We start from the raw sequence: 111,314 nt of genomic DNA, 5'->3' as shown, positions 1-111,314 counted from the left end.
CACGCCCGACACAGTGCTCACCCGGCTGTTCTCATCCATTCCGATCCTGGCGTTCTGGATCGTCACAGGCCTGAGTGGCCGCTTCGCGATCGAAGGACTTCTTACATACGCAAGCCTCTAGGCAAGCGGGCAAGACCTAATTGCAAAATGGGCTTGGCCACCTAGGGGTAGCGTCTCCGGACACTGAACTACTGAATAGGGCCCAGTCGAGGGCTGGCATGGTGATCCCGGTAGGTAACAGAAAATGCGCCATCACGATATGTCTACGCGCGTACAGCGTCTCGAATCTCTAGGCGTTCTACCGATCCACGCGAAGCCATTAGTCCTGCAACAATGCCCCACGAAAGCATCGGAAGAGCCCAGAAAACTGCCTTTACCGTCGCTATCAGCACCAAGGACATTGCGGACCAGTAGAATGCCAAGCGAACCTTCGGATCGTCGCAACGATCTATAAGTACCGCTTTGGCAGAATGCACAAAAGCGCCAACACAACCAGTCAAGTAAAGAATAAAACCTAACAGGCCAAACTGCTGCCATGACGACAATGCATTGTGAATGTACCGACCAAAGTCCTCGTTGGAACGAAATTGCCCGCCATAGTCCCCAATTATTGGGCTACTGACAATGGCCGCCCAACCCTCATGCAACAACTGAGACCGCTCATCAAGAGACCGGGAACCCTCCGGATCAAATATCTCCATCTGACGCGGGGTTATCTCAGCCGGTGAACTGGGATGCTCAAACGCGGTCTCAAAAAAAGGCAGATTCTTCTCCGCCCAAAGCCCGCCAAGAGCTAGCACGAACAGGAGCATCGAAAACAAAACTGCCACCGCGGCGGGCCAGTAGAGTTTACGCGAGAGGCATGTGATACCCCAAGCGAAGGCGAGTACTGTGCCCCCTATGAACTCGGAACGTCCCCCAATCATAAACAACGCTAACAACGAAGGTCCGATCATAATCGCTTGCTTTAGCGGGCTACGAACGAAAGCAATTGCGATTGCGACGACGGGCAACACCGAACGCGCCAACGCTTGGTAATTTGCGGCCTCATATATTAAGCCATTCCACGTGTTGGGATCTAGTTTTAGTGCATCGCGGTCCGATAAAGCTATAGAAATGGAAACAGTTACAGCAAGCGACACGACCACAAGCCCTGTAATGGGTCCGTTGCGTGGCATCAGCACCCCAATCAAGTATATGCAGGCTGCACTACCAGCGAATTTGATCCCCTCAGAAAACAGGACTCGATGCTGCTGAACGGCATCGCCGAAAACGCGGTAGCCGAGCACATAGGCGATGACTACCACGAAGAACGCGATGAACGGCAGGTGCCAGCGCAAGTCTACTTTTTGCTTCAGAGCCAAAACCACCGATATGGGCCCTAGCACACCAAGGCCCATGATGTTCAAAACGCTCCAACCGTTGCCAATCACAAGCGGCACAAGACCCCATGCCGACAGCATGTGATACGCAAAAAAACCTGGGAAAATTGCTAGTAAAACAACCAACGCCGCAACTTCGCCCGCCACAGTTACTCGTTGGCCGGCAACTTGCTCAATCACCATTCTCACCGCTGCGTGATTCCTGTAGAAGCGTCTAAAACCGTCTAGCCGCATACCTCAGAAGGTCCAGTTTTGTCATGACAAAAAAACTATCCGTTCTATACATGGACGGCGTAGGCCCGTTTGGCGGCGCATCCCGAAGCCTCTTCGAGGCGGTGGGCGCATTGCCACAAGGGACAGTCAATGCGTACTTTCTGGCCACCAAAGGAACATCGGTAGACTTCTACGAGACGATTGCGTCGGATCTGATACAAACCCGTGGACTCTCGCGATTTGACAATACGCGTTACAGCCACTACGCGGGCAGACGTTGGCTTATACTGCTTCGAGAGGCGTATTTGGCCCCGCACTCTTACTTCGCCGTGAGGGCAGCGAAGAAACGTTGGGGCGGGAAAATAGACCTTATCCACACCAATGAAGTGCTGGAGATATTTCCGGCCATATACGCCAAGCGCATGCTCAATGTCCCGCTTGTTGTGCATGTACGTTCGGTGCAAAACTTGGACCCAAAGTCGAAGCGATACAGGCTGATTTGTAACTTACTTCGAAAGCACGCCGATGCGGTCATCGCCATCGATGAAAACGTTCGCGCTTCACTTCCTGCCGATATTGCGGTTGACGTCATCCACAACTCTTTCACGCCGAAAGTCGCCAACACTCCAGATGTAGAGCTTATCCGAGCGATCGAAGCGTTGCCTAATGAAACGTTAAAGGTGGGCTTTGTTGGTAACCTGCACCATTCCAAGGGCCTCTTTGAAATGGTGGAAGCAGCAAGGCTGCTAAAGGACCAAGGTAGATATGTAGACTTCGTAATTGTGGGTGGAACGACGATCAGCGACACCGGGCCGTCGGCGGCTGCCCTTTCGAAAAGCGGCTTGGCGCAAAACATACGATCAGAGCTTTTTAAACGCGCCAAGGAATTGGGTGTGGCAGACAGGTTTCACATGCTCGGAGCCACGACAGACATCCAATGCGTTTACACTAGAATCGACGTGATTTGCTTTGCAAGCCACTACGACGCTCCGGGAAGGCCGATATTCGAGGCCGCGTTTGCTGGCGTTCCAAGTATCGTCGCCATTACAGATCCTTCTCCCGATACATTGGTACCAAACACAACCGGCATTGCCATTCCCCCACGAGATGCGGAGGCCTTAGCAAAAGCTATCTCCCGTTTTGACGCTGACCGGTTTGAGATACGCCGAATGGGAGACGCCGCTCGCCAGCTAGCCGTCAACAATTTCTCCCCAGCAACAAACTCAGAACAACTCCTAGAGGTCTACAAGCGCGTTAAGAGGATTGCGGCGTGAGAGTCGCAAATTATGTCCAAGACTTCTGAATTTCTTCCAACCTAGGTCGTCACGAACCTGGACACGATTTTCGAGACCGCTCACCCCAGGGGTGCTGCATCCTACTTCGACATCCGGCCCCAGCCGGATTCTGCGGTCAAACTGGTTCTCTGGCTTGCGCTCATAACCGCCGCACACGGAATCGGTGTTTTTGAAGAGCGGCTTGAAGGACAGCATCCTCGGTCGGCTGACAGCGGCGCGTCAATTTCGATGCCGTCGTCTTACTGACCATTTGAATTCGCCGCCACCGGCACGGCCAATGCCGTTTTCTTCATGAAAACATTTGTCAATTTCGGCTGGGCCGGTGTCGTCGCCTTCTCACTATCGTCGGGCAGGCCCTCCGCCTCTTCGCGCGATCCGACGACCTGTCGGTTCAGTGCATGCGGGTGATTTTCTGCTGGTTCATATTCTCGGGTGGCCTTTTCGGGTCGATGTTCAGCAATAGCTTCCTGCTCATGTTCATCGCCATGGTGACCATCAAGGTGCTGCCTAGCGTGGAGAGCGAAGCCGTAACCGAAAGCGCAACTCCTAGCCTCGCCTGACGCACTACTCGTCCGGCTGCCTTTCGGCCACGGTGTCGCCGGCCTTGTTTACCCAGCCGACCTGCCGTGCCGGCACGCCGAGCATCAGGGCGTAGTCAGGTACATCGCGCGTCACCACGGCGCCAGCGCCAATCAGGGCATAACGCCCGATGGTGACGCCGCAGACGATTGTGGCATTGGCGCCGATGCTGGCTCCGCTCCTGACCAAGGTGGTCCTGAACTCTTCCTTCTTCTCAAGAAAGGCGCGCGGATTGACGACATTGGTGAAGACGCAGGAGGGACCGCAGAACACACCGTCTTCGAGCTCGACACCCTTGTAGAGCGAGACATTGTTCTGAATCTTGCAATTGTCGCCGACCGACACGCCCGGTCCGACCATGACGTTCTGGCCGAGCACGCAGTTGCGCCCAATGCTTGCGCCGCCCATGACATGGCTGAAATGCCAAACACGGCTTCCCTCGCCAATGATGGCCCCCTCGTCCACATAGGCACTTTCGTGAATAGTCGCTGGCATGAGGCTCTCTTGCACCGATAGAGGGGTTTCGGCTTCATTAGCATGACCGGCATCACCCTTGGCAAGCCCGGCAAGACGCCCGCGGCCGTCATGAGGACGGAACTGAACAACCCTTCCAAAGCACCGGCGCTGATGGTATCAGCCCCCAGATTGTCAAAACACCTAGTCGCCCCGCATGGGCTGCTAGCAGCAGTTCAGGAATGCAGATGGCTAACGAGACGGCAGGCAAACGCCCATATCAGATCTGCACGAACTGCATCATGGACACTTCCGACTCCAAGATCGTCTTCGACGATCGCGGCCGGTGTGAGTATTGCAACAATTACCACAAGAACATTGTGCCGCACTGGCACCCCAACGAGCAGGGCACGCGCGAACTCGAGCCCATGCTCGAGCAGATTCGCCGCGACGGCAAGGGCAAGGACCACGACTGCATCATCGGCATCAGCGGCGGCGTGGATTCGTCCTATGTCGTCTATCTGGCCAAGGAAAAGTTCGGCCTCCGCCCCCTACTCTTTCACGTGGATGCCGGATGGAATTCGCAACAGGCCGTCAACAATATAGAAAAGCTCGTCGACGGGCTGGGCCTCGATCTCCATACCGAAGTGATCAACTGGCAGGAAATGAAAGATCTGCAGCTCGCCTTCTTCAAGGCGCAGGTGCCCCATCTCGACACGCCGCAGGACCACGCCTTCTTCGCCGGCCTCTACAACTACGCGGCCAAGAACGGCGTGAAGTACATCCTGACCGGCGCTAACTATTCCACCGAATGCGTGCGCGAGCCGCTCGAATGGCACTATCACGCTTCCGACCTTCGCCAGCTCAAGGACATCCACAAGCGCTTCGGCACGCGCCCGCTCAAAACCTTCCCGCTGGCGGACATCTTCACCTTCAAGCTCTATTATCGCTTCGTGAAGAACGTGCGCGTGGTCAAGCCGCTCAACCATATCCCCTTCTTCAAGGAAGCGGCGATGCAGGAACTGTCCGACAAGTTCGGATGGCAGCGCTATGCGCACAAGCATTACGAGTCGCGCTTCACGCGCTTCTACGAGGGCTACTGGCTGCCGACGAAATTCGGCTATGACAAGCGCCGCGCGCACTTCTCGAGTCTCATCCTGACCGGCCAGATGACCCGGGAAGAGGCCCTCGAGAAAATCGCCAAGCCCGCCTATAATCCTGAAGACGTGAACCAGGATTTCGAATACATCGCCACTAAGCTTGGTCTCCCCGTCGAAGAATTGCGCGCGATCCATGCCGGTCCGAACAAGACCTACAAGGACTACAAGAACGCGATGACCTTTATCGACTTGGGCACCAGGGTCCTGCGAGCACTGGGCATTCAGAAGGCTGTGATGCGATGATCACCATCGTCGACTACGGGCTGGGGAACATCAGTGCGTTCTCCAACATGTACAAACGGCTCAACATCGAGAGCCGCTTGGCCCGTTCGTCCGACGAATTGCTCGGCGCCACCAAGCTCATCCTGCCCGGCGTAGGCCATTTCGACCACGCCATGGACCTGCTCGATGCCTCCGGCATGCGTGGCACGCTCGACGATCTCGTCCTGCGCCAGCAGGTCCCAGTCGTAGGCATCTGCGTAGGGATGCAGATCCTCGCCAACAGCAGCGACGAAGGCACACGGGCCGGCCTGGGCTGGATTCCTGGTCACGTCCAGTCGCTGCGCAAGCTGCCGATCGGCAATGACATGCCCCTACCCCATATGGGCTGGAATGACGTGTCGGCGACCCAGTCCTTCGGTCTCTTCTCGGGGCTCGAAACCGACGCCCGCTTCTATTTCCTTCATTCGTTCTATTTTGCCGCCGCCAACCAGAACGATGTCGCGGCCATTGCGAATTACGGCCAGGATTTCCCATGTGCCGTGCATGCAGGCAATGTCACCGGCGTGCAGTTCCACCCCGAGAAAAGTCACCACTGGGGTGCGCGGCTCCTCAAGAACTTCGCCGAGTTCTGACCGTGCTGCGACCCAGAATCATTCCGTGCCTGCTGGTCAGCGATGGTGGCCTCGTCAAGACGCAGCGCTTCAAGGATCCCAAATATGTCGGCGACCCGATCAATGCGGTGAAGATCTTCAACGAGAAAGAGGCCGACGAGCTCGTCGTCCTCGATATCGACGCCACCGCGCAGCGGCGCGAGCCCGACTTCACCATGATCGGCCATCTGGCGGTCGAGTGCCGCATGCCGCTCTGCTACGGTGGCGGCGTCACGACGCGCGAACAAGCCAAGCGTATCATCGGACTCGGCGTCGAAAAGGTCGCCATTAGCGCTGCGGCCATCAACAATCCGGCGCTGGTCTCGCAGATCGCCGATGAAGTCGGCAGCCAGAGCGTGGTCGTCGTGCTCGACGTCAAGAAACCCATGTTTGGCAAGGACTTTGACGTATATACCCACAATGGCAGCAAGAAGGTCCGTGAGGGCCTGGCCGCGCTCGTCGCCGAGTTCGAAAGCCGCGGTGCCGGGGAGTTGGTCATCAACTCCATCGACCGTGACGGCATGATGAAGGGCTATGACCTCGATCTGGCCGAGCGCATCCGCTCGACCACCAAGCTGCCGGTCACGGTTCTAGGTGGCGCCGGTTCGCTTGACGATATCGGTGCGCTGATTGGCCGATGCGGCATTATCGGCGCGGCCGCTGGTAGCCTCTTCGTGTTCAAGGGCAACTACCGGGCGGTCCTGATCAATTATCCCAACCCGGCGCAGAAGGACGAGATCGTCCTGAAGAACCTGCCGCGCTGAGGCGCGTCGCCAGCAAATGCACCAGCACCGGCGCGTATCGTCAGTGCTCGACGAGAATGGATAGACAGGAATGTTCGACGGCAAGACGCTCTTGATTACCGGAGGGACCGGCTCCTTCGGCAATACCGTGCTCAAGCGGTTTCTGGACACCGGCATTCGGGAAATCCGCGTGTTCAGCCGCGACGAGAAGAAGCAGGACGACCAACGCAAGCGGTTCCAGAGCGACAAGCTTAAGTTCTATATCGGCGACGTGCGGGACCCGGGCAGTGTCCTTTCAGCCACGCGAGGCGTGGACTTCATCTTCCACGCAGCCGCACTCAAGCAGGTTCCCTCTTGCGAATTCCACCCGATGGAAGCGGTCAAGACCAACGTGCTGGGCACGGAAAACGTGCTCGAGGCGGCGATCCACAATGGCGTCAGCCGCGTCGTGTGCCTTTCGACCGACAAGGCCGTCTACCCTATCAACGCCATGGGTATCTCAAAGGCCTTGATGGAAAAGGTCATGGTCGCCAAGTCGCGCGAGCTGGTCAATTCTGAGACGGTGATCTGCGGCACCCGCTACGGCAATGTCATGGCCTCGCGCGGTTCGGTGATCCCGCTCTTTGCACAGCAGATTGCCGATGCTAGACCCATCACCATAACGGATCCCCATATGACGCGCTTCATGATGACGCTGTCCGATGCCGTGGACCTCGTGCTCTACGCGTTTACGCATGGCAACAACGGCGACATCTTTGTGCAGAAGGCGCCTGCCGCCACTATCGGCGTTCTGGCCGATGCGATGCGCCAGCGTCTCGGCGTAGCGGAGCACCCGATCGACGTCATCGGCACCCGTCACGGAGAAAAGCTCTATGAGACGCTGCTCAGCCGCGAAGAAATGGCCAATGCGGTCGACATGGGCGACTACTATCGCATTCCGCCCGACCTCCGCGACCTCAACTACGCGAAGTATGTCGAACAGGGCGAAACGACGATCACCGGCGCCGAGGATTACAATTCACACAATACCACGCGCCTTGACGTCGACAGCATGGCCGACCTGCTGATGAAGCTCGACTTCTTCCGTGACCTCGTGGCCGGACGCACGCCGACGCTGGAGGATTGATGGCAACGATCGCAGTCACCGGGGCCAACGGTTTCATCGGCAAGAATCTCGTCGTGCGGCTGAGCGAGATCGATCACCAGGTCGTTGAGATAGGGCATGATCTGGACGTCGATGCCATCGCCGAAAAGCTCGGCGGCGCGGACTTCGTCGTGCACCTGGCCGGCGTCAACCGACCCGAAACCGAGGCCGAATTCGAAGCTGGCAACCTCGGCATGAGCGAAAAGCTCGCCACCGCCCTGGGACAACTCGAAAAGCCGCTGCCGCTCGTTTATTCCTCGTCCATTCAGGCCGAGCACGACAATCCCTACGGGCGCTCCAAGCGCGCCGCGGAGGATGTCCTCACTGCCTATGGCAAAGCCAGCGGCGCGGCGGTGCATATCTGGCGGCTGCCCAATGTTTTCGGCAAGTGGTGCCGGCCCAACTACAATTCCGTCGTCGCCACCTTTTGCAACAACATCGCCAAGGGCCTGCCGATCAAGATCAACGACCCCGATGCATTGCTTCGCCTCGTCTATGTAGACGACGTGATTGAGGCGTTGCTCGCTCTCATCGCCAATGGGGGCGGCACACCGGTTGCGGTCGAGCCGGTCTACCAGACAACGCTGGGAGCCCTCGTGACCGAGATCGAGACCCTGCGCGACAGCCGCCAAACCCTGGTCACAGGTGCCGTCGGCACGGGCTTCAGGCGGGCCCTGCACGCGACCTATCTCAGCTATCTCGAGCCCAAGGATTTTGCATACCCGCTCGTCGCGCATACCGATCCGCGCGGCACGTTCGCCGAAATGCTGCGAACGCCGGATGCGGGCCAATTTTCCTTCTTCACCGCACATCCGGGTATTACCCGCGGCGGACACTATCACCACAGCAAGACCGAGAAGTTCCTGGTCGTCCAGGGCAAGGCCCGCTTCGGCTTCCGGAACGTCCTAACGGACGAGACCTTCGCGTTGGAGACCAATGCGGACCAGCCCCAAGTGGTCGAAACGGTGCCGGGTTGGTCCCATGACATCACCAATATCGGCGACGACACCATGGTCGTCATGCTCTGGGCCAATGAAGTGTTCGACCGGAATAAGCCCGACACGATAGCCTCGAGGGTGCTACCGCAATGAAGCGTCTCAAAGTTGCAACCGTTGTCGGCACCCGGCCGGAGATCATCCGCCTGTCCCGCGTGCTCGCCAGGCTTGACGAGCACTGCGATCACCTGCTGATCCATACCGGCCAGAACTACGACTACGAGCTGAACGAGATTTTCTTCAGCGACCTCGGTGTGCGCCGCCCGAACATATTTCTGGAAGCGGCGGGCGATACGGCGGCTCAGACTATCGGCAACATTATCGGCAAGGTCGATGCCGTACTTGCCGAGCAAAAGCCCGAAGCTCTGCTAGTATTGGGTGACACCAATTCCTGCCTCGCGGTCATTCCCGCCAAACGCCGCAAGGTGCCAATCTTCCACATGGAAGCTGGCAATCGCTGCTTCGATATGCGCGTCCCGGAAGAAATTAATCGTCGCATCGTCGATCATACTGCAGACGTCAACTTGACCTATTCCGATATTGCCCGCGAATACCTCCTGCGCGAGGGTCTACCCCCCGATCGCACGATTAAGACCGGCTCCCCAATGTTTGAGGTATTGACGCATTACCGCAGCCAGATCGATGCCTCCGATGCGCGCCAGCGCCTGGGTCTCACGGAGAACAAATATGTCGTGGTGAGCGCTCATCGCGAAGAAAACGTCGATTCGGACATTAACTTTGGCAAGCTCATCAACCTTCTCAATGGTGTCGCGGAACAGTTTGACGAACCCGTGATTGTTTCGACCCATCCACGGACAAAAAAGCGTATCGACGCGATGGGGGCCACCTTCCACCGTAATGTGCAATTGCTCAAACCCTTGGGTTTCCATGACTACGTCAACCTGCAAATGGGTGCGCGCGTGGTGATGTCCGATAGCGGCACCATCACTGAGGAGTCCTCCATCCTCAATTTCCCGGCTGTGAACCTGCGCGAGGCCCACGAGCGACCCGAAGGCATGGAAGAAGCTTCGGTTATGATGACCGGTCTCGACCTCGATCGCGTATTACAGGCCATGGCAATTTTGAGCACGCAGGGACGCGGCGTTGATCGGACATTGCGACAGGTCGCCGATTACTCGATGCCCAATGTCTCTGACAAGGTCGTGCGCATCATCCACTCATATCGAGATTACGTCATGCGCACGGTGTGGAAGCAAACCATCTGAATATGCGCATCCTCGTCCTCAGTCAGTATTTCTGGCCCGAAAATTTCCGCGTTAACGACCTCGTCGCGGAGCTGGTTCACCGTGGCCACGAGGTCACTGTCCTGACCGGCGAGCCGAACTATCCCGGCGGGGTGATTTTCCCCGAGTTCAAGGCTGACCCCAACGCCTACAGTCGCTACGAAGGCGCTGACATCGTTCGCGTTGGTCTTCTGCCACGTGGACAGGGCGGATTGCGCCTCGTGCTCAACTACTTCTCCTTCGTTCTTTCAGCCAGCATTTGCGGCCCATGGAGATTGCGAGGTCGGCCTTTTGACGCGATCTTTGTGTTCGAACCGTCACCGATCACCGTCGGCATTCCTGCCATCGTCCTAAAGTGGACGAAACGGGCACCGATTGCATTCTGGGTTCTCGATCTCTGGCCCCAATCATTAGAGGCGGTTGGCGCGGTTCGCTCAAAATTCGTGCTTTCTCTTGTCGATCGTCTAGTGCGCTTCGTTTATTGGCAATGCGACGCGATCCTGGCGCAGTCGAAGAGCTTCATGGAGGTCATCGGCCGGCAGATCGATGACGCGTCCCGAATCGTCTATTTTCCGAGTTGGGCCGAGGAGGCTCCTGTCGGTTCTGCCCCCCTCGCACCCGAGGTCCCCGAGCGCCCAGATCTTTTCAATATCGTGTTTACCGGCAACGTCGGCGAGGCACAGGATTTCGGTTCGGTGCTTGACGCAGCCCATGAGCTCCGCAGCGAACCGGTCCGATGGATCATCGTCGGCGACGGCCGAAAATCAGCCTGGCTCACCGAAGAGGTTAAACATCGAAGACTTAGCGATCAAGTGATCATGCCCGGTCGTTTCGGCCTCGATCGCATGCCCTCATTCTTCCGGCATGCAGATGCCTTATTGGTCACACTACGTGACGAACCCATCTTCGCCCTGACCATTCCGGGAAAGGTACAAACCTATCTCGCCGCCGGCATTCCGATACTCGCAATGCTCAATGGCGAGGGCGCTCGGGTTGTTGCTGATGCCGGTGCCGGGCTGTCGGTGCCCGCGGGTGACAGCGCGGGATTGGTCGGAGCCATACGTAGCATGATGGCGATGAACGACGATGAAAAGCAGGCCATGGGGCGACGTGGCCTTGCCTGCCTTCGGAGAGATTTTGACCGGAACACGCTAATTGAGCAGCTTGAAAAACTGCTGACAGACCTCGCATTTCGAATTTCGTCGCCTGATCATTGAGACCTCAGCAGTTAACCGAGTAAGCACTCAAGGACTATGGCACTGTTCCATTTTCACTTGCCGATCAGTGGCTGATATCAGACATCAAGGACGACATTCATCAACACTGAGACGTAGTCTTGTGAGTGACCTACTTCCAAACGTCGAGATCTACATTCTCGATATAGCGAGCCACAACATTCACCGATTTCCACCCTCCAGCGCGCATGATCTGGGGTAAACCGAAGCCGTTGATCGTCAGTTGTTGAGCCGCTCCGACCCTCAGGGAATGGCCAGACACCCTTTCGGTCGTGAGGGCTTCGAGACCGGCGCGGTCGCAGAGCTTTTTGAGAACCCGGCCTACTGTCAGCGGTTCGAGATAGAGCGCTCGAACGCGATTGCCATAGACCGGACGGAGCAGAGGCCCCCGAGAAATTCCCGCTTTCTTTAGCCATTGGCGGAACACGTCGCTGGATGCTTTGGACAATTTAGCCGTGCGTCCGGCGCCCTCAGGGTCATTCTTGGCTCGGCGGACCAGCACGGTGTAGCGACCGTCGGCTGTTGGGCTGAAATCCTCGATCGAAAGGGCGACGAGTTCGCCGCGCCGGCAAAGCGTGTCGAAGCCGACGCTGACAAGAACCTTGTCTCTGAGGCCGGTGAGGTCGTCGCCGCAGACCGCAAGCAATTGATCGCGCAGACCTGCTGTGACGCCATGAGCCTGTTTGGGGCGGGATGGCTGCGCCCTACGCACGCGTCGAATTGCGAGCTGAACGTCTTCGCTTTGCGTGGGATCGCCGAGGTCGCAGAGATTGTGGATGCGCCGCAAGGCGCAGAGCCGGCGTTTGACCGTGCTGGGTTTGAGGCGGGTGCCTTCGGCGTCGATATAGGCAACGATGGTGGTGGATGTCGCAGGTAGCGCCTTGAGGCGCCTTTTGCGGCACCATTTGAGAAATGCACGAAAATCGCTGCGGTAGGACCGCAGCGTATGATCGGAATAGGCGCCGTTGAGCCGTCGCAGGGTTTTACGCCAGGGAACCATCGACACCCCCTGCCTCGAGTTTCTGATCCACTCGCCTTCGCAACAGGACATGTCCTGACGCTTCGAGGTGGAACCTGTCAGCGCCCCCGCGTGCCCTGCTCGCCCTTGGCAGCTGTGGTGGCTCCACCTGAACTGTTCCCATGGCTGCGGGGTTGGTGCCCGCGCTGCCGAGGTCGGCCTCAGCCAAAGCGTCCAGCCATTGTTGGGCCGACAACACCTTTTCCCTGATCAGTTGCTCGGCAAGGATGAGGATCAGATCGCGATCCTGCCGCACGATAGCGACGGCTCGGTCGAGTCCCTCCCGCAGCTTCGTGCCGATATCGCGGCGCAGGTCAGGAGGCGCGGCGATGGTGCCGAGCACATGACGCGAGGCGAGCCCCTCGTAAAGCCCCTGGGTTTCGTAAGCGCTGAGGAGAAGCTGGGTGGCTTCGGCTAGGTCGCTTTCCGCCCCCGAATTAGCGCCCTGCCCCACCACCATATCGGCAGCGCGTCCGCCCAGCGCCAGGGTGACATAGTCCATCACCTGGTCTGAGGTCGGCATCAGGGTCGTCTTTCGAGCCACGGTATGGCCCGAGGAAGCACCCGCGGGAATGATCGATACCGATTCCACAACGAGACCCAATCTGTGGGCAGTGATGGCGTGGCCGATCTCGTGAATGGCAACGGTCCGAATGTCGCCCGCAGTTCGCGTATCGAGGGGCACGACCTGAGCAAGAATGTCGCCAATGAGGAGCGAACGCTTTTCGGCGCGGGCCAGTCCACGCGCAGCCTTGACCCAGCCTTCGATCTGCGCGGGCGTCGCCCCCTGCCCGAGCCGCGCAATCCGGCTCAGGTCAATCCGGGCGAAATCATCGCCAAGATAGTGCCTGAGTACGGCAATGACTTCTTCCTCGCTCTCCGGCGGCAGCACGGAAATACGCTCCTGCAGGCGGCCGGGTCGCACGAGAGCATCGTCGAGCCGGTCATAATAGTTGGTGGCGCCGAGGAGCAGGATCGGCTTGCCCGACTTTCGCATCGTGTCGATCTCGGTCAGGATCAGCGTGATAACGGGCGTCCACCAGTCGCGACCGCGATTGTCGATACTGGCGCGATTGGGGATAGCGTCCAGTTCATCGAGAAAACCGATAGAGGGAGCGCGAGACACAAGCGTTTCGAAGAATTTCCGCGCATTGCGCGATACCCCACCCAATGCCCCATCGCCCGTCGCAAACCAGGAGCCGACGCTGGTTGGGACAAAGGCCCAGCCGCTCGATTGCGCAAGACTTTCCGCGATCAGCGTCTTGCCGGTGCCAGGCGGACCTTCGAGCACGGCCGGGACCAGACGATCCGCGCCGAGATCGCCTGATCTGACGGCGCTGAGATCGGCCAGAACCTGATCGGCCCAGGTGCGTACATTGGCCGTCAGCGGCAGGTCGCCGAGCATCGGCGCGGCATAGGTCTGAGGCTCGGGCGCATCATTGCCGATTTGCACTGCGCGCCGGAGATTGCGCACGCATTGCTTTGCGCTCATGCCCGGCCGCAGCAGTGTCGAGATAAGACCGACATCGAGATCGGCCATTGAAGGGGTGACCCCGCGGACAATGGCGCCGGTCATGGTGCGAATGGCGCGACGCAGCAAAGAAGCGTTGAGCGCGGGAATGACGACGGTGACATCGACACCGGCCAGCACGTCTTCATCAAGGAGATCGCTCGGGTTCTGGCTGATATAGAGCACGCTCCGGCCCGTTTGCAGCCATTGCAGCTCGTCCTTGCCGACCCGCTGCGCCCCCTTGCTGGACCTGTACCGCTCGGCGACGCCGCGCACAGCGGGGGCATCGGCCATGGTCTTGATGGCCCGGCTCATCATCGGGATCCACTCGGCATTGGGCACGGCAAGCACGATCACAGAAGGATGCCGCTTGACGAGAGCCTGCATCTTCTTGGTGAACGCCGCCTCAAGGACAGTCTTGGCGAGGACGATGCCGGCATCCCTGTCCGAACGGGGTCGAAAATTTTCCGGGATATCGTCCTCCCTGTCATTGGTGTCGCTGGTGTCGTTGGTGTCATCAAGACCAAACATGGCATGGCTCCGCTTCGCGGATCGGCGAGGGGCTCGATCCGCTTATTTTTGAGAAGGAAGGAAGGTGGATGGGCCTCAGGCCGCGAGGGACCCTTGGTCCCCGGCATCGGGATCGAACTCGCTATCGATCGGCTGCCAGCCGCCGCGGCCCTGGCCTTTGGAGCCGAGGACGAAGTGCATGGCCCCACTGCCCGAACGGAACGCGATGTCGCGCGTCAGCACATAGTGCTCGCCGGTGTCGCTGAGTTCGAGAAGGCCCGAGGACAGCCAGGCCGCCCGCAGATAGCTGGCCGACGCATTGGCACTCGCCACCGTGTCGAGCCGGATGTCGGAGCCGGCCAGCAGCAACCAGTCATCCTCGTCCCGTTTGGCTGCAAGAGCGATGAGGTTGCGCCCGAAGGAGAGTTCGAACACTTCGCCCTCGGGCGGATTGTCGAAGGGGCGGAGGGGAGCCAGTTGGCCGCGCTCGGCCCGGGGGCCGGCCAGCGCCAGACGCCGGCTCATATTGACAAAGAGATGCCCGTCCCGGGCCAGAGCGTCGCAGGCAAGACCGGCCATGACATTGAGCTCGTCATAGCGCTGAGGCGTGACCACCGCGCCACCCGGCGTGCCATTGACGAGCCGGACTTCTTTTGCCGCCGAGACGCGCATGTGAAGCAGCCGTTCGAGCGCTGCCGCATCGGCATCGTCGAGCCCGTCATTTTCGTCGGTAATGGTGATGATGGTGTCGACGTCTTCGATGGGCTGGGCCCCGCTCGCAACGCGCCGCCCCACGACCGAACCCACGCCGACATAGGCGCTGGTATCGGAGAGGAGAACGTAGACCCCCGCCCTTTGCAGGTCCCTCAAACTGGCAAAGGACCGGCGGGCCTCCCCGCGGCCCACATGCACGCGGGGGCGCAGAGGACTGAGGGGCAGAAGGGCAAGGCCCTCTGGCAGCGGGTCGTCGCCATCGCCCGACGAGACCGACACCACAGCCTGGTGTTCGATAGTTTCCGACGCCCCGCCATCATGGGTCTTGGGCCAGACAACAGGGCTGCCACTCGCATCAAGGGAAGACCTGGGCGCTGGAGCCGCCATGGCAGCGCCTGGCGCTGCGGGATCAGGGTCATCTTCAAAGGGACTGCCGGCGCGCGTCAGAATGGCATTGTGGTCGAGAATGCCCGATTTGAGCGCGGCCTCGATGACCCCGGCTTTGATCAGGCTCATGATTGCCCCGACGGGATCGGTGTGCCCATCGAGTGCCTCCATGACTTCGCCGACCGTTGCATTGCCGACAAGGTCGATCTCGCGCAGGATCACCACCTGATCGGTGGCCGAAACCAGCGGATGCCGGACGAGCCCGGCTTCGAGCGCAAGGGCGCTGATCTGGGACTGGATGAAAAGGGACTTGTTCGACGCGCTGGCGCCGTTAGAAGACGTGTAGGTCATGTTGCCTCTGTGTCTGCAGAAGTGATGTGGCTCAGGCTGACGGGGTGGTTTGCGAGACCCCTCGTCGGCCGCCCGTTGCGAGCAAGCGACCTTTCCCGAGATCGGGCGAGTTTCGCGCCGACGCTTTCAAAATCAGGATCCGTTTTCAAAAGGCAAGGGGCCCGAGGCTGCCTTGCTCATTCTTCATTAACGGTATCCTGGGTCCTCGATAATTTGCATTGAATTGAACGGAATTTTCTGAGGTTGGGGCCCTGTCTCCGGGGACGGAGTTCGCGTCCTTTTTTGAGCCGAATTCGGGTTCTGTGAGGCCCGGTTTGGCTGGGGATGCACGATAATGCCGGATATCGATCGCACAACGGCTACTTTGCCGGGGGATGTGCGATAATGCCGGCACCGATTGCAGGCCAGCCACAACGCCCCCCCTGAGAAAATATCAGATCAAGGCCGAACCGGGTTGCGTGCCTTCAACCCCAAACATCGATATCGACGGGTTCAATGTTTTGGGCGACCGTACTTATGCAACGCCCCCTGCCCGATTGCTGCGATCTCTGGATGATTCAGACAGGCCGAACGGCTAGCGCTCGCCCGTAGGGCTCTGTTTGATCAATGTTTGGGTGAGGTATTCTGGCAAAGGTGGATGCGTCGAACAGATGGATATAGCCGGGTTCGACGCTGAGCCTGATCCGGTCTCCGGGCTCGCAGGCCACACGCTCGTGCAGCGTGACAACGATTTCGACACCAGACAGGCGGGCAACAATGTGGGTTTCCGCTCCCTTCGGCTCAACGGTGATAACCTCAACGGAGCGAGCCAAACGACATCGGCATCAGGAACAGTGAGGGAGACATGCCGGACTTCCGGGCCATCTGGAAAGCGATCGGCATCATGATGGCCAGAGCGCCGATATTCTTGATGAAGGCGGAGAGGAGCATCACCGTGAGAACGAGAACGACCAGTTGCATCCGCGGCGTACTGAGATTGGGCGCGAAGCGCCTGACCGCGACTTCCATCACTCCCGACCGGGCCACCGCAGCACTGACGACAAGTGCGCTACCGACGATAGCGACGATATCGTCGGAAAGGCCCGAGAATGCATCCCCAGGCGCCACCACGCCGACGGCCACCGCCGCAAGCAGAGCGGCAACAGCGACCAGATCGTAGCGCCACCTCCCCCAGGCAAAGGCGGCCATCATGAGGTAAGACCGAAAGCGAGGATTTGTGGGGTGGTCATCGAATGGGCTCAGTGCAGGAACACCAACGATTGACACTGCTAATCGGTCGACGGCGGTCGGGAAATTTTTGAAAGCGGTGAAAGTCCACTGTTCCGAATACGTAGCCGCCCGTTCTATTCCCGCACCAATATTGACGCCGCAGCGCAATAGCGGCTTGAGCTGGTCGCTGAGGACTGGTCGAAGGTTTGTTCAGGCTTGCCGCCATCGTCGAGCCGCTGCTGACCATCCGCCGCATGATGCGGCAGATTTCTCCTGATGTTCTTGCTCAATACCAATGTGATTTCTGAGCTCCGCAAGGCCGGCGATGGCAAGGCGGACACTAACGTCGTCTCGTGGCTCGACAGCGTTGACGCCACAACGCTCTACTTGTCAGCGGTGACACTCATGGAACTTGAACTTGGTATCCTCCTGGTGGAGCGCCGCGACCCGGACCAGGGCGTCAGGTTGCGCAAATGGATGGATCGTCATGTCGTTCCTGAATTTGCCAATCGGACTTTGCCGGTCGATATGGCCCTACCCCTCCGTTGTGCCCGTCTCCATCTGCCTAACCCATGCGTCGACCGGGATGGCCTGATTGCCGCGACTGCATTGGTCCATGGAATGGCGATGGTTACGCGCAACGTGGCCGATTTCGAGCGAACCGGGGTGAACATCTTTAATCCTTGGGATCATCCCGCCTGATAGGCGGGGCGAGACGCCCAGCTTTGGCGAAAGGGTGTCGCGTTCAAATGGCAAAATGCCAGCCGGGTTGATTGCAGATCCTGGAGCCGATGGTCTGGCAATTCGCATCGCCGAACAAGCAGGCATTGGTTACGACGAGGCGGTATAGGTGACTATGAACTCCCTTGGCGGTGTTCCGCTAGGACGGCCGACCGAAGCGAGAGAAGTGGCTGACCTGATCGCATTCCTTGCGTTAGATCGCATGTGGCCCCCCTAGGCCCGCGCGGACATTGCTCGCTCTGCCACCTTCTGGGCCAGATCGTAAAGCGGCTGCATAGCTGCAGTATTGTCAATACGGGCATAGCTCGACAGGACCTGCTGATCCGGCGCTTCGCCGAGGTGATCCCTTAGCCATGTGTGGTCCAGCAGGAAGTTGTATCGGTGGAAGGTGAACAAAGGTTCCGTTGCAATGCAGACACCAGACAGGTCTCCGATTTCGCTGTTGATGATCCAGGGCGTCACGTTGCGCCCGAGCGCTTGCATCATGGTCAGTACCTGTTCGTCGCAGTCATGAATGATGGATTCAAGGCTCTTGATGGCAAAGCCGGCTGCAAGCCGGAGCCAGAAGTTCGGCGTCGGTACTGTCCGATGACTACCCGTACCGATGGAGGTTATTTCGAGCTCATGCTCGCCAGTCTTCCAACCATAGCCATAGGCAGGAATGGTGGCGATCTGCAGAAGAGCCAGGGCAGGATTATTGTGTGGCGACACAGAACCGTCGATGAATAAACCAGCCGGCTCGCCTTCTACCACCTGGATCCGCTGTGGCGCAAAGAACAGCGGGGCGGCGGCAGAGGCCCGCACCAGGCTCGACAGTCGATAGCGACGATTGCCAATGTGATCGCCGTCGTCCCAATAGGGCGCTTCGGGATTGTTGGTAAGGAACCACACGCTGTTGGTGTCGAAACGCTTGGTAATGATGGCAAGCCCACCCGGTTTGATGTCAGCCGTATCGAGCCGCCGGTCGCCCGTAAAGGTGGCGACGTGCCGCTCAAGATCCTGGCCCAGGAACTGCGCCTGCAGGAATTTTATGCGGGCAACGCGCCTGCGGAACACGGTTGGCGCGAGATCGAAGTAATGGTTGCGGACATCGTCGAGCTTAAGGCCCAGTGCGAGCGCGGTGGCGAGAATGGCCCCGGTCGAGGTGCCGCCGATCAGGTCGAAATGATCACGCAAAGCGACAGGATGGCCCGCTTTCTCGGCAAGCCGGAGCTCCAGCGCCTCAAGGAAAGCGATGGCGACGACCCCGCGCACACCGCCCCCGTCAATGGCGAGAATGCGTTTGGGTCTCGGCGCCTCCGTGCTCATCACTGTACCCCAGCTCGCCGCTTACGGATCTGATCGAGAATCTCGATAGCTCGCGGGTCGATCGTCGGGCTGGGCATTGCCGTCGGCGCGAGCCAGGGATCGAGCCAGGGCCGGCGCGGCCGCATATACCAGCGCACAAGTGATGGCGGACGCGTCAGCGGCTGGCCGCGCTGATAAAAGGGGTTCTCGTCGAACAGTTCGGCAAAGGCGGGATCGGTGCGATAGTTCGGCAAGCGGGCATAGACGCCTTCGTCTCCCGCGATCTGAAGCAGCATCTCGTCGTCCTTCAGGTCGAGAATGCCCTCGGCGCTGCCGGAACCCACAAGGTCGGACATTGCGCGCGCCGCGTTCATGTTATTAGCCCCAAAGCACTGCACCACGCGGCAATTGTTGATCATTGCCTCCCAGTCTTCGGGGTAATTGTGCTTTATCTGGCTGGCATCCTGCCAAAAGCTCCAGGTCTTGAGGCCATAGCCGCGCAATAGCGTGACGGCCTGCTGCAACTGCGTCAGGTGCCCCAACTGGGCGGCCTCGTCGAGGATAAAGAGCGTCGCCGTCGGCGGTCTGGTGCGCCGCCGAACAATGGCCGACAGCAATGCGCTGATCCAGAGTCGTAGCAATTGCCCATGCGAGACCAACATATGTGGGGGCAGGACAATATAGATGGTCATCGGCACCCCCCGCCGTAACCTCCGCAAGATCGAAACTCGTCGAGGCGATGGCCTCCTCAACCATCGGGCCGCGAATGAAGCCCATCATATCCTGGGCAAAGGACTGGATGCCGCCCAACGTTTCAGGCGCCTTGACGCCCAGAAGCGTCAGCGTCTGGTTCGCAACAGGATGGCGCGAGCGATTGAGCCTTTCGATCATCACTTCCGGCGCGCTGGAACACATCAGCAGCAAGTCGCGGACCTTGCCCAGGTGCCGTTCGGCGGGTGGCAGGTCCGCCAGTACGTGGGCGACAATACCGATCAGCAGATGCGTTGCGCGGCCGACCCAGAACTGGTCGCGGTCGGACCGGAGCCGCGCCGCCAGTGTCGACATTGTGGCACTGATCTCGTCCACGGCCATGCCGTCCTCGATATCGATCGCATCGAGCGGATTGAGGTTCGCTCTCTCTTTCGGCGGCGCATTGGTCGTGCCCATGGGGTCGAGCACATAGACCTGCTGCCCGATCTGACGCCGAAAGCGGGCAGTGATCGCATAGTTCTCGCCCTTCGGATCGATGACGATCATCGGTCCGTCATGCCGCAACAGCGCCGGAATGATGCAGCCGACGCCCTTGCCGGCACCCGTTGGCGCAATCGTGATCAGGTGCCCCTCATCCTCGAACAGGATCGGATCGAGAAAACCCTGCGCCGGCGTCTGCATGGGATTGCCGAAGGAAAAACCGATTGGCTGCTTTGCATGCTCGCGCTCCAGCGACCACCCCACCAGTAGGCCCGGATTGCGAATACTGATGGGCAGGCGAGCGCGAAGATCGGGCTGGTTCTCGTTCATCGCGACCTCGCGGCAGGAATACGGAAGGGACCTTCAAACTGCTCGGTTTCGAGCCGGGCCTCGAAGTCGAGCTCATTGTCTTCAAGCATCTGCACACGCCCATTGGGCGGCACGAGGAACTGCGTCTTGTAGAGCGACGGCCCATATCGCACGGTCGCATCGAAGACGAAGCCGCGGTCGTCTGCCTGCTTCTGCTTTAAGGCCGTCAGTTGGCGCCGTACCTCCGCCTTCTGGCCCTGGGTAGTGCCGGCGGCAAAGGCCAGATCGGCAAGGGTGGCTATTATCTCGAACCGGCCGAGGCCGGTGCGCACAGCACTGCAGTAGAAAGCCAGATATTCGGCGGCTTCCCCAGTTTCCGCGATGCTGACCCCGATGAGCTCGTTGAGGGCGTGGACGGCGTCGGACCGGCCATCGAGCAGTACGGCACCATTGGGCCCGAACAGGAAGCTGAAGAGGACGACGGCATCGCCACTGATCCGCGCCTGGCATTCGATCAGCAACCAACCCGGATAGACGGCCAGCGACATCGACCGCATCCGCTGCACCTGCGCCGTATCGAGAAAGGCCGGAAGCTCCGCGCTCTGCAGATAGTCTGACAATACGGCGATGATATTCTTGGCCTCATCAGGCAAAAGATCGAACCAGTCGCCCACAATTAGGGGCGCACCGACCCACTTGACGGACCCAACAACCTTGCCGCGCACCAAGTCTTGCTGACTACGCACCCCGGCCCCCATTGCTTCCCGAAGCACGGCCTGAGACAGGTTTCGGGTGCAAGTTGAAAAGGAATGCCAGAGATTACTCTACAACTAGTCCCGCGACCAGTTTTTCCATTTCGCTCGGCTTCAGTATTTCTGAAATTTCCGCCCCTTGATCACTGGCGGCCGTGACCCGCTGGAGTGCCGGAACGCGGTCCTGATCCGTATGGATCCAGAGTACGGGAATTTCCCTGGCCAGGGCCCTTACCACTGTATCCGTGGTACCGCCTTGCCCGGCGCTCGCCTCGCCATCCCAGATTACGAGCATCAGGTCTGCCGCCTTAAGGATCTGGCTCTGAATAGACAGATAACCCGCCTCGGGCGAACCAAGATTGGCATCGATGACCCTGACCCCCCTCCTGCGCAAAAGCCTCCGTAGCCGGCCGATCGCCTCTGCCGGATCACCGGTACTGTGCTCGAGAAGATGGCGCTCATAATCTTCCCGAAGCATTGGTAAGACCGCAATGAGCCCCCATTGCGGCGGCATGACCGATGCCGCGACTTGATCCGCGCCCTCGGCAAGGCCAGTCAGCATCGAAACCGAGACACCCATGGCAGCCCGGTCTATGCCGGCAAGGCAGGCGGCAACTGCTTCTGCTAACCGTGGCTCATGGCGGCGGTCTATTCGGTCCCAGCGATGCCCCGCGACCGCCACGACCAGCTCCAGTTTCCTCGCCACTTTGACATCCATCCATCTGCCCCGGAGAATATCAGTATAGGTCTTGGCAATACCTGGCCCAACGAAATCTCGGACAGCGCAGTGAGCTCGAGGCCGGCACGGCTGGCATGGTCAAATGAACCATCAAGGACCTAACGCCAACATCAGAAGCGACGCCTGTTCGGCGCGCGGATCGACAAGTAGCGTTGATAGATATTCGCGCAGGTAGCGCCGCATAATTCTTAGCACCGCCGCGCGCGCAAGCACTGACAGCCATCCTTGACGCTCGACCAAGTTCCTGCCGAATATAGCAAAACAGCGTCGAGTAAACTGCATGAAGCGACCTCGGGGACTATTGCGAAAATACTGGGCCACGCTATCTCGGAACTTGCGCCCGCTATGGCCTTGGCTCGAGCGCCGACTCTGGATCGTCCCGATCGCCATCTGGCCAATTTCAACGCTGGCTTTCCTGGTGGCGCCCCGGGATCCGTGGCCAAGCTCGCTGCTACTCGACAGCATGCTGCGGGCGCTGCAATTGACCGTCTTGAGCCTCGACCGCGAAGCGATCAGCCCGGTTCCCGTCTTCGTGCTGGTAATGGCCAACCTTGCCGGGATGGTTACCGTGGGCGCCGGCATTGCGTTCGTGGCGCGACTGGCGCTGAACCGGTTGCGCCTCTGGCTGCAGACCTGGAACGGCAGGGAGCGCGCCGTGCTGTTCGGTTTCGGCACCATCAACAGGGCGGTGGCCCGCCACATGGCCGAGAACGACTACGCGGTGACGGTGGTCGACAAGGTTTTCGATGATTCAGCGCGCCAGCTTGCCGCCATTCATGGCCTGGTCCTTGTTGCCGCCGATCTAGCCGACCCCGCCAGCCTGTCGCCGTTGCGGCTTGATGCGGCCGAACGCGTGGTGGTCGCGCTCGGCAACGACATGGCTAATGTGGAACTGGGCACCAGCCTGATGCGCAAGAACGGCCCGCTGGTTTTCATGCATGTCGCCGATGTGCAACTGGCAGGAAGTCTGCGCCAGCTGGGTCGCGAGGGCCTGTCGTTTCTGGGCGGCCGCGGCGCTGCGGGCGCCGGTCCGGGCTGGACATTCTCGCTCAAGGAAGAAGCGGCACGCAACCTGATGATCAAGGCCCAGCTTGCGCTTTCGGCACGAACTATGGGACAGGCAAGGGTGCATCTGGTCATAGTCGGTTTTGGCGATCAGGGGCGTGCCGTACTGCTTGAAACGCTGCTCGACGCAACGGCCGCGGGGCTGGCGCCGCCTCGGATCACTGTCATCGACCGCGAAGCGGATTGCCTCGCCCTGCGTTTCGCGGCGCTGCATCCGCGGCTGATGGACAGTTCCATCCCCGATGAGGCTCGGCCGACCCTGGTCTTTCTGGAAGCCGACATGGGCGAAACCGACCTGGCCGCCAACCGCCAGTTAACGGCGCTCGAAGATCAGGTGCCCATCACGGCCTATGTCTTCTGTTGCGGCGACGACAGCGTCAATCTCGACGCCGGCCTCCGGCTGGAGCAGGCCATGCGTCGCGGTGCGCGCCACACCGTGCCGATCTATCTTGCGCACCGGGGCGCCGGCATGCTGCCGGATGCCCTACGGCAGGAAAACCGCCTGTCAATATTGCGCACCTTCGGCGCCACCTATGATTCCGTCGCCAGTTCGCCCCTACTTCGGAATGACCCCGACGGCCCGGCCAAGCTCCTGAACGGCGCCTACAATGATCAGGCGGTAGAGCAGGGACTAATGCCCCGGCCGGACCACCGCATCGATGACAATAGCGCCTGGGCCGGCCTGGCCGAGACCTTGCAGGAGAGCAACCGTCGCGCCATTCGACATGCCAACACCAAGCTATTGGACCTTGGCCTGCGCTGGCGCGGTGGAACAATGGCAGGCCTTCCGTCAATTCCGCATGATGTGGCGACGTTCTTTCACCACGTCGAGGCTGGGCTCCGCTATCCCGGCATTATCGACGATGATGACCATGGTCAGGCCGGGTCCGCCGAAATCGACATGGCCCGCTGCGTCCTTGCCGAACATCGCCGATGGCTGATCGACCGCGCCATGGATGACTGGCGCCAGCGGCGGCACGGCGAAACGCGTGACAATCGACAGCGCATTCACTCCAATATCGTTCGCTTTGCCGATCTTGACCCGAAGAGCAAGCGGTTCGACGCGATGATGATCCGCGCTCTGCTTGCCCACTGCGCTAGCCTGTCCCCTGAGATGGCGCCACAGGCCTTCCCTCTGAACAAAGTATGCGCCTTCATAGAGGCCGACGGCGCACTGGCGCAGGGGGCACTGGGCAAGGCCACTGATGTGGCGCTGGCATGGTCTTCAAACCTCTCTGCTGTGACCGCGGCGCAAGCCGATGACATCGTCGAACGCCTGCGCGAGTGGTCGCTCAATCCCTTTGCGACTCGGCTCACCATAATTCTTGGCCGCACCCTCGACACCCGCATTGGGCAGTCGGGCATGGTGAGCATGGCCGCGCTCGTTACCCGGATCGACGGCGCGGTGGACGCCGACGTGCAGTTGCAGGTGGTTTCCCTGCATGGGCGCGGCAATGCGGGCCTTAGCGACACCGAACTCAAGGCCACAATGGCATGACCGGCGCCTCGGGAAAACAGATTGACCCACTCGATAAGGGCTAAGAATGCGTCATATTCGGATTTCGAGGCTGCTGGTTCTATCGGCAGTATTTGACTTTCTGCAGGCGGCGGTGGGCCTGGTGCTATCTCTGATCTTTGCCATGTTTTTCACCATGGCATCCTTCTCGCTATCCGGGTTCGCGGTTGCGATACTGTTGGATGGCACGCTCTACGGCCTTCTTGGGTGGGCGCGGCCCGCCGCGCTGAACGATGACGGCATAACCGGCAATTTTACCTATGATCTGATTCAGCTATTGGGCCCTGCGAGTGGGCCCCGACTGTTGGTGCTTGCGACGCTGTCTCTGGCCATGTTGGTGGGCCTCGTTGTCGCCCGCAAGGTCCGCGCCATGCCCATCGGGCGTGCCAAGCTGGCCCTGCTGGTACTGGTCCTGGTGCTGCATCTCTGGGTTGGTCTGCCGAACCTATTTACGGATTCAGGCCGCAATGTCTGGCTTTTCGTCGTGTTGTTGCTGGCCCTGCCGCTGCTCGTGGGCTGGAACATTGGCGCCTGGCTGACCGGCATCCTGCACATCGACCTCGCCTCGAGCATCAACAGCGTCATAAACGAGAAGACCTATTCTGACGTCCTGGCGATGGCGCCATTGCTCGGCTTTGGTTTTGTACTGACCTACCTTTGGGTAGAGTGCCTGCGCAGCCTAAGCTATCTAACAGATCGGGAATATCGCGTGGCGCTGTGGCGGGGGGTGTGGCTACAACGCCTGAAACTGCCCGGACGGCAATGGCCTGATCGAGGATCGCTGGTGTGGTCGTCCGTGCCAGTTGTTGGTGGGCTGCTTATCGCCATGGCAGTCGTGGGCGCAAGCCTGGGAGGCTTGACGCTGCTAGTGACAACCTGGCCCGCTCCCTTCATCATCGCAATCGCGCAACAAGCCGTGGCATTGTTCGGACCCGGCGCCGCTGGTCTTGCCTATTTTTGCTACGGCTTCTTCGCATTTGCAGCGGCGCTGTGCTGGACCATAGCCAGAATTTCGGGGCGGCAACTGGACGTATTTGTCGAAATCGCTGGCTGGTGCTGCGTCATGATCGTCGTCACCGCGCTGCTTGATCGCCTTCCGGACGAGCAAATCCGGCAGCAGAACCTCTGGATGTTCTCCTTCATGATAGGGCCGGGCGTGATCCTCGCACTTGTGCAACGCAGTGTGATCTGGTTGGGGCTCGTCGGGGGTTGGGAGCGTTTGCAGGCGGCGCTGCAACCACCATTAGCGACGCGCGAGGCCGCCGGCAGCGCACCAGCGCTCTATCTACGGGCCTTCAAGGACGACCACCTCACCCTGTCAGGTGGCTTCGACCTATTGGATTTCCTACTCGGAAGACTACGACGGCGTGCCCGTTTCGAAGAAATCATTGCTGGGCGCATCCTCAATTGGCGTCCGGTGGTTGCGCTCGGCAATCCGCATGTCGCCTTCCAATTCTACGGCGCCCTGAAACGCCAGGTGGACGATGACGACTGGCAGGCGGAGGTCGCCTACTGGAACGAGCGATCCGTTTATGCGGTCATGATCGCCAACCAGACGGAGAATGTCGGGTGGGAAGTCGCGCTGATCAAATCCACGTCGCGCGATCGCCGAGCCATTTTCGTGCTGACCAGCGGCGAGATGGCGCAGCAATTCTTTGAGTACTACGCGCTGCTTCCTGAAGACGAGCAGAACCAGATTCCCAGGTCCGCACTGATCACCTATTTTGACCCCGAGTATGGCTGGACCTGCATCGAGGCTTGGCGTCGCAACTATGCGGGCTATCAAATAGCAATGGAAATTGCATTGTCGCGGATAGAATGGCACCTGCGATCGAGCACACAAGCTCTGGTTGCTGATGCAGCCACGGCCTGATGAAAAAGGCGCAGAACCGCGCCCCGTAAGTCAGAGCCGTTCGCGCACCAGCCGAAAGCCCATCTTGTAGTCCCGATCGTTGCAGCCCAGCCGGAAGCGACTGGTCGAGGTGGCAATGTGGTCAACAAAATACCACAACCCACCGCGCATGGTGCGGGAGACATTGACTGGTGGACGGGCTTTCGGCTCGTGGCGGGAATAGCGCGAAGGAGAATTGAGCAGCTTTTCTTCACGCGCGTCGTAGAGATTGGCGCTCCACTCCCAGACATTGCCCAGCATATCGCGGAACCCTAGGCCATTGGGCTGGGCCTCATATGGCGCGCGGGTGCCGCCGGGAGCGCCCCGGGCATGAGCCAGCGCATTGGAGAGCGGCTCGGGCTCCTTGCTGTTGGGATGCTCGTAGAAATCGTGGCCCCACCAATATTCCCAATCCTCATCGACCAATCGCGGCGTCCCATCGACGAAGCCATGACGGCAGGCATATTCCCATTCTGGCTCATGCGGCAGGCGACATCCATAGCTTTGTCCATCCTGCCGCCAATTTGCCCATTGGCAGAAGGCCCAGGCATCGTACCAGCTCACATAGATGACCGGATGATTGGCCGGCGGGTGCTGCCTCTCCACCTCCCCCTCTCCACCGCCGGCGAGCGAGAGATAATGCAAAACCGATTGCCTGTGTCCCGGAGCGAAGAGCCAGAACCATTCGTGCAGCGTCGGGACATCCTTCATGGTGAAAGCGGCCACGCGCTGCTCCCGCTCGGCGGGCGTTTCGTCCCTCCGCCGCCATTTCTCCTCGATCGCCTTGAGGGCAGCGTCATGTGCAGCCCTTATGTCACCATTGGCCCGCACCACGGCCTCGAAGGGCCCGAGAATTTCGTCATGCAGGTCTTCAACGTCCTCCTGGCGCAGTCTCTTGCCCTGCAAGCCGGTGAACCATTCCTGCCGGTTGCACTCCTCCGAGACCAGCATGGCGCTTTCGCCAATCTGGATACGGTCGAGCTGGAATTCCCAAAAGGCTTTGGTCTTGCGCGGAAAGCCCTGGCGCTCGCTGGGCGCTCCCATCGAAAAAGTTGACGCCTCAACGCCAATCCAGCCTTGATTGGCAAGGTTCGCCGCGACCACCTTCTGCTCGTCCGTACCGGCCTCACGCAAGTGCTGGAAATCGTCGCGGAACATTTGAAGCGTGGTACGAGCCAGAGAGGGCCCCTCACCGCTCTCGTCGCCTTCGAGGAATAGACGTTGCAGATGTGGCGAATACTGCGCTCGGTCGTCGCCGGGGCGCGAGCGTGTCAAAGCGTCATAGGGGATATCCCACCAATCATCCACCGGTTCGCCGGCAATATCGTGCATGGTCTGCCACGACCGATACAGCATTTCGGACGACCACAGGCGTTCGCTGCCGGCGCGCTCGAGCTTCGGATCGTACCAGGCGCTGGCGGAGCGGACCCAAGTGGGCTGGTGGATCGCCTCCTCCGGCATTTCCGCAAGGAACCGGTTGAAATCCTCGGTGGCGTCTGTGTCGCGCCCTTCAGGATAGAAAACGGCATGACGCAATTGCCGCGTCTCGGTCTCGTCGGCGTAGCGCGCCAGCCAGAGCGCCGCCAGGAATTGTTGGATGGTTCGATTGGCCCAGACGACCCGCCCAAGCGAATCTCCTGCCATCCGGCCGCTTTCCAGGATGCCGTTTCCAATCAGGGTCGAGAAATGTCCCAGCGTTTCCAGATCGTCCTCGAATTGATCCCGCGTATAAGACCGGCCTCCGTCACGACCGCGGGCGCGTTCGCACATGGCAAAGAGGCTGTCCCGGAATTCGACGGAAATCGGGATGGCAACCTGTTGCTCCTGCGCCCTTTCCGAGCCGCCATTGCCGACCCTACGGCCGATACGGTCATAGCCGCGCAGCTTTTCGGGACCGTTGTAGAGCGTCATGAAGGCCAGCGCCGATAGCAGCCGACGAATGTTGCGCGGCCGTTCGGGACCGAAACCGCGCTGAAGCGTCTCCATTGCCGTGGTCTCGATCAGGTTGTTGCCGGCTCGCCAATAGATGGCGGCAATGGTCCGGATATCGCCCAACACGGCAACCGGCAGCCCACGCACATATTCGATCACGCGCGGGACGGAGATGAAATCACCCAATTGCTTGGCAACGAGGTCGTAGCGCCAACGGATAGTGTCGTCGGCCAAGAGATCGCCCCCGAGATAGGCTCGGCTCTGGGTCTCATCAAATTCCTTCGGCTCGACAAAGCGCCAGAAACGAGCCTGCATACGATTGAGATCGGGGGATGAATCGACCCAGTCGAGAAGCGGATGCGGCCGCCCGGCAATTGCTATGGGCGTGCGGCTCCACAGGTGTTCGGTCTGCAGTTCGGTAAGCAGCGGCGGCGTGGCCATGCCCACATGGTCGAGCCCATCCACCAATAGCACGATGAGGCCGTCCATGATGTCCTGCCGCACCCATCGACCAATGGTGATCAAGAGCGCGGTCTCCAGTCTCGCCGCAGCGGCATCCCGATCGGCATCGAGCAAAACCCAATCTGGATTGGCCGCGATCGGCGTTGCATCGAGGATCATTTCGGCGATGCGCGTCACCAGATCGTCGGTGGATGACGGCAGGTCGCTGGCGTCAATGACCATCGCCCAGATGCCCTTTTCCTCTCCACGTGCCGAGATATCGCGCTCGAGACGCTTCATGGTGGTGGATTTGCCTATGCCACCACCGCTGATGAAATAGAGCCTGGTCGGCGTGTCCATAGCCTGCCCCATCAGAGCCGAGACGATCCGTTCCCGCGCGATCGGCTTCCATTCGCCATGGCTTCGCGCCTCTAGCGCGGCTTCGGTCGTCCGGCCGGCAACAAAACCAGCCGGCTTGAGGAATTGCAGCTGCTGACCGTCGTCTGGCACCGAGAGTATCTCGAATGCCTGATTGAGAATGAAGGGTGGCTGGACGTTTGCGCAGACCGCCCGCAATTGCGCCAGCGCTTCAACCTTGGGCGTATCCACGCTGGCATGGAAATCCTGCCCGAAGCGCAGCGTCCATCTGGTATCCAGTGCGGCTCGGCGCGAGGACTTCAGCAGTGACCACTGATGCTGTTGGATGCGGTCGAGATAGCCATTGCGGGCGCGGGCCATGCGCTCGAAATCGGCATGCATTTTGCTCGGATCATCGCCGTAGAAGCCGAAAAAATCGGCCCCGAACTCACGAGTCATCCGCTCCTGCTCGCGCTCGTAGAAAGCCCTCTGTCGAGCGATATTGGCCTGTTTGACTGGATCCGCGCTCGCAGGCCATTGCGGGTTCTCACGGAAGTAGACCAGCAGGCGTCGGGTATCGCCGACGTTCTTCGTCCGGACACTGTGGAGCGCGGCATAGTATTCCCACTGTGTCCAGGACAGGTCTTTGGCGCTAGTGCCATCGGGCAGCGGCGGCAGGTGAGCGTCGCTCAGGTTCTCCAGCGCCAGGGCCTGACCGAAATTGGTGCCGATGAGGCATATGATGAGATCGGCGCTCTCGATGCTGTCGTGGATGGCGATGCCGTCGCTCAGCGTATTTGGATAACTCGCCTGGGCATCGACAGTCATTTGCAGCGCTGACAAGAACGATGCCAGTCGCGTCCGGTGGTCGCCTCCATCGGCCGTGGTCGCACTGATGAAAACGCGCAGCCCCCGCCCCGACATGCTCCCCTCCCCGGGCCCAGAATTACGCCTCAAACGACAGGTTGACGATTGATTAACGATTGTCCCTCGCCGGGCTCCCTGTCAATCTCGTCCTGCCTGAATTGGAAAAGACGGGAGTCGGATTGCCTTGACCTACGCCCTGGACTTGGCCCCGCTAGCCAAAGACTGGACGCACGTAACGGGGGACGGCCTGCGGCTGGGGCTGACGACCCGCTACGGTAGCCGGGTTTTCGACCAATTCTTCGAGGCTTATGACAAGGCCTTCGTATTGCCAGCTGAAAAGGAAGAGCGCAGCGGCTTCCAGGCCGCGCTCGATCTCAACCATGGCGAACCTTATCAGCGTCTATCCCGGCGTTTTGGTCCGTTTCGCGAAGTCTGTCTCACGGTCCATGATGGAGAGCAGTTTGTCGGCGGCGCCAATTTCTTTGCCACCATCTGCAGCGCGGCGGACGGAACTCCGGCACCTACTAGTAGTCTCAACTACATCTTCGTCGAGCAGGGCACACGCGGAAAGGGCTATCTCAAGCGCATTATCACGGCAATCCAGGCGCTGGTCCCGTGTCTGTTCAAAGCCGATGAACCGCTCGCCCAAGGGTTGATGTTCGTCGAACAGAACGACCCTTTTCGCATGACGCCGGAACAATACGGTCTCGATACCAAGGTCAGTGGTATCGACCAGTTCGACCGGCTGTCGATTTGGGGACGGGCCGGCGCTCGTATTGTCGACCATGTCTATGTCCAGCCGCCGCTATCGGCTGATCAGGAGGCGGACGATACACTGGCTTTATCAGTGATCGGCGCCTCCGGAGCGAGCATTTCTGCCTGCGTGCTGCGCGATCACCTGGTGCGCTTCTTCGCAATCTCGGTGCTCAAGGGCATCGAGGAACTGGACGAGGATGGCGCACTTGCGCAGCTACAGAGCCTTTCCACCCGTTGCGCGGCGGATCAAGAGGTCGGTCTATTCGACCAATTGCCGATGCTCACCGAGGCCAACGCCTTTGGTGACAAGTTCGACTTCTGGATCGATGATCGTCCGCTCTCGCTGGTTACCGCACTCAAGCAATTCGCGAAGGGCTACTAGCGGCATCAGTGCGTGCGCCGAATTGCCCGCTGAAGATCGCTGCACCCGACGATCGTGCGAAGTCCGAAGTGGATTGCGGCGAGCGGCGGGAGGCTCTAGCACCCCAGCAGGGTGGAGCCTGATGAGAGCGGTCAAGACCAATCTTGCCGGGCGCCGCTCAAAGGTGAACGCGGCCGAGGTTTTGACCTCTTTCAATGCGTGGCAGTCGTCCGTCGGTCAGTGCGTCTCTGCCGCTAATACCTTGGGACCTGCTGTGAGGGTTGTGCAGATTCAGTCGGGTTGGGTCATCGCCTCGAAGGGCGCACGCAATGACCATGTCACTAGATTCCCATGCCGATCCAGCGATGCCACACCATCAAGGGCCAGCGGAACGACTCTCTCTACGACGACGGAGCCGAAGCCCCGCCGCGAGGGGTTTTCCAACCGATCAGCAACGATCTCTTCGAGTTCCTCGCGCCAGACGAGATCTAGGATTCGATTGTCGTCGGCAGCCTCCTCGATCCTCCAGGCAATGGAGATTTCACCTCGCCCGTGAGCGAGCACGCCATACTTGGCCGAGTTCGTGCCAAGTTCGTGCATTGCCATGCCCAAATGCTGCACGGCGTTGGGGTTCAGCGTCACCAAGGGCCCAGAGATCGTCACACGCTGCTCATGCCCGAACACGCCCAGATGATGATGGATGAGCTCAAGCAGGCTCGCTCCAGACCAATCGGAATTGACAAGAAGGTCATGGGACCGCGAGAGCGCCATGATGCGGTCGCGCAATTGCCCATGGAACTCCTCCGGGCCGGCCGCGCGATTGCTGGTCTCGCGGATGATCGAGAGAATGACCGCGAACTGGTTTTTGACCCGGTGGTTGACCTCCCGCAACAGAAGGCGAATGCGTCGTTCGGCCTCTTTAGCCTGCGTGATGTCACGCGCTATCTTGGACGCGCCGATGATGGTGCCCTGTGCGTTGCGAATGGGCGAAATCGTCAGCGAGACGTCGATCGTGCTTCCGTCTTTTCGAACACGCAGCGTTTCGAAGCTCTCAACCCTCTCCCCTCTCTTGATGCGATTGATGATGTCCACTTCGTCGCTTTGAAGATTTGCCGGGATCAGCATGGTCACCGATCTGCCGACAGCTTCTTCCGCCGTGTAGCCAAACATGCGTTCCGCTGCAGCGTTCCAAGTGCGGATCACGCTGTTCAAGTCTTTGCTGACTATCGCGTCAAAGGAGCTGTCGACTATGGCTGCCAGCAGGAATTCGGTGTGTTCTGGGGAACTGGTTGGCGCAGGCGACGCGGCAGGCGGGTCGATGGGCATTTTCTACCCCTTCTTCTGTGAACGACACAATGGTGTCATAGGTTACGCTGGCCAAGCGTCCCGAGGCCCCGGGGTTAGCAGAGAGTTGGGTGAGGAGACGACAGATAAAGCCGTGCTCTCGTCAACAGCTCAATCTCGGCGGGTCAGCCGCCCAGGCTAGACAGTGGTATTTCGAGGTAGAGGCTCAGCCCTTCCTCGCGCCATTCCTTTGAGAGGCGCCCATCGACGCCCCGAAGAGCTGCCTTCTCCAGCGTCGATCCAAAGCCCTCGCGCTCGGCGGCCTGCTCCCGGCAGGGTGCACCACGCTCCACCCAATTGACATGCAGTTCATCGTCGACAACGTCGAGTTCGATAGCGAGGTGGCCCCGTGAAGTGGACAATGCACCGTATTTCACGGCATTCGTGATCAGTTCATAAAGTAAGAGGGCCAGCGAAGTCAGGGCGCTACCCTTCAGGGGGGCGTCCACCCCGCTGATTTCAATGAGCGATCCCTGGGCATGCTCATGCGGCGCGGTCAACGCCTGCAGCAAGGACATCACCGAAGTCCCCGTCTCGCTCTGACTGTCTGTCGACGGATCCGGCAGGGTCAATTCATGAGCTACGGCGAGTGCATGTAGCCGCGATCGGAGGTCAGATTCCAGTTCCATAACGCTGTTTGCCGATCTGGCGCTCACGGAGATCAGTCCGCCCGTGAGGCTGAAAAGGTTCTTTATGCGGTGATTGATCTCCCGCAGCATGACGTCCTTGTGTCGGGCCGCGTCCTTCAAAGCATCCGCATGGGCCGCCAGCTCATCGCGTTGCGCCGTCAACTGTTGGCGCTGCCGGTAGAGCTCGAAGAACACCGCCACTTTGCTTCGCAGAACGCCGGCTTCGATGGGTTTTTGGATGAAGTCGACGGCGCCCGCTTCGTAACCACGGAACCGACGCTGAGTATCGGCAGCGCCGGCGGTCACGAAGATGATCGGAATGCGACGGGTCCGCTCATTGCCGCGCATGAGTTCTGCGAGCTCGAAACCGTTGAGACCAGGCATCTGTACGTCGATTAACGCTAAGGCAAAATCGTGCTCGAGGAGCAATTCCAGAGCTTCGTCGCCCGACCTGGCCTTGAGTAGGAGCAAATCGTCCTGGCGTAGCAAGGCATCGAGCGAGAGAAGGTTTTCTTCGAGATCATCCACCAGGAGGAAGGGCACCGGCTCCACGTTAGTTCTCAACCTCCATCAGGAAACTCGCCACCTGGCGCAACCCCATAATTCGCGCCTGCGGACAAGCCGCGATTGCGGCCTCTGGCATCGCTGCCGCAAAAGCGGTTTGCGGGTCTTGCACGATGGCGACCCCTCCAGCTTCAACAACGGCGGCGAGACCGTTGGCACCGTCTTGGTTGGCTCCGGTCAGAATAAGTCCGATGAGGTGCCGGCCGAAGGCATCAACGGCACTCTCGAACAGCACATCGATCGACGGGCGGGAGTAAAGGACCGGCTCGTCCCCCGAAAGTGAGAAAGTCTTATCGGCTTCGATCAGGAGATGATAGCCCGGCGGCGCGAAATAGATCACGCCCGGTTCGATGGGCATCTTGTCCTCCGCCTCGACGACCTCGACTTGGCACTTCGCCCGGAATAGTTCCGCCATAACACTGTGTTTGTCGGAGGGAATATGGACGACAATGGCGATCGGTAGGCCAAACCCCTTGGGTATGAGCGGGAGTATTGTGCCAAGCGCGTCCACAGCTCCGGCGGAGGTACCGATAACGACGGCCTGCAGTTCGGATGAGCTCATTCGACACTCCGCTGGTAGATCTTTTCCTCGCGCACGAAGTCGGCGAACGCAGAGGCGTGGCTCGAGAAGCGAAGGCTCTCCTTGGAGCCGAGGCCAAGAAAGCCTCGACGAGCCAAGGAGCCCTCAAACAGTCCAAGCGCCCGGTCCTGTAGGGTCTTGTCGAAATAAATGAGCACGTTGCGGCACGAAATCAGGTGCATCTCGGCAAAGACAGAATCCGTGACCAGACTGTGATCCGAGAACACGACATTCTTCCTCAGCGTCTTGTCGAGTGATGCCCGCCCATAGGCGGCCTGATAGTAGTCCGAGAGCGACGATTTTCCGCCCGACTGCCGGTGGTTCTGGGTGAACAGCGGAATGCGATCCAGGGGATAAATGCCGGCCTGCGCCGTCTCCAGCGCATCGTGATTAATATCGGTGGCGTAGAACAGGGTGCGGTCTTCCAGGCCCTCCTCGCGGAACAGGATGACAAGCGAATAGAGTTCCTCCCCGGTGCTGCAGCCGGCAATCCAAACCTTGAGGGAGGGATAGGTCCTAAGATGCGGCACAACGCGTTCGCGCAAGGCACGGAAGTAGCCGGGGTCGCGAAACATCTCGCTGACCTGGACGGTCATGAACCGAAGCAATTGAGGTAGCATTTCCGGGTCACGAAGGACGCGTTCCTGCATAGCGGAGAATGTCGAGAAGCCCAGCTGCTCGCGCGCCTGGCGCAGACGCCGCTTGATCGAAGCCATGGCATAGCTGCGAAAATCGTAATGGTATCTGAAGAAAAGAGCTTCCAGCAGCAGCCGTATCTCGATGTCTTCGACCTTCTCCGGCGGTTCCGTCATTTGGGCATCCAAACCCGCACGAGCGAAAGCAGTTTCTCGATGTCGAGAGGTTTCGCCATGTAGTCGTTCGCACCGGCTTCGATGCAGCGCTGCTGGTCGTCAGGCATCGCCTTCGCGGTCAGCGTAATGATTGGCAGCCGTTTCCAGATCGGGTTTTTTCTTATCTCTCGGGTAGCAGCGAGCCCATCCATCACAGGCATCATCACATCCATGAGGACGAGGTCGATGCTGGTCTCTGGAGACTCTGCCGCCTTCGCGAGATGGTCCAGGGCCTCCTGCCCGTTCCGCGCGATCTGGACGACAGCACCGCGGGGCTCAAGAATGTTGGTCAGGGCGTAGACGTTGCGGACGTCGTCCTCCACCACCAGGATGCGACGACCCTCGAGAAGTGCGTCACGATTGCGCGCCTTTCGGATCATTTTCTGCTGCTCGTCGGGAAGATCAGAAACCACCTGATGCAGAAAGAGGCTTACCTCGTCGAGCAGTCGCTCCGGCGACTTGGCGCCCTTGATGATGATCGATTTCGAGTACTGGCGAAGTCGGAGCTCTTCATCGGTCGAAAGATCCCGAGCCGTGTAGACGATCACGGGCGGGAAGGCATAGGTACTTCCGTGACCGAAAGATTCGAGCAGCGAATGGCCGGACGCGTCCGGCAGGGTGAGATCGAGCACCATGCAATCGAAGGTCTGCTGCTTCAAAAGCTCTAGGCACTCGGCGGCCGTGCTTGCCGTAACCGTTTCCACGGCCCGAGAATCGAGCAACCTGACGATAGCTTCCCGCTGTATCGGATCGTCTTCTACGATCAACACGCGGCGGACGCGTTGAGCAAGACGTTCCTCAAGTCCATGCAGCACCTCCATCAGTTGGTCGCGATTGACCGGCTTGATGGCGTAGCCGACCGCACCGAGCGAATACGCCGTATCCGTATGGTCGCTGGCCGACACGACGTGAATTGGAATATGGCGGGTTCTGACATCGCGCTTCAGGCGATCGAGGACCGCAAGGCCCGACTGATCGGGTAAACCTACGTCGAGAACAATGGCATTGGGCAGGAACTCCTGCGCCAAAGCCAAAGCTTCCTCCGCTGTACTCGCTACCAGGGCCTGGAAGCCGGACTGGCGGGATAAATCGCGCATAATGCCGGCGAAGGAATCGTCGTCCTCGACGACTAGAAGCACTCTGTTTCCGTCCGATAGGACATCGCGGTCGTCCTCAACCTTTCGGTTCACCAATCGAACCGCCTCTGGCGGCTGAGATACAGGTACGGGCGCGACGGACGGCCCCGGCAAGACGTCACGAGACTGGACCGCGGACGGGTCGTATTGAGGTGGGATCACGACGGTGAAGGTGCTGCCCTTCCCGACTTCGCTGCGCAGTTCCATCGTGCCACCCAAGAGGCGGACCAACTGTCGGGAGATCGATAGTCCAAGTCCGGTGCCCCCATATCTTCGGCTGATCGTGCTGTCGGCCTGATGGAATGCCTCGAAAACGCTGCGCTGCTGTTCCGGCGCGATACCGATCCCTGTATCGGCTACGGCGAACGAGACCTGTCCGGACTGAAGTGGCGCGATGCTGAGCGTAACGGTCCCATTCTCGGTGAACTTGATTGCATTGGAGAGCAAATTCTTCAGCACCTGTTCTAAGCGCTGGGGATCAGTCTCAATGGTCGAGGCACACTCCGGAGCGACGTCGACGCGGAAGTCCAGCCTCTTCTCGGATGCCAGGGGTTGGAACACCTGACGCATTCCTTGGGCGAGGCGCTCGATCGGCACAATCTCCGGACGCATCTCGACATGCCCGGACTCGATCTTGGACAGGTCGAGGATGTCGTTGATCAGGTTCAAGAGGTCGTTGCCCGAAGCCTCGATCGTCTTGGCGAACTTTACCTGCTCATCGGTCAGGTTGTCCTGCGGATTGTCCGCCAGCAGCCTCGCGAGGATGAGAGAGGAATTGAGCGGCGTCCGGAGCTCGTGGGACATATTGGCCAGAAAATCCGACTTGTACTGGCTTGCCTGCTCCAGCTCCCGAGCCTTGAGGAGGACCGAAGCGTTCGAGCGTTCGAGATCGTCACGCTGGGTCTCCAGCTGCTGCGCCTGCTCCTCGAGCTGCGAATTGGTCTGTTCGAGTTCGATCTGCTGCTGTTCGAGACGCGCCTGGGACTCCTTGAGCGCCCTGCCCTGCTCCTCCAGCTCCTCGTTGTTGACCCTCAGCTCCTCACTCTGGGTCTGCAATTCTTCCGACTGACGTTGGGTTTCTTCGAGCAGGTTCTGCAACTCGTTCCGATACTTGGCGGAACGCACTGCGATCGCGATGCCTTCGGAGGCTCGCTCCAGCAACGCTACCGCCTTTTCGTCTATGGCGTGCACGAAACCCAATTCGATGACAGAGTTGGCTTCGCCGTCGACGATACCCGGCATGATCGCAAGATACCTGGGTATGTGCGAACCGAGAGCGGACCCGAACGCGAGGTAGCCGACCGGAACCTCGCCAACGACGATGGGACGCCGCTCAGCGACCGACTGTCCCAAAAGACCTTCCCGCAGCCTGAACTGCGCAGGCACTGATGCCCCATCCGGAATCCCATAGGCAGACGCCTTGCGATAGCGATCGCCATCGCTGACGTATATGGCACCCGCGACGGCTCCGACGTAACCCGCGACATAGTCGAGGATGGCATTGCCGAGCTTCTCGATCGACTGGTCGCCCATTGTTGCCGTCGCCAGCCCGACCTGACCCGACTGCAGCCATTGATCGCGCTGGCGCAAAATAGTCGTGCGGCGGATCATGAAGCCGATTGCAGCAGTCAGCAAAATTCCGAGGGCGCCGGACAGCAAGGTGCTCAACAGAGCTTGCTGCTGAACTGCTTCCATCTCAAGGAGCCTTTGCGCCCGCACACGCCCCTCTTCATCGGCCATCGCTCCAATCTGGCTGCGAATGGCGTCCATCTCTATCTTGCCACGATCGGAGTTAACGACAGCAAGAGCCGCCTCGGTCCCAACGGTGCGGCGAAGCTCGATCGTGTCATTCAGTTCCGCAAGCTTTGCTTCCACGTGCAATCGCAATACCCTGAGGCGCTCTCCCTGCCCCGCACTTTGGCCGGTCAGGCCGCCGATTTCATCGAGCTTCGGGCCAATTGCACGCAAGGCGGACTCGTAGGGCCCGAGGTAGGTCTCATCATTCGTTAGAAGAAAGCCGCGCTGGCCAGTTTCAGCGTCTTGGACATGCGACAGCAACTCATCCAGGGAGACGATGACTTCATGCGTGTGCACGATCCTCTGATTGCCTTCGCGAAGGCCTTGGAAATTCGAATAGGCCACCAGTCCGCTGGCGATGAAGAATATTAGGGCGCCCACCAAGCCCATAGCCACACCGGGGTCAATTCCAAGCGATGTCCTTGAGACTTCGCGCGTGGCGCTGCCGTTCATCGTTTTTCTCTTTGTTGGCAAATGGGTACTAGGGCAGGAACGGCGGAATGATATGCAGTCAGGACGCCAAGCGATCAAGGTATCATTCGCGCCGCGTCCGGCAGCGAGATGCCACTCACGCAACTCGATGAGAAAGCCGTTTGGTCGTCGGGTCAGTCTTCATAGAGGCAATCCAGAAGAAATGCGTTTCGTCGCCATCCGATTAATCTGAAGATCGCCTCCACGTGCCTTTGCAATCTGCGACGCGATGTACGGTCCCAGGCCGAGCCCTTGGGCGTTCTGCCTCCCGAGAAGCAGGAACTCGCGTGAAACGATTCAGTTGCTGATTTCGCATCTCGAAATTCAATGCTTCTCACCAATATCGATATACTAGTGGAATGAATGATCTGATGCCGGCCGCAACGGTCCATAGCCGTGGGTCGCCGATACGCGGACATAGCCGTCAGCGATCACTGCGCGCATTGACGATGAAGTTGCGCATCATGCCTGCACATTCCGCGTAGTGGGTCTCAAGCAAAAGATGGGGACCGTCGTATATGTGCATGTCGACCCTATCGAGATCCCTGGCATATGCGTAGGCCTCTTCGATTTCGTAGTATGGGTCGTGTCGCCCCCAGAGCAGCAGCGCGGGGGGCTGATGATCGCGATGGTAGGCTGCGTATTCCGGGAAACGAGCTACGTGCGAGCCATAATCGGAAAAGATCCGGAATTGGATTTCGACGAGCCCTGGCTGGCTCATACGCTCCCAGTCAAGATGCCAGCCCTCCGGCGCTACGAGCGGCAGGAGGTGATCGGGAATGTCACCGACATAGGTATGCTTGACGCCTTCAGAGTTGAGCCATTCTGGAAGTTTGGCACGGTTCGCAGGAGTGGGGTTGGCCCAGTATGACTTGACCAAAGCCCAAGGTGTACCAAGACCTTCTTCATGGGCATTGCCATTCTGGATGATAAGCCCCAGCACGCGTTCGGGGTATTTTAGTGCCAAGGCATAAGCGACAGGCGATCCGAAATCGTGGACGTACAAATAAAACCGATCCATACCGATCTCGCGCATCAGCATCCCGATGGTTTCCGCCATGGCGTCAAAAGTGTAGGGGTAGTCGTCCGCCGCTTTTGTAAAGCCGAAGCCCGGCAGGTCGGGAGCGACAACATGTGCAACTTCGGACAGCGGGCCAATGATCTGACGGAAATAGAATGACGAGCAGGGCTGGCCGTGCAGGAGCAGCAGCCCCGGAGCGCCACGCTGTCCGGCTTCCCGATAGAAAAGGTCTACACCACCTACATTGACGGTGCGGTGCCTAGTTTTGTTCATGGTCTGCACGGTGCCTCCCAAACTGCTATTTCCGACCCAAGAAGCCGGTTGACCCCGACAGGACTGGCATGCAACCGGACAACTGCCGCCATATGGGTAGGTTCCATGTCGACAGGTTTGGATACCGCCCGGGCTTCAACAGGGACGCCGGAATCCCTGGCTCGTCATGGCGGGCTTTTCATCGGCGCATCGCGAGGCGGAAGGCTGCTGCGATCGTCGGCGGTCAAAGCGTGAGATCCACAAGCGCGATGCCGATGGCGGGATCAATGCGCTTCCGCAAATGCCCCGGGGCTTCGGTCAGGATGATCTCGAGAGTCGGGCGCACAAACGCGGACTTGAGGTGCCCGGCGACAGCAGCCCCGTCCGATTTTCCCAGCACCGCGTGGACATGGATCGCCGGCTTTCCGTCCGGACCTGTCGCGACGTCGCCGATTAGCGAGGCGACCTCCACCTGCTCGTTTACGGGAATGGGGAGATATTCCTTCTTGTCCCAATCGAAAAATGCCAGCGTCGCGCCAGAGAGGGCACCGATTGCCTTGAACGTTGCGGCGTTCAGCCCATGCTCGACAGCGAAGGCATTGAGCGAGGCCATCACCTCATCGCCCGTTTCGAGAATGACGGCAAAAGTCCTTTCGCCATTCGCTTCGTGAATTACCTTCGAGCGCACAAATCACCTCCTCCGAACCATGTTGTCCGAATGCACGGGTGCCTCGCTTGGTTCCGAAGCAGACCAACCACAGGCGACGAGCGCCTTTCTTGATCGTGATGAAGCGGCCGGGAACAACGCGTTTCACACGTCGTTGCCTTCCTCGATACCCAAAGGAAGGAACACGACCGTGGCCGATCAGACCGTAGCTATTCATGTGGAGGATTTTGGGGGAGACGGGCGCCCGGTCATCCTCATTCACGGCTGGCCCCTCTCCGGCAAAGCTTGGGAGAAGCAGGTCCCCGCGCTGCAGCAGGCAGGCTTTCGCGTCATCACCTACGACCGACGTGGATTCGGGGAATCCGGTAAATCCGCCCAGCACTATGATTACGCAGCGCTGGCCTCGGATCTCGCCGCCATCATCGACGAGAAGAACCTGACCCACGTATCGCTGGTTGGCTTTTCCATGGGTGGCGGTGAGGTCGCAAAGTATGTCGCTGACCACGGGGAGACAAAGCTGCATTCGATCGTCTTTGCTGCTGCCGTGCCACCCTATCTGATGAAAACGCCGGACAATCCGGAAGGCCCGCTCACCAAGGAAAAGGCAGCGGAAATGGAAAACGGACTGAAGGAAAACCGCGAGGCTTTCTTCGATCAGTTCACCAGGGATTTCTTCTCGGCCAATGGAGCGCTGAAGGTTTCAGAGGAAGAGCGGCAGAAGGCGATCGCGCTATGCCGTCTTTCGGACCAGACGGCTGCGCTGGGCTGCATGAGATCATTCGGCACCACCGACTTCCGCGGCGATCTGGATGGCATCAGCGTCCCCACGCTTGTGATCCACGGCGACGCAGACGGCATCGTGCCCCTCGAAGGTTCGGGCCTTCGTACACACAGGGCGATTGCCGGCAGCGAGTTGGTCGTGATCCCAGGAGCGCCGCACGGCTTCAATGTCAGCCATGCAGATGAGTTCAACAGTGCGCTCATAACCTTCCTGAAGCGCTGAACAACTTCAGCCGGTCGCTGCAGAACACGCGGTTGACGAACAGACTTCGAATCCTCGGGCCTGCCCGGGGGTTCCTGCACATGCGGTGGAGACAAACATGCGAAAAATCCTAACGGTCCTTCTCGCCCTCTGCTTTTCGAACAGTGCTACTTACGCGCAGGAATTCAACGCGAAGGGGGTCGTATTGACCGACGCTAACGCGTCAATTGCCGTTCTTGGACTGACCGTCGAACAAACCGTAGCATGGAAGTCGTCGATACGTCCGGCATGGCTCTGGGTGTGGTTGCGAGCGTGATCGGCGACGATCAGGACACTCCCACAGGTCTGGTCTTGTCGACCAATGGGGGTAGCATCATGGTCGAGCTCGCCGATGTCCAGTTGATCAACAACCGTATTGTCGTATCCAACCTGGCAGATTGAACGCCATCAGCGATTCAGGAAGTCGATACGCGCTGCGTCGAATACGGAAATGGCATTGAGCCCGGGCACGCAACCCCTGAACACCCCCTAGATGGCGCGGTCTAGTTCCGCACCTTCTGGCTGCTCGGCGGATTCGCTTCGAGATGTTCGAGGGCCCATCCAACACGATCGGCAACCTCTAGATCGAAGTCCTGATCCGGGCCGGTCAGCTCGTAGGCTCTTAGTTGTTCCACGGTAATTCCGGCTGCTGCGGCGAACGCATCAGGGTCCATGCCTAATGAAAGGCGGCGATTGTGATCGCCCTTCGGTTCTCTCATCGTCGGTGGCACATGTTGGGTCATTTTCTAATCCCCACATTGCTCAGAATAACGAGCGCAAGAAGGAAAGCCGCTCAGCCATTGCCGGCGAGTATCTTCCCTTAAATGCCGAGCCAGTCTCATAATGATCATACATTGCATCCTCCTCTTGGAGGAAGAACGCGGTAGTTCTCAGCGGGTTGCCCGGTCTTTTGTTGATATCTCCTGGTTCCCGTTTCCATTTCCGTCTCTTGAGGAAGGCTGCTGTTCGTCTGCCTCCCCTGCCAATACTCCGCGGAACACGCCGAGGGGCAGCGGGGAAGTGTTCGCGCAGGGCGGCGCGCGGACATCCGGCCAGTGCGATCGCTGATCGGAGAAACAGTTGGAGAAACCTCGACCAGACTGAACGATCTGGTGGCTTCGCAATGGAGCATCGGAACGGCCCCTTCGCTGCGACGTTTGTCAGAAGGACAAGGAGATCACCATGGCTGATCGTTTCACGATGCAGGACCCTCGATACCAGTACCCTTCGCCGCCATTTCCGCGACAGCCACAATCTCCCCCCGGTCTCGTTCGTGAGATGCGCCCCGCTCCCGATCATGGCGAAGAGAGTTATACGGGTTTCGGCCGCCTGCTCGGTCGCAAGGCCCTTATCACCGGCGGTGATTCCGGTATCGGGCGGGCCGCTGCCATCGCCTATGCCCGTGAAGGTGCCGATGTGGCGATCAACTACCTCCCCATCGAGGCGAGCGACGCCGAAGAAGTACTCGGCTACATCGAACAAGCCGGAACCAAAGGCGTGGGATTGCCCGGCGACGTTTCAGACGAGGAATTCTGCAAGTCCCTGATTGCAGATGCCATCAGGGAGCTGGGAGGCCTTGATGTTCTCGTTATCAACGCGGCAAGGCAGCAGGCGCGCAAGTCGGTGGAGGAGGTTCGAGCGAAGATTTCGACCGCACGCTCAAGACCAATCTCTACGCTTTGCATTGGCTGGCGAAGGCCGCCGTGCCGCATCTGCCGCCTGGCGCCTCCATCATCACTACTGCCTCGATCCAGGCATATGAACCTTCTGCCCACCTTCTCGACTACGCCACAACCAAGGCGGGCATCGTGGCCTACACAAAGGCGCTCTCCACCCAACTCATCGAAAAGGGTATTCGCGTCAATGCCGTGGCGCCTGGCCCATTCTGGACCGTGTTGCAGCCGAGCGGAGGGCAGTTTTCGGAAAAGGTCGAGACCTTCGGCAAGGACAGCGCCTTTGGCCGACCAGGCCAACCGGTAGAGCTAAGCCCCGTCTATGTCCTGCTTGCCTCGCAGGAAGGGAGCTACATCACCGGCGAGGTTTTCGGCGTTACGGGCGGCAAAGGCATAGCCTGAATTGTCGCTGGCCACATGCCGCCACGGCCTCGTTGTCAGGGAGGGGCGTTGACACAGTTCAGGCTTTTCGATTGCCGCGGCAATGCGATCCCACGAGAGATCGTCGTCAAGGCCATCTCCCCAGAACAAGCGGCACTGCTTGCTCTGGGGATTAGCCTTTGTCGCGGAGGACATCACCGCGATCTGGTGTGTCGGGTATATTGGGAGGATGGTACCGGACGACGCAATATGGTGCGGCTCTATAGCGCGAGCGCCCATCCGCAACGGCGCTAGCCAGCCCCCGTCTACGACCCTCCCGTTGCCGGCAGGGCATAAGCGATGAAATAGTCGCCGATCGGCGTTTCCATGAAATCATGGCCGCCGGCATTGATGACGACGATCTGCTTGCCTCCGGCTTCATAGGTCATGGGTGTGGCCTGACCGCCTGCAGGCAATGTTACCTGCCACAGTTCCTCGCCGGTTTCGATGTCGATAGCCCGGAATAGATCGTCGGTTGCCGCCCCGATGAAGAACAGTCCCGATGCCGTCACGACGCCGCCGCCATTGTTCGGCGTCCCGATATCGATGGGCAGCATCGAGGGTATGCCAAAAGGCCCATTCTTGCGCGCGGAGCCGAAAGGCCGATCCCACAACATCTGGCGCGTGTTGAGATCGATGGCGGCGATGCCACCATAGGGTGGCTGCTTGCAAAGGAGCCCGGTGAATGGCACGCGCCAACCGGCATTGACGCGAATGCCATAGGGCGATTCCGCCTGCGGGCTGATCGATCCATGCGAGCCCGAACCAGCGGCCGGATCATAGCTTGGGTCATTGATCGAGACGACCCCCATGGCATCGACCTCTTCGCGCGGCACCAGCTGATTGTAGTTCGGCATGTTGTTATAGTTGGCGATCAGGACACCATGGACTGGATCCACAGCAATGCCGCCCCAATCCGTACCGCCATTGTAGCCGGGAAACTGGATCCAGGGCTGGTCGACGGTGGGTGGCGTATAGACGCCTTCATAGGCTGCTTGACGGAACTGGATGCGGCACCAGAGCTGATCGAGCGGCGTCGCACCCCACATCTGTGCTTCGGTGAGCTCGGGCTTCAGGAGATTGGGAAAGTCGGTCACATAAGGCTGCGTGGGCGAAAGCCGATCCGGCTCGACACCGCCCTGCGGCGCCGGACGTTCCTCGATATTGACCAGCGGCTCGCCGGTGGCTCTGTCGAGAATATAGAACTGGGCCTGCTTGGACGGCATGATGATCGCTGGAACCGGACCATCTGGAGTGGGGAAATCGACAAGGCTCCCCTGCCCCCCAAGGTCGTAGTCCCAGATATCGTAGTGCACCGTCTGATAGTGCCAGGCGACGGCGCCTGTCTCGACGTCGAGAGCAACTATCGCGGTAGAATAGGTGTTTTCGGCCTCGGAACGGTCGCCGCCCCAATAGTCGACAGCCGAATTGCCCATGGGGATGTAGGCAAGGCCAAGCTCGTCGTCGCCGGAGGCTATAGTCCAGCTGTTTGGAGTGCCCTCGGTATAGATCTCGCCTTCGGCCGGCAGTCCGGTTTCGCCCGGCCGCCCCATATCCCACGCCCATTCCAGTTCGCCGGTTACCGCGTTGAAGCCACGGATCACACCCGATGGCGCGCTACGCTCCTGATTGTCGCTGACCTGGCTGCCCACCACCAGCACATCACGAACCAGGGTTGGCGGCGAGGTCGGGGCATAAAAGCCGGGGGCAGCGTCCCCAATGCCTTCCATGAGATTGACCATTCCGCCGTTGCCAAAGTCCGGACAGAGCTGGCCTGTCTCCGTATCAAGCGCGATCATGCGGGCGTCGTGGGTGAGATTCACGACGCGCGTAGCACAAAGTGCGCCCTGTTCGGCGGTCAGGTCTTCGAAATAGACCAAGCCCCTGCAGGAGGCATTATAGCCCAGGGCGTCTGTGGACACTTCCGGGTCGAAGGTCCAGAATTGACTGCCCGTCGCCGCGTCGAGAGCAAAGATCTTGTTCATCGCGGAGCAGAGATAGAGGCGATCGCCTACCTTGACCGGTGTGTTCTGATTGCCGAAGGGCTCGTCGTTTTGCGGCAAATCGCCGGTACGGAATTCCCAGACTTTCTCAAGGCCGGCCACGTTTTCCTTCGTGATCTGCTCAAGCGGCGAATAGCGCAATGCCCGGTGCGTGCCACCATAGGCGGGCCAGTCTGCCCCTGTTTCAGGCGCCACATAGGTTGGTGCCGAGGGCGTGGGCACGGGTTGCTCGGGTGCCGAGGGTGCTTCGGGTGTTGGTTCCAGGGCTGGCGCTTCCTGAGCGAAGAGAGATGTGCCGCCATGGCTATTGACGCCGACGGCCCCGGCGACACCCAACGCCACAACAAATCCAGCGGCAAGGCCGCTTCTCAGCCTCGGTGCGCTACTGCGCAAAAGAGGCCAAACCGACAGGATCAGCAATAAAACGACAGTCGGCGCAATCAGACGTGGAACTTGTGCCCAGCCATCGAGTCCCGCCTCCCAGAGGGCCCACATGACCGTCACGACAAATGTTGTGAGATAAACCCAGACCGCCATCGCATCGCGACGGAACAGGAAATAGGCGGTGGCCAACAATCCCAGCCCCGCCGGCAAATAATACCAGGAGCCGCCCAAGGCGATCAGCCATGCGCCACCGGTAGCAATGGGCAGGCCGAAAATGACAAGGACCGCAGCCACCAACATGGTCCACCAAAAGCCTGCGCCCTTCTTCTGCCACCCCTGTTCGGACCGTCTTGCCATTTTTTTCCTCCCTGTCTCTATGGCGAACGCCTTGGGAGGGCCACAGTTCCGCCATGGGCAGAAATCGAGCGGCAACAAGGGACTATGGCCTGTTATCGCCCCCTACTCCCCGTAATGTTCGGCAACCGCACCGATCTCTTCCGGCTCGAGGCGGTGCGGACCTTCCTCAAGGGCATCTTGAACAACCTTGGCCATGATGTCCGCGTAACGGCCGCCGCGCTCTGTGCCGTGCTTCTGGAACAGTTCCAACTGCCGCCGGAGATAGTCGGCGGACTGGCCGGCGAGGCGTGGGAAGTCTGCGCGAGTACTCGGGCCATGGCAGCGGTCGCAGGCGGGGATGTCGCGCGACACGATACCTTCCGAGGCGATGACTTTGCCCAGATCATTGTCGCCCGAGGGGGGCAATGGCGTCGAGCGGCCGTAGAGTTTGGCAAGCTCGGCAATATCCCCTTCGGTGAACTGTCGCGCTACTGACATCATCGTACCGCTCGGCCGACTGCCATCTCGAAAGGCAACAAGGGCATCGGCAACGTATTGCGGGTTCTGGATATCAAGACGCGGAAAGGCGCCGCCACGCCCTTGCCCGTCTGGCCCGTGGCATGCGGCGCAGGAGCCGGGTTCGGCGCCTCCATGGGCGAGGCGTGCATAGGTTTCAGCGTCCATGGTCGGCAACAGCCGCAGGAACGCGACCATATCCCAGACCTCGTCGTCACGCATTTCGGTAGGCCAGGCCGGCATGGCGGTATGCCGGATGCCGTATTTGACTGTCTGGAACAGACGCGCATCGGGGCGCCAGCTGGTGAGTTGGGGCGGCGCGGGGGACAGATCCTGCGCTATCTGTGCAGACGGCGCTTCAGGGCTACCGTGGCAGGCGGCGCAGACGAGCTGGAAGTGCCCTGCCCCGCGCAAGACCATTTTAGGATCATCGAGATTGGGCACCGCCGTCATGGCCGAGCGCAGCGCTATCGACTGGCGTGCGGCCAGTTGTGTGTACCAATCCATTGGGCCGTTGCCGCCGGATGGCACGGCATGGTCGATAAGACCCGCGAGGGGGATAGCCAGCAGAAATAGCGCTCCGGCGGCGGCGCTGGTGAGAAAAAGGCCGAGCCGCTTCATGACGGCACCGGCCGCCGGAGGGCTCGACCGACAAGCGTCAGCCCTCCCGCGAGGTAGATGATGCCGCCGATGGCCAGCATGATGACGCCGCCCACCTGCTGGTCGGCCATTTCGCTCAATCCAAACACGGCGTGATGGGTGTGACCGGGATAGATCGAACGAGGAGCGAGACCGATCAGCGCCCCCAGAAGCGTCATGTGCATGGAGGTGAAAAAGAGCGTCAGCGCCCCGGCGAGCGCAGCTTGGGCCCGTCGGCCGCTCGGCGCCGCGAGAGCGAGCAGCCAGACCAGGAGCGAGGCAAAAGCGAAGGAGGCCTGCTCAAATACCAAAGCCCAACCGGAGGTACGCGATGCGTGGTGCAAGGCCGGCGCGTGCCAGCCCCAGACGATGAGAAGGTCAAGAAGGCTGACGGCGATGGGCAGGGCCAGTTGCGAGCGCAGCCAGGGATGGTCGGCGATCATCGGCGCCAACCCCATGGCCATGACGGGGATGGCAATGCCAACCACACCCATATGGAGAGCCATGTGCGCGGCAAAGCTGTCAGGCACGAGGCGCGGCAGCGGACCGGCCCAGGCCAGGAGCAGCAGAAGAATGCCAGCCGCTATGAAAAAGCGCGGATTCATCGGCAGCTCTCGAGGTAGAGCATGGGAATGGTCACATAGATGACCGCCACTGCCGAAAGCACGCAGAGCATCAGCGCCACGTGACTGAGGAACCGGTGCCGTTCTTCGGAGGTGTTGTGCTCGTATTCGAAGTCATTGTCGGTGAGGCTACGATCGTGGACCCGCCACAACCGAATGCTCGACCAAAAAATGCCGGCCAAGGCGACAACCGTGATGACGACGACCAGAAGGCGGATGTCGGATAACGGCGCATCCCGCCCTAGCTTCTCGCAATAGATGGCGGCCGACACGTAGCAGACGAGGAAATGCAGCGCCCAAATGCTGGGCGAGATGATAACGCTCCAGAGATCGGTGCCTGAGCCGGTTTCGCGTCTGACCTCCTCGGTGATGGGATTTTCCTTGCTCATGTCAGATACGGAAAGCCTCCGATGACAATGGCAGTCAGCACACCACTAAACGCGGCGAAGTGCCAATAGAGCGTGATGTTCCAGAGGTCAGCGTCATGGGTGGGCGTCGCTTTGCCGTAGACGAGGCGGGCAAAACCATAGCCTTGCATCAACATCCCGGTCGCCAGATGCGCAAGGATCCAGATGACCAGCGCCCATACGATAGCCGGATATGAATGCGCGGTCGGGTCGAGACCTGTGGTCCATGGTCCCGCCATCAAGGCAAGGCCGCCGCAGAGCGTCGCAAAACCGCCGAGCAAGAGAAACAGTCGTGCCAGACCCGAGCGCCCATCCGAATTGACGAGCCGGGCGCCAAGGGTCAGAGCCCAGGCGAGCAGAATGAGGACACCCGCTATCGCTGGCCAGAACCAACCCGGCCCGAACATATCCGGCGGCGGAAAATCGGGGTGGATGGTCCAGAAGAAAAAGTAGCCAAACAGTAATGCAAGGAAGGCCGTGAGGTCGCCAGTCATGGTGATGAACATGGCCCACCAACCGGTGGACTTGTAGCCCGAAACATAAAGCGGGATGCGCTTGCCGCCGCCGATGTCCTTGGTCTTCTTTTCCGGGATTTCGGCGGTGCCAGTCCAGAGCCAGCGCAGCACGGCGACAAGAAATACGACGCCGCCCAGGCCCATGGGCAGCCACCACTTGAAAGTCATGAAGATGAAGACGCCGCCGAGGCCGGCGGCCGCGATCATCGGTAGCCAAGTCGGGGTACCGACGCGCAGTACCTGAATAGGCTGGGCATCAAGCACACTTGTGACCAGGGTTTCGCGCCGCCCCTCTTTGGCATTGGCCAGCAGGCCCTCGCCTTCGTCGATTTTGCGCAGGAAGTCCTTGTCATCCCAAAGCGGGTACCGGCTGTTGACCTCGGGAATAGAACGCATGCCCCAGGTGTTGCCGAAGCTTGCAGCCCATTCGAGTGTGCCCGCGTTCCAGATGTTGCGCGGCGCTTCGCGCTGATGCCTTTTGGGGCGAACGCAGTCCCAGACCAGCAGCAGAAAGCCGGCGGCAAAAATGAATGCGCCGACCGAGGAAACCATGTTGAGCTCGGTCCAGCCGCGGTCGGCGCCATAGGTAAAAACGCGGCGTGGCATGCCGAGCATGCCGGTCAGGTGCATGGGCAAGAAGGCCATGTTGAACCCGATCAGCATCAGCCAGAATGACCAGATGCCATAGGCGCGGGACAGTTCCTTGCCCATGATCAGGGGGTAGTAGTAGCAAATGCCGGCCATGACCGGGAAAAGCATGCCGCCAATCAGCGTGTAATGCAGGTGCGCGACGATGAAATAGGTGTCGTGGACCTGGAAATCGAAGGGCGCCACAGCCACCATCACGCCCGTCAGGCCGCCGATGATGAAAACGGCAAGGGCACCGAGGCAGAACAGCATTGGCACGCTGCGCACCACGGAGCCGAGCATGACTGTGGCGATGAACGCGAATATCTGAATGCCCGTGGGAATGGCTACGGCTTCCGAGGCGGCGGAGAAAAATCCCAGCGACACGGACGGCAGGCCGGTGGTGAACATGTGGTGCACCCAGAGCCCGAAACTGAGGAAGCCCGTTCCCAGCGCGGATAGGACAATCCAGGAATAGCCAGTAATCTCGCGCTGCGCGAAGGTGGGCACGATCATGGCGAGGAGCGCGATGGCGGGCAGGAAGATGATGTAAACTTCCGGATGTCCGAAGATCCAGAACAGGTGCTGCCAGAGGATCGGGTCACCGCCGCGTGTCACATCGAAAAAGGGCCAGTCGAGCAGGCGTTCGAGTTCGAACAGAATGTCGCCCGCAATCAGCGGGGGGAAGGCAAAGAGGATCATTCCGCCCACCACCAATACGTACCAGCCGTAGAGCGGAGTGAGGTTGATATGCATGCCGGGCGCCCGGCATTTCAACACGCCTACGATCAGTTCGACCGCTGCGGCAATCGAGGCCACCTCGATGAAGGAGAGCCCGAGCAACCAGATATCGGCGCCGATGCCACTCTGTTCGGTCGAGAGCGGCGGATACATGAACCAGCCGGCATCGGGAGCGGCATTGAAAAAGATCGAGCCGCAAACAAAAATTCCGCCGATGAGGTAGCACCAGAAGCCAAAGGCCGAGAGGCGCGGAAACGGAAGGTCTCGCGCGCCCAGCATGCCGGGCAGGATCAGGATCGCCACCGCCTCGAAGATCGGCACGGCGAAGAGGAACATCATCACCGTGCCATGCAGGGTGAAGGCCTGACTGTAGAATTCGGATGTAACCAGTGTGCTCTCAGGCACGAAAAGCTGCATGCGGATGATGAGGGCCAGGGCGCCACCAAAGAGCATGAAGGCGAAGGCGGCGGCAAAGTACCAGAGGCCAACGATGGAGTTGTTGACGTCGGACAGGGCGCGCCAACCCCCGGGATTGTCCCAGACTTTTGCCAATTGTTCTGTTTCGGCGCGCTTGTCGGTCATTTGAGATCCAGAAGGTAGGAGACAAGGGCGTCGCGCTCGGCCGCTTCGAGACTGGCATAGCCGGGCATGCGCACATCGGGTTTGTGATGGCTGGGATCTATCAGCCAGCTCTGCAGGCTTTCTGCGTTGATGGGGAGCGTGCCGGCGGCCATGGAGCGGCGACCGGCGAAATGGGTGAGATCCGGCCCCACAACGCCGCCGGCGCTGGTGCCACGCACAGCGTGGCAAGCGGCGCAGCCAGCCGACACGAAAAGGGCGTGCGCTTCCTTCTCCTCGATGCCCGCGGCTTCGTCAGCCAGCCAGCTTTCGAAGCTGGCTGGCTCGTGCACCACCACCGGAAAGGCCATCAGGGCATGGGAGGGGCCACAAAACTCCGCGCAGACCCCACGAAAGACACCCACTTCGGTGGGCCGCAGGCGCCAGAGATTGGTGCGGCCAGGAATGACGTCCATCTTGCCTCCCAGGTTAGGGATCCAGAAAGAGTGAATGACGTCGGTGGATGTCAGTACGAATTCCGCCGTCTGCCCCGCAGGCAGGTGTAGTTCGTTTGCAGTGTTGACCAGGGCGCCGTCAGGCAGTTCATAGGCCACTCGCCACCAATATTGCTCGGCTGTGATGTGGACGCGCAGGTCGGGCCGGTCTGACCGCACCCAATCAGGCAGCAGCGCCAGACCAAAGATCAGCAGGGCCGCGAGCGTGATCGTTGGAAAGGCAACACCGCCAATGAGGATGAAGCGGTCGGCAAACCGTTCGGTCTTGGGGCGCTTCTTGCCGAGAACGGCATAGACGGTGATGCCCATGACGATGAGCCAGATCACCACGGTCCCGGCAGCCATCACCCAGAAGAGATTGGCTACGGCCGCGGCGTCCTCACCAGCTGGATGGAGCATGCTCTGTTCGGAAACGCAGCCGGCAAGAGCCGGCGCGCAGACGATGGGCGCGACCCGAAAGACGAGAAAGGAACGACGCTGCCCCTGTTGCATACACCCCCGCAAATCAACTCTGGTGGAACGCCAATGCCTTAGGCGAGTTCCATGAAAATGGCAGCGAGGGAGAAAAGCATGTCAGCACCGAGCGGGTACTCCCGCCTGCAGATCGTCCTCCATTGGACCATCGCCGCACTGATCGTCGTGCAATTGACTATCAATTCAGACATGCAACAGGCCTTTGCCCAGCGCCTCGCCGACGCAATGCCGGTCAATTTCGGCGCCATCTTCCACGCCACGGTCGGAATTCTCGTTCTGCTTCTTGCCACCCTGCGCGTGGGCATCCGGGTCTTGCGCGGCGCGCCCGAGCCACCTCGGGGCAATCATCCCCTACTGAACCTGCTCAGCCATGCCACACACGTGCTGCTTTATGGCTTTCTCTATCTCATGCCGATCACCGGTGCCCTCGCCTGGTTTGGCGGGATAGAAATCGCCGCCGTACTGCACGAACTCGGTCGGTTCGTTCTCATCCCCATCATCTTCCTCCATGTCGGCGGCGCCATTGTGGAGGAACTGGTGCTGGGCAATCGTGTCGTCGGGCGGATGTTGAGCTCATCTCCCTCCAATGGGAAACGACCCGACCACCTGTAGACTCGCCCTGCAAGCGGCTTCATGCCCGATAGTCTGATGAGCTTGGAGATAAGACAAAATGGCGCTCAAGCGGATGGACAACATGGGAATTGTCGTCGAAGACCTCGACGCGGCGATCGATTTCTTTCTCGAACTCGGCTTCGCCATCGAAGGGCGGGCCATGATCGAAGGAGAATGGGCCGGGCGTGTCACTGGCCTTGGCGATCAGCAAGTCGAGATTGCCATGATGTGCACGCCGGACGGCCACAGCCGGCTCGAGCTTTCCCACTTCCTTGCGCCGGCTATTGTCGCAGATCACAGCAAGGATCCGGTGAACGCTCTAGGCTATCTTCGAGTCATGTTCACCGTCGACGACATCGACGAAACGCTTGAACGGCTCTCCAACCGAGGTGCGCAGCTCGTCGGCGAGGTTGTCCAGTATCAAGACACCTATCGGCTCTGCTATATCCGCGGGCCCGAAGGGCTTCTCATCGGACTTGCCCAAGAGCTGGGTTGAGCCCTGTCAGGTGCACTACCAATACCTCGTATGCGGCGCGGAGGGGCGTCCCAAGCGGCCAGAGGTATCGTCGAAACACACCCGCAGGACGAACCAGACCGTCTGGCACGTTGACCATGCCGCAGTTCTCACCCCCTCCCATTTAGTTTCGTGCTTGGGCCCACATTAAAGGTGAAAATTTCCGGAAAGCACCAGCCTAACCCCCACGCCGAAACGGAACGGGGGGCGCTACGCGGCGTTGATCTGGCGAGTTGACTGAGGAAACGCCGTCATGCCCGCTACCCGCCCGATCTGGAAAGGCCAGTTGCGCCTCTCGCTGGTTTCTATTCCCGTGGAGCTCTTCAGCGCCGCGCGAACCAGCGCCAAGCCCAGTTTCCGGCAAATCCATGAACAGACAGGGAAGCCCGTCCACTATGAGAAGGTGGTGGCAGGCGTGGGTCCAGTGGACAAAGACGAGATCATCAAGGGTTTTGAATATGAGAAGGGCGACTACGTCCTGCTGACAGACGATGAAATCGACGCAGTAAAGCTCGAGACTCGAAAGACGCTGGAGTTGACGCAATTTGTCGGCGCCTGCGAAATCGACCCGATCTACTACGACAAATCCTATTTCGTCGTGCCGACCGACGAACTGGCCGAAGACGCTTTTCGCGTGATCCGCGACGCCCTGCGCAAGTCACAGAAGGTGGGCCTTGGCCAGCTTGCAATGCGCGGCAAGGAATATCTCGCGGCCATCAAACCCAGCGGCACCGGGCTCATTCTCGAGACGCTTCACTACGAAGACGAGATCCGCAAGGCGGACCCGTTCTTCTCGCAAATATCGAGCAAAAAAGCGGAGCCTGAACTGCTCGAGGTGGCGACAGCGCTGATCGAGAAAAAGACAGGCGCGTTCGACGCCAAGGTGTTCAAGGACCACTATCAGGCCGCCTTACACGACCTCATCAAGCGCAAGATGAAGAACAAGGGTCGCAAGATCACCGCCGACAAGGATGACGAGATTGAGCGCCCCAGCGGCTCTAATGTCGTCGACCTGATGGCCGCTCTCAAGGAAAGCCTTGAGGGAGGTCGCAAAAAAGCTCCGGCGAAAGCCGGTACCAAAAAGCGCACTTCTGGCGCGGCTCGCAAAAAGGCGAGCTGACCATGGCCACCAAACCAGACGACCTTCTTAAAGACTATAAGTCCAAGCGCAATTTCGCCAAAACCCAGGAACCTGCCGGTGCGGAACCGAAGTCTGGCGGCGAACGAGGCTCATTCGTGGTGCAGAAGCACGATGCCACGCGCCTCCACTACGATTTCCGCCTTGAGCTCGACGGTGTGCTCAAGAGTTGGGCCGTCACCCGTGGACCGTCCAATAACCCGGGAGACAAACGCCTTGCAGTCCGCGTCGAGGATCACCCGCTTGAATATGGCGGCTTCGAGGGCACCATTCCCGAGGGCGAATATGGTGGTGGCACCGTCATGCTTTGGGATCGCGGCACCTGGGAAGCAATCGGCGATCCACATAAAGGCCTTGAGGCCGGCGACCTGAAATTCCGCCTTTATGGCGAGCGGATGAAGGGCGAGTATGTGCTGGTGCACATGAAGGGCCGGGACAGCAAACGGCGCTCCGGTCCTGATCGCGAAAACTGGCTGCTCATCAAGCATCGCGACAGCTACGCACGGGACAAGGACACGCTCACCACGCGCTTCACCCGCTCTGTCGATACCGGGCGGGATCTAAAACAGATCGCCAGCGGCGCGGCCGCCGTCAAATCGAGCAAGACCAGGACCGATGCCGTCTGGCATTCCGATCCCGATCAAGCCGCAAAGGAAGACGACAGGACCAGCCTGCTCGCCACCGCGGCCAAAGGAAAGACCCCGGCATTTCGTCCCGTGCAGTTGGCGACACTGGTGGAGCGGGTGCCCGACGGCGATGGCTGGCTCTTCGAGATGAAATATGACGGCTATCGCTGCCTCGCCGCAGTCCAAGGTGAGAGCGTTCGCCTCTACACCCGCAGCGGTCTTGACTGGACCAAGCAATTTGGTGCGCTGGTCGCTCCCTTTCAGGCGCTCAAGATTGGTTCGGCTCTGATCGATGGCGAAATCTGCGCCTTTGACGAGAAGGGGAGCACCGATTTTTCCACGCTCAAGCGGATGCTGACGGAAGGCGGGCGGCTCGAATTCTTCGCCTTCGACCTGCTCGAAGTCGACGGCGAGGATCTTACAGGATTGCCCCTGATCGGGCGCAAGACTCGTCTCGAAGACCTGCTTTCCAAATCTGCCAAAAAGAACCCAATCCAGTATTCTTCTCACATCGTCGGAAACGGCCAGAAGGTGCTCGACGCGCTCTGTCGCGAAGGCCACGAAGGCGTTATCGCCAAACGAGCAGAGGCGCCCTATCGTGGCGAGCGCACGACCAACTGGCTGAAGATCAAATGCCTCAAGCGCCAAGAATTCGTCATTGGCGGCTGGTCGCCTTCCAGCAAACGGCGCGGCTTTGCATCGCTGCTCGTCGGGACCTTGGAGGGCGGGAAACTGCTATATCGCGGCCGGGTGGGCACAGGATTTAGCCAGGACACGCTGGCCGAACTCGATCAAAAGCTGAAACAGTTGGCGCGCAAGACCAGCCCATTCGCCGACATGCCTGCAGAGCGAGCCCAGGACGCCAATTGGGTCAAGCCGGCTCTCGTCGCCGAAATTGCCTACACAGAGTTTACCAGTGACGACATCATTCGCCACCCCAGCTTTGTGGGACTACGCGAAGACAAGGACGCGGCGGAGGTTCGAATGGAAACCACAGAATCCATCTCAGATGATGGTGAGGCCGTAGCCGAAAAGCTGGGCGTGCGTCTGACGTCGCCCGATCGGGTGGTCTATCCCGACCAGAGTATCACCAAATCGCAACTGGTCGCCTACTACGAGGACGTGGCGGGCACCATGTTGCCGCACATCAAGGACCGGCCCTTAAGCCTCGTGCGATGCCCACAGGGCCGGACCAAGCATTGCTTTTTCCAGAAGCACGATACCGGCGGATTTCCCGAGCAGTTGCACTCGAAAGTCATCACCGAGAAGGACGGCGACAACCAGAGCTATTTCTACGTCGATGACCTCGCCGGCCTCGTCGCCGGCACGCAGATGAACGTGCTGGAATGGCATATCTGGGGTTCGCATTTCGATACCATCGAGCGTCCGGATCGTCTGGTGTTCGACATCGACCCCGACGAGGGCCTCGATTTCTCGGCTATCACCGGTGCGGCCATCGATATTCGCGATCGACTAAAGGACCGAGGCCTCACCAGTTTTCCTATGGTCTCCGGCGGCAAGGGTATCCACGTTGTCGTGCCACTCAAGCCGCAGGCGGAATGGCCGGAGGCGAAGACCTTCTGCAAGGATTTTGCGCAGGCTTTGGCAGAAGAAGAACCCGACCGCTTCACGGCCAACTTGTCCAAGGCAAAGCGCAAGGGCCGATTGTTTATCGACTATCTGCGCAACGAACGTGGCTCGACCGCCATCTGCCCGTGGTCCGTCCGCTCCCGCGAAGGCGCTCCAGTGGCCGTACCAATAGAATGGGACGAAGTCCCAAAGCTCAAATCCGCCAATCAATTCTCACTCGCGGCGGCCATAGAACGGGCAAAGAGCCAACCCTGGTCCAACTACCGCCGGCAAAAGCAGACCCTCAAATAGGCCAGGCCCGACCGAAGGCATCTGCAAGAAGGGCGATCATCAGGATTCGTTGAGGCCCGAGACTCAATTCGGAGCAAGGCTAGCGCATAACGTAGCGGGGCATCTTACAAAACAGCTTCTCCGGCATGCTCGAACGAACGAAGAAGCTCACCTGCATGCACGTTCCAATAGCTACGTCAAAGTTTCGCCGTCTCCCGCCGCCTCGGGGTGGCAAGCAGGGAAGCGCAACCAAGGCGACGACAAAAAGAAGGCCCCAGAGCAACACCAGGGCCTTCTCACCAGAGAGTCAGAGCTCACCACAGGAGCGGGACTGCCCCGACGTAGTTCAATGGCCCGTTTCAGGAATGGTTCGATCACGAATGCGCAAAAGATAAAGCCGTTCCTAAGCTCCATCCCTGAGCTAGCCCCAATCGTCCGCGATAGAGCCGTACCATGTTGGTTGGGCCGCTGTCTTCCTGCCAATAAACGCGGCAAACCGGGGCGCCAAGGTTGCGATTTCCTCTAATGACATTCTCGCCCAATACGAGAGTAGCGGCCAGGATAGGGCTGCGTGCGTCTATCACTTGCTCGGCCTCAGCGCCGGAGCGCAGATCGATGACACGATACTGAACCATTTCAACCCCTTTGAAGACACCGCGCATAACAACGCACGGGGGGACTTCTTGGATGCCTTTTCGGAACCGGGGCGCATGAAAAAGCCGCCTGGCATGACCTCTGTTGGATCAAGCGGCGGCTTGGGGTGAGCATCCAGAGCAGTAGCGTCAACAACCTGCACCAGATGCTCGAGACTATGAACTGCTGGCTACTCCTTTAGTTCCCTGCAACCCGCTGCCCCTGGTGCCGTTTAATACAGCATCACAGGAGAGGTTTATGCAAATCAAAGGCAGAGGGATAGGAGGCCTGGTATTGGGCGTCGTGCTCATGGTCGTGGCTTTGGCGGTCATCTTCTTGATGATCAGCGCGAACAGCGTGGTTCCAACTGTGCCTGATCAGACAAATGACGAAACGGAAGTGGTGCCTTCATAGCGTGCCAAAAAGAAGGCTCCGACTGCCCTCACTGTCGAAGCCTTCCCCTTGCCGGTAGGTCCGTCGCAACGGCTCACCGGTAGGAGAGTTCCACGACGCTGTCACGAAAATACCCCGGCTCATGGAAGACCGGGGCAGTAATGAGGCCTTCTGGCTATCTACGATTTCAAAGGCCTGAGGGACAACTATGGAGTGGAGCGCCCGGAGTAGCAGCAAGGACGCTCACCACAGGAACGGCTCAGTCGATACGCGGGTTCCGGCGCTGGTCCAAAAAATGGCCCCGACTGTCCGCGCAGCCGGGGCCAGCAACACCACACGATCGGGGACAGGTCGTGTGATTTGCCCAACGGCAAACTAGGGTGATGGTTCCGTGGGATACTCAGGCTCGGCTCTGACTGTGTTCTGCAGAAGCCATTCGAGCAATAGCGCGCGAACCGTTTCATCGGCTGGGCCAGTGCCTTTGACCGCGGTGAAAAGCCGGCCCTCGATACTCGCTTGGATGATACCGTGTTCGAGAAAATATGACGCGGTGTAGGTCTGTCCCTCGAACTCCACCTCGACGGTTAGAACTTGGGATTGGGTGTCCATCGCGACCTCCTCTAGACGCGATATTGGTTCGACCTCTGCTTGGGTCAACCCGCGTGCACACATGCAAAAAAAGAGCCCCGGACTATCCGGGGCGAGTATTCAGAGCATTCGTCGGTCCAAAGATGTCGACGACTCCGAGCGGTTAGGGATTGAAGGCTATCAGCCTCCTCGCGCCCGTTCATTTAAATAGATTAATCGGCCTCGCTTCTGCGGGGCCTTTTTCTTTTGAAGTCCAACTGATCGGAAAGGCGTACGGCGGCATCACGGCGGCCGATTTCATTGCCCGTTTCGTCCCTGACGACAATCTGAACTGTGAACTCAGGGTGCCGCATCGCCTCATCCTGCAGGACGCTGATCAGTGTGCGGGACGCAGTGTCCAGGGCCTGATCAGGACTATCCAGCTCCACGCCCACAACGTCGTGGGTCACCGTCCCATCTCGTTCGAGCACATCAAAAAAGTACATCGGCATAGCGTCCTCCGAGAACGGAAACGGCGCTTTCTGGCCGATGTTTCTCGTCTTCGCTCAGAAAAGGAGGCCGATATGGCCAGTGACCGCGGCTTTGACCGCGCTTCCGCACATCCTCATGCATGAGGGGGCGAGTTCGATCACCCTAAGTTCCGGGCGGGCGCACCCACAGGGCATCACTCAGCGCGTCGTCCAATGCCTGACGTGCACAGCAGAACCTGCCGACCCGCGATGTCTACTTGATCGACGACATGGAAGTCGCAGCCATCTACTGCTTCCAGTACTGGACGCGGTGCAGGGCGGTGCTCTCCTGAGGGCGTTGGCATCGCGCACCATGCTCCTGCGCTGAGCAACGACGGGCGTCCGTAGGAACCGATTGCCTCGGACGTCCGTTGCCATAGCGATCATCCCGGCGTCCCAATGCCGCAGCAACAAATCCCGAAGCATGACCAGCCAATTCGAAATCATTCGCGATCTGGGCGTAAAGTCCGATTTCGATGTTGCGCGTGAAGCAAGCCGCCGTCGCGCCTTCCTCAAGTCTTATCTGTTGCGTTCCGGTCTCCACAATCTGGTCTTAGGGATCAGCGGCGGCGTGGATTCGACTACCGCTGGCATCCTCGCCCAGCAATCGGTCAAGGAACTGCGAGCGTCCGGTTTCAACGCCCGGTTCATCGCCGTGCGCCTGCCCTACCGCGCGCAGGCCGACGCCCCAGACGCCGATGCCGCTCTTGCCGTCATTGATCCCGATCTGACATTCGAAGTCGATATCGCCCCCGCCACAGAGGGAATGTGGCAGTCCCTACGCCGGGCGGGCTTCTCCCCCGCCAGCGCCGCCCAGGCCGATTTCCTGCGCGGGAATGTAAAAGCCCGCCAACGTATGATTGCCCAATATGCCATTGCCGGCGGCTTGGAAGGCCTCGTCATCGGCACCGATCATGCCGCCGAGGCGGTCATGGGCTTTTTCACCAAGTTCGGCGATGGCGCAGCTGACCTCCTGCCGCTCGCGGGGCTCACGAAACGACGCATTCGCGCCCTCGCTGACCATCTCGGTGCGCCCGAGCGTCTGGTCAAAAAAGTACCCACTGCCGACCTCGAGGACCTGGCGCCTCTCCGGCCAGATGAAGACGCCTACGGGGTTACCTATGAACAGATCGACGACTTCCTCGAAGGCAAGCCCGTAGAGCCCGGAGTTGCGGACATCATCCTCTCCCGCTATCGCGCGACTGCCCACAAGCGGGCCTTGCCCGCTTCTCCAGCGGATCTGCCCGATGCCTGACAGGCTCGGACGTCTCGCCCATCTTTGCATCGATGTGCAGAACTTGTTCGCTGGCGATACCGCCTGGCACACCCCATGGTTGAGCAAAGTGCTCCCAGCCATTGAAGCCCTCGTCGACCGTGCTCCTGCCAGTACCATCTTCACCCGCTTCATTCCGCCCGCTCGCGTGGAGGATGAGACCGGAACGTGGCGCGAGTACTATGCTCGCTGGCCTTCCATGGTGACCTCGCGACTGGCACCGGAAATGCTCGAGATCGTACCGACGCTCGCCCGGCACGTGCCCCCTGCCCGACATTTCGACAAGAACAGATACTCGCCCTGGCTGTTCGGCGATCTGGACCAGACACTGCGCGCAAAGGGCGTGGACACGATCGTCGTCTCGGGGGGCGAGACTGACGTCTGTGTGATGGCCACTGTCCTAGGCGCAGTAGATCTGGGCTACCGCACGGTCCTGTGCACAGATGCAATCTTCGGGTCCGCAGACCAAACCCATGACGCCGCAGTCACCGTCTTCCACAGTCGCTTCGGGCGGCAGCTCACGGCCTGTCCCACTCAAGAACTGCTCGACAACTGGAAGGAGTTTGCATGACGCTTGTTGGCTACCATGCATCCCACGAGCAGTTCGCCCCGAGCGAACTACTCAGCCTGGTTCTGGAAGCCGAAAGGGCTGGCTTTGCCTGCGCCAAGTCGTCCGACCACTTCCATCCCTGGAGTGAACGCCAAGGGCAGTCTGGGTTCGCCTGGTCTTGGCTCGGGGCCGCGATGCAGGCAACGAGATTTGGGTTCGGGATGATTTCAGCCCCGGGCTATCGCTATCATCCCGCGGTACTGGCACAGGCGGCCGCTACCATCGGCGAAATGTTCCCCGGCCGCCTTTGGCTATCGCTCGGAACCGGCGAGGCTATCAACGAGGCGATAACCGGCGAGTACTGGCCGGAGAAGACCGAACGCAACGCCAGGCTGCGCGAATGTGTCGAGATCTTCCGATCCCTTTTCGACGGCGAGACGGTGACCCATCGCGGCAGGGTCACCGTGGTGGAGGCCAAGCTCTACTCACGGCCTGCGATGGCTGTTCCCTTGCTCGGTGCCGCCGTCACCCCTGAAACCGCCGCATTCTGCGGCCCGTGGGCGGATGGGCTTCTCACGACAGGTGGCGACTTCGAGACCGTCAGGCGCGTCGTCGCTGCGTTTCGCGAGCATGGTGGGGAGGGCAAGCCGGTCCACATCCAGCATGCCTTGTCATGGGCGGAGCGGGAGGACGAGGCCATGGCTGAGGCGCTCGACCAATGGAGAGCACCCTCCATTGGAGGCGATGCGCTATGGGACCTGCGCCGGCCGCGCGACTTCGACGTCGTTGGAAGAGCCGTCACCGAGGATCGTCTAAGGCAATGTATCGCCATCTCCGCTGACCCAGGGCGGCATCGAGCGGATCTCGAGGCCCTGATCGCCATGGAGCCAGCTGCGATTCACCTTCATTGTGTTGGGCGCAACCAGCGGGGCTTCATCGACATGGCCGCCAGGCATCTCGTCTCGCTCATATAGGAGGCGGCAATGGAAGGCATCGACTGGCATCGAATGTTCATAGGCGAGGAGCCGCCGATGTTCCTCCTCGAAATCCTCATTCGAACGATCGTAATATATTCGTACACCCTGATCTTGCTGCGACTGCTGGGCAGTCGCGCCATCGGGCAGCTCTCGACGGTGGAATTCCTGCTGGTCATCGCGCTGGGGTCCGCGGTCGGGGACGCAATGTTCTATCCTGACGTGCCACTCCTTCACAGTCTGCTGGTCGTCACCGTTGTCGTGGTCGCCAACAAGCTGATCGATCTAGGCATCGCCAGGAGCAAGTCCGTCGAACACGCTATCGACGGCAAACCCGAGCAGGCGATCCGCAATGGTGTGGTATGCGTCCCCTTCCTCGACAGCAGCACTTTGGGCACGAGCGAACTATTCCAGGAGCTGCGCGAAAAGGGCGTCCGGCAGTTGGGCGAGGTCGAGCATGCAATCGTCGAAGCCGATGGGGTGCTCACGGTGTTTGAAGCTTTGCGCCCGGAACCAGGGTTGCCGATCGTGCCGCCCTGGGAGATCGAGAGACCTGCGGAGATCGACCGCCGTTCCACTGATCAATTTCTGAGCTGCATGCGTTGCGGTCACACATCGGCCGACCGCTCACCTGAAAAATGCGCTCACTGCGGCCACGACCGATGGACAAAGGCAATTGTCACCGGTGGCGGGAAGGACTGAGGCGACGTGCCAAGGCGGCGCTAGACCTCAACGGTCCAAAGGATCGTCCATGGTCCTAGGCGTGCCTCGTCGGCATAACCTTGAAGGAACAGCCTTCTTCCCCTTATGGCCGGAACCCCCTCCTGGGTTTCCTCGGACAGGTTAGCGTAAAGGCGCAGCGTCGACCCGTCGCCCATCGCCCATGTCACCAGCACGGACTTTAGCCCCAGTAGTTCGTATTTCCCGGCGAATCCGTTCTGATCAAAAAGGCGAGGAATGATTTCCATACGGCGCAGATCAATCAAGGAGCGATAATGCTGGAGCCAGGATTTGTGCGGCTCGTGTTTCAGGTTGGGCCAATCGAGCTTGGCGGATGCAAAAGTCTTCGCACTGGTGGGATCTACAGCCTCGTCAATATTGGGCTTGTCCGGATCCTCGTACTCCGGCGCGCTCTTCAACTCCTCCTGCCGACCCTTACGAATGGTATCCCGCAATTCGACGGGAACGTCGGAGAAGAAGGGGAACGGTCGTGAGCTGGCCCACTCCTCGCCCTGAAATAGCATCGGGATCTGCGGGGACAAGAGGTATATGGCCGTTAGCGCCTTCACAGCATCGTTGTGGGCGATATTGGTGATCCGATCGCCCTTTACTCGGTTGCCGACCTGATCATGATCCTGCATGTATATGACGAATGCCGTCGCTGGCAGGCCTCCGCTCGGCTCGCCTCGCTTCATGCCTTCGTGCGGTTTCATCTCTCCCTGGTACGCAAAACCCTCTGCCAAGGCGCGACCGAGCATGCCCGAACGTTCTTCGAAATTGTCGAAGTCGGCATAGTAGCCAGTGTTCTCTCCTGTCGCCGCAGCATGGAGAAGATGGTGGACGTCATCGTTCCATTGCGCGGTGTAGTGCACTGGCTCGGACCCGCTGTTGCGCCGTAACCAGACTTCCTGGTTGTCGGAGTTCTCGACGATTAAGTGCGTATGTCGGTGAGGCCTTGAGGCCCGTATCCGGGCAGACAGCAGTTCGAGAATGTGTGTCGGAGCATCATCGGCGATGGTGTGAACGGCATCAAGCCGCAACCCGTCGAAATTGAATTCGCTTGTCCAGTATAGTGCGCTTTCGACGACAAGCTCCCGCACGACCTCAGCACCGGGGCCATCGAAGTTGATGGCCTCGCCCCATGGGCTCTCGTGCTTTTTAGTAAAGATCGGCGCGATGTCCGGCAGATAGTTTCCGTGCGGTCCGAAGTGGTTGTAGACGACGTCGAGGAACACCATCATCGAACGCCTGTGCGCGGCATCGATGAACGCCTTCAAGTCCTCTGGACGCCCGTAGTTGGCTGACGGAGCGAACCACATTGCCCCGTCGTAGCCCCAGTTGAATTTGCCGTAGAACTCGGCGACCGGCATGATCTGAACCACGGTGACACCCAGGTCGGCCAGGTGGTCCAGCTTGGAGGCGGCTGCGGCGAATGTACCCTCCTCGGTGAACGTCCCCACATGGAGTTCGTAGACGATCGCCTCTTCCCATGGTCGGCCCTTCCAGTCTCGGTCGGTCCAGACGAAGGTTCGCGGGTCAATAACTTCGCTGAACCCATTGATGCCTTCGGGCTGGTGCCTCGATGTCGGGTCGGGGATCGCCGTCCCATCCGGGAGAACGTATCGGTAGAGCGTCCCCGCTCCGACGCCCTCGACGTCGACCCGGTGCCACCCGTCGCCTATGGCCTCCAGTTCGATCAGAGAGCGCCGGCCCTTCAGCCTGAGCTTCATGGTCTTGCATTTTGGCGCCCAGATCTTGAACCGGGTGCTGCCGTTTCTGACTTCCGCGCCGAAGCGCATTTTGTGGCTACGGACAATGGTGTCGGGGCTGGGCCGCTGCATATGCGAACTCTACTAATGACCGGTTTTGGAATGTGGATCGGCCACGGGCTTTGATTCCGGCGAACCGCGATGGCGAAGGAATATCGACAGGAGGATAAGCACCGCGGTCGAGAGAAACTCGGACTGCCAGTTCTGGAACGACTCGAACCACAGAGTGGGGTCGCCGAGATGTTCGAGGGACGACTGCGGCGCCAGACCATGCATAAGGGCTTCCTCGTTGGCTGTGGCGGTGCTTTGCAGCCAATGCAGCACGAACGACGCCGCAAAGAGCGCCAGCAGAGCTGTGCCGAGCGAATAGGAGTAGAAGAAGGACCATAGTCCACCCGCCCTGACGGGCCACGGCGTATGTTTGTTCCGACGTTTTCTATCGGGGGCAGCGTCCTCGGGATTGTCCTTGTCCGGATCTTTGGATTCCGACGAGCCTCGCTGAAACAAGAATGCCGTCATAATGACATAGGCCGACATCTGGAGGAATTCGCTCTCCCAATTCTCGAACAATGCGGATTGGAAGGAGGGGCTCAGGAAGTAGTCGAGGACGCTAAGCGGCGCCTGCCCATGCTCGGCGAGCGCGGCATTATGATTGAGCCAGCCGGACCAGACCATGCCGAACAAGCAGGCGGCGAAGACAGCCGCGAGAGCAATGGTCAGTCCGTTGTCGCGGAAAAACGAGGCGGCTTTCTGCATAACGCCTCCGAAAGATAGGCAGGCACGCTTCGTTCAATGGCTACCCTTTGAAAGCGTTCCGTAGCGATCGAGGAATCCACGGGACGCGCCAAAATGCACCGATCCCTGTCAGGCCTCGACAGTGTTGTGACCACCGCCATCCTCAGCGATCAGGAAATGTAGATGCCGAGTCTACCTTTGGTCAGCAAAGACGGACCCGGCGTACCCCGGCCTGGCATTGATTGATCAGACTACCGCGCCGCGCCGCGCAGAGCGGCCAGCGAACCATAGGGCGATTGCCTGCGACGGGCGGTGTCTTGCGAAATGAACGACGCCACCAGAAGCATCAAGCCGACAGGCGGCAGACCAACCCAATCCGCCACACCGATCTGGGCACCGGCAGCGAGGATGAGGCGGAAGAACACGCCTGAGTAAGTAGGGTCGGACGGCGCGACGCTGATACACAACAGGAGCGTCGCGGCGGTCTACGCTCGAACTCCCGCGACTTTCAACGGCAAAGTACCGTCGAACGACAATCCCCCAAGCCGTCTTGCCTAGGGGGCAGCTAACAAACTCTTGCATTTGGCATGAACCACGATGGGGTCGCCAGGAGACCTTATCTCTCCGGGGTGGCAAGCGGACAGGCCGCTTCTGGCGTCGAACCTGGAAGAGCGGACGACAACCAAAAAGCTCGCGCCTCAATTCGTGTCGGAACAGTAAATCTCGTAAAGCGTCGTCAACACGCGCCGGACTTCATCCGAAGCCAAGGTGTAGTTGATCTGCTGGCCGTCGCGTCGTGTCGCCACCAGGCCCCAGGCCCGCAGCTTGGAGAGATGTTGCGATAGCGGGGATTGGCCGAGTTGGACCCGCTCTGCCAGTTGCCCGACATTCATTTCGTGCTCAAGCAGGTTGCACAGGATGAGCAACCGCTTCGGATTAGCCATGGCGGCCAGGAGCTGAGACGCCTGATCGGCGTTCCGCTCCATTGCCGCAAGATTCATGTTGATCATATTAGTACTCGCGTATATACGAATGTTCGTTGATAGCGTTTATGCCCCTTATGGGGTCGGTTTTCAAGGAGTTCGTGATGCGTCCTAATATCGGATATGCCGATCGCATCCTCAGAGCGATCATCGGACTAGCTCTGACGGTTGGCACATTTCTTCACTCCATGCCCTTGGCCGGCGCGCCCGTGCTTCAGGCAATTGTCTTCACTGTCGGCCTCGTCCTCCTGCTGACCGCCGCCGTGCGGTTCTGCCCGCTCTACCGCCTGATTGGCGTTTCTACCTGTAAGGTACAATTTCATGACTGAGTTTACCCCGGTGCTGTCGCTGTTCGGCGGCGCACTGATCGGCCTTTCGGCTGTCCTGCTCATGGCGTTTCATGGGCGCATCGCCGGCATGACGGGCATTCTGACTGGGTTGCTGCCACCCGTCACTTCGGACTGGGCCTGGCGTGCGGCCTTTCTCGCCGGCGCCATCGTCGCGCCCAGTTTCATTCTGAGTTTTTCCGGCCACTCCATCGCTTTCTCCAGCCCGGTTCCTCTGCCTTGGGTGATCATCGGCGGCCTGATCGTAGGCGGCGGCGTCTATTTTGGATCCGGCTGCACGTCCGGACACGGCGTCTGCGGCATGGCTCGTCTCTCGCCGCGCTCGATAGCGGCCACAGGCACCTTCATGGCGACAGCTGTCGTCACCGTTTTTGTTATTCGTCATCTCCTGGGCGGCTTCTGATGCAGCGTACACTTATTGCCGGCGTGGTCGGTCTCATTTTCGGCACCGGCATTGCCCTCTCCGGCATGGCCAACCCGGCCAAGGTTCTCAACTTTTTCGATATCGCCGGCACCTGGGACCCATCCCTGGCCTTCGTTATGGGTGGTGCCCTGCTGGTCACCGCGATCGGCTACCGCCTGGTCTTTCGCCGCGCAAAGCCGGTATGCGAGACAAAGTTCCACGTACCGACCAATCGCAAGCCCGACCTACCGCTGATTGCCGGTTCTGCCGTCTTCGGCATCGGCTGGGGGATTTCCGGCTTCTGCCCGGGTGGCGCCATTCCGGCCCTTGGCCTGGGCGAAGCCTCGGCCTGGGCCTTTGTCGGCGCCATGTTGGTTGGCATTTTCGCGGCCCGCTCCATTCGCCTCGCACATGGCCAGCGCCTCGCGCCGGCCGCCTGACCTCAATTTTGAAAGGAGCTCGACATGAGCACCATTCCCTTCACCATCGACCTGACCTTGAAGCCGGAAGTGACCGCCTTCTTCGATGCCCCGACCAATACGATTTCCTATGTCGTCAAGGATCCCGGCTCAAATGCCTGTGCCGTCATCGACTCTGTGATGGACATCGACTATGCGGCCGGGCGCATCACCTACGACGGCGCCAACCGGATCATCGACTTCATCCGGGACAATGGCCTTGAGGTCGAATGGCTGATCGAGACCCACGTCCATGCCGATCATCTTTCGGCTGCGCCCTACATCCAGTCCAAGGTTGGTGGCAAACTCGGCATCGGTGAGAACATCACTGTCGTTCAGGACACGTTCGGCAAGATTTTCAATGAAGGCACCGAATTCCAGCGCGATGGCAGCCAGTTCGACCGGCTGTTTACCGATGGCGACAGCTATCGGATCGGTGGCATGACGGTTCACGCCATGCGCACGCCCGGCCATACCCCGGCCTGCATGACGCATGTCGTGGGCGACGCCGCCTTTGTCGGCGACACGCTGTTCATGCCCGATGGCGGCTCGGCCCGCGCTGACTTCCCCGGCGGCGACGCGCGGGTCCTCTATCGCTCGATTCAGCGGGTGCTGTCGCTGCCGCGCGAAACGCGCCTCTTCATGTGCCACGACTACGGCCCGAATGGCCGGGACATCCAATGGGAAACCACGGTGGGCGACGAGATCGACCACAATATCCATGTCGGACATAGCACAGACGAGGACGCCTTTGTCGCAATGCGCGAAGCGCGTGACGCCACGCTCGCCATGCCCAAGCTGATCATCCCCTCGCTGCAGATCAATATGCGTGCCGGCCAGCTGCCGCCAAAGGATAAGGACGGCAAAACCTATCTCAAGGTGCCGGTCAACGGCCTCTAAGACAACCTGTCCTGCGATGTTTTCCCCTTTCAAATCCCGGAGCAATCCTGTGAATATCCGCAAGCTCGACGACAATTTCTCCATCACCGCCCAAATCATGCCAGACCAGGTCAAAGCCGTTGCCGCAGCAGGCTACCGGTCCATCGTCTGCGCCCGTCCTGACAATGAGGAATTTGGCCAACCGAGCTTCAACGAGGTGGCGCGTGCCGCCGAGGCCGAAGGGCTGCAGGTCGTCCATATCCCCGTTTCCGGGGGTCTTGGCGAAGGACAGGTCATCCGGTTCCACCGGGCCTGGGATCAGATGCCCAAGCCTGTCCTCGGCTATTGCCGCTCCGGTGCCCGCGCCGACAGCCTTTATGCCACCCTGAGCAAGTGAGTGTCGCGTCCGGCCGGTGGCGGCCGGACCAAGGCCAGATAGAGATCCCAATGCGCCTGAAATCCTACTTTCCCATCCTCGACTGGGGGCGGCGGTACAATAGCCAGACCTTGACCAGCGACCTCACCGCTGCGGTCATCGTGACGATCATGCTAATCCCGCAATCGCTTGCCTATGCGCTGCTGGCCGGCCTTCCGCCTGAAGTGGGCCTTTACGCATCGGTCCTGCCGCTTGTCGCCTATGCCATCTTCGCCACATCTTCTGCGCTGGCCGTCGGCCCCGTCGCCGTTGTCTCGCTGATGACAGCGACCGCGGTGGGGCGCGTTGCTGCGGAAGGGTCCGTGGACTATGCCAGCGCCGCCATCGTGCTCGCCCTACTGTCGGGCATCATGCTGACACTCATGGGCCTATTCCGTCTCGGCTTTGTCGCCAATTTCCTGTCGCATCCGGTCATTTCCGGTTTTATCACCGCTTCTGGCCTGATCATCGCCACCAGCCAGGTCGGCGGCCTTTTGGGGATCAAGACCGAGGGGCACGCCCTGCCCGAGCTGCTGGTCTCGATCTTCGAGAATGTCGGGAAGATTAACTTCTATACCGTCGCGGTCGGCGCGGTTGCCCTGGCGCTGCTGCTCTGGATCAGGCTCGACCTCAAGAACTGGCTGACCCGTTTCGGTTTGAGCAAAGGCGTCGCCACGATCATAGTTCGCGCCGGTCCCGTGTTCGTCGTCTTCCTGACCATGGCCTGGTCGGCGGGCATGGACCTGGCATCCAAAGGCGTGTCGCTGGTGGGTGAAGTCCCGCAGGGGCTGCCTATGCTGTCTCTGCCCAATGTGAGCCTAGATCTGGTCCAGCAACTGGCTCTGCCGGCGCTGATCATCTCCATGGTCGGGTTTGTGGAATCGATCTCCGTGGCCCAGACCCTGGCTGCCAAGCGTCGCGAACGCATCACGCCCAATCAAGAACTGATCGGCCTTGGCGCCTCCAATATCGCGGCAGCGATTGGCGGGGGCTATCCGGTGACGGGCGGCTTTGCCCGCTCCGTGGTCAATTTCGATGCCGGAGCCGCCACCCCTGCGGCCGGCGCCTTCACCGCCATCGGCATTGCCGGGGCCACGCTGCTGCTGACCCCGTTCCTTGCCATCCTGCCCAAGGCGACGCTGGCAGCGACAATCGTCCTCGCCGTGCTGACCTTGGTCGACTTCTCGATCCTCAAGCGCGCCTGGGCATACTCGAAGGCCGATTTTGCGGCGGTGGCGATCACCATGACGGGCACGCTGCTGCTGGGCGTGGAAACCGGGATTGCCCTGGGCGTCGGCACCTCGATCCTGGTCTTCCTCTACCGCTCGTCGACCCCGCATGCGGCCATCGTCGGCCAGGTGCCGGGCACCGAGCACTATCGCAACGTCAAGCGGCACAAGGTCGAGACGGTGCCGGGCATGCTTTCCATCCGCATCGACGAAAGCCTCTATTTTGCAAATGCACGCTATCTTGAAGACCTGGTAACCGATCAGGTGACTGCCAATGCCGGGATCACCGATGTTGTGCTGATGTGCTCGGCGGTGAATGCCATCGACATGTCAGCTCTCGAAAGTCTCGAGGCCATCGAGCACCGCCTGAGGAATGCCGGTGTGCGGCTGCACCTTTCGGAGGTCAAGGGGCCGGTGATGGACAGGCTCGCTCACACTCATTTCCTCGAGAACCTCTCAGGCGGAGTTCACCTCAGCCAGCATCAGGCGACGACCAGCGTTCTGGCAAGCCGGGTCCCCAACACCACCCAGACGGCCGCCTGAAAAGGCGGCCTCAGGCCCCGCTCGACCGCGTGGACCATAGCATCCATGCGGCAACCCCGACCAGAATGAGAGCAAAGGCGCGCGACACCACGACCCGCCCCATGCCGCGCGTCAGCACTGGTTCGAGCATGCCCGAGGCTGTGACAATCACCAGATGGATCAGTGTGGCGACGCTCACATAGACCGCTGCTAGCAGTGACCAGGAGAGAGGGCCGTCGCCACCTGCAGCCAGAAAGTTGGGCATGACAGTCACATAGAACAGGGCAGCCTTGGGGTTGAGCAGATTGGTCACAAGACCCTGAACAAAATACCGGCGGCTCTCGACGGGCTCCGGCGGCATGTCGGCTTCGCGCCAGGCGTCCCAGGCCAGGTAGAGCAGATAGGCTACGCCACCCCAGCGCAGGATTGCAAAAAGCGCCGGCGAGGCGCCAATCAGGGTGGCGAGACCAAGCGCTGCTGCAATTCCCATGATGGCGAGGCCCAGCGCTACGCCTGCCACTGCTATATAGCCAACCGGACGACCTCGTCGGGCCGAGAGCACGGCCAGATAGGTCATGTTTGGGCCCGGCGTGAGTTCGATGATCAGCGAGGCCAGGGCAAATCCAAGCAGGTCGGGCATCATTGGTCTCGGGTTCGGCAAGCAGGTCTAGCCGGTCTGGGAAGACACGATCAGAGTTGCGCTCGATCTCGAGCGCCTCAGTATCTCACCAAATACACCAACGCAGCTCAGACCTGCCGCCGTCAAGAGCCAGACAGATGGCTTGGGCCCGATGGCACCCAGCGCCACCGAGAGCGCAAAGGGTGCAACTGCCGAAACGCCAAGCCGGCCAAGGCTGATCCAGCCCAAACGCTTGCCAAAGCCGGCCTTGCCGAAAAGCGCCAGCGGCAAGGTGCCGGAGACGATGCTGAAGAGCCCGCTGCCAAGCCCGAAAATGATGGCGAAGGCGACGGCCCCGGCGATAGCCGGCGCGGTCAGGGCGAGGACCGCAAGCGCAGTCGGCATCAACACCGCCGAAATCACGGCCAGCACCGGGGGCGGCAGGTCCTTGCCGAATGCCATGTTGATGAGGCGGCTTGCAACTTGCGCAGGACCAAAGAGGGTGGCGACGAGCACGCCGCTGCCGCCGAGGCCCAACAAGCCCAGCATGGGCACGATGTGGAACAACGTCGCCGCCGAGACAAAGCCGGCGAGCGAGAAGCCGAGCACCAGGAGAATGAAGGTGAAATTGCCGCCGCCGCTTGCCTGCAGGACCGGCGCTGCGGTTTCCTCTACAGGCCGCTGGGCGGCGATGCGCGCAAAGCGGGTGAGCCAGAGGTGAAGCGGCAGACACATGAGAAGGTGCATCCCGGCGAAGACGAAATAGACCTGGTGCCAGTCCAGCCCCTGCAGCATCCAGGTCGTCAACGGCCAGAAGATCGTCGAGGCAAACCCGGCGATCAGCGTCAGATAGGTGATGCTGCGCTGCGCTTGGGGGCCCGTTGCCTGCGCCAGGAGCGCAAAGGCGGTCGAATAGAGCACGAAGGCCGAGGCCAGTTCGACAAGAACGAGACCGGCGAGAAAGGCCGAAGCGTTGCCTGCAAGGCCGCAGACTATAAGCGACACCGCGGCCGCAACCGACCCCATCGACAGCACGCGGGCAGCACCGTGCTTGTCTGCCAAGCCTCCTGCATAGGGCGAGATCAGGCCGCCCGCGAGAAGAGCCAACGAGATCGACCCATAGATCCATTCGACGGCAATGCCGAATTCCTCGGCAATGCCTGGCGCCAGGATGGAGAAGCTATAGTAGAGCGTCCCGTAGCCGATGATCTGTGTGACGCCTAGGGCCCAGATGGCGCCGGCATTCGATTGGGTCGATTCAGGCATGTCGCGTCAGATCGCCTTTAGGCCGACCCGCTCCTCGCGTTTGGCCGCGGCCTCTTTGCGTTCGCTGTAGCGGGAGGTGAGATAGCCGGAGACGCCACGGTTGATGAGCGTGAACTTCATCAGCTCTTCCATGACGTCCACTACCCTATCGTAGAAGGATGACGGTTTCATGCGACCGTCGGGTTCGAACTCCTGAAAGGCTTTGGCCACGGAGCTTTGGTTGGGGATCGTCACCATGCGCATCCAGCGGCCGAGAATGCGCATCTGGTTGACCGCGTTGAAGGACTGCGATCCGCCAGAAACCTGCATGACCGCCAGGGTTCGACCCTGCGTCGGCCGGATGGCACCACCAGGAAGCGGTATCCAGTCGATCTGGGCTTTGAGCACCGAACTCATGGCGCCATGGCGCTCCGGGCTCGTCCAAACCTGACCTTCCGACCAGAGCATGAGCTCGCGCAGCTCCTGCACCTTGGGATGGTCATCGGGCGCGTCCCCCGGCAGCGGCAGACCGTGCGGATGAAAAATCCGGACTTCGGCGCCAAAGGCCTCGAGCAGCCGCTGGGCTTCAAGCGTGAGAAGCCGGCTATAGGAGCGCTCCCGCAGGGAGCCGTAGAGCATGAGGATGCGAGGCTTGTGCAGTAGATCCGGGGCGACCAACCGAGAAAACTCCGGCACTTCGAAGGCGGCGGGAACGATATTGGGCAGATCAGACAATGCGCTTGCCCTCGGCGTCGATGATGACCTCGCCATCTTCCTTGATGAAAGGCCCGATATCGGCGTTCTCGAGAATGTCGAGCACCACTTCGGAAGGCCGGCAAAGGCGCGTGCCGATCGGCGTTTCGACGAAAGGCCGGTTGAGCAGAACCGGATGCTGGCCGATCGCGTCGAGAAGCGCGTCGTCGGTGAGGCTTTGATCGCCAAGACCTAGCGCCTCATAGGGCGTGTCCTTCTGGCGGATGGCCTGGCGCAACGTGATGCCGGCCGCGGAAACCAGCTCAACGATGCGTTCGCGGCTCGGCGGGTTCCTCAGATATTCGATTACCGTAGGCTCGACGCCACTCTGCCGGATCATGGCCAAGGTGTTGCGGGAGGTACCGCATTCGGGATTGTGATAGATGGTAACGGTCATGTCGGATCTTCCGGATTGATGGGGAGAGCGCTGCCGGCGGGCACGCGCAGAAGCCAGGACATCAGCGCCAGTGCCACGAGCGCGCCGACGAGTTGGGCGAGAATGAAGCCCGGCAGGTCGAGCGGGCGAATGCCTGAAAAGGTGTCGGTGACGGACCGCGCGATCGCGACGGCTGGGTTGGCGAAGGATGTCGACGCGGTGAACCAGTACGCGGCCGTCATGTAGAGGCCGACCAGCATGGGCACGGCCTTCCGCTCGAAACGGATGCCGGCCAGAATGACGGCGACAAGACCGAAGGCGGCGACGCCCTCCGAGAACCACTGTGCGCCACCGGTCCTGATCTTGCTCGATGCCTGCAGCAGCGGCAGATCGAACATGGCATGCGCAACAATCGCTCCCATCACGCCGGCGATGATCTGCACCACGGCATAAGAGCCCGCGTCCCGCGCCGGCAACTCGCGGCGCAGCGCAAAGATCAGCGACACCGCCGGGTTGAAATGGGCGCCAGAGATGGGGCCGAGCGTGCTGATCAGCACGACGAGAATGGCGCCGGTGGCGATGGTGTTGGCGAGCAATGCCAGCGCGACGTCGGTGGTCAGCGTTTCGGCCATGATGCCGGAACCCACCACTGTCGCAACCAGCAACCCGGTGCCGAGTGCTTCGGCAGTCAGGCGGCGGGAAAGATCGATCATGCCGCCCCGGCAGACTTCGAGGTGCTGCCTTCCATGGCGCCGATGCCTCGCAGCTTTGAGGTCAAGGCCATGCGGTCGATGCTTTCGAGCGGCAGGCTCATGAAGGCTGCCACGCGATTGCGCAGATAGGTGAGCGCGTCTTCGAATGCGGCCTGCTGCTTGAATTCGGGGCCCGCGACCGCTGCAGGGTCTTCGATGCCCCAATGCGCAGTCATGGGCTGGCCGGGCCAGACCGGGCAGGCTTCGCCCGCTGCGTTGTCGCAGACGGTGAAGACGAAATCCATTTTCGGAGCGTCGGGCGTGGCGAATTCGTCCCAAGGCTTCGAGCGCAGACCGTCGATGGAAATGCCCGCATTCCTGAGCGTCACGAAAGTCATAGGATGCACTTCGCCGCGCGGCATCGACCCGGCAGAATAGCCGCGGAAGCGACCGTTGCCGACATGATTGATCAGCGCCTCGCCCAGGATGGAGCGGGCAGAGTTCCCGGTGCAAAGGAACAGGACATTGTAGATGCGATCAGCAGACACAGGCGTTCTCCTCGGTCTTGGCAGGGGCACAGCATTCGGCGGCGACGGCGGCGGCAGGCAGGCAGACTTCTGGATGGCCGGAGCAGCAGTCGCGCATGAGAAATTCGACGAGGCCAGACAGGCCCTCGAAATTGGCGCTGTAGATGATCGAGCGGCTTTCGCGGCGTGACTGGATCAGGCCGGCGCGCTCCAGGTGGGCAAGGTGAAAGGACGCGCTCGAAGAAGAAGCGTCCACAGCATCGCCCACGGCGCCAGCGGCCAGACCTTCAGGCCCCGCCTGCACCAGAACGCGAACCATACGCAGCCGCGTTTCCTGGCTGAGGGCAGCAAAGGCATTGAGGGCTTGCGGTTCTTCCAATTTCATCTCAATATCTCAACAACTATTGAAACAATGGATAGCCGAACATGAACTCGCGCGCAACTCTCCCGTATGTCGAAGTGGAATCCTCGCTGGGTGCGGTGCTCAACCGCCTGGCGGGGCGAGATGGCCTGCCGCTTTCGATCGAGTACGGCGATAGGGTGGTGCAGCCCGGCTATCACGTAACCGAAGTTAAGGCGGGCTCGTTTGCAACGCTGGACTGCGGCGGCAATCCAGACGCCTGGCAGGAAACGGTGCTGCAGGTTGAAGACATTTCCGCCACAGATGACCGGCCCATGATGACGGCGGGCAAGTTCCGATCAATCCTTGCTCAGGTCGACAAAAAGGTTCGGCTTGACCACGATGCCCGGCTGACGATCGAGATCGGGCGACCCGGTGAGGCGATGCAGGTATTCGACGTTGCCGACCTGTCTATTCACGATGATCGCGCGGTGTTGTCGCTTGGGGTTCGGGCAGCCATCTGCAAACCGCGCCATCGCGCAGAGCAGGCAAGTGTAGCGTCATCATGCTGCGCCCCGTCTGGCGGGCCGAATAGTTGCTGTTAGACTGAACCATAGTCACACACGCCCGAAGGAGCGTCTGGTTTTAGGAAATTCATGCCAACGCTCGAATGAGCGCAAAGGGGTCGGTCTGAGACCGACCTCTTCGGGGTGGGAAACGGACGGTCCGATTTCGAGGCGTGAACGGCGGCTCTACGCATATGCGGCCCCCTCCACAGCCTAACGTCGGATGAGCTTGCTCATGCTGATACGGGGTTCGATCGCATAACCGGACTTCTCATAAAAGGCGACGGCCCCTGAGTTGGATTGGACCACTTGCAGGTTCACTTTCACACAGCCCAAAGCCAGCAGGCGACGCTCTGCTTCAAGCAGGAGCTTGCTCCCAACACCACTGCCCCGATGGGATCGACTGACCGCAATTCGAGAAATCCAGCCTCGATGCCCTTCATACCCAGCCATGACGGAGCCGCAAACCCGGTCACCATCGACGGCGACCAGCATCAAGTCGGGTTGAAAGCGAAGCTTCTCGGCGATGGAAACCTCCGCTGCATTCCATGCCGAGTCGTTGGGAAACGCCTCCTCCCAGAGCGATTTGATTTCAGCGAAATGACTGTCCTCGTAGGTGACAACCTCGGTCATGCCCATCCCTCTGTTCGCGGATACACCGGACTTGTCCGGTATCACCCGGCAGCAGACAGCTTCTGATTGTAGTCGTAGGCGATGGCCGCTTTGAAGTGTTCAACGCGTTCCAGGATCATGGAGCGATAGACGTCGAGCGGAACACATCAACACGAGTCAGCCCGCGCGAGACAGGGACTAACAGGTCCCCGAGGCGAGTGCCGCGAAGCGAATGGATGGCATCAGCATCGCCGCCCTGAACGCCAAGACCAGGCGCGAGAATGATGGAGCGAGGCAGAAGGTGCCGCAGGCGGCGCCCCTCCTGTGGCACGGTTGCCCCGATCACCGCGCCAAACGGGCTCAACACGTCGGGCTCGCCGGTCGCCAGTGCGGCGATAAGGTCTGCGACACGGTCAGAGATCAACCTGTTGCCGGCGATCTTGTCCTGGATCCAGCCGGCACCGGGATTGGAAGTCCGGCAGAGAATGAAGAGGCCCTTGCCAAATTCGCCTGCGCACTCGACAAACGGCATCGGGGTATCAGATGAACCTGACCGGCTTGGCGCTTGGCAGGAGGCGCAGGCCGTTGCCATCGCGCTCTGTGAGGCCGATACCATCCGGGAGGGCATTGGCCTTATCGGCGGTCCCTACTTCACATTTCAAAGGAGGCCGAGATGGCCAACCCATTCGTCCCCAACTGGCGTGCGCTACTGGCGCGCGCTTGGTCGATGTGGGCCATAGCCGTCTCGATAGTGCTCGGCGCGGTAGAGGCCTTTCCAGGACGCGTCAAAGCGCATTTGCCCTCCTGATCCTTTTCACTGTAATCGCCGCAGCAGTAGCCTGCTTGGTAGCTCAGAAGTATCTCGGAATGACGTCAGGTCGTGGCTGCGGATCTCGTAGCCTACACGTCAGGTAAGCAAGCGCGATGTGAGATGCCCAAACTTACCATCCTCAAGTCGCTCCGGCATACTTGACGGGGAGAACAGACTAACTATCTTTTTCCCGTCGATGTTTTCGACACTGAACCACATGTCAATCAAGTGTGCTTTGGTGGAATTCAAGATGGGAACTCAACTCACTAACTCTCGATCCTCGTATGCATATGCCATCGCTGAATGGCAGCCTGATATGGCCAGGTATCGGCAAGAAGTTCAGAAAGCCATCCGCACCGGCGTAGGCGATCCCCTGACCCTTGTCGAAATGGAATGCTCTCTCGACCTGGTGGATGCTGACATAGAGGCATTGCAGTCGGGGAACCCTGAAACGCGAACGCTTATGTCCAAGGATCTGGCGCTTGAAGTTCGTAGCGAGCTGCAGGGCCTGATCACGACGATGCTGCTGTACTGCAAACCAAACTGATCGCTCGAAAGACAACCCGCTAAGCGAAAGCCTGGCGGGTTTGTGTCTTGGTCGGTTCTGGCCTGGCTCGCTTCGGCGAAGTGAAACTCAGATCCGGCCCGAGCCTTCAACGTGCGTTGTGTGCGATGTGCCGTTGGTTGCGAGCAGGGTGCGGCCAGAGTCGCTGAGTTCGGTGCCGCCTTCGCGCTGAATAAGCAATGCCAAAGACAACAGCTTGGCGAGGTGCTCGGTATCTACTTCGGATGGCGCTTCGTCAGACTGGAACAGGGCCAGGGTTTTGAGCTCGTCTGGTGTCACATTATAGTCGGTCATGATCGTTCCCGTCTGGAAAGGACGGAAACCGATGGCACTGTGGACGGTTGCGTCATCCGCGATCAAAAACCCGCTATGGGGTTGGAAGCGGTGAGTCTGATTTCAGGCTGTACTAGCTAACGGACGCCAGAGATCGAGACTTACAAGCGTCTGATAGAATGCTGATTCCTTTGGATCCGACTATGGATCGTGCGCCCCAGCCAGTGCCCGGAAGTGGCCTCCGGGTCCAGCATTGCCCCCACTTCCTCGTCGAGACTAAGGCCGCAGGATGTGGCTCGACTCTATCCGGAGCTTTCAGGAACTGCCCGCTCTGTCCACGATAGCTACAATCGTATCGAATACCGCCAGAAACTTATTTGGAAGCGTTCCTACCCGCAATGCCCTTTGATGAAGCCTCACGAATTCATTTATCGACCGGGCAAAAATTGCCGAGGCATCAAGCGCGACGTCGTGGCGCTATGGATCTCAGCGAGAGATCCGCCGACATGAGCTGGACGCTCTTAGGCATCCAACACCCAGCTGCACTAGCCAGTTTTTGTTGACGCCTACGGCTTGGCACCACGTGCGTCACACGACGTGCTTTACCCGATCAGCGCTATCATGCGGCTGACAATTTCCGATCGGCTGAGGAGAGTCTCCTCAGCTACTCTCGAAGCGATTATCGACCGCGCCAAAATCGTCACGGGTCAGGCGGGCTGATGTCTTCTCACAGCGGAGATTTGTCTGCCGAGGACCTTATAGGGCGCGCCGACATGGCGCTTTATGAAGCCAAGACGGGCGGGCGTAACCGCTATATGCTCTATGGTGGTGAACTCGGCGCTGTCGTTCGTGAGCGGCTTGCCCTTGAGCTCGATCTTCGCGAGGCGCTACGTGCAGATCAGGGCCTGAAACTTGCTTACCAGCCAATCTTTTGCAGCCGCACGCAACATATCCTCGGTGCGGAAGCGCTGCTTCGCTGGGATCATCCAGTCAGAGGTTCCCTATCGCCGGCGGCCTTCATCAAGCTGGCGGAGGAGCGCGGATTAATCAAGCAGCTAGGTCTTTGGGCGCTACGCCGGGCTTGCAGTTTCGCGGCGCGATCATCGCTCCCCTGGGTAGCGGTCAATGTCTCGCCGATCCAATTCCGCGATGAGCGGTTCGCAGACCGAGTGTTCGAAGTTCTTGCTGACACTGGCCTTCATCCAACGCGGCTTGAGATCGAGGTGACGGAGGGACTCCTGCTACAAAACTCATCCGAGGTGCAGGAGACGCTGCGGGTGCTCCGCGCCCATGGCATACGGGTGGCGCTGGACGACTTTGGCACCGGTTATTCATCGATTAGCTATCTGCGCACTTTTGGTGTCGACAAACTGAAAATCGACCAGTCCTTCACGGCGCAGCTGGGCCTAAATGTGGAGATCGACAGCATTGTTCGTTCGATCATCGACTTGGGGCGAGCGATGAAAATGAAACTCACCGCCGAGGGCGTCGAAACGGAGGCGCAAAAAAACTTGCTTATCGCTATGGGCTGCGATCAGTTGCAGGGCTACCTCTTGGCTCGTCCCCTGGATAGCTCCGCACTAGACGACCTTCTCGATCAGTCGAACCTCACTATAGCCGGCTAGCCTGGGTAACTCACCGCAGCGGCGGGTCGACGGTTGGTGCACCAAGCGCTTTGAGCCACCCTTTGAATCGCCTAGGGCGCTTTAGACGATCGTGCCGCCAGTTCCTGAGCAAGGAAGGGAGCGGTCCTACTGTCCTTCGCTTGAGACACCAGGCGGGGCGAACCATTAGCCATAATGCGTCCCCCAGCATCACCTGCTTCTGGCCCGACGTCGATCACCCAGTCCGCATGCGCTACGGCCCGCATGTCGTGTTCGATCATGACCACCGCGTTCCCGCATCGACATGATAGACCGACCCGCCTTAGTCCTGGGTCATCTAGTCTCTTTGCGCCTCCTGTGACTTGGCTTTGGTGAGCTTCTCGGTGAGGTCGGCACCCGCCACCAGGCTTACGATGTGGCGAGCTGCGATCGGATACGACTCGCCGGTCCTGGGGTTTCTGCCGGTGCGCTCGGCCCGCGATCTAAGAGCTAGCGTCGCGAAATTCGCCAGTTTGACCGTTTCCCTCTCTTGCAGAGCATCACCAATCATCTCGAACATTCTTCGACTGACCTGCTGGATATCGGACCTGGGGATTCCTGTCCTTTCCGATATCGTCGAAGAAATCATCGCCCGCGTAATCGTTGCCACCAGTCCTTGCTCCCAGCGCCACACAAGAAATGGCGTCAAAAACTAGATGCAGTGTATTGGAACGAACCTGACAAATGGCTGACGAAGGATCGATTTTTCAAATCCCTCAGATGGCCGCTTGACGTTGCAGACCAAAATGAGTGCCGGCGACGAAAAGCCTCGCTCCCCGCGTCGGCGACGTTAGGAACCCAGAAAACCCATCTGCCGTCTTCCATATAAGCCAGTATCCGGCGTACACCCCTACCCACATTCCATTTTTGCACTGGCCCGTAGCGACATGAGCATTCTCGACAAGGTCCGCACCTACAAGCTCGATGAAGTCGCACGGGCCAAACAAAACACCCCGTTGGCCATGCTTGAGGAAGCAGCCCGCGCTGCTCCGCCAACCCGGGGCTTCGCCTCGGCACTGAGCAAAACCTCAGAAACAGGCTTCGCTCTCATTGCTGAGATTAAAAAGGCAAGCCCATCCAGCGGGATTATTCGGACAGACTTCGATCCCGAGGCGCTTGCAAGGGCGTACGAAGCTGGAGGAGCAACTTGTCTTTCGGTTTTGACTGACTTTCCTAGCTTCCAAGGACAGCCGAGCTACCTGACTGAGGCCAGAGATGCAGTGAGCCTGCCTGTTTTGCGAAAGGACTTTCTGTACGATCCGTACCAGGTCGTCGAGGCTCGCGCCTTGGGGGCCGATTGCGTGCTCATCATTATGGCGGGGGTTGAGGATGCGGTTGCCGCCGAACTCGAGGACGCGGCTCAACACTGGGGGATGGACGCGCTTATTGAAGTTCACGACGCCGCTGAGCTCGAGCGAGCTCTCAATCTGAAATCGCGGCTGGTCGGTATCAACAATCGAAACTTGGACACGCTTCATGTCGACACCGCGCGCAGTCTGGAACTTGCGTCACTGGTTCCGGCAGATCGCCAGTTGGTTTCCGAAAGCGGCCTGCGCACACGATCCGACCTCGACAAAATGGCCACGGCGGGGATTCGACGCTTCCTGGTCGGCGAAAGCCTAATGCTCCAAGACGATTTGACTCGAGCCACACGCACCCTTTTGTTCGGTATCTCCGCTCCGTGAGTTCGCGAAGGCCGCAGACCCGTCCAGCTTCCTAGCATCCGTGACCTTAAAACGAACGTCTGCGTTGGGTCACGAGTGGACCAAAGCCTTGTACCCGCCGGTGATCCGGTAGTCAGTGTGACTCACTGTCTACTTAGCCGTGAAGTAAGGTGTCTGCGACCGCTCCCGTTCTATGGCGAATTGCTTCTCACCTCATAGTTTCTCGTAAATCGCGGTGTTGGCTGCAGGCAGATAACGTTCAACCCGAGCACAACGCCTCTGAAAGCCAGTGTCGCGCCAAAGCTGACAAATTCCTGACGCGTCCTGTACAGAACTTATAATAACTATTTCAGTAATTTAGCTGGAACTCCTCGATCAGCTGAGCCGTTGGGCTTCGATCAAAAATCAAGAAGGCGGCCTCAAGTAGGTCGCATCACAATGACCGAAAATCTCGACTGCTGTGGCCGTGCTCCTGGCTCTCAGGGAACCACCACCGACGCGAATGCCAGCGCCGACGCCGGCGTTTGTTGCGGCCGAGAAACGCTCTTGGTCGATTTGTTCATCGTCGGATCGAGAAGCCAATTCAGAGCCATAAAATGAGAACACTGGCTGAGCGGCGCAGGCGAACGGCATTCCTCAAGATTGCGGTAATAGCTGTACTGGCGACCCTTGTTTTTACACCCAAAATCGAACGCCCCTTGATAGGCCTTCCGTTTGTTAGCGAAGCGGAGGCTGCACCGGTTCCCGCTTTATGGGGTGGGTTTTTGCCGACCAATAACACCAAGTTTTCGACGCTGAAAGGCGGGCGTTGACTGCTTGTTTTGATATCCCCGCAGGTCCTGCAATCTCAAATTGCCTACACTGCGAACTGAGGCGTGAGGACCAAAACGGAGGGCAAGAGCCGAATGTCCAAGTTTCCAAAGGTACACGTCGTTGAAGACGAAGCGCTCATTCGCTTCAACATCAGCGATCATCTGGCGCAAAGCGGTTATCAGGTGCTGGAAGCGACGAATGCCGGTGAGGCATTTGAGGTGTTGGAGTCCGAGCAGGGTGTTGGGGTAATTATCACCGATATAGCTATGCCGGGCCCGGTTGACGGATTGATGCTCGCAAAATTCGTAACGGAGCGATGGCCTCACCTCCGCGTTATCGTTATCTCAGGCCAACAGAAAGCGGGCGTAAGGGATCTACCGGATGGTACAGCATTTTTAAGCAAGCCTTTCGGGCTCGACGAGATCTCAACGTTGATGGCAGCACTTGGTTATGCGGGCTCCTCTCGAAATAATGACGATGACGCTGGCCCACAGGGTTAGTATGCAAGTGTTCGTCATGCGACTAGTCGAAGCCGGCGACCACATGGCTTGGCCCCCGATGCCGCCCCTGTCCCTTCGGCGCCATCGGGTACTCGAGTTCATGCTCGCTGGCACCTCTGACCGCGAGCGCCAGTCGTACATGTCGAAGACGTCCGCTATTGGCGAACTACTTGGCTCGTTGAAATGACCGCAATGGGGTCGTGAGCCGTCGATCCGCAACGCGCCCCATTCCCGCGTTCAGGCCACACTCTCGATTTCCTGAAAGATGGTGTATCGCGGCGGCTGCGGCGCGCTCGGAGATCGGGAGCTGCAGCCCCTTCATGTACGATGCTGGCGAGGTCGCACCTGACCTCGGCATCGAGGGAAGGAGCAACGGCAATGGCCTATTTTGTTGGACTGGATGTGTCGGTGGTGGAGACGGCGGTGTGCGTCGTCGATGAGGCCGGCAAGGTAATATGCGAGCAGAAAGTGTCGTCCGAGCCGGACGACATCGTCACGCTGCTGACGTCGATTGGCGAGGACTACGGTCGCGTCGGGATCGAGGCCGGGCCGCTGTCGCAGTGGCTGGTCAACGGTATGGCTGAAGCCGGTCTGCCCGTGATCTGCGTCGAGACCCGCCACATGAAGTCACTGCTGAAGGCCCAGCAGATCAACAAGTCCGACCGACGTGACGCGCGCGGCATTGCCCAGATGATGCGCGTGGGCCTGTTCAAACCAGTGCATGTGAAGACGCAGGCCAGCCAGGAGATGCGCATGCTGCTGACAGCGCGTAAGCTGGTGCAGCGCAAGATGCTCGACGTCGATGCTGATCTGCGCGGCACCTTGCGCAACTTCGGCCTGAAGGTCGGCGTCGCCGGGCAAGCTGGATTCGAGAAGCGCATCCGCGAGCTGGTCGAAGGTTTGCCCAGGCTTGCCGCCATCGTCGAGCCGCTGCTGACCATCCGCCGCGTGATGCGCCAGGAGTTCACCCGGCTGCACAAGATGCTGCTCGACGTCGTGCGGCATGATCCCGTCTGCCGGCGGTTGATGACGGCACCGGGTGTTGGTGCTGCTGTTGCATTGACCTACCGCGCGACTGTCGATCAGCCGCAGCGCGTTGTTCATTCCAGGGCTGTGGGTGTTCATGTCGGACTGACGCCTCGTCGTCACCAGTCGGATGAGATCGACTATGATGGCGGCATCTCGAAGTCTGGCGACATCATGCCGCGAACGATGCTGTACGAGGCAGCACAGACGCTGCTCAAGCATAGCGGCAAGTGGTCGTGGTTGAAGGCCTGGGGCATGCGGGTCGCGCAACGGTGAGGCTTGCGCCGTGCCACTGTCGCCGTGGCCCGCCGCCTGGCGGTAATCCTGCACCGAATGTGGACCGACGGCACCGACTTCCGCTGGGGCAGCGAACCCGCCGCCGCCGCCTGATTGCCCATCTACAGGAGCATTAACAGTTCTGTCTCGGCAGGAAAGAGGTCCTCACAGGGACGAAGGTCGCGTGAGATCGTAACGGCAGCGGCCCTGCCGGATGGCAAGGGCGCCCAAAAGATTGATCCACTCCGCCTCTCTTACCCCATCATGGGGCGGCCACAGCGCCGACCCCGAAGAGAAGCGCGAGCCCCGTGTGGCACGACCTCATGCCGAGCAGCAAAGTCTGACCCTGAACGCATGCCGCTCGTCGGCGTCTTGCAAGTCCGGCATGCCGCCTCTCGGCGGCAGATAACGCCGTGCGGCCTTTGACATAAACCGCGATAGAGAAGCTGCCGTTCGTGTTTGCTATAAAGCGCATCATCCTAGGGGGCTGACCATCTGCTGTTATGCGGAAGGCCTATCAAAGCGGACTTTGACGCTATCCTAGAAAATGTTCACCCCGAGCGCGACAGGATCGTTGTTTCTCACGCGCTTCTGCAGTGTTCAGTCTTGCTACATCAGAAACCGGCGCACCCCTGCGCGCTATTCAAACGCGGATGATAGATGATGAAGCTATATCCCAAGTTGGCTTTGGCCTCGGCCTCGGCCCGCGGCAGCCATTCCGAGTAAGTAATATCAGAGTAGGGGTCGCCAGCTATCTCTGTGGTTACCAGCATACAGACTCAGCTTCTGCTAGCACAACAAACGTCGGGTCATACAGTTTCCTCATTTGGCCCGGTGGTATCTGATGTCCTGGCTTGTGGTGTGCGCTGGCTGTTCCGGTCATCGTCGCAACGGTCGCCAGCATAATCACAAGTCTTGCAAGCATTTGTTGGTTGTCCTCATCGCCTTTGCGCTGCCGCACAGTGCCACGTTTTCAGTGCCGCCGAAGTCCAATTGCAGTCGTGTGTTTGGGGGCGGCGAGAGCGCAATCGGACATCGGCGGCGGGATGACGACAGACCTGCATGGGACGTGCATCAACGAAGATCAGGGTGACATGACCGCAGTGACGCAACCGTTAGATACTCTGTAAGCGTTCTGTCAGCTTGAAAGGGATATGTCAGAGCCATGCGGGTCTTCGTTCTCATACTGACAGTGCTGTGTCTTTCGGCCTCGCCGGTGCTCGCCCAGAATAATGGGCAGGGCAATGGTAACGGCCAGGGCAACGCCAATGGCCAAGAGAACGGCAATGGCGGCGGCAACAATGGCAGTGGAAATGGCCTAGGCCAAAACAGCGGGAACGGGAACGGGAACGACAAAAACGATAGCAGTGGCAATGGCAATGCCGCGAATAGTGGCAACAATGGCAACGGCCAAAGTAACAGCACCGCCACCGACAAATCCGCTAGGACGGATGACTACGGCACCCTCCACCATTCGCAGGACTATGCCCGGGACCTGGTAAACGCCGGCAGGGCTGTCAGCCTCGCGAGCCTAATGCCCGATTTGCAGGCGCGCTCCGAAGGCTCTGTCATCGACGCCGAATTGCTCAATGTGCAGGGGATCCTCGTCTATTCCGTGAAGGTCTTGCGAACAGACGGGCGGGTCACTCGGGAATACTATTACGCTCAGTCGGGCCGCTTCATCGGGAGCGAGCGATGAAAGTCCTCGTTGCTGAAGATGACGGGCGGATTGCCGAAGTCCTCCAGTCCGCACTCGGACGATCCGGCTTCGAAGTGCATTGCGAACCGGATGGTGAGGTTGCCTGGTATCGCGCTGACACTGAAGCCTTCGACGCGATAATCCTGGATCTCGGCCTGCCGCAGATGGATGGGTTGACTGTACTAAAACGCTGGCGGCGCCAAGGAGTCGAGACGCCGGTTTTGATCCTGACCGCCCGCGGCCAGTGGGAGGAACGGGTGGAAGGTATCGAGGCTGGTGCCGACGACTATGTCGTCAAACCCTTCCATGCCCTTGAGATCGTTGCCCGCATCCGCGCCCTCATTCGACGTTCGAAGGGCGTGGCGACGCCGCGCATTCCCTTCGGCAAATACGAGCTGGACATGCGCAGCATGCAGGTGACCGAGGACGGCCTGCCTATGGATCTGACGCCGCAGGAATTCCGGCTCATAGCATACCTGCTGCACAATCGTGGCCGTACCGTCTCCCAGCTCGAAATCACCGAGCACATCTATCGACAAGACTTCGAGCGGGAATCCAACGCCGTTGAGGTGCTCGTGGCGCGTCTTCGCAAGCGGCTGGGCCACGAGGTCGTCAAGACGCGCCGGGGCTTTGGATACACGCTCGGAGACGACTATTGAGTCGCAATTCGCTCGGCCTGCGACTGATGGGCTTGGCTCTTGTAATGGTCGCCAGTTCGCTCATCCTAGCGGGCCTCATTCTGCAAACTCTGTTCGTCGACAATTTGGAACGCAGCGTACGGGGTGATCTCGACGCAGCGCTGTCGCGACTTGTCGCGCTGATCGACCCCGCGCAAACCGTCACCACGATCCTCGCCCCTTTGCCCGACCCACGCTACGAAACACCTTTAGGCGGGCGCTACTGGCAGATCGAGGCGCTCGACAACACGGGCATGGCGCGATCTCGATCGCTGTTCGACCAAGAACTTCCAACTAGCGACGTCGCCGATGGCGAGGCTTTCCATTGGGTGAACGGTGACGGGCTACACCTGATTCTTGTGAGCCGAACCGTCGAGATCGGAACGCGCCTCTTCCGCGTCACGGTTGGTGAGGATCACGACCGTATCCATGAGGCCGGAGTCCAGTATGGCTGGGATATCCTGCGTCTATTCGGCCTTCTTGGCATCGCCATCGTCGCGGCGGCCTGGGCACAGTTGCGGCTCGTGCTGATGCCGCTCAATCGCCTCCGCAGCGCCGTCGATGATGTCCGCCGGGGAGAGGTGGACCGGCTGGGAGGAGATTTCGCCTCCGAAATCGAGCCGCTGGTCGATGAGGTTAATGGGCTTCTGTCCGAGCGCGAGGCGCTGGCCCAGCGGGGGCGGCGTCGGGCTTCAGATCTCGCCCATGGCCTCAAGACACCACTGGCCGCGTTGCACGGCATTGCCATGCGCCTACGTGACCGCGGCGAAGAGGCGGAAGCGATTTCGCTCGACGAACTAGCCCTCGAAATGTCGAGCCGGGTAGACTACCAGATGCGCCTCGCCTCGCTTCGAACGCGCTCGGGTGAACATCGGGAAAGCAGTTCCCTCAATACCGCTATCCTGCGCACCGTGACCGTGCTGAGAAAGACCGAGAGCGGAGAGCGACTGCATTGGCTGGCCGAGCTCGGCGATGACATGCATGTCGACATCCACCGGCAAGACCTGATGGAACTGGTGGGCGTGACCCTGGAGAACGCCTCCAAATGGGCCAATAGCTCGGTGGTGGTGCAGGTTTTGCGCCAGGCCGAAATGGCCGTGCTCAAGATTACCGATGATGGCCCCGGTATTCCGGCGAAGAAAATCGAGAAGCTTGGCCGTCGCGGTGCACGCCTTGATGAAGCGGTTCCGGGCACGGGGCTGGGCCTTGCCATCGCCACCGAAATTCTCGAGCTCAATGGCGGCGCCATAGCCTATCAGCAAGGTCGGCGTGGCGGCCTGACCGTGGATATGCGTCTACCTCTCGCCCGGCGCTGAGTTCGGATGGCTCGTCGGCAAAGACGGGCACCTCCTCCTCCCCCACCGAAATGCTGAGATAAATTCCGACAACAAGGGCGGCGACAACCGAGCCGGCCATAGCAAGAAGTATGAGCATAATGAACCCCTTTTCATATTGGATGTTAAGGTCAAATCGCGGCGCGCAGTTCCAGTTTCATCAAGTATTTTTCATTACAAAAGAATTACATTACCTGTAATACTTCTGAAATACCCAAAATGCGCGATCACATATTGGAACAAAACAAGTAATTACGAATTTCTATCCACATCTCTAGCTTTTGAGTGAGGATAGAATGAAGAAGATCATTTTTAGCGCTGTTGCCGTTGCTCTGCTTGGCATGCCTGCCGTTGCTCAGGCCCAGATCATCAAGGGCGATGCTGACGCCAATGCCAATGCCGCAGTTGGGGGCGCAGCTGGCGGCGTTACCGGTGCTGTCGTCGGCGGCCTCGTATTCGGCCCGCTCGGTGCCGCCATCGGCGGCTTCACTGGCGCAACGATTGGTGCTGTCGGAGGGGTCGAGGCGTCCTCGGTGGACTATGTGCGTCTCAATCCCACTGATCCCGTGGTGATTGATGGCGATATCCAGGTCGGCTACGTCGTCCCCGCCGAAGTGGAGCTTCACGTCATCGAAGGTGATAGCGCCCACGGCTATTTCTACACCAATGACCGCGCCTACTTCGTCAATATGACCGATCGAACCGTCGTCTATTCCCCGGGCACGGTCGTGGCCGTCGAAGCGAAATGATCCCGCACGGCGGCCACCTTCGGATGGCCGCCTTTTTTCATGGCCCCAACTCATGAGGACGATCATGTTGAGATCGCGTCTTCTTGCCGGCGTTGCGCTGGCTGTCCTGAGCCTTCCCGTCGTCACCCTCTCGCCAAGCCTTCCCTTCTCGGCCACAGCGGCGCAAGCCCAGTCGGCCAGCGTGAGCTTCCAGCTGTTTTTCGATCAATTGCAACCGCATGGTGTCTGGGTGCGCCACGCCCGCTACCAATATGTCTTCTGCCCCACCGGCGTCGATGCCAGCTGGCGTCCTTACACCCAAGGACGCTGGCTCTATGTCGAAGGCCGCGGCTGGTATTTTGCCTCCGATGAGCCCTTTGCATGGGCCACCTATCACTACGGCCGCTGGTTCCCAGATCGCGACCTCGGCTGGTGCTGGGTTCCGGGCACCAAATGGGCGCCGGCTTGGGTGAGCTGGCGCCGCAGCGACAGCATCGTCGGCTGGGCGCCGCTGCCGCCGGAAGAAGATGGCTATGCCGTCAGTGTCGTCGTGCGCGAGCGCGATCTGCCGGAAGGCTATTGGGTCTTCGTTCCCACCGAGCGCTTCATCGAACCCGACCTCGCCGTCAGCATCATCATCGGCAGCGATCAGCCCGATTATTACGCCCAGACCCAGTTTCTGGGGCCGGTCGTGGTTGAGGGTGACGTTGTCGTCAACAATGTCATTGACGTCACCTATATCGAGCAGACCATCAACCAGCAGGTGATCGTCTATCAGCCGCAGGAAGCCACAAGTCCCGCGGAACAGTCGGTTGCAGTCGAAGCCCAGACCATCGCCGTCTTCGACCAGGATGTTGCCGCGACCGAGACCGAAGCCGCCCCTCCCGAGGCTGTCGAAGAGGCCGAAGCCCCCGAGGCGATCGAAGCAGCCGGCGGCACGGCTGGTGCGACTGCCGAGATCGCAGCCGAAGGTGAAGCCGACCTCGAGGCTCAGCCTGCAGCGCCCGACGAGGAACAGCCGGCAATGCCCGCCGAAGGCGACACCGAAGCTGCCCCGCCATCCCCTGACGCTGCCGCTCCCGAGGCTGCTCCCGATGCCGGGCTCCAGCCAGACGAACCGGCCTCGACAGATACCGAGCAACCTGCCGCGACGCAAGAGCAGCCCGCCGCCGATGAGCCACCTTGCCCGCCCGAATCCATGGTCGATGGCCAATGTCCAGTGACCGAAGAACAGGAGCCGGCCGAACAACCCTCGGCACCTACAGAAGAGCCTGAGGCTCCGGTGCCGGAAGCGACGGCCCCGCCGGCCGAGACAATGGAGCAGCCTGCGGCACCTGAGGCGGCGCCCATCGAACAGCAGCCCCCTACAGAAGAGGCTCCAGCAGATGAAGTAGCTCCCCCTGCTGAGGAAGCAGCTCCTTCGGAAGCACCTCCGGCCGAAGAAGCTGCCCCTGCGCCAGAGGCGCAGCCGGCCGATGAGCTCCCCTGCCCGCCCGAAGTCCGGGTGGATGGAAAGTGTCCACCGGAGGCACAGTAATCAAAAGCACGGGGCGGCTCCGGCCGCCCCTTCTTCTTGCTCGCCTTTCCTGACAATTGGCTTACGGCATCAATAATCAATATATCACAATAAAATCAGTTACTTAAAGCAACTTAGACCTGATGCGACCGTTTACCTTCCATCACCAAGACGGAGGCAAGCATGCCAATCGAACGTGAAACCATCATCGAACGTCCTTCCAGCACCGAAACCGTTGTGGTCGACAGCGGTAGTCCATTTGGCGTCATCGGCGGGATCATTGCCGCCGTGTTTGCCGTGATCCTGATCGTCTGGCTGGTCAATGGTGGCATTTCCACCAATGGCGACACCGTCAAAGTCGACCTGCCCAACGTCACCGTCACCGAGTGACGCCTTTTCTTCCCTCAGACTTTGACGATTGCACAGGTGCCTAACCTGCGCCGCAAGGAGATTTCAAATGACAAAGCATCTCACACTCATTGCCCTCGCTGCTCTTTCCTCGGTCGGTTTTTCCGGCGCCGCACTCGCACAGTCGACCATGGCTACCGCCACGACTGAGCTCAACATACGCTCCGGCCCAGGGCCGCATTTCCCTTCCGTGGGCTTTATCGCGGCTGGCGGTAGCGCCACCGTGGAAGGCTGCCTTGACGCCAGCAAGTGGTGTCAGGTGACGGCCAATGGCGTCAGCGGCTGGTCGTATTCGGACTATCTCACCGCCGACCTGTCGGGCAATGTCGTAGTCCTCACCGACCGCTCTCCCACTGCTGGCGTCGCCACCGTGACCTACCAGGATGATGGTTCCGCCGCTGGCGGCGCGGTGGCTGGCGCCGCGACCGGTGCCGTAGTCGGCGCCCTCGTCGGTGGCCCCGTAGGTGCCATAGTGGGCGGTGCTGTCGGCACCACCAGTGGCGCAACAGCTGGCGCCATCATCGATCCGCCGGAAGTCGCGCGGACTTATGTAACTGCCAACCCGCTCGATCCGGTCTATCTCGATGGGGAGGTGGTTATCGGTGCGGGCGTTCCCGACACTGTCGCCCTCCAGGCCATCCCAGATTACGAGTACCAATATGTATACATCAATGGGCAGCCCGTGCTGGTCGATCCCGGCTCGCGTCGCATCGTCTACGTCGTCCGCTAAGGAAGATGGGCCGGCTTATGCCGGCCCATCTTAGGTAAGCGTGTGGATCTGTGAATGATGTTTTGGATGCGCCGGGCATCCAACCTGTCGTTGGGAAGCGTCTTTCGACCGACCAAGGCCCTTGGGAGCGAAACCAAGCGACGTCAACCGACGCTTCTGTTGTGTCAGAGCCGGCCAGACCATGGATCGAGCGGCGTTATCGAGTTCCCCGAATTCATGCTGGTGCGCTTGGCTGCGCGTCTGCACCTCGAAGACACGCCGATCGATTGGCTCCTCCAGTGCTTCGATAGCCAGGAAAAGCCGAGCGGCATGCAGCGGCGACAGCTGCAGGTTGCGGTCAAAATAGAGGGCCACTTCCAGCAGCGCTTGGTCGTCAGCGCCCGTCGATACCTTGCGCACGATGTCCTGGCAGGTTCGCTGCTTGAGCCGCGCCGTAAGACCGTGCACCTGGCCACGTATCGTCTCTTGGTCGAGCGCGGCGCCATCGAGCATTCCACCAAGGCAATAGCGCCCGGCGCATCGCTGGCAGACCCACAGGCGGTCGGCATCGCGCATGATTTCATAACTAATGCGCTGCCGGGATTGTCCGCAAAAGCCGCACGTCGAACCGAAGGTCACATCGTCCATCAGCATCCAGCTGAAAAACCAGTCCTGAGGCCTGCCAATTGCGGCGTCCAGCGAGTAGCGAAGCCGTGATCCGGTCATGAGCAATCTCGCGAAATCCGAATAGGAAGAGGGAGGCGGCGGCGGTCCCGCCGCCGCGGCGAGTCAGTCCACCCGCTTCTGGTGGATTAGATCGCCCACATTCTCGAATTCCTCCGGATAGGCTTCAACGATGTCCTTGGGATTTCCGGATGCGTAGCCGTTCTCCCGGTCCCGCAGATGCTGGATCATTGCGCCGGCATTGGTAAAGGTCGTGCCATCCACCAGTTCATAGTGCTTGCCTCCACCAATATTGGTCTCGGGACCAGCGTACGTGCCCGACGTGGCGAAGAGGGCGATGGCGACTGCCACGCTTGCTGACTTGATCATGGAGCGTTCCTTGCGTTCTAGCTTCGACGCAGGACGCTAACATAGGGTGCCTGACATCCACCTGACACGCCGGGTCAGTTTGGCAGAGAACACCGTTGAACGTTTAGTAGGGTGGTTAGCAAACGCCAGCTGTCGAAGGCGTCGGCTTGAGCGGCGGCCGCATCCCGGCAGCGACGCGCCAGGCTGTACTGTCGTTAACCCAAGTCTTCGCGCCACTGCTACGCAAGTCTACCGCGGCGCGTATCGTCAAGGTATCGAGCGGCCTTGGCGCCCTAAACTTCAACTCCACGCCCAACCCCTATGGCGGCACCTCCAATCGCCTGTGGCGTTCGAAGACCGCGCTCAATGCGATTCCCCTGGCTTTTACCGTTGATCTTGATGCAGAAGGCCTCAAGATCGACGCGGTGCCCCCTGTGCTTCGCCAGCACCACGTTCACCACTTTCGAAGGCACCGAAACGGTCGAGCAAAGCGCCGCAGAGGCGGTCCACGTCACGCTGCTGGGCAGCGATGGAGCGAGCAAACTGTTGCGGGCACAGTCAACGAGTGGTTTCTCCAACGCACAGCCGGCGGATCCGGCCCATTTAATTTGCCGTCTACCGCTAGAAGTCCTCCCAAAAGCCGGAACTGCGCACGTTGGCAGGAGTTTCTCTGGATCGATGGTTCCATCTGGGAGCAAGGGGCGACGATGTCCAACAGACTGAACGTGGACAGCATTTTTCGCCGTCGCCCCACCGCGTTCGAAAGCGTCGCAACCTTCGCGATTATTGCCGCACTGCTCTATCTGGGGGCAGGTATATTGGTGCCCCTTACGCTCGCCGTCCTCTTGGCCTTCGCGCTCAACCCAGTCGTTTCGGTACTCAATCGCCGGTTGCGACTGCCCGATCCCATAGCGGTGATTGTCGCGGTGGCGTTGGCGCTCATCCTGCTCGCCGGCTTCGCGGCGATCACCGGATCGCAGATTGCCAACCTCGCCGCCGAGTTGCCGGGCTATCAGCAGACCGTCATGGCAAAGGTCGAGGCGTTGCAAACCCAGTTTGGCGGCTTTGTCTGGCTCGATGAGCTTAATTCGACGATTGCCAACCTCGGCCAGTCCATGGAGTCAAGCTCGAACAATAGTTATGAGAACGCGCCAATACCCGTAACGATATCGAACGAGCTTGGGCCCCTTACCCTCTTGGCGTCGGTGATGGGCTCGGTTCTTGGGCCAATTGCGACTATCGCGATCGTTTCCGTATTCCTGATCTTCCTCCTGATCGGCCGTTCCGACCTGCAGGATCGATTCATACGCCTCGTCAGTGCCGGGAAGTACTCACTCACCAATCTGGCAATCTCGGACGCCAGCGAACGCGTAGGCAGATACTTGATCGTCCAGTTGATGGTGAACACGATCTATGGCGCCATTTTCGGTGTGGGCCTTTGGCTCATCGGCGTGCCAAGTGCCGCCCTGTGGGGAATGCTTATTGTTCTGTTCCGCTATATTCCCTTTGTCGGCGCCCTCATCATCGCCGTGGTTCCCTTCACATTGGCCTTCGCGGTCGATCCGGGCTGGAATATGTTTCTGATGTCCCTGGGACTGTTTCTGGTACTCGACCTCACGACCGCCAATGTCATCGAGCCGCGGCTCTATGGATCGAGCACTGGTGTGTCCCCTCTCGCTATCCTGCTTTCGGCGATGTTCTGGGCAACCCTTTGGGGGCCGGTGGGTCTTATCCTTTCGACGCCGATGACCGTATGCCTGGTGGTGATTGGCCGGCACCTGCCGCAATTTCAGTTTCTCGAAACGCTGCTCGGGAGTGCGCCAGTCCTGGCACCCGCTGAGCGCCTCTACCAACGGATGCTAAACGGGGACAGCGAGGATGCCATCGAGATCAGCGAGGACCACGTGGAAGAATTCGGAAAACGGCAGTTCATCAGTGAACTCATGCTTCCCGCATTGCGGATGGCCAATGCCGAACTCCAGACAGGTCCGGAGGCTGTGCCTCAGCGACGCCAACTGATGCGGTCGTTCGAGACAGTGCTTGATGGTACCCTAGCTCCGAGGTGGTCGGAAGCTGCGTCCGTTTTGCTGATCGGCGGTCGCAGCGAGATCGATGAAGCAGCAGCGCAATTGCTTGGGGCCGCGATTTCCGAGGCGGGCGCCCCCGTCGATGTCTTGCCCCCCGGTGCGATCCGACAGGAAGCAATAGGCCGGCTGGACCTGACTAGTGTCGAGGTCTTGGTTCTGGTCTTCATCGGTGATGACCTCAGAGCGCAGTGTCGATACGTCGCCCGCCGAGTACGCCGCATGGCACCCGACGTCCGCATCGTCGCCTGTATCCTGAACGAGCGAGCAAATCACGAAACTGCGGAGACGCTGCATATCGACTACGTCGCTCACGACTTTCCGACCGCCGCCGAAATAGCGACCCAGGACACGAGCACCAAGCACACCACAGACGGCCAACCCACGGTCAATCCATTTTCCGGCGGCGGTCGCGGAAGCGATGCACTTGGGCGCGCGCTTGATGCCATCGCCGAACGGTTCAAGGTCCCCGCCGCCATCATCAATCTGGTCGATGACCATCGCCACCTCGAGGATGAGGAAGCGGCGAGGCTTACCTTGATCGTCGCGGAAGGCAATCAACCCCTAGTGATACGGTCAGACCAGCCAAACGCGCTGGTAGGCGACAACGCTTATCTCCAGACCAATGGTATCGATCTCTATGCTGGAGCCCCGCTGACTCTACCCGACGGAACTTGCCCGGCTGTGCTTTGCCTGATCGACTACGAACCTCATCAGTTCTCTCAGTCGGATGTTCAAGCGCTAATGACCGCCGCAAATGAGCTTGTGTCAAAATTCGGAACGACGTCCGCGCGTAACGCGCTTGCCGGGCGACCCTTTGCAGACGTGCGAGACCACCGAGTTGTTACAACGCCATCCTAACCGACCAACGTGCTGCGCTCACTTTAGTGCTGGCAAATTGCACAAGAAGTCGAGGCAACCTGCGAGCCATATAGTCCTGCCGGGTCAGGGCAAAATCGAGAACACGATAAGATACCCTGGGCCTGGTCGTTGACGGTGCTCTATCACCGTCGGAGGACGAGGCAATCGGGCTCTGAGCCTCCTCGTCAGCGGCCATCTCAATGGCGTCCGTGAAGCGCCCCATTCAGGCCGGCGCCATACCATGGCGTAGGTCCCTTTCCCCCCAACAAGCCCTGCGCATTTGCAAACGCACGCCGAAACGGTGCTGTTAAGCAGTACCCCCGTCGCAACTTGGCGGCTTTCGAGCTGTCATCCTCGGATCTAAAGCCTGCAATGGGTCGGCACCCGCCAGCTGAGACCCTGCCACAATCATTTCTACCACGGCCGCTTCGGCCAATGGAGAAATGTGATGGGTATCTCACAGTACGACCCTGCCGCTGCAGGGAGACCAGCTTGGAACGCCGGTAGGCAGGTCGGCGCCAAACGTGCTTTGAAGATCAGACAGATTTGGTCAATCCGCTTCTTTCTTGATCGGGAAGGTCGAATGCGAGATCGAGCCCTGTTCGACCTCGCGCTCGACAGCAAACTTCGAGGCTGTGACTTGGTGAAAATCAAGATCGGCACGCTTGTGGCGGGACCGACCATTCGATCTCGATCAATGGTAATCCAGCAGAAGACGGGAAGACCAGTTCAGTTCGAGATCACCGCCGATACGAGGGCCAGCCTGCTCGCCTGGCTCGAACGCCGAGGTGGCAGCGTCGATGATTTCGCATTCCCCAGCCGCGTTCATCCCAACGACCACCTCAGCACGCGACAGTATGCAAGACTCGTCGACGAGTGGGGGACAGCCATCGGTCTTACGCCAGAGGAATACGGCACCCATTCTCTGCGTCGAACGAAGGCGTCCCTTATCTACAAGGCCACGGGCAATCTGCGGGCTATTCAAATCCTGCTCGGGCACAGCAAGATCGAGAACACAGTTCGCTACCTCGGCGTAGACGTCGACGACGCCCTATCGCTTTCCGAGGCAACGGAAATATAGCTCTCAATGTCGTCACCGACGGTCACCTAAAGGCCGTCGGTGAAGCGCCCCATTCCGGCCGCGCGGATGGTGTGGGTATATTCTGAAAAGCGGACGCAACTGCTGGGCATCTATCCACCACATAATCGAGTTTCAAGATTTCGTCGGATGAGTGCGCTTCTGTGCGATGGGCGCCTGCACGCCCTTCCGGGAGGCTGTTTGGCCCATTGGTGTCGGTCGTCGCGCATCTGCGCTGACCGACACCGAGATCCACTATTTAGAACTGAAGGACGGAAACCCCGAGATCATACCTCATAGAGATATGGAGTGCCGTCCGGATCCTCGTTGAGGTGAACAGGAGAAACCTCCAGGCCCTGCCTGCGAAGGTCCCAGATATAGACGATCGACAATGTCCCCTCTTTGCCGTTCCAGACAGGTACGCCGTGGTAAGGCAGGACATCGGCAGGAAGAGGCAGCGGACGTACGCCAATACGGCCTGGACGGGGCGAAACAGTCAGAGCCACCGCCTCGGGTGCATAGCGCTCGAGCAACTGGATCCGGTCGCGGGCTTCGAGGAATGCGCGATAGCGCACTACGCCTTCGGCCGACCGCCCGTCGAGCTTCTGGCGCAAGGCGGCGCCGGCGGGATCGTTGAGATAAGCCAGGCGAATGGCCTCTGGGCTTTCGGCAGTCACGTCATTGAGATGGAAGGTCACAGGGTAGGCAGCGGTCAGCGCATCGACGGTCGTGGCATCTCCGCTGTCGCGACGGGCCTTGATATCCGCGGCAACTTCGTCCCAAAGCGCATGGAAGCCATTTACCTCGTCGGCGATCGTGCTGGTGTCGTGCAGCTTGACATAGCTATCGTATCCAAACCGCGCAGCCGTTTCCTCAAGAGCGACGAAATAGGCGTCGGCATCGGCGCGCGGCATGCCGTTCATTTCGTGGAAAGAGCCCTCGGCAAACACATGGATCATGGCGCCCGGCTCATAAGCCTCGGCAATGGCCGCGCCGATCTGGTGTAGCCGCGCCAGCATCGCCACCTCGCCGAAATCGGGCAGTTTGCGATTGGTCTTGAGCGGCACGGGCGCCTTGAAGGGAAAGCCCAGAATGGTGAAGCCGATCGGCTCGTTGCGATCGATGAAATAGGCAAACTGCTCCTTCCAGTGTGGGCCCAGCTGCAGGATCCAGTCCGGATCGCCGAAGCAGACCGCCGGATCTGCGAAGAACTGCAGCAGCCGCTCGGAAAGCGGCCCCGTTGCGGGAAGCTGGAGCTTGGGCGCAACGGCCTCGATCATGGGTGCGAAATAGTCCGCCTCGACAGTGCGGCCCGGCAGGAAGGTGCTGGTCTCCTTGGTTTCGCTCAGCGAAGCGAAGGGCTTGAAGGGAAAAACATAGGCGCTGGTCTTTTCAGACATCGGAAAGGCTCTCTTTATGTGGATTGATTGTAGGACCTAGACCAGGCCCCGGCAGGCCGCGGCCTCAAGCTGCGAAACCACGATGGCATCGGGCTGGCAGGCGGGTTCGGCATGTTCGTGCACATAGGCACGGGTCAGTTCGATGAAATGGGTGGCCGCCTGCGCGACCGACCCGCAAAGCACGAAGGTCCTGGGATTGAAGTGACGCGCCAGCATGACGAGGAGTCGGCCGAGATACTTCCCGATGATGGCGAATGTCTCTGCGGCGGCGGCGTCGTTGCCAACCAGGCCGCTGACGTCCACCGGCGTGCGCGTCTGGCCCGACAGCCGCTCGTAGATCAGGGCAACGCCCCGGCCCGAGAGCAGGTGATCCATAATCAGCCAGTCGCCCAATTCTTCCACGAAGAAGCGCTCCTGGCTGATGAGCCCTGCCCCACCGCGACAGCCGCGCATCACGCTGCCGTCGTGATAGGCAAAGCCCGATCCTGACCCCAGGTTGACGACGACCAGCGGCGCGGCACCATGGCCCTGTCCGAAGCGATATTCGCCCAGCGCCATGGCCTGCACATCGCTTTCGACCTGGTAGGACCGGTCGAAACGCCGCTGCAGCATGTCGCCCAGATCGACCTCGATACGGCCGCCGAGCAGCGAGCTTTGCGTCAGGCGCGCCTCGTGCACCGGCGCATTCCAGCTCAGCCCGATCTTGCTGTCCTCCGCCTCGACATAGCGCTCGAAGAGATCGAAGGCGGCGCCGAGGAATTCCGGTCGACCCGGTCCGAGGCTCGCCGTCGCCACCCGGTCACGGAAGACGAAACTGCCGTCCGGGCGCATGCGACAGATGTCGATCTTGGTGCCACCCAGATCGAATGCAATGGTCGTTCCAGCCATTTCAGCTCTCGATATAGGCGAAGGGCGCCGGATCGGTGTCGCCATCGAGACTTAGCGGCGTATAGCTCTTGCTGCTACGACGCAGGTCCCAGAGATAACTGATATCCATCCCCTGCCCGTCGCGGGCGATGACGGTGACACCATGATAGGGCAGGATCTGCGCAGGGGGCGGCAGGGAGCGTACGCCGAGCCGGCCGGGCCGCGGCGACACGGTCATGGCCAGAGCTTCCGGCGCCACGCGCTCGAGCAATTGCACCCGGTCGCGCGCCTCAAGAAAGGCACGATAGGTGACGACGCCACTTTCGGCCCGCCGCTGGATGCTGTTGATCAGCTCCTGCGCGGCCGGGTCGCGGCGATAGGCCCGGGCCAGATCGAGATCTGCGACGCCGGGATTGGCCAGGTTGTGAAAACGCACCGGAAGAGCATCCCGGATGGCGTCGAGCACTTTCTGGTCGCCGGCATCGCGGCGCCTTTCGATATCCTTGGCCGTCTCCGCCCAGACACCGGCGAAATCGGGATTGGCATCCACCACCGCGTTGAGGTCATGCAGCGCCACGTGCTGGTTGAGACCAAACCGCACCAGGAGGTTCTCGAGCGAGGCGAAATAGGCATCGGAGTCGGCGCGGCTGACGCCGTTGAAGGCACCGAACGGGCCTTCGGTGAAGACATGCGATTTTGCACCCGGCGCATAGACGCGGGCAATGGCGCAACCGATCTGGTTGAGCCGGGCCAGCGACACCACTTCGCCGAAGTCGGCCAGCTTCCGGTTGGTCTTGAGCGGCACCGGCATCTTGTAGGGAAAGCCCAGGATGGTCATCTCGAGCATCCGGCCCTGGGTTGTGAAGCGCGCGATACGCTCGATCCAGTGAGCCTGAAGATCGGTCACGAAGGTTCGTTCGCCGAAGCGCACCGCATCGTCGGCAAAGATCGAGAAGATGGTTTCCTCGATCGTTGCAGCCGGCGTGACGGCGATTTCTGGCGCGAAGCGTTCGAGCCAACCGGAATAGCCCTCGACAGGCAGTGTCTGCGGCTCGGAAAAGCGTGCGTTTTCCTCAGCAATATCGAGATGCAGGAAGGGACGGAAGGGATAGATATAGGGACTGGTCTTTTCGTTCATCTGCCTAGCCAGGTCGGAAGGGTGGTAACCAGCTGCGGGAAGATCACCAGCAGCGCGAGAATCGAGAAGAGCACCGCGTAGAAGGGCAGCATCTCCTTGAGGAATGTCTCGATCCGGCACCCCGTCATCGAGCACACCGTGAACATCACGATGCCGACGGGCGGCGTCAGGGTCGAAAATGTTAGCGTGACCACCACCAGCACACCCATATGAACTGGGTCGATACCGAAATGGGTGGCGATGCCGACCAGGATCGGAGCTCCGATGATCATGACCGCGGCGCCCTCGATGACCATGCCGAGCAGGGTCAGGCCGAGGCACACGATCATCAGGATCACCGTGGGGCTATCGCTCACCGTGCTGAGCCAGGTGATGATATTGAGCGGCACCTGTTCGATGGCGAAGATGTAGGAAAAAGCGCCCGATGCCCCGATGATGATCAGCACGGTAGCGCTGGTCTTGGCGGTGTCCTTGAGCACGTCCCAGAGGTCCGCCAGCGACATGGTGCGATAAATGAACATGCTCACCAGCAGGGTGTAGATCGCTGCCATCGCAGCCAGCTCAGTGATGGTGAAGAGCCCCGTGCGAATGCCGCCGACCAGGATGACCGGCATCATCAGCGCCCAGAAACAGTCGATGAAGGCACGGCCTTTTTCGGTCCAGGTGGTCTTGCGCTCCCGCATCGAACCATAGGCGCGCACCCGCGAGATAACAGCAACAAGCGCCATAAGCGATAGGGCGATGACCAACGCCGGCACCACACCGCCCAAAAACAGGGCTGCCACCGACACTTGGCCGAGCAGGCCATAGAGGATCAATGAGGTCGAGGGCGGCAGGATCGGTGCGATGACCGAGGAGGCCGCGGCAATGGCTGCGGAAAATCCGAGGGAATAGCCGCGCTTGCGCATCTGTGGCACGAGAATGCGTGAATCCACCGCGGCGTCGGCAACTGCCGAACCGGACATGCTGCCCATGACGAGACTATTGAGCACGCCCACCTGGGCAAGCCCACCCCGCCAATGCCCCACCAGCACATAGGCAAAGGACATGATCTTGTCGGCAATGCCGCCGCGCGCCATGACAGTGCCGGCCAGGATGAAGAACGGAATGGCGAGCAGCGGGAATGACCGCAGCGCGGTCTGCACCTGCTGCATCATCACCAGCGTCGAGAGCTCGGCATGACCCAGGAAATAGATGAGTGCGGCGCCCAGTACGGCGTAGATTACCGGCACGCCCAGGACCATCAGCAGCATCATGCCGATGAGATCGAAAATGAGGAACAGGCTCATGGTTCGCGCCTTCCGGTGAGAACGCCAATGCTCCGCCGCACATGGGCGAGCGCCATGAGACCAAAGCTGATGGGGAAGATCATGTAGAAATAGCCCAGCGGCATCTCGAGGCCCTCGGAGACGCGGGTCCAGCTGCGCATGGTGTATTGCCAGGAATAGACCGCCATGATCGCCGCGACGGCGAAGCAGAAGGCCTCGACGATGAGGCGCGCCGCTATGCGGGGCCCGCGTGCTGCGATGCGGTCGATGAAGTCGACCTGGAAATGCGAGCCCGTGCGCGAGGCCCCTGCCGCGCCCAGGAAGATCATCCAGACAAAGGCATAGGTGGCTATTTCCACCCCGTCCGGGATCGTGCTGCGGAAGAAATTCCGCAGCACGATGTCAGTGGAAATCATCGCTGTCACCAGCCCGATCAGCAGACCGGGCAAGGTGTCATCGATGATCGCCCAAAGGCGATCCAATACACGCAGCATGGCCGCCACTAGTCCTGCATTGCCGCGATGGCGCGATCGTAGAGACCGTCGGACCATTCGGGGAACATGTTGTAGAACTCGGCGGTCGCCTCGCGATATGCGTCCTGGTTAGCGTCGACGAAGGTCACCCCGGCCTCGCGCAATGCGGTCTCGCGATTTGCGGTGATGTCGTTCATGCTGAGCGAATATTCGGCACCCTTCTGCTGGAATTCGCTCACCAGCAGCTGCTGGCAGGATTCGGGCAGACCAAGGAACTGTCCCTCGTTCATGGCAAAGCCATAGAACAGCCGGAAGTGCTCGGTATTGGTCACCGTGGTGGCCACTTCCATCAGGTTGGCATCGGCCATGCCATCCAAGCCGCCTTCGACGGCCTCGACCACACCCTGCTGCAGGGCAAGGTAGAGTTCGGAGAACGGCAGGGCGATGGGCAGCGAACCGAGCAGCTCGAAGGTTCGCATGTAGGCCGGTGCCTCCGGCGAGCGCAGCTTCACGCCGACCAGGTCGCTCGGCTCTGGATAGCCGCGCTGGCCAAGGAAGACGCGCGGCGAGTCGAACCAGTTGATGGCGAGCAGCCGCAGGTCCGATTTCTCGGCCAGCGTTTCGGACAGCTCGTTCATCAGCTCGGAGCCGGCGAGCTTTTCTGCCGCTTCCAGCGAAGGCGTCAGAAAGGGACCATTGAAGATCGAAAAGTCGGGGACGCCCGCCGTCGCGAGATTGCCAGTCTGGGTGTAGAAAATGATGTTTTCGCCCAGCGAGGCCTGTTCGAGCGCCTGGACGGGACCGCCCAACTGTCCCGACGGGAAGAGTTCGAGTCGCAGCTTGCCACCGGTAGCATCCGTCACTGAGGCGACGATTTCCTCAAGCCGCGGATGGATCGGGCTGGTCGGCGAATTCTGGTGCGAAATGCGGAAATAGGCTTCGCTGCCCAGGTCGGTGCCGCAGGTATTGTCCTGCGCAAGGACGGCAGCCGGCATGGCGACACAAAGCGCCACCGCAGCCGCGGAAATAAGGGTCTTATTGGTCATATCTTCCTCTCTTGAACGGCGGGAGCGGTTCCCAGCGACACCCACCATGACCCTAACGCTAGCCGAGCGCGTGGGCGCTGGATTGAATGTTTGTGAACGGGACGTGACAGTGGGTCACGCAGCTTGACACCCCGGCACTCCGGGTGTTTCCAATGCGCACGACCTCCGGCCGCTAGGCTGTTTTGAATTTTTGCGAGTGAGTTTTTGCCTCATGCGGCATGGTGTGCGGCACTGGCGGATCGGCGACTGGATTGATGCCTTCGAACTGGTTTCGGGGCCCGAAGCGGGCTTCCTGCACTGCCACGCCACCTTCAACATCGGCGCCATGATCGACGGCCACGCCCATGTTTCGGTTGACGGCACCTCCTACGACCAGTTGCCGGGCTCGGTCGTCATGCTCAATGCCTATCAGCCGCATGCCAGTGGCTGGTCCGCCCCGTCCAACACCTATTTCGTGCTCCATGTCGGACACCGCTTCTGGGATGAAGGTGTCGCCGCCGAGGGACCGGCCTGGGGCTTCGCTATCCCCGTCAATCAGGATCAACTGGTCTTTCACTATCTCCTGGGACTGCGCGCCCAGTTACACGCCGATGCCGATTCCATCTCCGCTGGCGATATAAGGTCGCTGATCGACCTCTGCAGGTTGCGGGGCCATGTCGTTGCGAGACCGATTGACACGACCGACGCCGATGAAGCCACGATCAACGATCTGCTCCGACTCAGCGAGGCCGAGGACGCCGACATGGGCAGCGCCACCGTTTCGGCGCTTGCGGAGGAGGCGGGATTGACGCGCTTTCAGTTCGCCCGCCTGTGCCAGCGAACCTCCGGCATGCAGCCCCGACGCCTGCGCATCCAGCTGATGGTAGCCCGGGCCCAGCGTGGCATCCGCGACGGCCTCGATCTGGCCTCTGCCTCGGCCATGGCCGGCTTCAGCGACCAGAGCCACATGAGCCGCGAGTTCCGCCGGACTATCGGCATGACACCTAAGGACTACCAGCGCCTGAGCCGGTAGGACACCGCCAATGAGACTCGGCCAGTGTCATCTGCAACGCGCCCCATTTCGGCCGTTCAGCCTACTGTAACGAATTCCCCAAAGCGGCACGTCTGCTCTGAAAATCTAACGCTGGGAGCGGGTCGACTGCCACCGGAACCGCGTCGTTGATTATTGCGCGAGACGTTGTGCCCGGACGACGGCAACAAAGGGCTGGATCAGATTTTCCATCATGGATGCTGCAGCTCCCGCAAACTTGAGGCCGCATGCGAGGATTCCGGACTTGGAGCGGGAGTAGCCATCCTCGCACGCGCTTAGAAAAACTAATCTGCCGCCTGCACAGCCTCGAGGAAAATCGCCCCGAACCGATCGGCATCGAGTTCAAGCGCAACCTCGACCTTGCCCGATCCAATCCCGGGCTCGACGCAATGCTTGAACGCCAGCATCTGCCCATAAGAGCGACCAAAATTCATGTCGACCGCAGCGGTGATTTTCGCACTGCGTTTGATCAGGCTGGGCCTAGCCGTTGCTTTTTTCACAGGCAAACAGAACGAAAGTGCTCGGTTTAGCTACCGGATCGCTAAGCAGGCCTCCAAGAACGCGGCAGTTTTGGACATTTTCATTCAAAGGGCCCTGAAGCCGCTTGATAGATGGACCGGCACACTACCGGCCCATCTTCAAATTCCACAGCTCGGGTTAGGGCAAGAGCACCGCGTCAATAACGTGAATGACGCCGTTGTCCGCAGCCACGTCCGCTGTCACGACCTTCGCGGAATTCGAGGCAGACACGGATACACCGGTTGCGTCCTTGGCTACTGTCAGCTTCGCATTTGGGTTGAGTGTATCCACTTGAGTGGACCCTTCAGTAATATCACCGGCCATGACTTTTGCTCCCAGCACATGGAGCTGAAGAATTGCGGCAAGCTTGTCCTTGTTCTCTGGCCTCAAAAGATCTTCGACAGTCCCAGCCGGCAGGGCCGCGAAAGCATCGTCCGTAGGCGCGAACACAGTGATGTTGTCCGTGGTGGCCAACGCTTCAGCCAAGCCGGCTGCTTCGGCTGCCGCAAGCAGCGTTCCGAAAGTGCCTGCTGTCTGGGCAGTTTCAACGACATTTGCAGCGTAGGCGCCCGTAACCGAAATCGGGGCGAATGCCAGCATGCTTGCCACGGCGAGAGACTTAACGAACTTCATGTTGGTACTCCTCAGTGTGCCGACTGCTTGTCGGATGCTGGAATTACGCGAAGCTCCAAGGGCCGGATTTCGTGTCCTGATAAACAATTCTTGAGAAATCCAGAGCGCCGTCGCGGTCGTAGCGAGACTTCGTCGTGGGTTCGCAGACACAACCACAGCCATCGCCAGCTACGATTTCGGGAGTCGCAGACCGGTCCGCGATGATGTCCTACCCGCAACTGCGGGTGCAATTCCTGTCTGCCAAGAGCGAGATTACAAGGGGGCCTTTTTTCGCGGGGACCGCGAAACCTAAATGCCTAACGCGTTAGGTGTCTACAGCAGCTCGATTGGAAAATTTTTGTTGAAGCCTCCCACCTGGCACCAAATGTACTACACGACGTGCCTTGATAGGGTACATTTCACCTGTATGTGGGTTGCGACCCGGCCGCTCGGCACGAGACCTGAACCCGAAAGTGGCGAACCCGGAGAGTTTCACTGTCTCCCCTCGCCCCAGCGCCGCACCGATCAACGCAAGCATTCTACGGCTGACCAGGTCCACGTCGGATCGCCAGATGCCAGTCTCCTCGGCTACTCTCGAAGCGATAATAGACCGCGTCAAAGTCGTCACGGGTATGTCCTTGGATACATGTTGCGACGAATGGACGATATCAACCTGAAGCTGACAGAACGCTGACACCTAGAGACCGCCTGACTTGCCGATATCGGACGTCCCACGGTTGCTTCTTCGCACACTCATTCCAAGAGCATTGTGCGGTAGGTGCCCTCAACAATAAGGAGCGCGGCGGTCGCGACCAGGACAGGATCACGCTACAGGCCTGCAGCCCCCAAATTTCGGAAGTTTGGGAGGGCCATGTGAAAAGGTGTTTGATTCATCCAAAGGTGAGGTCCGTGGCAAGTCGCGCCCAGCAACTTTATCCTGATCCGTCCGATTCCAAGGGCGTAGTTACTCGCCGTACTGGTCATTGTCATCTTGGCAATTTTGATCGGCTGGGCGGCCTACTATGCGTTCTTCGTGGTCGCCGAAGCCGTTCCTTCGTGGCCAGTGTGATGAAAGTGTTGGCTCACCTCAAGTGAGAGGATCTAGCGATTGACTATCAGGGCGCCGCTGCCGTCGGCGCGCGATCGACCGAAGCCAGCATTTGGCGCTCCGCATCGCGAAACGTCGGGCTTGGCTGAACGGGTTCCGGCTCCTTGTATTCGCCAGCCTCGCGACGGCGAAACAGCTCAGCAGAAAGCTGCTCGCTCATATTCTTGAGCGCAGGAACGCCGGCCGCAATTTCCGCGCGATACACCTCATGCAGGTGCCAATTCACCTTCTGAAGAAATTTGGCGTCCTCGGCAAAGGCTGTTCGGCATCGGCATGACCAAGGCCCTGGCGAAGATCATGGCGACTTCCATGTCCACGTCGCGCGGAATGTCCGTCTGCACGCACCTCCGCCAAGCCTCAGTCGCCTTGTCCGCTGCGCCTTGCTTGCTGTCCCAGTAGCCATGCTCGACGAACCAGCCTTCCCAATTGACCCGCCATAGCCAATTCTCGAACCGCTTGTGGGGCATGCTGTCGGTGTTCCAGCCGGAGTTGTAGAGTCGGATTTCTGCATACCGCTCCTCACGGTCAGTGGCCGTTGGATAGGCAGCATACCGGTCCTTTTCCTTCCTCCATTTCAGCCGAGCCGGCACGTCCATCATTGACTCTTGGTCTTTTTTTTGTTCTCATTATGTTCTGGTTCTTGAGAGGTCACAGAGTCAATAGGAGAACAGAATGGCCGAGGATTTTGACACCACTCTTTATGATGATCATCGGGGCACTCTGGCGCATCCGGTGCAAGCCTACCGGCTGACCGTAACTAGTGTCCGTCCGCTGCGTGCAGTGCTGACAATGGTCACGAAGGACGGGTTGCGCTGCGACACCTCACTCACACAAGAAGACGCCGCACAGATTTCTGAAACACTGGCGAGTTTTGCCGAGGTGAAGCGCGACGATCCGCGTATCCAGGCGGCGTTAAAGCAGCAAGAGATGGAGGCCGTGGTCTCTTATGGGCCTCATTGAGGACAATGCTGAGGCCGAAATCGAGGCGCTGAATATCCGGCTCAACCGAGGCAGGCCCGTAGACTGGAAGCCACCCGAGCCGGAGCCCAGGCGCATCCCTAGCGCCAACTATTTGTTGCTCGTGGACGAACTGCTGCCCTTCGCGCTCGTGGTGGTCATCCCGTCCGCAAGGCACTCCGCGTGGCCAACCGTTGGGCACACAGGTACGGCCACGAAGATGTCTTCATCGACATCGAGAGCAGCCAGCTTTGGGATCCGAAGTGGGGCGCTCTCGGCATGCCAACCGAGGATGACTACCCCTTGTCGACCTCGATCGCCGGAGCTTGTCGCTGCCTTTCAGGTGGCGCACCGTGGCGCGCAGGCCAGGACTGATCCATGTGGCTTTGTTCCGGCCGGTGCCGAGGATCGGGGCCTTCGCCACACCCCTGCCCTCCACATAGCGCCAGAAGACCTGCCGGAGCGATGCCGGGAGGGAAATGAAGGCCGCGCCGCGGTAGCCAGCCTCGTCGGCCAAGAGAGCGCATACGGAATGCCGTCGCTGCCCTTATCGACGCCGGTCACGTCGAAGGTATCAGTGTGCCAGCACTTGGTCTTTAGCCAGGACTGGGTTGGCCCTGACGTGTAGGTGCTGCCCTTCCGTTTCGAGACAATACCCTCAAGGCCCATCTGATCGGCCAGCTTGAAGAAGTCCGCGCCTTCGCCATCGTACTCATTCGAGATGAGGATGTGTTTGGTGCTGCTTCCTTCCAAGATCCAGCGGAGATGAGCGCGGCGCTCTTCGAGCGGCTTCCTCCGAAGGGTCGACGCCGTTGAGGTGCAGCAGATCGAAGGCGATGAAAACGAGCTTCCACGGCTCTTTGATCATGGCCGATTGCAGATAGCCGAAGTCGGTAACCCCGTCCTCATTCTGGACGCACACTTCGCCATCGATCAGCGCCGACGCACAGTCTATGCCGGCAGCAGCTCCCACAATTCCGAGATACCTATTGGTCCAGTCGTGGCCATTGCGGGTGAAAGCCTTTACCTGCCCGCCGCCGATCGCCAGTTGCGTTCGATAGCCGTCGTATTTGATCTCGTGCAGCCAACGGTTGCCAGCCGGCGGATCGTCCACCAGCGTTGGCTGCATGGCCGGGATGAACGTGGGGATGATTAGGGTAGATTCAGAGTCCTTGCGGGATTTCCGCTTCGTGCTGGGTGACGGCGTCAGCGCCGCAATGGCGTGCTCTGGTTCATGGCGGACTCAATGATGCGCCGGCGAATCGGTTCCGTCCATCGCGCCTTGCGACGCGCGACCTTCTTTCATTGCTGCGATGAGGCGCTGATAGGCGACGATCAGCTTGCCGATCTGTTTGGCATGCTCTGGCGCCTTCGGGCCCAGCTGCACGAGAAACTTAGCCTCTTTTGCTAAGATGCTGATGGCCTCTTCTCTTTGCGTCGAAACCAGCGACATCCAACGCCAACCGCGAAGCAGCATCACCGATTTCTGCAGCCTGCAATCAATGGGACTAGATGTTTCCATGCAGGCGAGGCTAGCAAGGCAGGGCGTCGAACTCGTTCATGCGAAGCGTACAAGTTTACTAATCGCGATCACTTTCCGCCGCAGTTGATGCGTCGCGCGAAAAGCTAGCTCCGTTAAGATTGGCAAACCTTTGCTAGTCAAGCCTATCCCAAATGCCCTCGGCGGCGATAGCGAAGCCGACCACGGCAGCCACCAGGCAATGACTAACGCCATGGCGACGAGCCAAAAAAATGTCGGGTGCCAATCTCGCTGCTGTGGTTCTTTGGACATTAGTTCGCTCAGATCCTCATCGTCGATACGTCGAGAATTTGCCTCGGATTTGTTTGGTACACCGAGCACCGTAAGAATCTCTGATGCAATCGGTATTGGGGGGCACTTCCTCCAGCCGCGATCGCCGTATGTTAGCCTCCGACTGGGAAGCATTTCACCGCACCTTGCGTTGACATGTCATAGTTAGTAGCGCGGTTGGCCGCCGTCACCCATGATGTCCACACGGCCTGCGCAAGGTCGCTGCACACGTTCAACCTGAACATCGGCTGTTCTTGTTCGGAGAAACGCTCCCAACCTGGAGGCGTTTGCGCCAACAAAGGACCCTGCTTATGCAGCTTTCACACATCAATAACGTCCTGCACGTCGAGGACGAAGTTTTGATCGCGCTAGATGTCGAAACCACCTTACTAGAAGCTGGAGTGAAGCGCGTGATTCACGTCGCAACACGTTCGGATGCGTTCATGGCGATCGAATCCAGCCGGCCCGATGCCGTGATCCTAGACATTGAGGTGCTAGACGGCAGCACCGCTGGAATTGCCGAGCTTTTAAAAGCGAGGTCAATTCCATTCATTGTCTATAGCGGCTCGGCGAGCGAGGGCAGCGAGCGATCCTATTTAGTTGCCGTATCTCTGGATAAGCCCGCTGCAGGTGCAGATCTCGTTGGTGCATTGATGTCCGTCGTAACCGGAAGTCTTCGGTCCTAACTATTTCCCGGCGCTATTGATCCACTGCCAGAAGCCTGAGCCGAGAATAATCAGCGCCACGCCGATAATCGCGGTGAGCACGGCAGTGCCGACCTTCTTTGTCGACCCATCCCATGTCAGCCGAAGCTTGCGCAGGAAACGGAAATCTTCTCGCGCCTCGTCCTGGTTCTCGGCATCATCGAGACGAAGACCCGCGCCGGCGAACACTTCCCGCATCACCGCCCTGAGCTGAGCGATCTGCTCCGGGGTGAAGGTTTTGCCAGCATCGACGATGGCGGTGAGCACGCGGGACTGCTGGGCGCGGTCGCGCTCGAGCAGCTCTACGCGCTTGCCGAGTTTCATGCGCTTACGGCCCAGCGTGTCGTCTTCAGGCGATGCCGTCATTGTTCAGTCCTTATGCGCGACGGCAGGCGTCGAGTTTCTGATAGTGCCGGTCGAGATCATCGACCCAAGCGTCTACAGCGCTATCGCCAGAGGCGACCGAAGGCGGCGGAGGCAACACAGGGCAGCTACCGACCACGCGACCTGTCGCGCAGCCGGTCGTAAGCCCCGCCAGGATCAACAGGCCCAGCGTCGATCCGATCGTATTCAGCTTGGAGCGCATCGCGCTTCTCCTTCTGCTCTGCTTCTATGATTGCTTCGCCTTCAGCGCGGCCCTTGCCGTAGCTCAGGGCGGCGAGAAAGGCCGCCGCCGCAGCCAAGGCGCCCTGCCAACCGAAGAAGCGCCAGATGGCCACTACAGCGGTCACTGCCAATGAAATGATCCAGTCGATAATGCTGCCACCGGATCAGGATCGAGGGCATCATCGAGCTTGGCCTTCTGCCGGTTGGCATACCAGCGATAGGCGAAGCCACTGATGGTCAGCACGGTGCCGAGGATGATGAGCCCGACCACAACCTTCTCAATCCAGCCGCCGGCCGAGGAATACGGCGTGAGCTGCTCCTGAGCCTGGTTGATGACGCCGCCGATGCCGCCAGCGCCGATGCCGCCGCCAGTCGCCGCGTCGGCCACACCCTTGCCGGGGGCTTTGCGGGCGTCCTCGATCGTGCCCTTCTCATTGCCGCCGACGAAGGTGGGCTCCGGACCGACCGAGCCAGTTGCCCACGCCTGCCGTGTCGCCTTGACCTGAGCGATGCGGCGCGACCAGCCGCGGCCAAAGGTCGGCCAGGTCTTGAGCGCCTTGAGGAAGCCTTCGCGGCGATCGATTATGCGACCGATCAGGGCATCCATATCGTTGACGGCGGCGACGGCCTGGAGCGTCAAGGCGCCAATGACACCATCAACGGTGCCGGCATAGAGCGAGCCCAGGGCACGCTGCAGCTACCTGATCGCCTGCTTCGGCCCCGAGTTCACGGCGCCATCGAAAACGACGTAGCCGACACCCTCAGGCAGCACGTCTCCGTGCACCACTTCCCAATACTGGAACCGGTAGATTGCGGCGACTTCGGCGTCGTCGATCAGGTAGACGTCGCGCGCCGGCAGGTTCGATTTCGCGCGCCAGGCATTATAGACGCGCTGGGTGATGCCCTGGTTGGTGCGGCCGCCCGGATCCTTGGGATGATTGACCCTGCCACCCTCGTGAATGAGGATGTGCGGAAGCGCGCGGTCAAAGCCGCGTCCATTGGCCATATCGGCCTCCTGAGTTGCAAAGTGAAAGAGTGGAAGTGGCGCGAGCTGCTAAGGCTCGCCCTCCAAATTGGAGGAATCGCCCTTGGGTAAGTTTCGCGTCATCGATTTGCGCTCAGGCGTTATCGAGCCTGAGCACATCGTTGATGCCCGTTCGCCTGAAGAGGCCGCGATGTTGGCATTGGGTGAAAAAGGAATTCGTGGCGGTCAAAACAAAACCCGCCTGTTCTGCCGCGTCTATTGGGTTCAGGACGGTCAGACGAGCATGGTCCGGCTCTATCGACCGCTGTGGGAAGAGGTGGAAGCTGCACCGCCGCCTCGGTGATTGACTGCGCCTCCGGTAACTTGTGAAGACAGCGTACGGAACATCGGCCTGAACGCATCGTTTGCGCTTAGGAGGTGCGGTCATGCCAATGTATTTTTTCGATGTGGTAGAGGTGGATGGCACTGTCTTACGCGACATTGTCGTCGTCGAACTTGATGGCCCGCAGCAGGCTTTAGATGCCGCGTCCAAGACGGTGATGAGCGTTCTGCTAGAGGAGGCGCCGCGGCACCCGGAGTTCATGGTGCAGGTCGTTGTCCGGGACGAAGCCGGCAGCGAGATTGGCCGGCGAGACGCCGCGCTGATCCAATCCGACAAGTTGGACTGAAGACCGCAAAGAGCGGCGGCCGATTAATCTATTTAAATGATGCCGAGCGGGGCTCTTGATATCTTCTGGGCCTCTAACCGCTCAGGGCCTTCGACATCTATGGACAGACGAAGCTCTGACACTCGCCCCGGCAAAGTCCGGGGCGCTTTTTCGCCAGGCGGCCCGACCAGTTCACGGCACCTTTAGACGAAGCAATATTCCGTCAAGAGCAGGTAGCGATGGACATTCAATCCCAAGTTCTAACCGTTGAGGTAGAGTTCGAGGGACAGACCTACACCGCGTCATATTTTCTGGAACAGGACATCATTCAGGCAAGTATCGAAGGTCGGCTTTACACGGCAGTGAAAGGCGCTGGCCCCGCTGAGGACACGGTTCAGGCACTTCTGCTCGAATGGCTTCTACAAAACACTCCTAGATACAAGCCAGGACGCCCCACGGAACTATCACCCTAGTTGGCCGTTGGACAGGCCCCACGACCTGACCCCGATCGTGTGGTGTTGCTGGCCCCGGCTGCGCGAACAGTCGGGGCCAATTTTCTATCGCGGCACGGAACCGCATTCCCACTGTCGTTCAACTGGCCGAC

112 protein-coding genes and 5 pseudogenes (1 of these 117 running past the window's edge) are annotated in these 111,314 nt (G+C 59.9%); 52 read left to right on the top strand and 65 right to left on the bottom strand.

Going from position 1 to position 111,314, the window contains the following annotated elements:
• Nucleotides 1-121: the 3' portion of a lipopolysaccharide biosynthesis protein gene (locus tag ACSQ2A_RS22145; RefSeq protein WP_436074008.1), read on the top strand. Its footprint begins 1,262 nt before the window's first position; only the last 121 of its 1,383 coding nucleotides appear in the window; the start codon falls outside the window, past its left edge; its stop codon occupies nucleotides 119-121.
• A 142-nt stretch (nucleotides 122-263) separates the two neighbouring features.
• Here the strand turns inward: ACSQ2A_RS22145 and ACSQ2A_RS22140 are convergent, their stop codons facing one another.
• Nucleotides 264-1,565 carry a hypothetical protein gene (locus ACSQ2A_RS22140; RefSeq protein ID WP_436074007.1) on the bottom strand — a complete coding sequence of 434 codons (1,302 nt, stop codon included), beginning with the start codon at nucleotides 1,563-1,565 and terminating at the stop codon, nucleotides 264-266.
• Nucleotides 1,566-1,639: 74 nt separating this feature from the next.
• Here ACSQ2A_RS22140 and ACSQ2A_RS22135 point away from each other — a divergent pair, with 74 nt between their 5' ends.
• Together ACSQ2A_RS22135 and ACSQ2A_RS22130 are read left to right on the top strand one after the other, a co-directional pair.
• Nucleotides 1,640-2,869 (top strand): glycosyltransferase family 4 protein, encoded by a 1,230-nt coding sequence (locus ACSQ2A_RS22135; RefSeq protein ID WP_436074006.1) that lies wholly within the window; start codon nucleotides 1,640-1,642, stop codon nucleotides 2,867-2,869.
• 419 nt (nucleotides 2,870-3,288) lie between these two features.
• Nucleotides 3,289-3,450: a hypothetical protein gene (locus ACSQ2A_RS22130; protein ID WP_436074005.1), complete on the top strand. Its 162-nt coding sequence runs from the start codon at nucleotides 3,289-3,291 to the stop codon at nucleotides 3,448-3,450.
• Between the two features lie 4 nt (nucleotides 3,451-3,454).
• On the opposite strand, the gene ACSQ2A_RS22125 is transcribed toward ACSQ2A_RS22130, so the two are convergent.
• Nucleotides 3,455-3,964 carry an acyltransferase gene (locus ACSQ2A_RS22125; protein WP_436074004.1) on the bottom strand — a complete coding sequence of 170 codons (510 nt, stop codon included), beginning with the start codon at nucleotides 3,962-3,964 and terminating at the stop codon, nucleotides 3,455-3,457.
• Between the two features lie 200 nt (nucleotides 3,965-4,164).
• Here ACSQ2A_RS22125 and ACSQ2A_RS22120 point away from each other — a divergent pair, with 200 nt between their 5' ends.
• The 7 genes from ACSQ2A_RS22120 (at nucleotide 4,165) to ACSQ2A_RS22090 (ending at nucleotide 11,297) form a co-directional block, all read left to right on the top strand.
• Nucleotides 4,165-5,325 carry an N-acetyl sugar amidotransferase gene (locus tag ACSQ2A_RS22120; protein ID WP_436074003.1) on the top strand — a complete coding sequence of 387 codons (1,161 nt, stop codon included), beginning with the start codon at nucleotides 4,165-4,167 and terminating at the stop codon, nucleotides 5,323-5,325.
• Nucleotides 5,322-5,936: an imidazole glycerol phosphate synthase subunit HisH gene (gene hisH / locus ACSQ2A_RS22115; protein WP_436074002.1), complete on the top strand. Its 615-nt coding sequence runs from the start codon at nucleotides 5,322-5,324 to the stop codon at nucleotides 5,934-5,936. The genes ACSQ2A_RS22120 and hisH overlap by 4 nt, the downstream gene beginning before the upstream one ends.
• Before the next feature lie 2 nt (nucleotides 5,937-5,938).
• The gene (locus ACSQ2A_RS22110; RefSeq protein WP_056310818.1) at nucleotides 5,939-6,718 is read left to right on the top strand and encodes an AglZ/HisF2 family acetamidino modification protein; all 780 of its coding nucleotides are present in this window, start codon (nucleotides 5,939-5,941) and stop codon (nucleotides 6,716-6,718) included.
• 70 nt (nucleotides 6,719-6,788) lie between these two features.
• Complete coding sequence (locus tag ACSQ2A_RS22105) at nucleotides 6,789-7,823, top strand: polysaccharide biosynthesis protein (RefSeq protein ID WP_436074001.1); 1,035 nt, start codon at nucleotides 6,789-6,791, stop codon at nucleotides 7,821-7,823.
• Complete coding sequence (gene wbjC / locus ACSQ2A_RS22100; protein ID WP_436074000.1) at nucleotides 7,823-8,932, top strand: UDP-2-acetamido-2,6-beta-L-arabino-hexul-4-ose reductase; 1,110 nt, start codon at nucleotides 7,823-7,825, stop codon at nucleotides 8,930-8,932. Before ACSQ2A_RS22105 ends, wbjC begins: the two co-directional genes overlap by 1 nt.
• Complete coding sequence (gene wecB, locus ACSQ2A_RS22095) at nucleotides 8,929-10,062, top strand: non-hydrolyzing UDP-N-acetylglucosamine 2-epimerase (RefSeq protein ID WP_436073999.1); 1,134 nt, start codon at nucleotides 8,929-8,931, stop codon at nucleotides 10,060-10,062. Before wbjC ends, wecB begins: the two co-directional genes overlap by 4 nt.
• Nucleotides 10,063-10,064: 2 nt before the next feature.
• Nucleotides 10,065-11,297 carry a glycosyltransferase family 4 protein gene (locus ACSQ2A_RS22090; RefSeq protein ID WP_436073998.1) on the top strand — a complete coding sequence of 411 codons (1,233 nt, stop codon included), beginning with the start codon at nucleotides 10,065-10,067 and terminating at the stop codon, nucleotides 11,295-11,297.
• A 130-nt stretch (nucleotides 11,298-11,427) separates the two neighbouring features.
• On the opposite strand, the gene ACSQ2A_RS22085 is transcribed toward ACSQ2A_RS22090, so the two are convergent.
• The 5 genes and pseudogenes from ACSQ2A_RS22085 to ACSQ2A_RS22065 all read right to left on the bottom strand — a co-directional run.
• Nucleotides 11,428-12,315 (bottom strand): tyrosine-type recombinase/integrase, encoded by an 888-nt coding sequence (locus tag ACSQ2A_RS22085; protein ID WP_436073997.1) that lies wholly within the window; start codon nucleotides 12,313-12,315, stop codon nucleotides 11,428-11,430.
• On the bottom strand, nucleotides 12,299-14,374 hold the full coding sequence (locus tag ACSQ2A_RS22080; protein WP_436073996.1) for an AAA family ATPase: 2,076 nt from the start codon (nucleotides 14,372-14,374) through the stop codon (nucleotides 12,299-12,301). The genes ACSQ2A_RS22085 and ACSQ2A_RS22080 overlap by 17 nt, the downstream gene beginning before the upstream one ends.
• Nucleotides 14,375-14,449: 75 nt before the next feature.
• Nucleotides 14,450-15,805 (bottom strand): DUF4357 domain-containing protein, encoded by a 1,356-nt coding sequence (locus tag ACSQ2A_RS22075; RefSeq protein ID WP_436073995.1) that lies wholly within the window; start codon nucleotides 15,803-15,805, stop codon nucleotides 14,450-14,452.
• A 557-nt stretch (nucleotides 15,806-16,362) separates the two neighbouring features.
• A complete protein-coding gene (locus ACSQ2A_RS22070) occupies nucleotides 16,363-16,617 on the bottom strand; it encodes a TOBE domain-containing protein (protein ID WP_436073994.1) in 255 nt (84 codons plus the stop codon).
• Nucleotides 16,607-16,996: pseudogene (locus ACSQ2A_RS22065) on the bottom strand (SLC13 family permease); the annotation flags it as partial. The gene ACSQ2A_RS22070 and the pseudogene ACSQ2A_RS22065, both read right to left, overlap by 11 nt.
• Nucleotides 16,997-17,287: 291 nt before the next feature.
• Between ACSQ2A_RS22065 and ACSQ2A_RS22060 the strand changes: the two are divergent.
• On the top strand, nucleotides 17,288-17,716 hold the full coding sequence (locus ACSQ2A_RS22060; protein WP_436074036.1) for a type II toxin-antitoxin system VapC family toxin: 429 nt from the start codon (nucleotides 17,288-17,290) through the stop codon (nucleotides 17,714-17,716).
• Nucleotides 17,717-17,968: 252 nt separating this feature from the next.
• Here ACSQ2A_RS22060 and ACSQ2A_RS22055 read toward each other — a convergent pair whose 3' ends face one another.
• The 6 genes and pseudogenes from ACSQ2A_RS22055 to ACSQ2A_RS22030 form a co-directional block, all read right to left on the bottom strand.
• The gene (locus ACSQ2A_RS22055) at nucleotides 17,969-19,063 is read right to left on the bottom strand and encodes a patatin-like phospholipase family protein (RefSeq protein ID WP_436073993.1); all 1,095 of its coding nucleotides are present in this window, start codon (nucleotides 19,061-19,063) and stop codon (nucleotides 17,969-17,971) included.
• Complete coding sequence (locus ACSQ2A_RS22050) at nucleotides 19,063-19,398, bottom strand: hypothetical protein (RefSeq protein ID WP_436074038.1); 336 nt, start codon at nucleotides 19,396-19,398, stop codon at nucleotides 19,063-19,065. The genes ACSQ2A_RS22055 and ACSQ2A_RS22050 overlap by 1 nt, the downstream gene beginning before the upstream one ends.
• A gap of 39 nt (nucleotides 19,399-19,437) precedes the next feature.
• Nucleotides 19,438-19,704, bottom strand: a pseudogene (locus ACSQ2A_RS22045) (TraM recognition domain-containing protein); the annotation flags it as partial.
• Between the two features lie 67 nt (nucleotides 19,705-19,771).
• Nucleotides 19,772-20,434 (bottom strand): annotated as a pseudogene (locus ACSQ2A_RS22040) (type IV secretory system conjugative DNA transfer family protein); the annotation flags it as partial.
• 125 nt (nucleotides 20,435-20,559) lie between these two features.
• Nucleotides 20,560-21,288: a hypothetical protein gene (locus ACSQ2A_RS22035; protein WP_436073992.1), complete on the bottom strand. Its 729-nt coding sequence runs from the start codon at nucleotides 21,286-21,288 to the stop codon at nucleotides 20,560-20,562.
• Nucleotides 21,289-21,361: 73 nt separating this feature from the next.
• The gene (locus ACSQ2A_RS22030) at nucleotides 21,362-22,012 is read right to left on the bottom strand and encodes a hypothetical protein (protein WP_436073991.1); all 651 of its coding nucleotides are present in this window, start codon (nucleotides 22,010-22,012) and stop codon (nucleotides 21,362-21,364) included.
• 439 nt (nucleotides 22,013-22,451) lie between these two features.
• Between ACSQ2A_RS22030 and ACSQ2A_RS22025 the strand changes: the two genes are divergently transcribed.
• Together ACSQ2A_RS22025 and ACSQ2A_RS22020 are read left to right on the top strand one after the other, a co-directional pair.
• Complete coding sequence (locus tag ACSQ2A_RS22025) at nucleotides 22,452-24,596, top strand: NAD-binding protein (RefSeq protein WP_436073990.1); 2,145 nt, start codon at nucleotides 22,452-22,454, stop codon at nucleotides 24,594-24,596.
• A 46-nt stretch (nucleotides 24,597-24,642) separates the two neighbouring features.
• Complete coding sequence (locus ACSQ2A_RS22020; RefSeq protein ID WP_436073989.1) at nucleotides 24,643-26,487, top strand: hypothetical protein; 1,845 nt, start codon at nucleotides 24,643-24,645, stop codon at nucleotides 26,485-26,487.
• Between the two features lie 30 nt (nucleotides 26,488-26,517).
• On the opposite strand, the gene ACSQ2A_RS22015 is transcribed toward ACSQ2A_RS22020, so the two are convergent.
• Complete coding sequence (locus tag ACSQ2A_RS22015) at nucleotides 26,518-30,159, bottom strand: formylglycine-generating enzyme family protein (protein ID WP_436073988.1); 3,642 nt, start codon at nucleotides 30,157-30,159, stop codon at nucleotides 26,518-26,520.
• A gap of 127 nt (nucleotides 30,160-30,286) precedes the next feature.
• On the opposite strand from ACSQ2A_RS22015, the gene ACSQ2A_RS22010 reads away from it, so the two are divergent.
• Nucleotides 30,287-31,240 carry a hypothetical protein gene (locus ACSQ2A_RS22010; RefSeq protein WP_436073987.1) on the top strand — a complete coding sequence of 318 codons (954 nt, stop codon included), beginning with the start codon at nucleotides 30,287-30,289 and terminating at the stop codon, nucleotides 31,238-31,240.
• A gap of 270 nt (nucleotides 31,241-31,510) precedes the next feature.
• Here ACSQ2A_RS22010 and ACSQ2A_RS22005 read toward each other — a convergent pair whose 3' ends face one another.
• From ACSQ2A_RS22005 to ACSQ2A_RS21975, 7 genes are all read right to left on the bottom strand, one after another.
• Entirely contained in the window at nucleotides 31,511-32,545 is a 1,035-nt protein-coding gene (locus ACSQ2A_RS22005) for a PAS domain S-box protein (RefSeq protein WP_436073986.1), read from the bottom strand.
• Between the two features lie 143 nt (nucleotides 32,546-32,688).
• Nucleotides 32,689-33,744: a response regulator gene (locus tag ACSQ2A_RS22000; RefSeq protein ID WP_436073985.1), complete on the bottom strand. Its 1,056-nt coding sequence runs from the start codon at nucleotides 33,742-33,744 to the stop codon at nucleotides 32,689-32,691.
• A gap of 1 nt (nucleotide 33,745) precedes the next feature.
• Nucleotides 33,746-34,318 (bottom strand): chemotaxis protein CheB, encoded by a 573-nt coding sequence (locus ACSQ2A_RS21995; RefSeq protein ID WP_436073984.1) that lies wholly within the window; start codon nucleotides 34,316-34,318, stop codon nucleotides 33,746-33,748.
• Nucleotides 34,315-35,148: a CheR family methyltransferase gene (locus ACSQ2A_RS21990; protein WP_436073983.1), complete on the bottom strand. Its 834-nt coding sequence runs from the start codon at nucleotides 35,146-35,148 to the stop codon at nucleotides 34,315-34,317. Before ACSQ2A_RS21990 ends, ACSQ2A_RS21995 begins: the two co-directional genes overlap by 4 nt.
• Entirely contained in the window at nucleotides 35,145-38,573 is a 3,429-nt protein-coding gene (locus ACSQ2A_RS21985) for a response regulator (protein ID WP_436073982.1), read from the bottom strand. Before ACSQ2A_RS21985 ends, ACSQ2A_RS21990 begins: the two co-directional genes overlap by 4 nt.
• Nucleotides 38,574-39,015: 442 nt before the next feature.
• Complete coding sequence (locus tag ACSQ2A_RS21980; protein WP_436074035.1) at nucleotides 39,016-39,885, bottom strand: alpha/beta fold hydrolase; 870 nt, start codon at nucleotides 39,883-39,885, stop codon at nucleotides 39,016-39,018.
• Nucleotides 39,886-40,108: 223 nt separating this feature from the next.
• A complete protein-coding gene (locus ACSQ2A_RS21975) occupies nucleotides 40,109-40,552 on the bottom strand; it encodes a PPC domain-containing DNA-binding protein (protein WP_436073981.1) in 444 nt (147 codons plus the stop codon).
• 169 nt (nucleotides 40,553-40,721) lie between these two features.
• On the opposite strand from ACSQ2A_RS21975, the gene ACSQ2A_RS21970 reads away from it, so the two are divergent.
• Together ACSQ2A_RS21970 and ACSQ2A_RS21965 are read left to right on the top strand one after the other, a co-directional pair.
• A complete protein-coding gene (locus tag ACSQ2A_RS21970; RefSeq protein ID WP_436073980.1) occupies nucleotides 40,722-41,534 on the top strand; it encodes an alpha/beta fold hydrolase in 813 nt (270 codons plus the stop codon).
• A gap of 243 nt (nucleotides 41,535-41,777) precedes the next feature.
• Nucleotides 41,778-41,954: a PRC-barrel domain-containing protein gene (locus ACSQ2A_RS21965; protein WP_436073979.1), complete on the top strand. Its 177-nt coding sequence runs from the start codon at nucleotides 41,778-41,780 to the stop codon at nucleotides 41,952-41,954.
• Between the two features lie 101 nt (nucleotides 41,955-42,055).
• Here ACSQ2A_RS21965 and ACSQ2A_RS21960 read toward each other — a convergent pair whose 3' ends face one another.
• Nucleotides 42,056-42,295: a hypothetical protein gene (locus tag ACSQ2A_RS21960; protein WP_436073978.1), complete on the bottom strand. Its 240-nt coding sequence runs from the start codon at nucleotides 42,293-42,295 to the stop codon at nucleotides 42,056-42,058.
• Between the two features lie 439 nt (nucleotides 42,296-42,734).
• Between ACSQ2A_RS21960 and ACSQ2A_RS21955 the strand changes: the two are divergent.
• Nucleotides 42,735-43,627, top strand: a pseudogene (locus tag ACSQ2A_RS21955) (SDR family oxidoreductase).
• 284 nt (nucleotides 43,628-43,911) lie between these two features.
• Here the strand turns inward: ACSQ2A_RS21955 and ACSQ2A_RS21950 are convergent.
• The 6 genes from ACSQ2A_RS21950 to coxB all read right to left on the bottom strand — a co-directional run bounded on the left by ACSQ2A_RS21950 (nucleotide 43,912) and on the right by coxB (nucleotide 51,908).
• The gene (locus ACSQ2A_RS21950; protein WP_436073977.1) at nucleotides 43,912-46,389 is read right to left on the bottom strand and encodes a membrane-bound PQQ-dependent dehydrogenase, glucose/quinate/shikimate family; all 2,478 of its coding nucleotides are present in this window, start codon (nucleotides 46,387-46,389) and stop codon (nucleotides 43,912-43,914) included.
• 102 nt (nucleotides 46,390-46,491) lie between these two features.
• The gene (locus ACSQ2A_RS21945; protein ID WP_436073976.1) at nucleotides 46,492-47,505 is read right to left on the bottom strand and encodes a c-type cytochrome; all 1,014 of its coding nucleotides are present in this window, start codon (nucleotides 47,503-47,505) and stop codon (nucleotides 46,492-46,494) included.
• Nucleotides 47,502-48,128 carry a cytochrome c oxidase assembly protein gene (locus ACSQ2A_RS21940; RefSeq protein WP_436073975.1) on the bottom strand — a complete coding sequence of 209 codons (627 nt, stop codon included), beginning with the start codon at nucleotides 48,126-48,128 and terminating at the stop codon, nucleotides 47,502-47,504. Before ACSQ2A_RS21940 ends, ACSQ2A_RS21945 begins: the two co-directional genes overlap by 4 nt.
• Entirely contained in the window at nucleotides 48,125-48,535 is a 411-nt protein-coding gene (locus tag ACSQ2A_RS21935; RefSeq protein WP_436073974.1) for a hypothetical protein, read from the bottom strand. Before ACSQ2A_RS21935 ends, ACSQ2A_RS21940 begins: the two co-directional genes overlap by 4 nt.
• Entirely contained in the window at nucleotides 48,532-51,018 is a 2,487-nt protein-coding gene (locus ACSQ2A_RS21930; protein ID WP_436073973.1) for a cbb3-type cytochrome c oxidase subunit I, read from the bottom strand. Before ACSQ2A_RS21930 ends, ACSQ2A_RS21935 begins: the two co-directional genes overlap by 4 nt.
• Nucleotides 51,015-51,908, bottom strand: a complete 894-nt coding sequence (coxB, locus tag ACSQ2A_RS21925) for a cytochrome c oxidase subunit II (RefSeq protein ID WP_436073972.1) — start codon at nucleotides 51,906-51,908, stop codon at nucleotides 51,015-51,017. The genes ACSQ2A_RS21930 and coxB overlap by 4 nt, the downstream gene beginning before the upstream one ends.
• A 171-nt stretch (nucleotides 51,909-52,079) precedes the next feature.
• On the opposite strand from coxB, the gene ACSQ2A_RS21920 reads away from it, so the two are divergent.
• The 5 genes from ACSQ2A_RS21920 (at nucleotide 52,080) to ACSQ2A_RS21900 (ending at nucleotide 57,780) form a co-directional block, all read left to right on the top strand.
• Nucleotides 52,080-52,595: a cytochrome b gene (locus tag ACSQ2A_RS21920; protein ID WP_436073971.1), complete on the top strand. Its 516-nt coding sequence runs from the start codon at nucleotides 52,080-52,082 to the stop codon at nucleotides 52,593-52,595.
• 58 nt (nucleotides 52,596-52,653) lie between these two features.
• Nucleotides 52,654-53,091, top strand: coding sequence for a VOC family protein (locus ACSQ2A_RS21915; RefSeq protein ID WP_436073970.1), 438 nt, complete (start codon nucleotides 52,654-52,656; stop codon nucleotides 53,089-53,091).
• A gap of 271 nt (nucleotides 53,092-53,362) precedes the next feature.
• Entirely contained in the window at nucleotides 53,363-54,229 is an 867-nt protein-coding gene (locus ACSQ2A_RS21910; RefSeq protein WP_436073969.1) for a Ku protein, read from the top strand.
• 2 nt (nucleotides 54,230-54,231) lie between these two features.
• Entirely contained in the window at nucleotides 54,232-56,754 is a 2,523-nt protein-coding gene (gene ligD / locus ACSQ2A_RS21905) for a DNA ligase D (RefSeq protein WP_436073968.1), read from the top strand.
• An 870-nt stretch (nucleotides 56,755-57,624) separates the two neighbouring features.
• Complete coding sequence (locus ACSQ2A_RS21900) at nucleotides 57,625-57,780, top strand: hypothetical protein (RefSeq protein ID WP_436073967.1); 156 nt, start codon at nucleotides 57,625-57,627, stop codon at nucleotides 57,778-57,780.
• A gap of 354 nt (nucleotides 57,781-58,134) precedes the next feature.
• On the opposite strand, the gene ACSQ2A_RS21895 is transcribed toward ACSQ2A_RS21900, so the two are convergent.
• Both ACSQ2A_RS21895 and ACSQ2A_RS21890 read right to left on the bottom strand, forming a co-directional pair.
• Nucleotides 58,135-58,368: a hypothetical protein gene (locus ACSQ2A_RS21895; RefSeq protein WP_436073966.1), complete on the bottom strand. Its 234-nt coding sequence runs from the start codon at nucleotides 58,366-58,368 to the stop codon at nucleotides 58,135-58,137.
• Between the two features lie 191 nt (nucleotides 58,369-58,559).
• Nucleotides 58,560-58,838, bottom strand: a complete 279-nt coding sequence (locus tag ACSQ2A_RS21890; RefSeq protein ID WP_436073965.1) for a DUF6894 family protein — start codon at nucleotides 58,836-58,838, stop codon at nucleotides 58,560-58,562.
• 442 nt (nucleotides 58,839-59,280) lie between these two features.
• On the opposite strand from ACSQ2A_RS21890, the gene nadE reads away from it, so the two are divergent.
• The 4 genes from nadE to ACSQ2A_RS21870 are packed head-to-tail and all read left to right on the top strand — an operon-like array spanning nucleotide 59,281 to nucleotide 62,355.
• The gene (gene nadE, locus ACSQ2A_RS21885) at nucleotides 59,281-60,111 is read left to right on the top strand and encodes an ammonia-dependent NAD(+) synthetase (RefSeq protein ID WP_436073964.1); all 831 of its coding nucleotides are present in this window, start codon (nucleotides 59,281-59,283) and stop codon (nucleotides 60,109-60,111) included.
• A complete protein-coding gene (locus tag ACSQ2A_RS21880) occupies nucleotides 60,104-60,700 on the top strand; it encodes a cysteine hydrolase family protein (protein ID WP_436073963.1) in 597 nt (198 codons plus the stop codon). The genes nadE and ACSQ2A_RS21880 overlap by 8 nt, the downstream gene beginning before the upstream one ends.
• Nucleotides 60,697-61,653 (top strand): TIGR03885 family FMN-dependent LLM class oxidoreductase, encoded by a 957-nt coding sequence (locus ACSQ2A_RS21875; RefSeq protein ID WP_436073962.1) that lies wholly within the window; start codon nucleotides 60,697-60,699, stop codon nucleotides 61,651-61,653. The genes ACSQ2A_RS21880 and ACSQ2A_RS21875 overlap by 4 nt, the downstream gene beginning before the upstream one ends.
• Nucleotides 61,654-61,662: 9 nt before the next feature.
• Entirely contained in the window at nucleotides 61,663-62,355 is a 693-nt protein-coding gene (locus tag ACSQ2A_RS21870) for a DUF421 domain-containing protein (protein ID WP_436073961.1), read from the top strand.
• 20 nt (nucleotides 62,356-62,375) lie between these two features.
• Here ACSQ2A_RS21870 and treZ read toward each other — a convergent pair whose 3' ends face one another.
• The 4 genes from treZ to ACSQ2A_RS21850 form a co-directional block, all read right to left on the bottom strand.
• The gene (gene treZ / locus ACSQ2A_RS21865) at nucleotides 62,376-64,214 is read right to left on the bottom strand and encodes a malto-oligosyltrehalose trehalohydrolase (protein WP_436073960.1); all 1,839 of its coding nucleotides are present in this window, start codon (nucleotides 64,212-64,214) and stop codon (nucleotides 62,376-62,378) included.
• A 12-nt stretch (nucleotides 64,215-64,226) separates the two neighbouring features.
• Nucleotides 64,227-64,898 (bottom strand): DUF6766 family protein, encoded by a 672-nt coding sequence (locus tag ACSQ2A_RS21860; RefSeq protein WP_436073959.1) that lies wholly within the window; start codon nucleotides 64,896-64,898, stop codon nucleotides 64,227-64,229.
• A gap of 230 nt (nucleotides 64,899-65,128) precedes the next feature.
• The gene (locus tag ACSQ2A_RS21855; protein ID WP_436073958.1) at nucleotides 65,129-65,344 is read right to left on the bottom strand and encodes a hypothetical protein; all 216 of its coding nucleotides are present in this window, start codon (nucleotides 65,342-65,344) and stop codon (nucleotides 65,129-65,131) included.
• A gap of 231 nt (nucleotides 65,345-65,575) precedes the next feature.
• A complete protein-coding gene (locus tag ACSQ2A_RS21850) occupies nucleotides 65,576-65,887 on the bottom strand; it encodes an ArsR/SmtB family transcription factor (protein ID WP_436073957.1) in 312 nt (103 codons plus the stop codon).
• A 77-nt stretch (nucleotides 65,888-65,964) separates the two neighbouring features.
• On the opposite strand from ACSQ2A_RS21850, the gene ACSQ2A_RS21845 reads away from it, so the two are divergent.
• Genes ACSQ2A_RS21845 through ACSQ2A_RS21820 form a run of 6 tightly spaced genes read left to right on the top strand, consistent with a single transcriptional unit; the run spans nucleotide 65,965 to nucleotide 70,134 of the window.
• Nucleotides 65,965-66,189: a YgaP family membrane protein gene (locus ACSQ2A_RS21845; RefSeq protein WP_436073956.1), complete on the top strand. Its 225-nt coding sequence runs from the start codon at nucleotides 65,965-65,967 to the stop codon at nucleotides 66,187-66,189.
• Nucleotides 66,182-66,610, top strand: coding sequence for a YeeE/YedE family protein (locus ACSQ2A_RS21840; protein ID WP_436073955.1), 429 nt, complete (start codon nucleotides 66,182-66,184; stop codon nucleotides 66,608-66,610). Before ACSQ2A_RS21845 ends, ACSQ2A_RS21840 begins: the two co-directional genes overlap by 8 nt.
• A complete protein-coding gene (locus ACSQ2A_RS21835) occupies nucleotides 66,610-67,050 on the top strand; it encodes a DUF6691 family protein (protein ID WP_436073954.1) in 441 nt (146 codons plus the stop codon). Before ACSQ2A_RS21840 ends, ACSQ2A_RS21835 begins: the two co-directional genes overlap by 1 nt.
• A 24-nt stretch (nucleotides 67,051-67,074) precedes the next feature.
• A complete protein-coding gene (locus ACSQ2A_RS21830; RefSeq protein ID WP_436073953.1) occupies nucleotides 67,075-67,968 on the top strand; it encodes an MBL fold metallo-hydrolase in 894 nt (297 codons plus the stop codon).
• A 49-nt stretch (nucleotides 67,969-68,017) separates the two neighbouring features.
• On the top strand, nucleotides 68,018-68,344 hold the full coding sequence (locus tag ACSQ2A_RS21825) for a TIGR01244 family sulfur transferase (RefSeq protein ID WP_436073952.1): 327 nt from the start codon (nucleotides 68,018-68,020) through the stop codon (nucleotides 68,342-68,344).
• A 50-nt stretch (nucleotides 68,345-68,394) separates the two neighbouring features.
• Nucleotides 68,395-70,134 (top strand): SulP family inorganic anion transporter, encoded by a 1,740-nt coding sequence (locus tag ACSQ2A_RS21820; RefSeq protein WP_436073951.1) that lies wholly within the window; start codon nucleotides 68,395-68,397, stop codon nucleotides 70,132-70,134.
• 10 nt (nucleotides 70,135-70,144) lie between these two features.
• Here ACSQ2A_RS21820 and ACSQ2A_RS21815 read toward each other — a convergent pair whose 3' ends face one another.
• From ACSQ2A_RS21815 to ACSQ2A_RS21785, 7 genes are read right to left on the bottom strand one after another with little or no spacing between them, the layout of a single operon-like run.
• The gene (locus ACSQ2A_RS21815; protein ID WP_436073950.1) at nucleotides 70,145-70,753 is read right to left on the bottom strand and encodes a LysE family translocator; all 609 of its coding nucleotides are present in this window, start codon (nucleotides 70,751-70,753) and stop codon (nucleotides 70,145-70,147) included.
• Nucleotides 70,754-70,780: 27 nt separating this feature from the next.
• Entirely contained in the window at nucleotides 70,781-71,998 is a 1,218-nt protein-coding gene (gene arsK / locus ACSQ2A_RS21810) for an arsenite efflux MFS transporter ArsK (RefSeq protein WP_436073949.1), read from the bottom strand.
• Between the two features lie 6 nt (nucleotides 71,999-72,004).
• On the bottom strand, nucleotides 72,005-72,748 hold the full coding sequence (gene arsH / locus ACSQ2A_RS21805; protein ID WP_436073948.1) for an arsenical resistance protein ArsH: 744 nt from the start codon (nucleotides 72,746-72,748) through the stop codon (nucleotides 72,005-72,007).
• Nucleotides 72,705-73,127, bottom strand: coding sequence for an arsenate reductase (glutaredoxin) (gene arsC, locus ACSQ2A_RS21800; RefSeq protein WP_436073947.1), 423 nt, complete (start codon nucleotides 73,125-73,127; stop codon nucleotides 72,705-72,707). The genes arsH and arsC overlap by 44 nt, the downstream gene beginning before the upstream one ends.
• Nucleotides 73,124-73,819 carry an aquaporin gene (locus ACSQ2A_RS21795; protein WP_436073946.1) on the bottom strand — a complete coding sequence of 232 codons (696 nt, stop codon included), beginning with the start codon at nucleotides 73,817-73,819 and terminating at the stop codon, nucleotides 73,124-73,126. Before ACSQ2A_RS21795 ends, arsC begins: the two co-directional genes overlap by 4 nt.
• Complete coding sequence (locus ACSQ2A_RS21790; RefSeq protein ID WP_436073945.1) at nucleotides 73,816-74,346, bottom strand: arsenate reductase ArsC; 531 nt, start codon at nucleotides 74,344-74,346, stop codon at nucleotides 73,816-73,818. Before ACSQ2A_RS21790 ends, ACSQ2A_RS21795 begins: the two co-directional genes overlap by 4 nt.
• The gene (locus tag ACSQ2A_RS21785; protein ID WP_436074034.1) at nucleotides 74,336-74,704 is read right to left on the bottom strand and encodes an ArsR/SmtB family transcription factor; all 369 of its coding nucleotides are present in this window, start codon (nucleotides 74,702-74,704) and stop codon (nucleotides 74,336-74,338) included. Before ACSQ2A_RS21785 ends, ACSQ2A_RS21790 begins: the two co-directional genes overlap by 11 nt.
• Before the next feature lie 47 nt (nucleotides 74,705-74,751).
• On the opposite strand from ACSQ2A_RS21785, the gene ACSQ2A_RS21780 reads away from it, so the two are divergent.
• Nucleotides 74,752-75,270, top strand: coding sequence for a DUF6428 family protein (locus ACSQ2A_RS21780; RefSeq protein WP_436073944.1), 519 nt, complete (start codon nucleotides 74,752-74,754; stop codon nucleotides 75,268-75,270).
• 174 nt (nucleotides 75,271-75,444) lie between these two features.
• Here the strand turns inward: ACSQ2A_RS21780 and ACSQ2A_RS21775 are convergent, their stop codons facing one another.
• A complete protein-coding gene (locus ACSQ2A_RS21775) occupies nucleotides 75,445-75,864 on the bottom strand; it encodes a GNAT family acetyltransferase (RefSeq protein WP_436073943.1) in 420 nt (139 codons plus the stop codon).
• A gap of 115 nt (nucleotides 75,865-75,979) precedes the next feature.
• Entirely contained in the window at nucleotides 75,980-76,375 is a 396-nt protein-coding gene (locus ACSQ2A_RS21770; RefSeq protein WP_436073942.1) for a hypothetical protein, read from the bottom strand.
• Nucleotides 76,376-76,904: 529 nt separating this feature from the next.
• Here ACSQ2A_RS21770 and ACSQ2A_RS21765 point away from each other — a divergent pair.
• Entirely contained in the window at nucleotides 76,905-77,201 is a 297-nt protein-coding gene (locus ACSQ2A_RS21765) for a hypothetical protein (RefSeq protein ID WP_436073941.1), read from the top strand.
• Between the two features lie 87 nt (nucleotides 77,202-77,288).
• Here the strand turns inward: ACSQ2A_RS21765 and ACSQ2A_RS21760 are convergent, their stop codons facing one another.
• Nucleotides 77,289-77,513: a hypothetical protein gene (locus ACSQ2A_RS21760; RefSeq protein ID WP_436073940.1), complete on the bottom strand. Its 225-nt coding sequence runs from the start codon at nucleotides 77,511-77,513 to the stop codon at nucleotides 77,289-77,291.
• Between the two features lie 752 nt (nucleotides 77,514-78,265).
• Between ACSQ2A_RS21760 and ACSQ2A_RS21755 the strand changes: the two genes are divergently transcribed.
• The gene (locus tag ACSQ2A_RS21755) at nucleotides 78,266-79,117 is read left to right on the top strand and encodes a putative bifunctional diguanylate cyclase/phosphodiesterase (RefSeq protein ID WP_436073939.1); all 852 of its coding nucleotides are present in this window, start codon (nucleotides 78,266-78,268) and stop codon (nucleotides 79,115-79,117) included.
• A 316-nt stretch (nucleotides 79,118-79,433) separates the two neighbouring features.
• Here ACSQ2A_RS21755 and ACSQ2A_RS21750 read toward each other — a convergent pair whose 3' ends face one another.
• Entirely contained in the window at nucleotides 79,434-79,724 is a 291-nt protein-coding gene (locus tag ACSQ2A_RS21750; RefSeq protein ID WP_436074033.1) for an HU family DNA-binding protein, read from the bottom strand.
• A gap of 298 nt (nucleotides 79,725-80,022) precedes the next feature.
• Here ACSQ2A_RS21750 and trpC point away from each other — a divergent pair, with 298 nt between their 5' ends.
• From trpC to ACSQ2A_RS21700, 10 genes and pseudogenes are all read left to right on the top strand, one after another.
• On the top strand, nucleotides 80,023-80,820 hold the full coding sequence (gene trpC, locus ACSQ2A_RS21745; protein ID WP_436073938.1) for an indole-3-glycerol phosphate synthase TrpC: 798 nt from the start codon (nucleotides 80,023-80,025) through the stop codon (nucleotides 80,818-80,820).
• 884 nt (nucleotides 80,821-81,704) lie between these two features.
• On the top strand, nucleotides 81,705-82,112 hold the full coding sequence (locus tag ACSQ2A_RS21740; RefSeq protein WP_436073937.1) for a response regulator: 408 nt from the start codon (nucleotides 81,705-81,707) through the stop codon (nucleotides 82,110-82,112).
• A 378-nt stretch (nucleotides 82,113-82,490) separates the two neighbouring features.
• Nucleotides 82,491-83,528: pseudogene (locus tag ACSQ2A_RS21735) on the top strand (IS110 family transposase).
• Nucleotides 83,529-84,579: 1,051 nt separating this feature from the next.
• Entirely contained in the window at nucleotides 84,580-85,113 is a 534-nt protein-coding gene (locus tag ACSQ2A_RS21730) for a PepSY domain-containing protein (protein WP_436073936.1), read from the top strand.
• Complete coding sequence (locus ACSQ2A_RS21725; RefSeq protein WP_436073935.1) at nucleotides 85,110-85,772, top strand: response regulator transcription factor; 663 nt, start codon at nucleotides 85,110-85,112, stop codon at nucleotides 85,770-85,772. Before ACSQ2A_RS21730 ends, ACSQ2A_RS21725 begins: the two co-directional genes overlap by 4 nt.
• Nucleotides 85,769-87,106: an ATP-binding protein gene (locus ACSQ2A_RS21720; RefSeq protein WP_436073934.1), complete on the top strand. Its 1,338-nt coding sequence runs from the start codon at nucleotides 85,769-85,771 to the stop codon at nucleotides 87,104-87,106. The genes ACSQ2A_RS21725 and ACSQ2A_RS21720 overlap by 4 nt, the downstream gene beginning before the upstream one ends.
• Before the next feature lie 314 nt (nucleotides 87,107-87,420).
• The gene (locus tag ACSQ2A_RS21715; protein ID WP_436073933.1) at nucleotides 87,421-87,873 is read left to right on the top strand and encodes a DUF1236 domain-containing protein; all 453 of its coding nucleotides are present in this window, start codon (nucleotides 87,421-87,423) and stop codon (nucleotides 87,871-87,873) included.
• A 64-nt stretch (nucleotides 87,874-87,937) separates the two neighbouring features.
• Nucleotides 87,938-89,389 (top strand): DUF6600 domain-containing protein, encoded by a 1,452-nt coding sequence (locus ACSQ2A_RS21710; RefSeq protein ID WP_436073932.1) that lies wholly within the window; start codon nucleotides 87,938-87,940, stop codon nucleotides 89,387-89,389.
• Between the two features lie 162 nt (nucleotides 89,390-89,551).
• Nucleotides 89,552-89,758: a hypothetical protein gene (locus ACSQ2A_RS21705; RefSeq protein WP_436073931.1), complete on the top strand. Its 207-nt coding sequence runs from the start codon at nucleotides 89,552-89,554 to the stop codon at nucleotides 89,756-89,758.
• Nucleotides 89,759-89,825: 67 nt separating this feature from the next.
• Nucleotides 89,826-90,506 (top strand): DUF1236 domain-containing protein, encoded by a 681-nt coding sequence (locus tag ACSQ2A_RS21700; RefSeq protein WP_436073930.1) that lies wholly within the window; start codon nucleotides 89,826-89,828, stop codon nucleotides 90,504-90,506.
• Nucleotides 90,507-90,536: 30 nt separating this feature from the next.
• On the opposite strand, the gene ACSQ2A_RS21695 is transcribed toward ACSQ2A_RS21700, so the two are convergent.
• A complete protein-coding gene (locus tag ACSQ2A_RS21695) occupies nucleotides 90,537-91,211 on the bottom strand; it encodes a hypothetical protein (protein WP_436073929.1) in 675 nt (224 codons plus the stop codon).
• A gap of 63 nt (nucleotides 91,212-91,274) precedes the next feature.
• Nucleotides 91,275-91,538 carry a hypothetical protein gene (locus tag ACSQ2A_RS21690; protein ID WP_436073928.1) on the bottom strand — a complete coding sequence of 88 codons (264 nt, stop codon included), beginning with the start codon at nucleotides 91,536-91,538 and terminating at the stop codon, nucleotides 91,275-91,277.
• A gap of 146 nt (nucleotides 91,539-91,684) precedes the next feature.
• On the opposite strand from ACSQ2A_RS21690, the gene ACSQ2A_RS21685 reads away from it, so the two are divergent.
• Both ACSQ2A_RS21685 and ACSQ2A_RS21680 read left to right on the top strand, forming a co-directional pair.
• Nucleotides 91,685-94,462 (top strand): AI-2E family transporter, encoded by a 2,778-nt coding sequence (locus ACSQ2A_RS21685; RefSeq protein ID WP_436073927.1) that lies wholly within the window; start codon nucleotides 91,685-91,687, stop codon nucleotides 94,460-94,462.
• 448 nt (nucleotides 94,463-94,910) lie between these two features.
• Complete coding sequence (locus ACSQ2A_RS21680; RefSeq protein WP_436073926.1) at nucleotides 94,911-95,543, top strand: tyrosine-type recombinase/integrase; 633 nt, start codon at nucleotides 94,911-94,913, stop codon at nucleotides 95,541-95,543.
• Between the two features lie 284 nt (nucleotides 95,544-95,827).
• On the opposite strand, the gene ACSQ2A_RS21675 is transcribed toward ACSQ2A_RS21680, so the two are convergent.
• Genes ACSQ2A_RS21675 through dctP form a run of 6 tightly spaced genes read right to left on the bottom strand, consistent with a single transcriptional unit; the run spans nucleotide 95,828 to nucleotide 101,732 of the window.
• Nucleotides 95,828-96,940 carry an L-tyrosine/L-tryptophan isonitrile synthase family protein gene (locus tag ACSQ2A_RS21675; RefSeq protein WP_436073925.1) on the bottom strand — a complete coding sequence of 371 codons (1,113 nt, stop codon included), beginning with the start codon at nucleotides 96,938-96,940 and terminating at the stop codon, nucleotides 95,828-95,830.
• A 36-nt stretch (nucleotides 96,941-96,976) separates the two neighbouring features.
• The gene (locus tag ACSQ2A_RS21670) at nucleotides 96,977-97,828 is read right to left on the bottom strand and encodes an ROK family protein (protein WP_436073924.1); all 852 of its coding nucleotides are present in this window, start codon (nucleotides 97,826-97,828) and stop codon (nucleotides 96,977-96,979) included.
• A gap of 1 nt (nucleotide 97,829) precedes the next feature.
• Nucleotides 97,830-98,945: an L-tyrosine/L-tryptophan isonitrile synthase family protein gene (locus ACSQ2A_RS21665; protein WP_436073923.1), complete on the bottom strand. Its 1,116-nt coding sequence runs from the start codon at nucleotides 98,943-98,945 to the stop codon at nucleotides 97,830-97,832.
• Nucleotides 98,942-100,234 carry a TRAP transporter large permease gene (locus ACSQ2A_RS21660; RefSeq protein WP_436073922.1) on the bottom strand — a complete coding sequence of 431 codons (1,293 nt, stop codon included), beginning with the start codon at nucleotides 100,232-100,234 and terminating at the stop codon, nucleotides 98,942-98,944. Before ACSQ2A_RS21660 ends, ACSQ2A_RS21665 begins: the two co-directional genes overlap by 4 nt.
• Complete coding sequence (locus ACSQ2A_RS21655) at nucleotides 100,231-100,707, bottom strand: TRAP transporter small permease (RefSeq protein WP_436073921.1); 477 nt, start codon at nucleotides 100,705-100,707, stop codon at nucleotides 100,231-100,233. Before ACSQ2A_RS21655 ends, ACSQ2A_RS21660 begins: the two co-directional genes overlap by 4 nt.
• Before the next feature lie 8 nt (nucleotides 100,708-100,715).
• Entirely contained in the window at nucleotides 100,716-101,732 is a 1,017-nt protein-coding gene (gene dctP, locus ACSQ2A_RS21650) for a TRAP transporter substrate-binding protein DctP (protein WP_436073920.1), read from the bottom strand.
• A gap of 196 nt (nucleotides 101,733-101,928) precedes the next feature.
• Between dctP and ACSQ2A_RS21645 the strand changes: the two genes are divergently transcribed.
• Nucleotides 101,929-102,744, top strand: a complete 816-nt coding sequence (locus tag ACSQ2A_RS21645; RefSeq protein ID WP_436073919.1) for a helix-turn-helix domain-containing protein — start codon at nucleotides 101,929-101,931, stop codon at nucleotides 102,742-102,744.
• 302 nt (nucleotides 102,745-103,046) lie between these two features.
• Here the strand turns inward: ACSQ2A_RS21645 and ACSQ2A_RS21640 are convergent, their stop codons facing one another.
• The 5 genes from ACSQ2A_RS21640 to ACSQ2A_RS21620 all read right to left on the bottom strand — a co-directional run bounded on the left by ACSQ2A_RS21640 (nucleotide 103,047) and on the right by ACSQ2A_RS21620 (nucleotide 105,597).
• Entirely contained in the window at nucleotides 103,047-103,196 is a 150-nt protein-coding gene (locus tag ACSQ2A_RS21640; RefSeq protein WP_436073918.1) for a hypothetical protein, read from the bottom strand.
• A 223-nt stretch (nucleotides 103,197-103,419) separates the two neighbouring features.
• On the bottom strand, nucleotides 103,420-103,914 hold the full coding sequence (locus ACSQ2A_RS21635) for a fasciclin domain-containing protein (RefSeq protein WP_436073917.1): 495 nt from the start codon (nucleotides 103,912-103,914) through the stop codon (nucleotides 103,420-103,422).
• 304 nt (nucleotides 103,915-104,218) lie between these two features.
• On the bottom strand, nucleotides 104,219-104,521 hold the full coding sequence (locus ACSQ2A_RS21630) for an HU family DNA-binding protein (protein ID WP_436073916.1): 303 nt from the start codon (nucleotides 104,519-104,521) through the stop codon (nucleotides 104,219-104,221).
• A gap of 487 nt (nucleotides 104,522-105,008) precedes the next feature.
• Entirely contained in the window at nucleotides 105,009-105,206 is a 198-nt protein-coding gene (locus tag ACSQ2A_RS21625) for a hypothetical protein (protein WP_436073915.1), read from the bottom strand.
• Between the two features lies 1 nt (nucleotide 105,207).
• The gene (locus ACSQ2A_RS21620; RefSeq protein WP_436073914.1) at nucleotides 105,208-105,597 is read right to left on the bottom strand and encodes a hypothetical protein; all 390 of its coding nucleotides are present in this window, start codon (nucleotides 105,595-105,597) and stop codon (nucleotides 105,208-105,210) included.
• A gap of 76 nt (nucleotides 105,598-105,673) precedes the next feature.
• Here ACSQ2A_RS21620 and ACSQ2A_RS21615 point away from each other — a divergent pair, with 76 nt between their 5' ends.
• The gene (locus ACSQ2A_RS21615) at nucleotides 105,674-105,961 is read left to right on the top strand and encodes a hypothetical protein (RefSeq protein WP_436073913.1); all 288 of its coding nucleotides are present in this window, start codon (nucleotides 105,674-105,676) and stop codon (nucleotides 105,959-105,961) included.
• 336 nt (nucleotides 105,962-106,297) lie between these two features.
• Here ACSQ2A_RS21615 and ACSQ2A_RS21610 read toward each other — a convergent pair whose 3' ends face one another.
• From ACSQ2A_RS21610 to ACSQ2A_RS21600, 3 genes are all read right to left on the bottom strand, one after another.
• A complete protein-coding gene (locus ACSQ2A_RS21610) occupies nucleotides 106,298-106,711 on the bottom strand; it encodes a hypothetical protein (protein ID WP_436073912.1) in 414 nt (137 codons plus the stop codon).
• Nucleotides 106,671-107,087, bottom strand: a complete 417-nt coding sequence (locus tag ACSQ2A_RS21605; protein ID WP_436073911.1) for an ATP-dependent DNA ligase — start codon at nucleotides 107,085-107,087, stop codon at nucleotides 106,671-106,673. The genes ACSQ2A_RS21610 and ACSQ2A_RS21605 overlap by 41 nt, the downstream gene beginning before the upstream one ends.
• A 114-nt stretch (nucleotides 107,088-107,201) precedes the next feature.
• Entirely contained in the window at nucleotides 107,202-107,438 is a 237-nt protein-coding gene (locus tag ACSQ2A_RS21600; protein WP_436073910.1) for a hypothetical protein, read from the bottom strand.
• Nucleotides 107,439-108,079: 641 nt separating this feature from the next.
• Between ACSQ2A_RS21600 and ACSQ2A_RS21595 the strand changes: the two genes are divergently transcribed.
• Nucleotides 108,080-108,454 (top strand): hypothetical protein, encoded by a 375-nt coding sequence (locus ACSQ2A_RS21595; protein ID WP_436073909.1) that lies wholly within the window; start codon nucleotides 108,080-108,082, stop codon nucleotides 108,452-108,454.
• On the opposite strand, the gene ACSQ2A_RS21590 is transcribed toward ACSQ2A_RS21595, so the two are convergent.
• The 4 genes from ACSQ2A_RS21590 to ACSQ2A_RS21575 all read right to left on the bottom strand — a co-directional run bounded on the left by ACSQ2A_RS21590 (nucleotide 108,455) and on the right by ACSQ2A_RS21575 (nucleotide 110,084).
• The gene (locus ACSQ2A_RS21590; RefSeq protein ID WP_436073908.1) at nucleotides 108,455-108,838 is read right to left on the bottom strand and encodes a hypothetical protein; all 384 of its coding nucleotides are present in this window, start codon (nucleotides 108,836-108,838) and stop codon (nucleotides 108,455-108,457) included. It lies immediately after the preceding gene.
• A 125-nt stretch (nucleotides 108,839-108,963) separates the two neighbouring features.
• The gene (locus ACSQ2A_RS21585) at nucleotides 108,964-109,209 is read right to left on the bottom strand and encodes a hypothetical protein (protein WP_436073907.1); all 246 of its coding nucleotides are present in this window, start codon (nucleotides 109,207-109,209) and stop codon (nucleotides 108,964-108,966) included.
• The gene (locus ACSQ2A_RS21580) at nucleotides 109,200-109,763 is read right to left on the bottom strand and encodes a hypothetical protein (RefSeq protein ID WP_436074032.1); all 564 of its coding nucleotides are present in this window, start codon (nucleotides 109,761-109,763) and stop codon (nucleotides 109,200-109,202) included. The genes ACSQ2A_RS21585 and ACSQ2A_RS21580 overlap by 10 nt, the downstream gene beginning before the upstream one ends.
• Before the next feature lie 12 nt (nucleotides 109,764-109,775).
• Nucleotides 109,776-110,084: a glycoside hydrolase family 108 protein gene (locus ACSQ2A_RS21575; RefSeq protein WP_436073906.1), complete on the bottom strand. Its 309-nt coding sequence runs from the start codon at nucleotides 110,082-110,084 to the stop codon at nucleotides 109,776-109,778.
• A gap of 82 nt (nucleotides 110,085-110,166) precedes the next feature.
• Here ACSQ2A_RS21575 and ACSQ2A_RS21570 point away from each other — a divergent pair, with 82 nt between their 5' ends.
• The gene (locus ACSQ2A_RS21570) at nucleotides 110,167-110,406 is read left to right on the top strand and encodes a hypothetical protein (RefSeq protein WP_436073905.1); all 240 of its coding nucleotides are present in this window, start codon (nucleotides 110,167-110,169) and stop codon (nucleotides 110,404-110,406) included.
• A gap of 82 nt (nucleotides 110,407-110,488) precedes the next feature.
• A complete protein-coding gene (locus ACSQ2A_RS21565; RefSeq protein WP_436073904.1) occupies nucleotides 110,489-110,731 on the top strand; it encodes a DUF6894 family protein in 243 nt (80 codons plus the stop codon).
• Nucleotides 110,732-111,314 lie beyond the last annotated feature (583 nt).

The sequence above is a fragment of the Devosia sp. LjRoot3 genome (assembly GCF_964252865.1).
Taxonomy (GTDB): Bacteria; Pseudomonadota; Alphaproteobacteria; order Rhizobiales; family Devosiaceae; genus Devosia.
Note: the sequence above shows the minus strand (reverse complement) of the source record. Positions and strands in the feature narration are given on the sequence as shown.

Bases quoted from the DNA above. Each gene is read 5' to 3' on its own strand.
- ACSQ2A_RS21770 (WP_436073942.1), bottom strand. From the start codon at position 76,375: ATGCCGTTTGTCGAGTGCGCAGGCGAATTTGGCAAGGGCCTCTTCATT.
- hisH (WP_436074002.1), top strand. From the start codon at position 5,322: ATGATCACCATCGTCGACTACGGGCTGGGGAACATCAGTGCGTTCTCC.
- ACSQ2A_RS22020 (WP_436073989.1), top strand. From the start codon at position 24,643: ATGCGTCATATTCGGATTTCGAGGCTGCTGGTTCTATCGGCAGTATTT.
- ACSQ2A_RS21705 (WP_436073931.1), top strand. From the start codon at position 89,552: ATGCCAATCGAACGTGAAACCATCATCGAACGTCCTTCCAGCACCGAA.
- ACSQ2A_RS21565 (WP_436073904.1), top strand. From the start codon at position 110,489: ATGCCAATGTATTTTTTCGATGTGGTAGAGGTGGATGGCACTGTCTTA.
- wecB (WP_436073999.1), top strand. From the start codon at position 8,929: ATGAAGCGTCTCAAAGTTGCAACCGTTGTCGGCACCCGGCCGGAGATC.
- ACSQ2A_RS21965 (WP_436073979.1), top strand. From the start codon at position 41,778: ATGGAAGTCGTCGATACGTCCGGCATGGCTCTGGGTGTGGTTGCGAGC.
- ACSQ2A_RS21765 (WP_436073941.1), top strand. From the start codon at position 76,905: ATGGGAACTCAACTCACTAACTCTCGATCCTCGTATGCATATGCCATC.
- arsH (WP_436073948.1), bottom strand. From the start codon at position 72,748: ATGGCGAGGTCATCATCGACGCCGAGGGCAAGCGCATTGTCTGATCTG.
- arsC (WP_436073947.1), bottom strand. From the start codon at position 73,127: ATGACCGTTACCATCTATCACAATCCCGAATGCGGTACCTCCCGCAAC.
- ACSQ2A_RS21990 (WP_436073983.1), bottom strand. From the start codon at position 35,148: ATGACGGAACCGCCGGAGAAGGTCGAAGACATCGAGATACGGCTGCTG.
- ACSQ2A_RS21715 (WP_436073933.1), top strand. From the start codon at position 87,421: ATGAAGAAGATCATTTTTAGCGCTGTTGCCGTTGCTCTGCTTGGCATG.
- ACSQ2A_RS21725 (WP_436073935.1), top strand. From the start codon at position 85,110: ATGAAAGTCCTCGTTGCTGAAGATGACGGGCGGATTGCCGAAGTCCTC.
- ACSQ2A_RS21665 (WP_436073923.1), bottom strand. From the start codon at position 98,945: ATGAACGAAAAGACCAGTCCCTATATCTATCCCTTCCGTCCCTTCCTG.
- trpC (WP_436073938.1), top strand. From the start codon at position 80,023: ATGAGCATTCTCGACAAGGTCCGCACCTACAAGCTCGATGAAGTCGCA.
- ACSQ2A_RS21880 (WP_436073963.1), top strand. From the start codon at position 60,104: ATGCCTGACAGGCTCGGACGTCTCGCCCATCTTTGCATCGATGTGCAG.
- ACSQ2A_RS21710 (WP_436073932.1), top strand. From the start codon at position 87,938: ATGTTGAGATCGCGTCTTCTTGCCGGCGTTGCGCTGGCTGTCCTGAGC.
- coxB (WP_436073972.1), bottom strand. From the start codon at position 51,908: ATGCTCCATCCAGCTGGTGAGGACGCCGCGGCCGTAGCCAATCTCTTC.
- ACSQ2A_RS21985 (WP_436073982.1), bottom strand. From the start codon at position 38,573: ATGAACGGCAGCGCCACGCGCGAAGTCTCAAGGACATCGCTTGGAATT.
- treZ (WP_436073960.1), bottom strand. From the start codon at position 64,214: ATGCAGCGGCCCAGCCCCGACACCATTGTCCGTAGCCACAAAATGCGC.
- ACSQ2A_RS21670 (WP_436073924.1), bottom strand. From the start codon at position 97,828: ATGGCTGGAACGACCATTGCATTCGATCTGGGTGGCACCAAGATCGAC.
- ACSQ2A_RS21660 (WP_436073922.1), bottom strand. From the start codon at position 100,234: ATGAGCCTGTTCCTCATTTTCGATCTCATCGGCATGATGCTGCTGATG.
- ACSQ2A_RS22140 (WP_436074007.1), bottom strand. From the start codon at position 1,565: ATGGTGATTGAGCAAGTTGCCGGCCAACGAGTAACTGTGGCGGGCGAA.
- ACSQ2A_RS21635 (WP_436073917.1), bottom strand. From the start codon at position 103,914: ATGAAGTTCGTTAAGTCTCTCGCCGTGGCAAGCATGCTGGCATTCGCC.
- ACSQ2A_RS22120 (WP_436074003.1), top strand. From the start codon at position 4,165: ATGCAGATGGCTAACGAGACGGCAGGCAAACGCCCATATCAGATCTGC.
- wbjC (WP_436074000.1), top strand. From the start codon at position 7,823: ATGGCAACGATCGCAGTCACCGGGGCCAACGGTTTCATCGGCAAGAAT.
- ligD (WP_436073968.1), top strand. From the start codon at position 54,232: ATGGCCACCAAACCAGACGACCTTCTTAAAGACTATAAGTCCAAGCGC.
- ACSQ2A_RS21740 (WP_436073937.1), top strand. From the start codon at position 81,705: ATGTCCAAGTTTCCAAAGGTACACGTCGTTGAAGACGAAGCGCTCATT.
- ACSQ2A_RS21840 (WP_436073955.1), top strand. From the start codon at position 66,182: ATGACTGAGTTTACCCCGGTGCTGTCGCTGTTCGGCGGCGCACTGATC.
- ACSQ2A_RS22130 (WP_436074005.1), top strand. From the start codon at position 3,289: ATGCGGGTGATTTTCTGCTGGTTCATATTCTCGGGTGGCCTTTTCGGG.
- arsK (WP_436073949.1), bottom strand. From the start codon at position 71,998: ATGCCTGAATCGACCCAATCGAATGCCGGCGCCATCTGGGCCCTAGGC.
- ACSQ2A_RS21930 (WP_436073973.1), bottom strand. From the start codon at position 51,018: ATGACCGACAAGCGCGCCGAAACAGAACAATTGGCAAAAGTCTGGGAC.
- ACSQ2A_RS21820 (WP_436073951.1), top strand. From the start codon at position 68,395: ATGCGCCTGAAATCCTACTTTCCCATCCTCGACTGGGGGCGGCGGTAC.
- ACSQ2A_RS21700 (WP_436073930.1), top strand. From the start codon at position 89,826: ATGACAAAGCATCTCACACTCATTGCCCTCGCTGCTCTTTCCTCGGTC.
- ACSQ2A_RS21615 (WP_436073913.1), top strand. From the start codon at position 105,674: ATGGCCGAGGATTTTGACACCACTCTTTATGATGATCATCGGGGCACT.
- ACSQ2A_RS21815 (WP_436073950.1), bottom strand. From the start codon at position 70,753: ATGCCCGACCTGCTTGGATTTGCCCTGGCCTCGCTGATCATCGAACTC.
- ACSQ2A_RS21915 (WP_436073970.1), top strand. From the start codon at position 52,654: ATGGCGCTCAAGCGGATGGACAACATGGGAATTGTCGTCGAAGACCTC.
- dctP (WP_436073920.1), bottom strand. From the start codon at position 101,732: ATGACCAATAAGACCCTTATTTCCGCGGCTGCGGTGGCGCTTTGTGTC.
- ACSQ2A_RS21895 (WP_436073966.1), bottom strand. From the start codon at position 58,368: ATGGACACCCAATCCCAAGTTCTAACCGTCGAGGTGGAGTTCGAGGGA.
- ACSQ2A_RS21755 (WP_436073939.1), top strand. From the start codon at position 78,266: ATGGCGCTTTATGAAGCCAAGACGGGCGGGCGTAACCGCTATATGCTC.
- ACSQ2A_RS21675 (WP_436073925.1), bottom strand. From the start codon at position 96,940: ATGTCTGAAAAGACCAGCGCCTATGTTTTTCCCTTCAAGCCCTTCGCT.
- ACSQ2A_RS21935 (WP_436073974.1), bottom strand. From the start codon at position 48,535: ATGAGCAAGGAAAATCCCATCACCGAGGAGGTCAGACGCGAAACCGGC.
- ACSQ2A_RS22015 (WP_436073988.1), bottom strand. From the start codon at position 30,159: ATGTCGGGGCGGGGGCTGCGCGTTTTCATCAGTGCGACCACGGCCGAT.
- ACSQ2A_RS21690 (WP_436073928.1), bottom strand. From the start codon at position 91,538: ATGATCAAGTCAGCAAGCGTGGCAGTCGCCATCGCCCTCTTCGCCACG.
- ACSQ2A_RS21605 (WP_436073911.1), bottom strand. From the start codon at position 107,087: ATGCAGCCAACGCTGGTGGACGATCCGCCGGCTGGCAACCGTTGGCTG.
- nadE (WP_436073964.1), top strand. From the start codon at position 59,281: ATGACCAGCCAATTCGAAATCATTCGCGATCTGGGCGTAAAGTCCGAT.
- ACSQ2A_RS21795 (WP_436073946.1), bottom strand. From the start codon at position 73,819: ATGATCGATCTTTCCCGCCGCCTGACTGCCGAAGCACTCGGCACCGGG.
- ACSQ2A_RS22135 (WP_436074006.1), top strand. From the start codon at position 1,640: ATGACAAAAAAACTATCCGTTCTATACATGGACGGCGTAGGCCCGTTT.
- ACSQ2A_RS21750 (WP_436074033.1), bottom strand. From the start codon at position 79,724: ATGATTTCTTCGACGATATCGGAAAGGACAGGAATCCCCAGGTCCGAT.
- ACSQ2A_RS22125 (WP_436074004.1), bottom strand. From the start codon at position 3,964: ATGCCAGCGACTATTCACGAAAGTGCCTATGTGGACGAGGGGGCCATC.
- ACSQ2A_RS21655 (WP_436073921.1), bottom strand. From the start codon at position 100,707: ATGCTGCGTGTATTGGATCGCCTTTGGGCGATCATCGATGACACCTTG.
- ACSQ2A_RS21590 (WP_436073908.1), bottom strand. From the start codon at position 108,838: ATGACGGCATCGCCTGAAGACGACACGCTGGGCCGTAAGCGCATGAAA.
- ACSQ2A_RS21920 (WP_436073971.1), top strand. From the start codon at position 52,080: ATGTCAGCACCGAGCGGGTACTCCCGCCTGCAGATCGTCCTCCATTGG.
- ACSQ2A_RS21850 (WP_436073957.1), bottom strand. From the start codon at position 65,887: ATGATCAACATGAATCTTGCGGCAATGGAGCGGAACGCCGATCAGGCG.
- ACSQ2A_RS21575 (WP_436073906.1), bottom strand. From the start codon at position 110,084: ATGGCCAATGGACGCGGCTTTGACCGCGCGCTTCCGCACATCCTCATT.
- ACSQ2A_RS22105 (WP_436074001.1), top strand. From the start codon at position 6,789: ATGTTCGACGGCAAGACGCTCTTGATTACCGGAGGGACCGGCTCCTTC.
- ACSQ2A_RS21620 (WP_436073914.1), bottom strand. From the start codon at position 105,597: ATGGACGTGCCGGCTCGGCTGAAATGGAGGAAGGAAAAGGACCGGTAT.
- ACSQ2A_RS21640 (WP_436073918.1), bottom strand. From the start codon at position 103,196: ATGAATTTTGGTCGCTCTTATGGGCAGATGCTGGCGTTCAAGCATTGC.
- ACSQ2A_RS21940 (WP_436073975.1), bottom strand. From the start codon at position 48,128: ATGAATCCGCGCTTTTTCATAGCGGCTGGCATTCTTCTGCTGCTCCTG.
- ACSQ2A_RS21910 (WP_436073969.1), top strand. From the start codon at position 53,363: ATGCCCGCTACCCGCCCGATCTGGAAAGGCCAGTTGCGCCTCTCGCTG.
- ACSQ2A_RS21900 (WP_436073967.1), top strand. From the start codon at position 57,625: ATGCAAATCAAAGGCAGAGGGATAGGAGGCCTGGTATTGGGCGTCGTG.
- ACSQ2A_RS22005 (WP_436073986.1), bottom strand. From the start codon at position 32,545: ATGCCCATCGACCCGCCTGCCGCGTCGCCTGCGCCAACCAGTTCCCCA.
- ACSQ2A_RS22080 (WP_436073996.1), bottom strand. From the start codon at position 14,374: ATGTTTGGTCTTGATGACACCAACGACACCAGCGACACCAATGACAGG.
- ACSQ2A_RS21780 (WP_436073944.1), top strand. From the start codon at position 74,752: ATGAACTCGCGCGCAACTCTCCCGTATGTCGAAGTGGAATCCTCGCTG.
- ACSQ2A_RS21860 (WP_436073959.1), bottom strand. From the start codon at position 64,898: ATGCAGAAAGCCGCCTCGTTTTTCCGCGACAACGGACTGACCATTGCT.
- ACSQ2A_RS21835 (WP_436073954.1), top strand. From the start codon at position 66,610: ATGCAGCGTACACTTATTGCCGGCGTGGTCGGTCTCATTTTCGGCACC.
- ACSQ2A_RS21875 (WP_436073962.1), top strand. From the start codon at position 60,697: ATGACGCTTGTTGGCTACCATGCATCCCACGAGCAGTTCGCCCCGAGC.
- ACSQ2A_RS22075 (WP_436073995.1), bottom strand. From the start codon at position 15,805: ATGACCTACACGTCTTCTAACGGCGCCAGCGCGTCGAACAAGTCCCTT.
- ACSQ2A_RS21980 (WP_436074035.1), bottom strand. From the start codon at position 39,885: ATGAACAAAACTAGGCACCGCACCGTCAATGTAGGTGGTGTAGACCTT.
- ACSQ2A_RS21695 (WP_436073929.1), bottom strand. From the start codon at position 91,211: ATGACCGGATCACGGCTTCGCTACTCGCTGGACGCCGCAATTGGCAGG.
- ACSQ2A_RS21830 (WP_436073953.1), top strand. From the start codon at position 67,075: ATGAGCACCATTCCCTTCACCATCGACCTGACCTTGAAGCCGGAAGTG.
- ACSQ2A_RS21950 (WP_436073977.1), bottom strand. From the start codon at position 46,389: ATGGCAAGACGGTCCGAACAGGGGTGGCAGAAGAAGGGCGCAGGCTTT.
- ACSQ2A_RS21995 (WP_436073984.1), bottom strand. From the start codon at position 34,318: ATGAGCTCATCCGAACTGCAGGCCGTCGTTATCGGTACCTCCGCCGGA.
- ACSQ2A_RS21960 (WP_436073978.1), bottom strand. From the start codon at position 42,295: ATGACCCAACATGTGCCACCGACGATGAGAGAACCGAAGGGCGATCAC.
- ACSQ2A_RS21890 (WP_436073965.1), bottom strand. From the start codon at position 58,838: ATGCCGATGTACTTTTTTGATGTGCTCGAACGAGATGGGACGGTGACC.
- ACSQ2A_RS22030 (WP_436073991.1), bottom strand. From the start codon at position 22,012: ATGGATGTCAAAGTGGCGAGGAAACTGGAGCTGGTCGTGGCGGTCGCG.
- ACSQ2A_RS22085 (WP_436073997.1), bottom strand. From the start codon at position 12,315: ATGGTTCCCTGGCGTAAAACCCTGCGACGGCTCAACGGCGCCTATTCC.
- ACSQ2A_RS21845 (WP_436073956.1), top strand. From the start codon at position 65,965: ATGCGTCCTAATATCGGATATGCCGATCGCATCCTCAGAGCGATCATC.
- ACSQ2A_RS22050 (WP_436074038.1), bottom strand. From the start codon at position 19,398: ATGTCCGACCTTGTGGGTTCCGGCAGCGCCGAGGGCATTCTCGACCTG.
- ACSQ2A_RS22090 (WP_436073998.1), top strand. From the start codon at position 10,065: ATGCGCATCCTCGTCCTCAGTCAGTATTTCTGGCCCGAAAATTTCCGC.
- ACSQ2A_RS21760 (WP_436073940.1), bottom strand. From the start codon at position 77,513: ATGACCGACTATAATGTGACACCAGACGAGCTCAAAACCCTGGCCCTG.
- ACSQ2A_RS21945 (WP_436073976.1), bottom strand. From the start codon at position 47,505: ATGAAGCGGCTCGGCCTTTTTCTCACCAGCGCCGCCGCCGGAGCGCTA.
- ACSQ2A_RS21595 (WP_436073909.1), top strand. From the start codon at position 108,080: ATGCAGCTTTCACACATCAATAACGTCCTGCACGTCGAGGACGAAGTT.
- ACSQ2A_RS21870 (WP_436073961.1), top strand. From the start codon at position 61,663: ATGGAAGGCATCGACTGGCATCGAATGTTCATAGGCGAGGAGCCGCCG.
- ACSQ2A_RS21680 (WP_436073926.1), top strand. From the start codon at position 94,911: ATGGGTATCTCACAGTACGACCCTGCCGCTGCAGGGAGACCAGCTTGG.
- ACSQ2A_RS21730 (WP_436073936.1), top strand. From the start codon at position 84,580: ATGCGGGTCTTCGTTCTCATACTGACAGTGCTGTGTCTTTCGGCCTCG.
- ACSQ2A_RS22055 (WP_436073993.1), bottom strand. From the start codon at position 19,063: ATGAGCACGGAGGCGCCGAGACCCAAACGCATTCTCGCCATTGACGGG.
- ACSQ2A_RS21775 (WP_436073943.1), bottom strand. From the start codon at position 75,864: ATGACCGAGGTTGTCACCTACGAGGACAGTCATTTCGCTGAAATCAAA.